The sequence below is a fragment of the Geobacter sp. SVR genome, assembly GCF_016865365.1.
Taxonomy (GTDB): domain Bacteria; phylum Desulfobacterota; class Desulfuromonadia; order Geobacterales; family Pseudopelobacteraceae; genus Pelotalea.
The window spans coordinates 2,929,566-3,043,095 of sequence record NZ_AP024469.1; the positions used below are offsets into that span (position 1 = coordinate 2,929,566).

At 58.0% G+C, this 113,530-nt stretch carries 124 protein-coding genes and 3 tRNA genes (1 of these 127 running past the window's edge); 89 read left to right on the top strand and 38 right to left on the bottom strand.

The genetic code is table 11. From position 1 onward, the window contains the following. Positions 1-487 carry the 3' end of a putative nucleotidyltransferase substrate binding domain-containing protein gene (locus GSVR_RS13730; RefSeq protein ID WP_173201798.1) on the top strand. The gene continues 710 nt to the left of window position 1, outside the view, so only the last 487 of its 1,197 coding nucleotides appear in the window; the start codon falls outside the window, past its left edge; the stop codon is at positions 485-487. A 179-nt stretch (positions 488-666) separates the two neighbouring features. Here the strand turns inward: GSVR_RS13730 and GSVR_RS13735 are convergent, their stop codons facing one another. Beyond that, on the bottom strand, positions 667-1,521 hold the full coding sequence (locus tag GSVR_RS13735; protein WP_173201799.1) for a cytochrome C: 855 nt from the start codon (positions 1,519-1,521) through the stop codon (positions 667-669). 222 nt (positions 1,522-1,743) lie between these two features. Here GSVR_RS13735 and GSVR_RS13740 point away from each other — a divergent pair. Further along, positions 1,744-1,818 (top strand) — tRNA-Val (locus GSVR_RS13740). 154 nt (positions 1,819-1,972) lie between these two features. On the opposite strand, the gene GSVR_RS13745 is transcribed toward GSVR_RS13740, so the two are convergent. Both GSVR_RS13745 and GSVR_RS13750 read right to left on the bottom strand, forming a co-directional pair. Continuing rightward, positions 1,973-2,263, bottom strand: a complete 291-nt coding sequence (locus tag GSVR_RS13745) for an HU family DNA-binding protein (protein ID WP_173201800.1) — start codon at positions 2,261-2,263, stop codon at positions 1,973-1,975. A 148-nt stretch (positions 2,264-2,411) separates the two neighbouring features. Continuing rightward, on the bottom strand, positions 2,412-3,086 hold the full coding sequence (locus tag GSVR_RS13750) for a TVP38/TMEM64 family protein (protein WP_173201801.1): 675 nt from the start codon (positions 3,084-3,086) through the stop codon (positions 2,412-2,414). Between the two features lie 190 nt (positions 3,087-3,276). On the opposite strand from GSVR_RS13750, the gene GSVR_RS13755 reads away from it, so the two are divergent. Next, on the top strand, positions 3,277-4,017 hold the full coding sequence (locus tag GSVR_RS13755) for an endonuclease/exonuclease/phosphatase family protein (protein WP_173201802.1): 741 nt from the start codon (positions 3,277-3,279) through the stop codon (positions 4,015-4,017). After that, the gene (locus tag GSVR_RS13760; protein ID WP_173201803.1) at positions 4,014-5,516 is read left to right on the top strand and encodes a phospholipase D-like domain-containing protein; all 1,503 of its coding nucleotides are present in this window, start codon (positions 4,014-4,016) and stop codon (positions 5,514-5,516) included. Before GSVR_RS13755 ends, GSVR_RS13760 begins: the two co-directional genes overlap by 4 nt. 252 nt (positions 5,517-5,768) lie before the next feature. Here GSVR_RS13760 and GSVR_RS13765 read toward each other — a convergent pair whose 3' ends face one another. From GSVR_RS13765 to GSVR_RS13815, 11 genes are all read right to left on the bottom strand, one after another. Further along, a complete protein-coding gene (locus GSVR_RS13765) occupies positions 5,769-9,713 on the bottom strand; it encodes a DUF4082 domain-containing protein (RefSeq protein WP_173201804.1) in 3,945 nt (1,314 codons plus the stop codon). Between the two features lie 554 nt (positions 9,714-10,267). Further along, positions 10,268-10,344 (bottom strand) — tRNA-Arg (locus tag GSVR_RS13770). 70 nt (positions 10,345-10,414) lie between these two features. Next, positions 10,415-10,501 (bottom strand) — tRNA-Leu (locus tag GSVR_RS13775). Between the two features lie 9 nt (positions 10,502-10,510). Beyond that, positions 10,511-10,789, bottom strand: a complete 279-nt coding sequence (locus GSVR_RS13780; RefSeq protein ID WP_173201805.1) for an integration host factor subunit beta — start codon at positions 10,787-10,789, stop codon at positions 10,511-10,513. Positions 10,790-10,810: 21 nt separating this feature from the next. Continuing rightward, on the bottom strand, positions 10,811-12,550 hold the full coding sequence (locus GSVR_RS13785; RefSeq protein ID WP_173201806.1) for a 30S ribosomal protein S1: 1,740 nt from the start codon (positions 12,548-12,550) through the stop codon (positions 10,811-10,813). Between the two features lie 88 nt (positions 12,551-12,638). Beyond that, on the bottom strand, positions 12,639-13,481 hold the full coding sequence (gene ispH, locus GSVR_RS13790; protein WP_173201807.1) for a 4-hydroxy-3-methylbut-2-enyl diphosphate reductase: 843 nt from the start codon (positions 13,479-13,481) through the stop codon (positions 12,639-12,641). 16 nt (positions 13,482-13,497) lie between these two features. Then, on the bottom strand, positions 13,498-14,169 hold the full coding sequence (cmk, locus tag GSVR_RS13795) for a (d)CMP kinase (protein ID WP_173201808.1): 672 nt from the start codon (positions 14,167-14,169) through the stop codon (positions 13,498-13,500). Continuing rightward, the gene (gene aroA / locus GSVR_RS13800) at positions 14,166-15,494 is read right to left on the bottom strand and encodes a 3-phosphoshikimate 1-carboxyvinyltransferase (protein WP_370552082.1); all 1,329 of its coding nucleotides are present in this window, start codon (positions 15,492-15,494) and stop codon (positions 14,166-14,168) included. Before aroA ends, cmk begins: the two co-directional genes overlap by 4 nt. Positions 15,495-15,659: 165 nt before the next feature. Continuing rightward, complete coding sequence (locus GSVR_RS13805; RefSeq protein WP_173201809.1) at positions 15,660-16,523, bottom strand: prephenate dehydrogenase/arogenate dehydrogenase family protein; 864 nt, start codon at positions 16,521-16,523, stop codon at positions 15,660-15,662. A 12-nt stretch (positions 16,524-16,535) separates the two neighbouring features. Next, the gene (gene pheA, locus GSVR_RS13810; RefSeq protein WP_370552037.1) at positions 16,536-17,615 is read right to left on the bottom strand and encodes a prephenate dehydratase; all 1,080 of its coding nucleotides are present in this window, start codon (positions 17,613-17,615) and stop codon (positions 16,536-16,538) included. 176 nt (positions 17,616-17,791) lie between these two features. Continuing rightward, positions 17,792-18,406, bottom strand: coding sequence for an HD domain-containing protein (locus tag GSVR_RS13815; protein ID WP_305040929.1), 615 nt, complete (start codon positions 18,404-18,406; stop codon positions 17,792-17,794). 123 nt (positions 18,407-18,529) lie between these two features. On the opposite strand from GSVR_RS13815, the gene GSVR_RS13820 reads away from it, so the two are divergent. The 5 genes from GSVR_RS13820 (at position 18,530) to GSVR_RS13840 (ending at position 21,401) form a co-directional block, all read left to right on the top strand. Further along, entirely contained in the window at positions 18,530-18,751 is a 222-nt protein-coding gene (locus GSVR_RS13820; protein ID WP_173201810.1) for a hypothetical protein, read from the top strand. 2 nt (positions 18,752-18,753) lie between these two features. Further along, complete coding sequence (locus GSVR_RS13825; RefSeq protein ID WP_173201811.1) at positions 18,754-19,209, top strand: iron-sulfur cluster-binding oxidoreductase; 456 nt, start codon at positions 18,754-18,756, stop codon at positions 19,207-19,209. Continuing rightward, positions 19,209-19,772 carry a hemerythrin domain-containing protein gene (locus GSVR_RS13830; protein ID WP_173201812.1) on the top strand — a complete coding sequence of 188 codons (564 nt, stop codon included), beginning with the start codon at positions 19,209-19,211 and terminating at the stop codon, positions 19,770-19,772. The genes GSVR_RS13825 and GSVR_RS13830 overlap by 1 nt, the downstream gene beginning before the upstream one ends. A gap of 46 nt (positions 19,773-19,818) precedes the next feature. Then, positions 19,819-20,259 carry a PAS domain S-box protein gene (locus GSVR_RS13835; protein WP_173201813.1) on the top strand — a complete coding sequence of 147 codons (441 nt, stop codon included), beginning with the start codon at positions 19,819-19,821 and terminating at the stop codon, positions 20,257-20,259. 131 nt (positions 20,260-20,390) lie between these two features. After that, a complete protein-coding gene (locus GSVR_RS13840; protein WP_173201814.1) occupies positions 20,391-21,401 on the top strand; it encodes a hypothetical protein in 1,011 nt (336 codons plus the stop codon). Between the two features lie 150 nt (positions 21,402-21,551). Here the strand turns inward: GSVR_RS13840 and GSVR_RS13845 are convergent, their stop codons facing one another. The 11 genes from GSVR_RS13845 to gmhB all read right to left on the bottom strand — a co-directional run bounded on the left by GSVR_RS13845 (position 21,552) and on the right by gmhB (position 32,287). Continuing rightward, on the bottom strand, positions 21,552-23,519 hold the full coding sequence (locus GSVR_RS13845; RefSeq protein WP_173201815.1) for an ATP-binding protein: 1,968 nt from the start codon (positions 23,517-23,519) through the stop codon (positions 21,552-21,554). A gap of 84 nt (positions 23,520-23,603) precedes the next feature. Next, on the bottom strand, positions 23,604-24,212 hold the full coding sequence (gene yfbR, locus GSVR_RS13850) for a 5'-deoxynucleotidase (protein ID WP_173201816.1): 609 nt from the start codon (positions 24,210-24,212) through the stop codon (positions 23,604-23,606). Beyond that, the gene (locus GSVR_RS13855) at positions 24,209-24,541 is read right to left on the bottom strand and encodes a nucleotidyltransferase domain-containing protein (RefSeq protein WP_173201817.1); all 333 of its coding nucleotides are present in this window, start codon (positions 24,539-24,541) and stop codon (positions 24,209-24,211) included. Before GSVR_RS13855 ends, yfbR begins: the two co-directional genes overlap by 4 nt. After that, positions 24,528-24,950, bottom strand: coding sequence for a nucleotidyltransferase substrate binding protein (locus GSVR_RS13860; RefSeq protein WP_173201818.1), 423 nt, complete (start codon positions 24,948-24,950; stop codon positions 24,528-24,530). The genes GSVR_RS13855 and GSVR_RS13860 overlap by 14 nt, the downstream gene beginning before the upstream one ends. A 173-nt stretch (positions 24,951-25,123) precedes the next feature. After that, on the bottom strand, positions 25,124-26,266 hold the full coding sequence (locus GSVR_RS13865; protein ID WP_173201819.1) for a deoxyguanosinetriphosphate triphosphohydrolase: 1,143 nt from the start codon (positions 26,264-26,266) through the stop codon (positions 25,124-25,126). Positions 26,267-26,374: 108 nt separating this feature from the next. Beyond that, positions 26,375-27,475, bottom strand: coding sequence for a rod shape-determining protein RodA (gene rodA / locus GSVR_RS13870; protein ID WP_173201820.1), 1,101 nt, complete (start codon positions 27,473-27,475; stop codon positions 26,375-26,377). Beyond that, a complete protein-coding gene (gene mrdA, locus GSVR_RS13875) occupies positions 27,472-29,373 on the bottom strand; it encodes a penicillin-binding protein 2 (protein WP_173201821.1) in 1,902 nt (633 codons plus the stop codon). Before mrdA ends, rodA begins: the two co-directional genes overlap by 4 nt. Continuing rightward, positions 29,370-29,864 (bottom strand): rod shape-determining protein MreD, encoded by a 495-nt coding sequence (gene mreD, locus GSVR_RS13880; RefSeq protein WP_173201822.1) that lies wholly within the window; start codon positions 29,862-29,864, stop codon positions 29,370-29,372. Before mreD ends, mrdA begins: the two co-directional genes overlap by 4 nt. Further along, positions 29,857-30,678: a rod shape-determining protein MreC gene (gene mreC / locus GSVR_RS13885; protein WP_173201823.1), complete on the bottom strand. Its 822-nt coding sequence runs from the start codon at positions 30,676-30,678 to the stop codon at positions 29,857-29,859. The genes mreD and mreC overlap by 8 nt, the downstream gene beginning before the upstream one ends. 57 nt (positions 30,679-30,735) lie before the next feature. Next, positions 30,736-31,629, bottom strand: a complete 894-nt coding sequence (gene rfbA, locus GSVR_RS13890) for a glucose-1-phosphate thymidylyltransferase RfbA (protein WP_173201824.1) — start codon at positions 31,627-31,629, stop codon at positions 30,736-30,738. A 70-nt stretch (positions 31,630-31,699) separates the two neighbouring features. Next, a complete protein-coding gene (gene gmhB / locus GSVR_RS13895) occupies positions 31,700-32,287 on the bottom strand; it encodes a D-glycero-beta-D-manno-heptose 1,7-bisphosphate 7-phosphatase (protein ID WP_370552083.1) in 588 nt (195 codons plus the stop codon). 42 nt (positions 32,288-32,329) lie between these two features. Between gmhB and GSVR_RS13900 the strand changes: the two genes are divergently transcribed. After that, positions 32,330-33,382 (top strand): 3-deoxy-7-phosphoheptulonate synthase, encoded by a 1,053-nt coding sequence (locus GSVR_RS13900; RefSeq protein ID WP_305040930.1) that lies wholly within the window; start codon positions 32,330-32,332, stop codon positions 33,380-33,382. 43 nt (positions 33,383-33,425) lie between these two features. Here the strand turns inward: GSVR_RS13900 and sppA are convergent, their stop codons facing one another. Next, entirely contained in the window at positions 33,426-34,316 is an 891-nt protein-coding gene (gene sppA / locus GSVR_RS13905; RefSeq protein ID WP_173201826.1) for a signal peptide peptidase SppA, read from the bottom strand. A 65-nt stretch (positions 34,317-34,381) separates the two neighbouring features. Between sppA and GSVR_RS13910 the strand changes: the two genes are divergently transcribed. Further along, positions 34,382-34,861, top strand: a complete 480-nt coding sequence (locus GSVR_RS13910; RefSeq protein ID WP_173201827.1) for a metallophosphoesterase — start codon at positions 34,382-34,384, stop codon at positions 34,859-34,861. Between the two features lie 147 nt (positions 34,862-35,008). On the opposite strand, the gene pssA is transcribed toward GSVR_RS13910, so the two are convergent. The 7 genes from pssA to GSVR_RS13945 form a co-directional block, all read right to left on the bottom strand. Beyond that, entirely contained in the window at positions 35,009-35,836 is an 828-nt protein-coding gene (pssA, locus tag GSVR_RS13915; protein WP_173201828.1) for a CDP-diacylglycerol--serine O-phosphatidyltransferase, read from the bottom strand. Between the two features lie 14 nt (positions 35,837-35,850). Beyond that, the gene (locus tag GSVR_RS13920) at positions 35,851-36,510 is read right to left on the bottom strand and encodes a phosphatidylserine decarboxylase family protein (protein ID WP_173201829.1); all 660 of its coding nucleotides are present in this window, start codon (positions 36,508-36,510) and stop codon (positions 35,851-35,853) included. A 149-nt stretch (positions 36,511-36,659) separates the two neighbouring features. After that, positions 36,660-37,670: a ketol-acid reductoisomerase gene (gene ilvC, locus GSVR_RS13925; RefSeq protein ID WP_173201830.1), complete on the bottom strand. Its 1,011-nt coding sequence runs from the start codon at positions 37,668-37,670 to the stop codon at positions 36,660-36,662. A 282-nt stretch (positions 37,671-37,952) separates the two neighbouring features. Further along, positions 37,953-38,444 (bottom strand): acetolactate synthase small subunit, encoded by a 492-nt coding sequence (gene ilvN / locus GSVR_RS13930; protein WP_173201831.1) that lies wholly within the window; start codon positions 38,442-38,444, stop codon positions 37,953-37,955. Positions 38,445-38,604: 160 nt separating this feature from the next. Then, positions 38,605-40,305 (bottom strand): biosynthetic-type acetolactate synthase large subunit, encoded by a 1,701-nt coding sequence (ilvB, locus tag GSVR_RS13935; RefSeq protein WP_173201832.1) that lies wholly within the window; start codon positions 40,303-40,305, stop codon positions 38,605-38,607. Between the two features lie 147 nt (positions 40,306-40,452). Next, a complete protein-coding gene (gene ilvD, locus GSVR_RS13940; RefSeq protein ID WP_173201833.1) occupies positions 40,453-42,114 on the bottom strand; it encodes a dihydroxy-acid dehydratase in 1,662 nt (553 codons plus the stop codon). A gap of 418 nt (positions 42,115-42,532) precedes the next feature. Then, positions 42,533-42,880, bottom strand: coding sequence for a helix-turn-helix domain-containing protein (locus GSVR_RS13945; RefSeq protein ID WP_173201834.1), 348 nt, complete (start codon positions 42,878-42,880; stop codon positions 42,533-42,535). Between the two features lie 248 nt (positions 42,881-43,128). Between GSVR_RS13945 and GSVR_RS13950 the strand changes: the two genes are divergently transcribed. The 18 genes from GSVR_RS13950 (at position 43,129) to GSVR_RS14035 (ending at position 62,219) form a co-directional block, all read left to right on the top strand. Next, the gene (locus GSVR_RS13950) at positions 43,129-44,769 is read left to right on the top strand and encodes a methyl-accepting chemotaxis protein (protein WP_173201835.1); all 1,641 of its coding nucleotides are present in this window, start codon (positions 43,129-43,131) and stop codon (positions 44,767-44,769) included. 9 nt (positions 44,770-44,778) lie between these two features. Further along, positions 44,779-45,285: a chemotaxis protein CheW gene (locus GSVR_RS13955; RefSeq protein WP_173201836.1), complete on the top strand. Its 507-nt coding sequence runs from the start codon at positions 44,779-44,781 to the stop codon at positions 45,283-45,285. A gap of 334 nt (positions 45,286-45,619) precedes the next feature. Then, positions 45,620-46,972 (top strand): replication-associated recombination protein A, encoded by a 1,353-nt coding sequence (locus GSVR_RS13960; RefSeq protein WP_239077335.1) that lies wholly within the window; start codon positions 45,620-45,622, stop codon positions 46,970-46,972. Between the two features lie 69 nt (positions 46,973-47,041). Then, positions 47,042-47,518 (top strand): SRPBCC family protein, encoded by a 477-nt coding sequence (locus tag GSVR_RS13965; RefSeq protein WP_173201837.1) that lies wholly within the window; start codon positions 47,042-47,044, stop codon positions 47,516-47,518. A gap of 49 nt (positions 47,519-47,567) precedes the next feature. Next, positions 47,568-48,527: a 6-phosphofructokinase gene (pfkA, locus tag GSVR_RS13970; RefSeq protein WP_173201838.1), complete on the top strand. Its 960-nt coding sequence runs from the start codon at positions 47,568-47,570 to the stop codon at positions 48,525-48,527. A gap of 1 nt (position 48,528) precedes the next feature. Continuing rightward, positions 48,529-49,602 carry a magnesium/cobalt transporter CorA gene (gene corA, locus GSVR_RS13975; protein ID WP_173201839.1) on the top strand — a complete coding sequence of 358 codons (1,074 nt, stop codon included), beginning with the start codon at positions 48,529-48,531 and terminating at the stop codon, positions 49,600-49,602. 55 nt (positions 49,603-49,657) lie between these two features. Beyond that, a complete protein-coding gene (locus tag GSVR_RS13980; RefSeq protein WP_173201840.1) occupies positions 49,658-50,281 on the top strand; it encodes a YajG family lipoprotein in 624 nt (207 codons plus the stop codon). Beyond that, positions 50,278-51,666: a tRNA lysidine(34) synthetase TilS gene (gene tilS, locus GSVR_RS13985; protein ID WP_173201841.1), complete on the top strand. Its 1,389-nt coding sequence runs from the start codon at positions 50,278-50,280 to the stop codon at positions 51,664-51,666. The genes GSVR_RS13980 and tilS overlap by 4 nt, the downstream gene beginning before the upstream one ends. A 167-nt stretch (positions 51,667-51,833) precedes the next feature. Beyond that, a complete protein-coding gene (gene ftsH / locus GSVR_RS13990) occupies positions 51,834-53,702 on the top strand; it encodes an ATP-dependent zinc metalloprotease FtsH (protein ID WP_173201842.1) in 1,869 nt (622 codons plus the stop codon). A 4-nt stretch (positions 53,703-53,706) separates the two neighbouring features. Continuing rightward, a complete protein-coding gene (gene folP / locus GSVR_RS13995; protein ID WP_173201843.1) occupies positions 53,707-54,933 on the top strand; it encodes a dihydropteroate synthase in 1,227 nt (408 codons plus the stop codon). A gap of 5 nt (positions 54,934-54,938) precedes the next feature. Continuing rightward, positions 54,939-55,691 carry a diadenylate cyclase CdaA gene (gene cdaA, locus GSVR_RS14000; protein ID WP_173201844.1) on the top strand — a complete coding sequence of 251 codons (753 nt, stop codon included), beginning with the start codon at positions 54,939-54,941 and terminating at the stop codon, positions 55,689-55,691. Between the two features lie 22 nt (positions 55,692-55,713). Then, positions 55,714-57,072, top strand: coding sequence for a phosphoglucosamine mutase (glmM, locus tag GSVR_RS14005; RefSeq protein ID WP_173201845.1), 1,359 nt, complete (start codon positions 55,714-55,716; stop codon positions 57,070-57,072). A 214-nt stretch (positions 57,073-57,286) separates the two neighbouring features. Continuing rightward, positions 57,287-58,006, top strand: coding sequence for a pyridoxine 5'-phosphate synthase (locus GSVR_RS14010; protein WP_173201846.1), 720 nt, complete (start codon positions 57,287-57,289; stop codon positions 58,004-58,006). Beyond that, positions 58,003-58,383: a holo-[acyl-carrier-protein] synthase gene (locus tag GSVR_RS14015; RefSeq protein WP_173201847.1), complete on the top strand. Its 381-nt coding sequence runs from the start codon at positions 58,003-58,005 to the stop codon at positions 58,381-58,383. The genes GSVR_RS14010 and GSVR_RS14015 overlap by 4 nt, the downstream gene beginning before the upstream one ends. Further along, positions 58,380-59,972 (top strand): NAD(P)H-hydrate dehydratase, encoded by a 1,593-nt coding sequence (locus tag GSVR_RS14020; RefSeq protein WP_173201848.1) that lies wholly within the window; start codon positions 58,380-58,382, stop codon positions 59,970-59,972. Before GSVR_RS14015 ends, GSVR_RS14020 begins: the two co-directional genes overlap by 4 nt. Positions 59,973-59,983: 11 nt before the next feature. After that, complete coding sequence (locus GSVR_RS14025) at positions 59,984-60,433, top strand: CBS domain-containing protein (RefSeq protein WP_173201849.1); 450 nt, start codon at positions 59,984-59,986, stop codon at positions 60,431-60,433. A 5-nt stretch (positions 60,434-60,438) separates the two neighbouring features. Continuing rightward, positions 60,439-60,930 (top strand): tRNA (adenosine(37)-N6)-threonylcarbamoyltransferase complex ATPase subunit type 1 TsaE, encoded by a 492-nt coding sequence (tsaE, locus tag GSVR_RS14030; RefSeq protein WP_239077336.1) that lies wholly within the window; start codon positions 60,439-60,441, stop codon positions 60,928-60,930. A 74-nt stretch (positions 60,931-61,004) separates the two neighbouring features. Continuing rightward, entirely contained in the window at positions 61,005-62,219 is a 1,215-nt protein-coding gene (locus tag GSVR_RS14035; protein WP_173201850.1) for an aspartate kinase, read from the top strand. Between the two features lie 75 nt (positions 62,220-62,294). Here GSVR_RS14035 and GSVR_RS14040 read toward each other — a convergent pair whose 3' ends face one another. The 3 genes from GSVR_RS14040 to GSVR_RS14050 form a co-directional block, all read right to left on the bottom strand. Next, complete coding sequence (locus GSVR_RS14040) at positions 62,295-62,831, bottom strand: hypothetical protein (protein ID WP_173201851.1); 537 nt, start codon at positions 62,829-62,831, stop codon at positions 62,295-62,297. A 221-nt stretch (positions 62,832-63,052) separates the two neighbouring features. Next, positions 63,053-63,778 (bottom strand): hypothetical protein, encoded by a 726-nt coding sequence (locus tag GSVR_RS14045; protein ID WP_173201852.1) that lies wholly within the window; start codon positions 63,776-63,778, stop codon positions 63,053-63,055. Between the two features lie 52 nt (positions 63,779-63,830). Next, complete coding sequence (locus tag GSVR_RS14050) at positions 63,831-64,298, bottom strand: helix-turn-helix domain-containing protein (protein WP_173201853.1); 468 nt, start codon at positions 64,296-64,298, stop codon at positions 63,831-63,833. Between the two features lie 94 nt (positions 64,299-64,392). Between GSVR_RS14050 and GSVR_RS14055 the strand changes: the two genes are divergently transcribed. From GSVR_RS14055 to fdhD, 54 genes are all read left to right on the top strand, one after another. After that, positions 64,393-64,638: a hypothetical protein gene (locus GSVR_RS14055; RefSeq protein WP_173201854.1), complete on the top strand. Its 246-nt coding sequence runs from the start codon at positions 64,393-64,395 to the stop codon at positions 64,636-64,638. Further along, the gene (locus GSVR_RS14060) at positions 64,635-64,913 is read left to right on the top strand and encodes a hypothetical protein (RefSeq protein WP_173201855.1); all 279 of its coding nucleotides are present in this window, start codon (positions 64,635-64,637) and stop codon (positions 64,911-64,913) included. The genes GSVR_RS14055 and GSVR_RS14060 overlap by 4 nt, the downstream gene beginning before the upstream one ends. A 218-nt stretch (positions 64,914-65,131) precedes the next feature. Then, entirely contained in the window at positions 65,132-65,569 is a 438-nt protein-coding gene (locus GSVR_RS14065) for a hypothetical protein (protein WP_173201856.1), read from the top strand. 3 nt (positions 65,570-65,572) lie between these two features. After that, on the top strand, positions 65,573-65,740 hold the full coding sequence (locus GSVR_RS14070) for a hypothetical protein (protein ID WP_173201857.1): 168 nt from the start codon (positions 65,573-65,575) through the stop codon (positions 65,738-65,740). Beyond that, positions 65,730-66,026, top strand: a complete 297-nt coding sequence (locus GSVR_RS14075; protein WP_173201858.1) for a helix-turn-helix domain-containing protein — start codon at positions 65,730-65,732, stop codon at positions 66,024-66,026. The genes GSVR_RS14070 and GSVR_RS14075 overlap by 11 nt, the downstream gene beginning before the upstream one ends. A gap of 138 nt (positions 66,027-66,164) precedes the next feature. Then, a complete protein-coding gene (locus GSVR_RS14080) occupies positions 66,165-67,256 on the top strand; it encodes a hypothetical protein (protein ID WP_173201859.1) in 1,092 nt (363 codons plus the stop codon). Between the two features lie 10 nt (positions 67,257-67,266). Next, the gene (locus GSVR_RS14085) at positions 67,267-68,928 is read left to right on the top strand and encodes a hypothetical protein (protein ID WP_173201860.1); all 1,662 of its coding nucleotides are present in this window, start codon (positions 67,267-67,269) and stop codon (positions 68,926-68,928) included. Between the two features lie 100 nt (positions 68,929-69,028). Continuing rightward, complete coding sequence (locus tag GSVR_RS14090) at positions 69,029-69,958, top strand: AAA family ATPase (protein ID WP_173201861.1); 930 nt, start codon at positions 69,029-69,031, stop codon at positions 69,956-69,958. After that, on the top strand, positions 69,952-70,404 hold the full coding sequence (locus tag GSVR_RS14095; protein WP_173201862.1) for a hypothetical protein: 453 nt from the start codon (positions 69,952-69,954) through the stop codon (positions 70,402-70,404). Before GSVR_RS14090 ends, GSVR_RS14095 begins: the two co-directional genes overlap by 7 nt. Positions 70,405-70,445: 41 nt before the next feature. Continuing rightward, on the top strand, positions 70,446-70,601 hold the full coding sequence (locus GSVR_RS14100; protein ID WP_173201863.1) for a hypothetical protein: 156 nt from the start codon (positions 70,446-70,448) through the stop codon (positions 70,599-70,601). Positions 70,602-70,806: 205 nt separating this feature from the next. Further along, positions 70,807-71,619, top strand: a complete 813-nt coding sequence (locus GSVR_RS14105) for a DUF3164 family protein (protein WP_173201864.1) — start codon at positions 70,807-70,809, stop codon at positions 71,617-71,619. An 11-nt stretch (positions 71,620-71,630) separates the two neighbouring features. After that, the gene (locus GSVR_RS14110; RefSeq protein ID WP_173201865.1) at positions 71,631-71,816 is read left to right on the top strand and encodes a hypothetical protein; all 186 of its coding nucleotides are present in this window, start codon (positions 71,631-71,633) and stop codon (positions 71,814-71,816) included. A 96-nt stretch (positions 71,817-71,912) separates the two neighbouring features. Next, entirely contained in the window at positions 71,913-72,035 is a 123-nt protein-coding gene (locus tag GSVR_RS22205; protein ID WP_255569598.1) for a hypothetical protein, read from the top strand. A 77-nt stretch (positions 72,036-72,112) separates the two neighbouring features. Further along, on the top strand, positions 72,113-72,490 hold the full coding sequence (locus GSVR_RS14115) for a hypothetical protein (protein WP_173201866.1): 378 nt from the start codon (positions 72,113-72,115) through the stop codon (positions 72,488-72,490). 31 nt (positions 72,491-72,521) lie between these two features. Continuing rightward, positions 72,522-72,710: a hypothetical protein gene (locus GSVR_RS14120; RefSeq protein WP_173201867.1), complete on the top strand. Its 189-nt coding sequence runs from the start codon at positions 72,522-72,524 to the stop codon at positions 72,708-72,710. Between the two features lie 50 nt (positions 72,711-72,760). Beyond that, the gene (locus GSVR_RS14125; RefSeq protein WP_173201868.1) at positions 72,761-72,925 is read left to right on the top strand and encodes a hypothetical protein; all 165 of its coding nucleotides are present in this window, start codon (positions 72,761-72,763) and stop codon (positions 72,923-72,925) included. Positions 72,926-73,149: 224 nt separating this feature from the next. Next, positions 73,150-73,713 (top strand): phage protein GemA/Gp16 family protein, encoded by a 564-nt coding sequence (locus tag GSVR_RS14130; protein ID WP_173201869.1) that lies wholly within the window; start codon positions 73,150-73,152, stop codon positions 73,711-73,713. 11 nt (positions 73,714-73,724) lie between these two features. Continuing rightward, on the top strand, positions 73,725-73,892 hold the full coding sequence (locus GSVR_RS14135; RefSeq protein ID WP_173201870.1) for a hypothetical protein: 168 nt from the start codon (positions 73,725-73,727) through the stop codon (positions 73,890-73,892). A gap of 4 nt (positions 73,893-73,896) precedes the next feature. Continuing rightward, entirely contained in the window at positions 73,897-74,088 is a 192-nt protein-coding gene (locus GSVR_RS14140; protein WP_173201871.1) for a hypothetical protein, read from the top strand. Positions 74,089-74,102: 14 nt separating this feature from the next. Next, a complete protein-coding gene (locus GSVR_RS14145) occupies positions 74,103-74,564 on the top strand; it encodes a Mor transcription activator family protein (RefSeq protein ID WP_173201872.1) in 462 nt (153 codons plus the stop codon). 42 nt (positions 74,565-74,606) lie between these two features. Next, positions 74,607-74,960: a GNAT family N-acetyltransferase gene (locus GSVR_RS14150; protein ID WP_173201873.1), complete on the top strand. Its 354-nt coding sequence runs from the start codon at positions 74,607-74,609 to the stop codon at positions 74,958-74,960. A gap of 770 nt (positions 74,961-75,730) precedes the next feature. After that, positions 75,731-76,372 carry a glycoside hydrolase family 19 protein gene (locus GSVR_RS14155; RefSeq protein WP_173201874.1) on the top strand — a complete coding sequence of 214 codons (642 nt, stop codon included), beginning with the start codon at positions 75,731-75,733 and terminating at the stop codon, positions 76,370-76,372. Between the two features lie 12 nt (positions 76,373-76,384). Next, positions 76,385-76,912 carry a hypothetical protein gene (locus GSVR_RS14160; RefSeq protein WP_173201875.1) on the top strand — a complete coding sequence of 176 codons (528 nt, stop codon included), beginning with the start codon at positions 76,385-76,387 and terminating at the stop codon, positions 76,910-76,912. Positions 76,913-77,005: 93 nt separating this feature from the next. After that, entirely contained in the window at positions 77,006-77,224 is a 219-nt protein-coding gene (locus GSVR_RS14165) for a hypothetical protein (RefSeq protein ID WP_173201876.1), read from the top strand. Beyond that, a complete protein-coding gene (locus tag GSVR_RS14170) occupies positions 77,214-77,426 on the top strand; it encodes a TraR/DksA family transcriptional regulator (protein ID WP_173201877.1) in 213 nt (70 codons plus the stop codon). The genes GSVR_RS14165 and GSVR_RS14170 overlap by 11 nt, the downstream gene beginning before the upstream one ends. Beyond that, entirely contained in the window at positions 77,426-77,806 is a 381-nt protein-coding gene (locus GSVR_RS14175) for a hypothetical protein (protein WP_173201878.1), read from the top strand. Before GSVR_RS14170 ends, GSVR_RS14175 begins: the two co-directional genes overlap by 1 nt. Next, positions 77,803-78,051 carry a hypothetical protein gene (locus tag GSVR_RS14180; RefSeq protein WP_173201879.1) on the top strand — a complete coding sequence of 83 codons (249 nt, stop codon included), beginning with the start codon at positions 77,803-77,805 and terminating at the stop codon, positions 78,049-78,051. The genes GSVR_RS14175 and GSVR_RS14180 overlap by 4 nt, the downstream gene beginning before the upstream one ends. Further along, entirely contained in the window at positions 78,051-78,527 is a 477-nt protein-coding gene (locus GSVR_RS14185; RefSeq protein WP_173201880.1) for a DUF1804 family protein, read from the top strand. The genes GSVR_RS14180 and GSVR_RS14185 overlap by 1 nt, the downstream gene beginning before the upstream one ends. Further along, a complete protein-coding gene (locus tag GSVR_RS14190) occupies positions 78,514-80,037 on the top strand; it encodes a hypothetical protein (protein WP_173201881.1) in 1,524 nt (507 codons plus the stop codon). The genes GSVR_RS14185 and GSVR_RS14190 overlap by 14 nt, the downstream gene beginning before the upstream one ends. Next, a complete protein-coding gene (locus tag GSVR_RS14195) occupies positions 80,034-82,286 on the top strand; it encodes a hypothetical protein (protein ID WP_203978676.1) in 2,253 nt (750 codons plus the stop codon). Before GSVR_RS14190 ends, GSVR_RS14195 begins: the two co-directional genes overlap by 4 nt. A 77-nt stretch (positions 82,287-82,363) precedes the next feature. After that, positions 82,364-83,458 carry a hypothetical protein gene (locus GSVR_RS14200; protein WP_203978677.1) on the top strand — a complete coding sequence of 365 codons (1,095 nt, stop codon included), beginning with the start codon at positions 82,364-82,366 and terminating at the stop codon, positions 83,456-83,458. A gap of 30 nt (positions 83,459-83,488) precedes the next feature. Next, entirely contained in the window at positions 83,489-84,214 is a 726-nt protein-coding gene (locus GSVR_RS14205; RefSeq protein WP_203978678.1) for a hypothetical protein, read from the top strand. A 30-nt stretch (positions 84,215-84,244) separates the two neighbouring features. Then, positions 84,245-85,255, top strand: coding sequence for a hypothetical protein (locus GSVR_RS14210; protein WP_173201680.1), 1,011 nt, complete (start codon positions 84,245-84,247; stop codon positions 85,253-85,255). Then, positions 85,255-85,626, top strand: a complete 372-nt coding sequence (locus GSVR_RS14215; RefSeq protein WP_173201679.1) for a hypothetical protein — start codon at positions 85,255-85,257, stop codon at positions 85,624-85,626. The genes GSVR_RS14210 and GSVR_RS14215 overlap by 1 nt, the downstream gene beginning before the upstream one ends. Before the next feature lies 1 nt (position 85,627). Then, on the top strand, positions 85,628-86,029 hold the full coding sequence (locus GSVR_RS14220) for a hypothetical protein (RefSeq protein ID WP_173201678.1): 402 nt from the start codon (positions 85,628-85,630) through the stop codon (positions 86,027-86,029). Between the two features lie 2 nt (positions 86,030-86,031). Beyond that, positions 86,032-86,520 carry a hypothetical protein gene (locus GSVR_RS14225; RefSeq protein ID WP_173201677.1) on the top strand — a complete coding sequence of 163 codons (489 nt, stop codon included), beginning with the start codon at positions 86,032-86,034 and terminating at the stop codon, positions 86,518-86,520. After that, positions 86,517-87,074 carry a hypothetical protein gene (locus tag GSVR_RS14230; protein ID WP_173201676.1) on the top strand — a complete coding sequence of 186 codons (558 nt, stop codon included), beginning with the start codon at positions 86,517-86,519 and terminating at the stop codon, positions 87,072-87,074. The genes GSVR_RS14225 and GSVR_RS14230 overlap by 4 nt, the downstream gene beginning before the upstream one ends. Before the next feature lie 12 nt (positions 87,075-87,086). Next, entirely contained in the window at positions 87,087-87,326 is a 240-nt protein-coding gene (locus tag GSVR_RS14235; RefSeq protein ID WP_173201675.1) for a hypothetical protein, read from the top strand. A 23-nt stretch (positions 87,327-87,349) separates the two neighbouring features. After that, positions 87,350-89,029, top strand: coding sequence for a DUF2586 domain-containing protein (locus GSVR_RS14240; RefSeq protein ID WP_173201674.1), 1,680 nt, complete (start codon positions 87,350-87,352; stop codon positions 89,027-89,029). 50 nt (positions 89,030-89,079) lie between these two features. Continuing rightward, positions 89,080-89,508, top strand: coding sequence for a hypothetical protein (locus GSVR_RS14245; protein ID WP_173201673.1), 429 nt, complete (start codon positions 89,080-89,082; stop codon positions 89,506-89,508). A gap of 24 nt (positions 89,509-89,532) precedes the next feature. Then, on the top strand, positions 89,533-89,886 hold the full coding sequence (locus GSVR_RS14250) for a hypothetical protein (RefSeq protein ID WP_173201672.1): 354 nt from the start codon (positions 89,533-89,535) through the stop codon (positions 89,884-89,886). Positions 89,887-90,070: 184 nt separating this feature from the next. Further along, a complete protein-coding gene (locus GSVR_RS14255; RefSeq protein WP_173201671.1) occupies positions 90,071-90,214 on the top strand; it encodes a photosystem II reaction center protein J in 144 nt (47 codons plus the stop codon). A gap of 7 nt (positions 90,215-90,221) precedes the next feature. After that, positions 90,222-92,369, top strand: coding sequence for a phage tail tape measure protein (locus GSVR_RS14260; protein WP_173201670.1), 2,148 nt, complete (start codon positions 90,222-90,224; stop codon positions 92,367-92,369). Continuing rightward, positions 92,362-92,925, top strand: a complete 564-nt coding sequence (locus GSVR_RS14265; RefSeq protein WP_173201669.1) for a hypothetical protein — start codon at positions 92,362-92,364, stop codon at positions 92,923-92,925. The genes GSVR_RS14260 and GSVR_RS14265 overlap by 8 nt, the downstream gene beginning before the upstream one ends. Position 92,926: 1 nt before the next feature. Next, the gene (locus GSVR_RS14270; protein WP_173201668.1) at positions 92,927-93,709 is read left to right on the top strand and encodes a hypothetical protein; all 783 of its coding nucleotides are present in this window, start codon (positions 92,927-92,929) and stop codon (positions 93,707-93,709) included. 1 nt (position 93,710) lies between these two features. Beyond that, positions 93,711-94,400 carry a baseplate assembly protein gene (locus tag GSVR_RS14275; protein WP_203978679.1) on the top strand — a complete coding sequence of 230 codons (690 nt, stop codon included), beginning with the start codon at positions 93,711-93,713 and terminating at the stop codon, positions 94,398-94,400. Positions 94,401-94,412: 12 nt separating this feature from the next. Next, positions 94,413-94,805, top strand: coding sequence for a hypothetical protein (locus GSVR_RS14280; protein ID WP_173201667.1), 393 nt, complete (start codon positions 94,413-94,415; stop codon positions 94,803-94,805). Beyond that, complete coding sequence (locus GSVR_RS14285; RefSeq protein WP_173201666.1) at positions 94,802-95,239, top strand: baseplate assembly protein; 438 nt, start codon at positions 94,802-94,804, stop codon at positions 95,237-95,239. The genes GSVR_RS14280 and GSVR_RS14285 overlap by 4 nt, the downstream gene beginning before the upstream one ends. After that, positions 95,214-96,386, top strand: coding sequence for a baseplate J/gp47 family protein (locus tag GSVR_RS14290; protein WP_173201665.1), 1,173 nt, complete (start codon positions 95,214-95,216; stop codon positions 96,384-96,386). The genes GSVR_RS14285 and GSVR_RS14290 overlap by 26 nt, the downstream gene beginning before the upstream one ends. Position 96,387: 1 nt before the next feature. Then, entirely contained in the window at positions 96,388-97,047 is a 660-nt protein-coding gene (locus GSVR_RS14295) for a phage tail protein (RefSeq protein WP_173201664.1), read from the top strand. Between the two features lie 18 nt (positions 97,048-97,065). Beyond that, positions 97,066-98,283, top strand: coding sequence for a phage tail protein (locus tag GSVR_RS14300; RefSeq protein ID WP_173201663.1), 1,218 nt, complete (start codon positions 97,066-97,068; stop codon positions 98,281-98,283). A 19-nt stretch (positions 98,284-98,302) separates the two neighbouring features. After that, entirely contained in the window at positions 98,303-100,756 is a 2,454-nt protein-coding gene (locus tag GSVR_RS14305; protein ID WP_173201662.1) for a hypothetical protein, read from the top strand. 176 nt (positions 100,757-100,932) lie between these two features. Further along, positions 100,933-101,667 carry a DNA adenine methylase gene (locus GSVR_RS14310; RefSeq protein ID WP_173201686.1) on the top strand — a complete coding sequence of 245 codons (735 nt, stop codon included), beginning with the start codon at positions 100,933-100,935 and terminating at the stop codon, positions 101,665-101,667. A 422-nt stretch (positions 101,668-102,089) separates the two neighbouring features. Then, positions 102,090-103,448 carry a formate dehydrogenase accessory sulfurtransferase FdhD gene (gene fdhD, locus GSVR_RS14315; RefSeq protein ID WP_173201661.1) on the top strand — a complete coding sequence of 453 codons (1,359 nt, stop codon included), beginning with the start codon at positions 102,090-102,092 and terminating at the stop codon, positions 103,446-103,448. On the opposite strand, the gene tadA is transcribed toward fdhD, so the two are convergent. Both tadA and GSVR_RS14325 read right to left on the bottom strand, forming a co-directional pair. Next, positions 103,435-103,926, bottom strand: a complete 492-nt coding sequence (gene tadA, locus GSVR_RS14320; protein ID WP_173201660.1) for a tRNA adenosine(34) deaminase TadA — start codon at positions 103,924-103,926, stop codon at positions 103,435-103,437. The genes fdhD and tadA overlap by 14 nt on opposite strands. 81 nt (positions 103,927-104,007) lie before the next feature. After that, the gene (locus GSVR_RS14325; RefSeq protein ID WP_173201659.1) at positions 104,008-104,352 is read right to left on the bottom strand and encodes a hypothetical protein; all 345 of its coding nucleotides are present in this window, start codon (positions 104,350-104,352) and stop codon (positions 104,008-104,010) included. A 250-nt stretch (positions 104,353-104,602) separates the two neighbouring features. On the opposite strand from GSVR_RS14325, the gene GSVR_RS14330 reads away from it, so the two are divergent. From GSVR_RS14330 to GSVR_RS14355, 6 genes are all read left to right on the top strand, one after another. Next, a complete protein-coding gene (locus GSVR_RS14330; protein ID WP_173201658.1) occupies positions 104,603-106,255 on the top strand; it encodes a class I SAM-dependent DNA methyltransferase in 1,653 nt (550 codons plus the stop codon). Next, on the top strand, positions 106,245-107,624 hold the full coding sequence (locus GSVR_RS14335) for a restriction endonuclease subunit S (protein WP_173201657.1): 1,380 nt from the start codon (positions 106,245-106,247) through the stop codon (positions 107,622-107,624). The genes GSVR_RS14330 and GSVR_RS14335 overlap by 11 nt, the downstream gene beginning before the upstream one ends. Then, positions 107,617-108,747, top strand: a complete 1,131-nt coding sequence (locus GSVR_RS14340; RefSeq protein ID WP_173201656.1) for an SIR2 family protein — start codon at positions 107,617-107,619, stop codon at positions 108,745-108,747. Before GSVR_RS14335 ends, GSVR_RS14340 begins: the two co-directional genes overlap by 8 nt. A 1-nt stretch (position 108,748) precedes the next feature. Beyond that, the gene (locus GSVR_RS14345) at positions 108,749-111,898 is read left to right on the top strand and encodes a type I restriction endonuclease subunit R (RefSeq protein WP_173201655.1); all 3,150 of its coding nucleotides are present in this window, start codon (positions 108,749-108,751) and stop codon (positions 111,896-111,898) included. 34 nt (positions 111,899-111,932) lie between these two features. Further along, complete coding sequence (locus tag GSVR_RS14350; protein ID WP_173201654.1) at positions 111,933-112,559, top strand: hypothetical protein; 627 nt, start codon at positions 111,933-111,935, stop codon at positions 112,557-112,559. Between the two features lie 133 nt (positions 112,560-112,692). Continuing rightward, positions 112,693-113,448, top strand: coding sequence for a GIY-YIG nuclease family protein (locus GSVR_RS14355; RefSeq protein ID WP_203978681.1), 756 nt, complete (start codon positions 112,693-112,695; stop codon positions 113,446-113,448). The last annotated feature ends 82 nt before the right edge of the window (positions 113,449-113,530 follow it).

Consider the following 113,530-nt stretch of genomic DNA (forward strand, 5'->3'; position numbering starts at 1 on the left):
ACAGCTGGCCGGTATGATCAGAACGATGGAGCAGGATTATTTCCAGGTACTATGGGGCATGGCCAAGGCAGCCACGGAGATGAGGCTGGCACTCGGATTTCTGAAGCGGCTCTGGACCGAAAGCAGTGGAGAGCACAAGGGGGAGTTCAACCTGAAGCTGCTGGCCTGGGCTCCGCTGGTGATGAACATCCGGATTCTGGCGATCAATCAGGGCATACCGGCCACCAATACCGTGGAACGCATCTCCCTCCTGGAAAGAGAGGGCAGCTTTTCAGCTTCGGTAGCCCAAGAGCTCCGGACCGCCTATCATATTCTCACCAAACATCGCATCCTGCTGCAGATCAAGGTGCTGAAGGGCATCCAGAACGATGCCTATCATCTCAATCCTTATCAGCTTCCCGCTGCCGAACGGGAAAAGATACGCCACGGCCTGATCAAGATCGAGGAACTGCAGAAAGTCATCCATTCCAACTTTTCGATTGTCTGATTCCCCTGCCCGACCGCCTGACCTCCCCAAACGCCCCTCCCGCGCCTCTTTCGACCTTTGTTGCCGAGTGCAGCCGGATTGTCCCCCCGATAAATTTTTCTTCGCCCCATACAGCAAGGGCCGGCGAAACTTGTTCGCCGACCCCCGGTCAGACTGCTGTTTAATGCTGTTAATGTCTCTTATTTCTTTTTGCTTTTCTTGGCGGGTGCGGCCGGAGTTTCCGATTTCTTCTGGGCCGGATCCCAATGGTTAAGGTTATGTGCCGTATTGTGGCAGTCGCCGCACTTGTTGAAACGGGCCAGCATGCCGGCCGGATGCGGCGACCCATGGCAGCTCTGGCAGGTCGGCACCATCTTGTGCTTGTCCCTGTGGCAGGTCACGCAGGCCACGACCTTATGTTTCGCATCGCTGGCAGCCAGAACCGCGGCAGGTTTCGTGTGGCAGGCAGCGCACATCTTATTGGGTGTGTCGGATGGATAGGTAACCACTGTCGGCATATGAGCCTGATGGCAGCGTTTGCAATCGGTTGCCGTCATATCGGCACTGTGCGGTTTGTGGCACTGCGTACACTGCGGAATCTTGCCGTGAACATTGTGGCAGAAGCTGCAGGCAAGGCTGGAGTGCTTGCTCTTGACCTGCTTCAGCTTGACAATCTGCTGGTTGTGACAACCGAGGCATTCTTCGGTGATATTGTTGGACAACTTGATGATCTTGGGTGTGTGGGGATTGTTGTGGCAGCGCATGCACGCGGACAGGTTGTAGTGAGGTTTGCCGCTGTGACACGAGCTGCATTCGGGAATGACTTTCCTGACCGCCGGCGGGTGGCCCGTGTGGCAATCCTGGCAAGTAACACTGGTCTTGTGAGCACCTCCATTGGATTCAATATCCGCAACGGGGCCTGCATGACACTTGATGCAATCGGCATTGCTCAATGCCGGTTTCTGCGCGGGCTCCGCGCCGAACGCAGCCGCCGACAGCAGGCATGTCACTGCCGCAGACAGCACCAATCCTCTCAACGATACCAGTACGCTCATCGTGCTTCCTCCTTTTCAAATGGTGTCATCCCCCCATATCCGCACAAAACCTTGTAAAGTGTGCCACATTCCGATCGACCGTCAACCGGCGCACCAAAAAATTTCATTATAAATATGTATGCTGCCGCAGAAAAATGGGCTTCAACCACCAGCCGCCCCGCCCCGGTACTCCTGAAAACTTGACAGCAGCGGCATGTTCTGTTATCTACTTTCTGTCACAACGGGCGCTTAGCTCAGCGGGAGAGCACTGCCTTCACACGGCAGGGGTCACTGGTTCGATCCCAGTAGCGCCCACCATTTTTAGCCGACGACTCCACAAGTCATCGGCTTTCTGTTTTTCAGAGGTCAAAACGAGCAGTACAGTTCCAGGTCCTGGACAGTAGATTCTCCAATAAAAAAAGCCCCTCCGTCTTCGGAGGGGCTTTTTGCTTTCAAACTTGTTTCTCGAATATTACTTCTTTTTGGCCGGTTTTACCTTCAGGTCCCTCAGGTCTTTGCCCGGTGTGAATTTTCCGGAGGTCTTGGCAGGAATTTTGAGGGCTTTGCCAGTCTGAGGATTCCGGCCGGTCCGGGCGCTACGGGTAACGGAGCTGAAGCTGCCAAATCCGACCAGAGTGACTTTGTCGCCAGCCTTGATTGCAGCAGTAGTTTCCGCAATAAAACCGTTCAGCGCCAGATCGGCCTGTTTTTTTGTAATCCCCGCGGCTTCTGCCATCTTTGCCACCAGATCTGCCTTTTTCATAAGCCCTCCTTGAATTAAAAGATGATTGTATATAGCACATCACCTGACTTATTCAACACTTATTATGCGTCACGAGCCCCAAACGGCACTTTTCTGACCGCAGTCACATTAAAAATACGGGCAGAACAATCTAAGACCAGCTTGATCATCACTCTCGTGATGACAGGTGTCGAAGAATGACGGGAAACAGGATAAACAGACAGACAAGCAGCAATGCCGAGACCACTTTCCATGATGCTATCTCCTGCAGTTCTTCCGCCATGCGCATCTGTGCTCCTGCGAAGGCGTACACGAAAGAACCGGGCAATACGCCGACCGATGTCGTCCAGATAAAGGTGGACAACCGTATTCTGGTGATCGCGGCGCAGTAATTGACGGCAAAAAACGGAATGACCGGCAGGATGCGCAGGATCAGCAGGTACCGCGGACCATGCCGGGCTATTTCCCTGTTGAAACGCTCCAGGTGCCGGCTGAAACGCACCTGAAGCCAGTCTCCGATCACAAAGCGGGTAGCGATGAACGCAAGTGTAGCCCCGCTGGTTGCGGCGATATTTATGAAAATCATCGCGGGCAACGTACCGAACGCCATCCCGCCGGCCACGGTCAGCACCAGGGCTCCCGGAAGAAAGAAAGCGGTGGCAAGGTAGAGCAGCATGAAGCCGGCCGCTGCATACGCGTAATGCTGCCCTATGTAGCCCAGCAATGCCTGTTTGTGCTCCTGCAGATAGCTTATTGTAAGAAGGTCATCCTGCAGCAGGAACCTCGCCAGCAGGATCAATACGCCTAAGAACAGCGCAACAACAAGCTGCTTCCGGTATTTCATGTTCCCGCCTACCCCTGGCCGTCCTGGCACCGGGTCAGAATTGACTTACCCCCCTTTTAAAGTATCCTTTTCAATACATCACGCCGCTGCCGGGCGTTCCCGCGACATGTACCGGGGTCCCGGCACGACAGGGTTCGATAGCCGCCGGACCGAAGGTCCCTTCGACTTAAGGATAGTACATCACCTACCCATGTCAAAAACCTTCTCCGTTATGACGTACAACGTTCACAGCGGCATCGGAATGGATGGTAAGGTTTCGCCATTGCGGATAGCCGATGTGATCGACGAATGCAATCCCGACATCGTCGCATTGCAGGAGCTGGATTCCGGTCTGCACCGCACGGAAATGATCGACCAGGCCCATCTGATCGCCTTGACGCTGAACATGTCCTATCATTTTCACTCCTCCATCCAGGTCGAAGGAGGAGGATACGGGAACGCGGTTCTGAGCCGCTATCCGCTCCGGCTGGTAAAGGCCGGAGCCCTTCCCAGCGAGCCCTTGAATCCCTTTTTTGAACCGCGCGGGGCCGTCTGGGCAATGGTGGAGCTAAACGGCCAGGCGCTGCAGATAGTATCCACCCACTTCGGCCTGAACCGGCAGGAACGGAAAAGCCAGGCAACGTCAATCACCGGGCCGGAATGGCTGGGACATCCGGAGTGTCGTCCCCCGGTCGTTTTTTGTGGAGATCTGAACTCCCTGCCAGGCTCGCCCCCCTACCGCTCCATCACCAGACACCTGCACGATGCGCAGCGCTGCCTGAAAGGCAACCGTCCCCGCGGAACCTGGCCGGTACGCCTGCCCCTCATGCGCATCGACCATCTCTTCATCTCATCCGACCTGCGGGTCTTGAAGGTAGCGGTGCCCAGGACGCCACTTACCAGAATTGCTTCAGACCATTACCCGCTGGTCGTCACGTTGGAGCTGCCATGATACTGAAACCGGGATCCAACTGCATGGACATCTATCAAGCGTGTACGACGGGCCTGATCGTCGATGCCTGCGATTATTACCGCACGTTCTATCATGCGGCCGCCAAGGCGCGCCGCTCTATCCTCCTGGCAGGGTGGCAGTTTGATTCGGAGGTTCCTCTGTTACGGGGCAGGGAAGCTGAGCAGTGCGGCGAGGTGCGTTTTCTCCACTTCCTGGAATCCCTGTGTGAGCGCCTTCCGGACTTGGAAATATACATTCTGGCCTGGGATTTCAGCGTCATCTTTTCGATGGAGAGGGAATGGTTCCAGGACATCATCTTCAACTGGACCACCAACGAACGCATCCATTTCCGTTTCGACGGAAAACATGCCATCGGCGCCACGCACCACCAAAAATTCGTGGTAGTTGATGGTGCAATCGCCTTTGTCGGTGGAATGGACATCTGTTCGGAGCGCTGGGACGACCGCCACCATCTCCTGGAAAATGCCTCAAGGGTCGATGCCAACGGCCCCTACGGACCCTACCATGACATTCAGTCTTTTCATACCGGACCCATTGTCGGGGAGTTTACCCGGCTGTTCGAGCAACGCTGGCTCGATTCGGGAGGTGCTCCGCTGTTGCTTCCGCCCCCCTTGCCGGGACACACGCTGCTGACGGGGGATGACCTGATACCGCTTGCCACCGATCGCGTCGCTGTCAGCCGCACGCAGGCATCCGATCCCCAGACCCGCCAGAGTGCCATACAGGAGATCCGCCGATTATTCATCGACGCCATCAGCATGGCTGAACAATTGATTTATCTGGAAAACCAGTATTTCAGTTCTCAGGCGGTGTACCGGGCACTGATCGACAGGATGACCGATCCGGGGCGATCGTCGCTCCAGATCATCATGATTGTGCCCGACAAACTCCCCTTTACGGAGGAACTGTTCCTGGGAGTGCCCCAGATGAAGATGCTGCGTTCCCTGCAGCGCACGGCAGAAGAAACCGGCCATGAGCTGCGCGTGTATTCTACCGCCTGCATCAAAAACGGCGAGCGGACGATGACCTTTATTCATTCGAAGTTACTGCTGGTTGACGACCGTTTTCTGACCATCGGTTCGGCCAACATCACCAACCGCAGCCTTGGCCTGGATACGGAGCTGAATGTCAGCTGGGAGGCCGAGCCCGGGACATGCGGCGGGTTGATCGAGTCCATCCGCCGGGTGCGCACGTCCCTGCTGGCAGAGCATGCCGGCCAGCAGGGACGGGAGGCCGACTTTCAACAGATCCATGGTTTGATCCGACGGCTCGACCGTTTGGTTGAGGAACCCGACTCCCGTCTCTGCTGGTATGAGCCCGATCCTGAGCTGGAAAACAATACCTGGCCGGGTGCGCTGGAACCGATCGCCAGGGTTGTCGATCCGGAAGAAAATGTTTATGAGCAGATCACCCGCTACAGGACCAGCGCTTTTGCCAGGGGAATCCGCCTGGTGAGCCAGTGGATCACCGGGTTATGATTCCTGGCCTCAATGGCTGGTATCAAAGAAAAAGGCCACTTCTCTTGCGAAAAGTGGCCTTCTGAAATATGGCGTCCCCTGGCAGACGCCCTTCGAATTTTCTTGTTCTGACAAGCCGTTCGTGAACGGATACCCCGCATTCGGCTAATTCCGCAGACTAAAGCTTATGCGGACACTAGAATCCTTCGCCGCTGTTGCGCACGCTTAGCCGCTTAAGCCCATCTTCGTCTAATTCATAGCTGCGGCTGGGATTTACTGGTCCTCCACCCGAGCCGGAGAGCTGATGGCGTAGATCCCAGGCACGGCATTCAAGCCTGCAGTGAAAGTCACAGTAGAGGTACCAGATCCAGGTGCGTCGATAGTGGAAGGGCTGAAAGCACCTGTGACACCAGTCGGCAATCCCATAACGGTGAGGGCAACTGCGCTGTTGAAGTCACCCGAGACGGGAGCGGTAATCGTAGAAGTCACAGTTCCACCTTGCTTCACGGAAATAGATGACGGAGAAGCCGTAAGAGCGAATGTCGGCACTGGTGAGTCCCCTATGCCTGTCACACCAACACTCACTGATGGAACAGCTGGATAATTAGTATTGATTGTCAAGTATGCGTCTCTGTCTCCGGTAACCGATGGTCTAAAGCTGACGTTAATAGTGCAGTTCGCTCCCGCAACCAAACTTGTACCGCAGGTATTTGACAGGATAAAGTCGCTTGCATTGGAGCCGTCCGTCCCGATACCGGTGATAGTCAAATCCGCAGTGCCTGTGTTAGACAGCGTCACAGTTTGCGCTGTACTTGTCATGTTAACCATCTGGGTCCCAAATGAAAGCGATCCAGGCAGGACCGTGAGGATCGGACCCACGCCATTGACCATCGTGACGGAGGCTGCCGGAGTTGTGTTCGAAGGGCTGGATCCGTCGACAAGAGCAAGGATCAGCTGGTTGCCCGAACTCGTTGAGAATGCCGGGCTTGCGACCAAGGTGCCGGGATTCACCTTGCCGGTCGAGACATGAGTATCATCTGACAAACTTGAACGATTTAGTAGTAATGAAGAATCTAGTGTCATGGTGACATTTGCAGATCGATTTCCGGATACATTCCCCGTTGCATCCTTGGCCCAGGCATACAGTGTCTTACTGTCTGCTGGCACTGCTGCTGTCCATCTGCCTGCCGTCGCCGAGGGAGCGGTGGCCGATTCCGTGACCAGATTGTCAGTGACGGCACCGTTGTCCGTTGCGGTAATGCTGCTGATCGGCGCAGTGGATATATTCCCCGCTGCATCCTTGGCCAAAGTGTACAGGGTCTTGATGCTTGCCCTGGCAAAGGTATAGGAGGCTGGCACTGTTGCCGTCCATCCGCCTGCCGTTGCGGGAGGAGCAGCGGCCGATTCCGTGATCAGATACCCGGTGACGGCAACGTTGTCCGTTGCGGTAAAGCTGTTGATCGGCACTGTCAGTGAGTTTGAGGTGGCAGGTATGGTGAAGTCCGTAACAGTCGGTGCAGTGCTGTCTATGGTGGTAATGGTGACATCTGCACTTCTGCTTGCGGAGACATTGCCAGCCGCACCTCTTGCCCAGGCGTAGAGGGTCTTTGTGCCTGCCGTGGCACAGACATACGAGGCTGGCGCTGTTGTCGTCCATCCGCTTGCCGTTGCCGAAGGAGCGGTGGTCGATTCCGTGACCAGATAGCCGGTGACGGCAACGTTGTCCGTTGCGGTAAAACTGCTGATTGGCACTATCAAGGTAGAGGAGGCAGAGGGAATCGTAAAGGCGGTTACCACAGGAGCAGTAGTATCCTTGGTAGCTGCGGCAGGAGTAAAGACTACATCTACCCAATAGTTGCTGGCATTGTAGGAGTAGATCGGGAAACCGCCGCCGTACTTGTATACCCCGTTACTACCGTCCAGGCCGTCTTCCAGCGCGTGCAATGGTGGGTTATCAAATGAGTGGGAAAAGTAAGGGCGATCCACAGCATAATATCCGGATGCCGAATAGCAGGAGGCGACATAGGTGGTGTTCGCTGCAATAATGACCGGAAACGGGAAAGAAACCTCCTGCCAGCCAGAAGCAGTTTCGGCCCTAAAGGTCGCGGAGGCCAGCAGCGCACCATCCCGCGACCAGAGTTTGGCTATGTGGGTCCCGGTATTGGCGTATCCTTTGTAAAATCTCAGCCCGTTAATTGCACCGCTTACGTCTGAACGGAACTTGACTCCCACCTCAACCGGTTCACCGTCGCTGGTTGCCGTGACTGTCGGTGTCACCGTGACCGGCCAGATGGTCGCCCTCGTGAGCGGTGGGCCCTGAATTTCCTTGAATAATGCCCGACTTGTCAAAGCATAAACAGCGGTCGGGTCGGTTGGTGCGATAGTGATCGAATCAACGAAATCAATCGAGCCTTCTGTGGAATTCCATGTGCTGCCACCATCTGTGGTCTTGAACACACCGTTTCTTGTCCCGGCATAGACGGTGAGCGGGTGGCTCGGATCGATCGCCAACGAGTTTATCATCAAATTGCCGAGGATCTCTGTCCATGAACTGCCGCCATCCGTGGACTTGGACACACCACTAGATGTCCCGGCATAGATGATTTGAGAGTTGGCCCGGTTGATCGCCAAAGAATAAACATGCAAGGCATTGCCGGTAAGACCATTATTGGCTGCGCTCCACGAATTGCCGCCATTGGTTGACTTGAAAACCCCGTCATTTGCTGTTCCTGCATAAATGGTTTGTACGTTGTTCGGATCAGCAGCTAATGCATAGGCTATATCATAGACCTGATAATCAGGTGATCCACGGTAGAGAAGCCCATCGTTGACAGGGAGCCAGGAAGCACCGCCATCGGTTGACCGATATATTCCTGATGTTACAGGAGATGGCGCATCAAAGATGCCGACATACACGGTTTCCGGAATAGTAGGAGTGATCAGAAGTGAACTCACCGTTCCGCCTACAGGGACTGCCCCCCAAGATCCCCCGCCGTTAGTTGACTTGAATACGCCCACCTCAGTACCTACATAGAGAGCCAACGGATAGTTTGGGTTAATGGCAAGAGCCCAAAAAACATCATTGATACGGAGTCCAGCATGCGCCGGACTCCAGGAATTGCCCCCATCGACAGACTTGAACACCCCATGGTATTCGGTACCGAGGAACATGGTAGTGGAGTTGACCGGATCAATCGCCAGAGAAGTGAAGTCAATGTCGGTCAAACCTATGTTGGCTGCCTCCCAGTGCTCCCCTCTATCGGCGGACCTGAATACTCCGTCATATGATCCGGCATAGATGTTTTGGGAGTTGCCGGGATCGAGAACCACAGAGTAGATACTTGGGGTGGTCAGTCCCGCATTGACGAAACTCCAGGAGCCGCCGCCATCAACGGATTTGAACGCACCGGCAGCAGATGTCCCGGCATAAATGGCCTGACTATTGGCCGGATCGATAGCAATAGATGATACATCTGTGACCGGTAAGCCACTTTTTAAAGCACTCCAGGAACTACCGCCATTGGTCGATTTGAATGCTCCACCGAATGTCCCGGCGTAGATGGTCTGCGGATTTGCCGGATCGATGGCCAGACAATTGACCTGCAAGTCGGTCAGGCCAATGTTGATAGTGCTCCAGCTGACTCCACCATTAGTGGACTTGTAGACCCCGGCGTTCCCGGTATAACCACTGACTCCAAGATAGATTGTCTGTGGATTGAAGGGATCAATGGCTATTGAGGAGATCACCGTAGCGGCTGATGTGATGGACCAGGAGGTGCCACCATCGTAAGACTTAAATAAACCGCCGTCTGTTCCGGCATAGATAATATCAGGTGCGGTGGGATCAATGGCTATGGAATAGATATTGGTGAGCCCGGAAAGGGATGTACTCCAGGAGTCGCCACCATTTGTCGACTTGAGGAGGCCACCAGAGGTCCCGACGTAAACGATCTGAGAGTTTCTGGGATCAATGGCCAGACTATAGGTATAATCATCAGTATCTACAGCAGCACTCCAGGAACTGGCGCCATTTGTGGACTTGAACACATTGCCGTTTTGTGTGACAGCATAGACGGTCTGGGGACTGCTGGAGGCGATCACAAGCATCGTGATTTTACCGCCTGTCGGAGTAGTTAGTTCTTGCCAAGATGCCATTGCCGAAACAGCGAAAATTAAAAGTAACGCTGATTGAAACAGTACCCACCGGACAAGTTTCATGGCAGCCTCCGCGGAATTATGGTGCGACAATATGCGATCATTGGATTCGCGAAACCTTGAAATACGGCGGGCGTGGAGTACCCCACTAAATGCGCAAGAGCAAACAGAATGCCAGAAGTTAAATGGTAGAGCTTGCGGGGGATGATGCGGTGTAACTACGCGATGGTGTAAAACGGCCCGACAAAATAGGCCGGAATCTTACAGCGAACAAAGGGCCTATGACCTGCAGCATGAATAAAAGGCTTTTAGCGTTGATCGTACCGATTGGAGCGGATGTTTCCCAACGAATTAGATGGTACGGTCGTGAAGATGCATGTAAGAAGTTGGTTGAAGGAATAAAGCGAGGGGGTTCCGGATGGTGCGAAAGCTGTGCTCGCGCAAACGCTCCCGGTCTCGAATGCAGGCTAAAATAACGCAGGTTGTTCGATCTCTTTTCGAGCGGGTGGTGAGCTGGCGCCGAACTTCAGGAAACCATTTGACATCATCGCAGTTTCCAACGATGAATACCTTAGAAAAAAGGCCACTTCTCTGACGAAAGTGGCCTTTTTGAAATTTGGCGTCCCCTGCAGGATTCGAACCTGCGGCCTACGGCTTAGAAGGCCGTTGCTCTATCCAGCTGAGCTAAGAGGACGTACGTGGGAAGCATTGTGAGTCTGCTGAAGAGGCTGACATTCCTGGTCAGCCTCCTGAACAATTGTTTGTGGTGCCCGGAGCCGGGATCGAACCGGCACAACGTTGCCGTCGAGGGATTTTAAGTCCCTTGCGTCTACCAGTTCCGCCATCCGGGCAGAACGGTATCAGCAGTTTACCCGCTCCTTGAGTTCCTTACCGGTCTTGAAAAAAGGCGTTTTCTTGGCGGGAATGCTGACAACTTCGCCGCTCTTCGGATTGCGCGCCTCGCGCCCGGTACGCTCACGAATCGTGAAACTTCCGAAACCACGAATCTCGACTTTGTCGCCTGCCCTGAGAGCGTCTTCAATGGAGTCGAAGACGGTATTAACCAGCAGCTCGGAAACCTTCATATTCAGCATGCCATGGGCCTGCACAACTTTTTCGATCAATTCGCTCTTAGTCATGTATCTCCCCTGCGTGAAGCACTAATTATTGTTTTTGTTGTTGAGTTCCTGCTGCAGAAGCTCACCGAAACTCGATGTCGCCTTGCCCTGGGAACCCAGGTACTGCTCGAATTCCGCCTTTTCGGCGGCAGCCTGCAATGCCTTGATGGAAAGGGAGATACGCCGTTCCTTGGGATCGCAGCTCAGCACAACCGCCTCGAGAACGTCGCCGATCTCGGCAAAGGTCTTGGCAGAAGGCACTTTCTCGCGGGAAAGCTCGGAGACGTGGATCAGGCCTTCGATACCCTCTTCCAGTTCCACGAACACGCCGAAATCGGTCAGAGAGGTAACCTTGCCGGAAACCTTGTTGCCGGGGCGATAGGTAGAGGGGGCGAGAGACCAGGGATCCGGCTCGAGCTGCTTGATACCCAGCGAGAGACGCTCGTTTTCCACATCGACCTTCAGAACTACGGCGTGGACAAGGTCGCCTTTGGCATAAACATCGCCGGGATGCTTGATGCGCTTGGTCCAGGAAATGTCGGAGACATGGACCAGACCGTCGATTCCGTCTTCGATGCCGATGAACATGCCAAAGTCGGTCATGTTCTTGATCTGACCTTCGATCTTAGTGCCCGGAACGTATTTTTCCGCGATTGCGGTCCAAGGATTCTCGTTGGCCTGCTTCAGGCCGAGGGAAATCTTGCGATTGCCCATATCGAGACCCAGCACTACCGCTTCGACTTCATCGCCGACGTTGAGAATGTCGGAAGCCCTTCTGACCCGTTTGGTCCAGGACATTTCGGAAACGTGGATGAGCCCTTCCACACCCGGCTCCAGTTCTACAAAGGCGCCGTACTCCATCAGGCTGACAACGCGACCTTTGATGCGGCTTTCGACCGGATATTTCTCCGGCACAGTCAGCCACGGGTCGGACAGAGTCTGCTTCACCCCCAGGGAAATCTTGCCCTTGGTGCGATCGAACTTGAGAACTTTGGCGGTGATCGCCTGTCCCGGCTTGAGTACATCCGCCGGCTTGCCCACGCGGCCCCAGGAAAGATCGGAAACGTGCAGCAGGCCGTCCACACCGCCCAGATCGACGAATGCGCCGTATTCGGTCACATTCTTTACGACGCCTTCCACGATTTGACCTTCTTCCAGTTTCTCGAGGGTCAGTTCGCGGACAGAAGAACGCTCTTCTTCGAGGATCGCACGGCGGGAAAGCACGATATTGTCGCGGCGCTGATTGAGTTTGATCACCTTGAATTTACCGGTGAGTCCGATGTAGTTCTCAGGATTGGCAGAAGGACGGATATCCACCTGGGAGGCGGGCAGGAACGCCTGCACTCCGAAGATATCAACGCTGAACCCGCCGTTGACACGGGCAGTGATGGTACCCTCGAGGATACCCCCTTCCTGGCCGGCATCGCCGATCTTTTCCCAGGCTGCCTGGTAGTCTGCTTTTTTCTTGGAAAGAATATAACCTTTTTTGCCGTCTTCGCGGGTCATCAGGACGCGGATACGGTCGCCGATAGTAACGTTCACTTCGCCATTTGCATCACGAAACTCCGATACCGGTACATGGCCTTCCGACTTTAGCCCGATATCCACGAGGACGGTTTCCTGGTCGATGCGTACAACTGTTCCTTCTATGATCTTGTCCCGCTCGGGCCTCTCCTTGAGGCTTTCACTGTAAAGCGCGGCAAATTCGTCGCTCTGCTGCTCGAAATCCGGATCCTCGTGCTCACCGTTATCAGCAGTATTGAGCCTTTTGAAGTCAACCATTAAACCATACCCCCTGGACGTTTTCTTTTACCCCCGCAGTGCCTAAATACTGCGGAAGCTCTTAAATGTATCACAAATCGGTAAAAATTCAATTGCTTTTATTGATGTCCTCGATCCGGTTCATGACCTCATCGATGATCCATTTGGGAGTGGAAGCGCCCGCCGTAACGCCGACCCGTTCAACCCCTTCGAACCAGGCGGCGTTGATCTCTGCAGCGGTTTCAATATGGTGCGTACGAGGCTGCAATTCTGCGCAAACCTCTGCCAGCCGGCGGGTATTGGCGCTGTTGAAGCCGCCGACCACCAGCATGCAGTCCACCTGGCAGGCCAGTTCCTTGGCCTCTTCCTGACGTACGGCGGTTGCATCGCAGATCGTATTGAAAACACGGATCTCCCCACCCCGGAGAAGACATTCACAGACAACGTTCTTGAGGTTTTCAAAGGACTGGGTGGTCTGGGCGACAATGCCAATCTTACTCATCTTGGGAAGCGCCTTGACTTCGTCCCCTGAGCCGACCACAAAGACCTTGTCCCCACCGTAGGAGACGATCCCCTGCACTTCCGGGTGGTCTGCATCACCGACCACCACCACGCCGTATCCCGCTTCGGACAGGCTCTGGACGTGTTCCTGCGCCTTCTTGACGAACGGACAGGTGGCATCGACGATCTCGAGGTTCTTCTGGATGGCTTCGTTGATCTCATCCGATGCGACACCGTGCGAACGGATGATGATGGTACCGCTGTCCATACTCTCCAGACTTTTGAGTACTTTCACCCCCATCTCTTCCAGTTTGTTGACCACCTGGGGAGAGTGGATGATCGGACCGAGCGTGAATGTCCGCTTGTCCATGGCAGCCGCTTCAAAGGCCATCTGTGTGGCGCGCTTGACGCCGAAGCAGAAGCCGGCACGTTTGGCAAGTATCACTTTCATGGTTTCTTCCCTGTTATTACAGTTTTTGTTTTACAAACCCTTCCATAGTGGAGAGGACATCTTCGATAGCGAGACCGGAAGAGTCGATGGCAATGGCATCTTCAGCCTGCCTGAGCGGAGCGAGGTCCCGCCGGGAATCCTGCTCGTCCCGCAGAATGACTTCGGCGATGGTATCCTCGAGCGTCACCTGTTCCCCCTTGGCCAGCAGCTCCGTGAAACGCCGGCGACCGCGCTCCTCCGGCGAGGCGGAGAGAAAAAATTTCAGATCGGCATCGGGAAAAACCACCGTGCCTATGTCGCGCCCCTCCAGAACGACCCTTCCATTGCATCCCATTACCCGCTGGGCCCGCACCATCGCCTCCCTAACCGGCCTGAGAGCGGAAACACGGGAGGTCATCAGCGACATCTCCGGAGTGCGGATCTGTCCGGTCACGTCCTGGCCGTTGGCAGTCACCCGCTGAACACCGTCCACAACTTCGAGACGCACATCGACATTGCTGCAGAGACGCTCCACCGCCGCCACATCTGACGGATCGATCCCGGCACGGCTGATCAGGAGTGCCACGGCACGATACATGGCGCCGGTATCGATCTGCAGATAGCCGAGCCGCTGGGCCAGAAGACCGGCGATGGTACTCTTGCCGGCTCCGGACGGACCGTCGATGGCGATAACCAGTCCCGATTTCATCGTACTGCCTCCGCGACCGTTTCCAGCAGAGGATAGAAGGTCGGGAAGGAGGTGGCGACACAGTCGATGTCGTCGATGGTGATCCCACCATCGGATACCAGCGCAGCGATCGAAAAGGACATGGCGATGCGGTGGTCCCCGAAGCTCTCCACCATGCCCCCCCCCAGGCGCTCAACACCTTCGATATCCATGCCATCCTCGCATTCCTCCACCTGCACCCCCAACCGGCGCAGATTGACGGCCATGGCTGCAATGCGATCGGTTTCCTTGACCCGCAGTTCGCGGGCATCGCGCAGGGTGGTGGTACCCTCGGCGCAGGCAGCGGCAACGCAGATAGCAGGGAACTCGTCAATGGCACGGGGCACGACGCTCCCGGCAATCTCAATGCCTTTGAGATGCGAAGAACGCACCAGCAGATCTGCCACTGCTTCGCCGGAAACCTCGCGCTGATCCAACAGCTCGATACTGCCCCCCATGGCCGTGAGGATGTCGATGACACCGGTACGGGTCGGGTTGACGCCGACATTGCGGATCAACAGTTCCGCTCCCGGGGTGATCAGGGCAGCCACGATGAAGAAGGCTGCCGACGATATATCTCCCGGCACGACGACCTCCCGGGCCTGCAGCTCGCTCCCCCCCCTGACCGTCACACCGCCGTCGAAACTATCCACCGAAGCGCCGAACAGCCTGAACATCCGTTCAGAATGATCGCGCGACAGGCTCGGTTCGAGCACCGTAGTCTCGCCCTCGGCATACAGCCCCGCCAGCATCAGGGCAGATTTGATCTGCGCGCTGGAGACGGGAGACTGGTAACGGATGCCTTTCAAGGCGCCGCCGCTGATCGCCAGCGGAGCAAGGCTCCCCTTGGCGCGGCCGCTGATGGTGGCCCCCATCAGCGAAAGGGGCTCGACCACCCGCTTCATGGGGCGTTTGCGCAGATACTGATCGCCGGTCACCACCGAGAAAAACGATTGTCCGGCCAACAGACCGGTGATCAACCGGATGGTGGTACCGGAGTTGCCGCAGTCGATCACGTCGGACGGTTCCGACAGCCCCCGCAGGCCTTTGCCGTGGATGGTGATGATCTGGCCGTCGTCGTCAATGGTAACTCCCATGGCACGGAAGGCCTTCATGGTGGCCATGTTGTCCTCGCCCCGCAGAAAGCCCTGAACCGTAGTCACGCCATTGGCGATGGCACCCAGCATGATCGAGCGGTGGGAAATGGATTTGTCGCCGGGAACGCAGATTTCGCCCCGCACACGGGAGGTGGGCTTGATAGTAATGGAACTCACGTCGACTCCGTTCGATGGATACTCTTTCAGCATGAACTCGGAGAACATCAGAACAACGGCATTTATTACAGGGATACACAGGATCGGCAGGATGATCAGAACCGGCATGGCGACAACAAGGTCAGGTTACGCGTTATCCGTATATCCTGTCCATCCCTGTAGAACGGGATTCCGGTTCTTCCATGCTTTTACGGAAGTTTACAAAATCCCGTCGCGGAATTGCTTGGCAATGGTGAAGAACTCCGCCAGTCCGTCACCATCCCCTCGATCGATCCGGCCACGCAACTCGGCCAGGCTGGCCGAAAAACCGTCGATACTGGCAAGCAGCGCCGCACGGTTCATCAGAGCGATATCCCGCCACATGGCAGGGTCGGAGGAGGCGATGCGGGTAAAATCGCGAAAGCCGCCGGCGGTGTAGGAAAGCACGTTCTCACCTTCGACATCGGCCGTGCCCACGGCATGCACCAAGGCGTAGGCCACAGCATGGGGCAGATGCGATATTTCCGCGAAGATCCGGTCATGATGTCCCGGCTCCATGGAGCAGACTTCCGCACCGGCAGCCTGCCAAAGCCGGGAAACGGCCTGCAGGGCCTGTCGATCGGTAGTTTCCGTGGGGGTCAGGATGCAGCGTTTGCCTTTGAAAAGGGTCGCAAAGGAGGCTGCTGCTCCGGAATGCTCGGTGCCGGCAATGGGGTGTCCCCCCACAAAATGGCAGCCGGTCGGCATCAACTGCTGGCAGGCTGCAACGATTTCCGCCTTGACGCTGCCTCCGTCGGTGACGATGCAACCGGGATCGAGCGCAGGAGCGATCTCCTGCAGGACACCAGGGATCGAGCAGACCGGCACCGATAAAAACACCATCTGGGTGCCCCGCACCCCTTGGGCGGCGCTGGCGGCGATCTCGTCCACAACTCCCAGCGCGAGCGCCTGTTCCAAGTTGGCAGGATCGCGATCGACACCGACGATGGTCCTGACCACACCCGCCTCGCGCAGGGCAAGCGCAAAGGAGCCACCGATGAGCCCTACCCCGACAATTGCCAGTCGTTCGATGATCACGGACACGTCTGCCGGCCCCTACATGGACCGCGGGTAGGAACCGAGGACTTTGAGAAACTGGCAGCAGCCCTTGAGCTCATCCAGGGCTTCGGCGACGTTTGCATCAGAAATGTGGCCGAACAGATCGAGAAAAAAGATGTACTCCCAGGCCTTGCTCTTGAAGGGGCGCGACTCGATCTTGGAGAGGTTGATGCCGCGCTTTGCAAAGGGTTCCAGCATGCGGCAGAGGATACCGGGCTCGTCCTTGACCGAAAACAGGACCGAGGTCTTGTCATTGCCGGAGCGTTCGCTCCCTTTGCGCGAAATCACCAGGAAACGGGTGATATTGTTGACCTGGTCTTCGATGCGGCTCCGGACGACCTTGAGGTCATACAACGAGGCGGCCAGCTCGCTGGCAATGGCAGCGGCGGTGTAGTCCTCACTGGTGATCTGGGCCGCGACCGCGGTGGAGGCCACATCCACCACCGGAACGCCGGGCAGGTTGCCTTCCAGCCATTGGCGGCACTGGGCGATCGGCTGGGCGTGGGAATAGACCTTCTTGATATCCTCCAGCCGGCCGGTGCGGGACAGCAGGTCGTGATGCACCTCCAGGAGGATCTCCGCGGTGATCTGCAGGCCGCTCTCCACGAACATATCCAGGGTATGGGACACGACCCCTTCGGTGGAATTCTCCACCGGCACGATGCCGTACAGCGCCTTGCCCTTTTCGACCTCCTCGAACACTGCCGGGATCGACTTGAGCGGCACCAGCTCGGCCGACAGGCCGAAATGCTGCATGGTGGCAAGATGACTGAAGGTCGCCTTGGGCCCCAGAAACGCCACTTTCATGGGGGATTCGAGGGCCAGGCAGGCGGAAATGATTTCCCGGTAGATGCTCCGCAGGGCATCGTTGGGAAAGGGCCCCTGATTGTTGTTCAAAAGGCGCTCATAGATCTGGCGTTCGCGTCCTGGAACATGAAAGTCCAGGTTGCTCTCGGATTTGAGTCGGCCGACGGAGAGGACAATCTGGGCCCGCTCATTGAGCAATGCCACGATTCGATCATCGATGCTGTCGATGGCTGTGCGCAACTCTTCGATTGTGGTTGAATTCTGTGTCACGGAAATCTACCTGGCGGGGGATCACGAAAGAAAATTTTATACTGTATGGCTGTATAAAAAGCAACTGTTTTGAGCTTGTCGAACGCGTGTTGCAAGCCCGTGCAGCCGGTTTTCGCCGGGGCGGGGACCGACTGGCACATGGTAGGGATAAACGACGGTTTATACAGCGGCCCCGGCTACAGTACCCCTCCGAAGCGAAGCAGCCATCCGTCGAAGATCTGAACCTTGTGTTCCCCGAATTTCGCCAGTTTTTCCCGAACATGCTGCGGCGATTTTCTTTGTTCCAGTTTCCCGGGCGTTTTCGAGTAGAACAGGTCGGCAAAACAGATGATCTCCTCCGACAGTGTGGTGGGGATCATGTCGCGCAACGGCAGGGGCAGCTGCTGGTTGATGATATCCTCCTGATTCAGGCCGACCCCGATATGTCGTTCGGATACCAGCGCATGCCGCGGCATCCCTTCCGATTCGAGGACATCGCGTCCGATGACACCGTGCATGATGTAAGGGTGCTTGCCGTTAAGACCGATCTTCGGGGCGTGCACACGGCAGACCCCGATATCGTGCAGCAGCCCTGCCTGATCCAGAAAGGCAAGCTCGTCGCCATCGAGTGCGAGACTGCGACCGATATCCACTGCCAGTCCTGCCACTGCCCGCCCGTGCAGGATGATGGTTTCCAGCGCCTCGCCCTGAAAATACGATACCAGCAGGTCGAGCGGATCCGGCATGGCGAGCGCGGTCTTTCCTTCGTTTTTTGAGAAACCGCCGGCTTTTTGAGCGGCATCAATCGTCATAATCCCTCCCCTAAACCAACACCCATCTGCTTTCAGATTAAGCCAAAACTTGACGCGCGTCATTAAATTTCACCCCCCTGCTGCGTTACGCTGCAATCATCAACACGGCGCAAGGAGGTTGCGATGGAACTCAAAAACGGTCTGGGCGACCAAGCCATCCAAGATGTGATCCGGACCTATCCGGAAATCGGGGACATCCTCAACAATTTCGAAATCGGCTGCGTTACCTGCAAAGTCGGCATCTGCCTGCTGAAGGATGTGGTCTCCATTCACGGTCTGTCCAAGGACGACGAGGCCAAAATCGAACAACAAATCAACACTTATCTGACAAGCAAAGGAGAATGATCATGGGAAATCTGGGATGTGGCTGCCCCGGCAGCATGGCACGCGTTATCGAACGTCAGCAGACTGAGGAGACCGCAACGATCAAGGTACCGTCGGAACTGCGGCAGTGGCCGGTCCAACTGCACCTGGTGCCCCCCACGGCACCCTACTTTCAGCAGGCGGACATCCTGATCAGCGCCGATTGCGTGGCCTATGCCATGGGGAATATGCATCAGGACCTGCTCAAGGGAAAGGCGCTGGCCATTGCCTGCCCGAAACTCGACGATACCACCGCCTACGTGGAGAAACTGGCCCATATCTTCAGCGCCAACGACATCAAGAGCATCACGGTAGCAATCATGGAAGTACCCTGCTGCCGGGGTCTGGACATCATCGTCCGTGAAGCGCTCGCCAAAAGCGGCCGCGAGATCCCCCTGGAGAGCCTGGTGATCGGCATTAACGGAGAACGGAGGAACTGATGAAGACTGATATCACCCGGGCATTGGTGGCCGAACACCGGCTGATCCTGCGGATGATCACCCTGCTTGAGCTGAACGCCCCGCTGACCGCCGCAGGGCACTACACCAACTGGCAGTTCTACCTGGACGGTGTGGACTTCATCCGCAACTATGCCGACCGTTTCCACCATGCCAAAGAAGAGGACGTGCTGTTCGAGGCCCTGATCACAAACGGCATGCCCCGCGAAAACAGCCCCATTGCAGCCATGCTGATGGAGCACGACCAGGGGCGGGCCCATGTCAAGGCAATGGAGACTGCCGCACAGGAAGCGCTGGCAGGGCAGTCCGGCCGCGGCGCGATCATCGCCGAACACGCCTTGGCCTATGCCGCGCTGCTGCGGGAACACATCGACAAAGAGGATACTATCCTCTATCCGCTTGCGGAACGGGTAATTCCCGATACAATGAGGCCCGGCATCGTTGAGGGCTATGCATCGGCCGAAACGAAGGCGCCGGCGGATTTCACCCTCCGTTACGAAGCGATCGTCGCGGGCTATGAGCAGGAAGCACGGGAATCAGCCTGACCAAGGGGAGAACTGCTGTTATCCAATTAACGTTGGGAGGTGCATCATGCAGGACACACCGGCTTTGGAGTGGCTTTACGGGCAAATTGTCCAGAATGTCAGCGATGCGGTCATGTTTTCCGACCGGGAGGGCATCATCCGCCTCTGGAACGCAGGGGCGGAGCGAATGTTCGGCTTTGCCGCGGAGGAGGCGTTGGGACAGTCGCTCGATCTGATCATCCCGGAGAACCTGCGTGCCCGGCACTGGGAGGGGTACTTCCGGGTCATGCAGAGCGGCAGCAGCCATTACAGCATCGATCTGCTCTCCGCACCCGCCCTGCGCAGGGACGGCACCCGCATTTCGACCGAGTTCTCCATGGTGCTGGTCAAGGACGATTCGGGACAGATGCTGGGGGTGGCGGCTGTCATCCGCGACGTCAGCGCACGCTGGCAACGTGAGAAGGAGCTGAAGGAGCGGGTCCGCGAACTGGAGGCTGCACGCGCGTAACCGGAGGGTAAGCCGCTGCGCTTTACATCACCTGTTCCCCTGTGCTAGCCTTTCCGAAAAATTTCGGTTTCGTGGCACGGCCCCCCGTTATTCCGGATAAGCCGTGGAATGAAGCCCCAGGAGCTCTTTCCATGAAGAAACGCAAAGCCCTGGCCCTTCTCTCCGGAGGGCTCGATTCGACCCTGGCCGTTAAAATGATGCTGGAGATGGGCATCGAGGTCGAAGCACTCAACTTCACCTCCCCCTTCTGCACCTGCACCGGCAAGAACGCCGGCTGCAAATCAGAAGCGGTGCGCGTTGCCCAGGAATTCGACATCCCCATCAAAGTGGTCCACAAGGGGCTCGACTACCTGGAGATCGTGCGCAACCCGCGCCACGGCTACGGCAAGGGCATCAATCCCTGCGTGGACTGCCGCATCTATCTCCTGGCCAAGGCCAGGGAATACATGTCCGAGTGCGGTGCCGACTTCGTCATCACCGGCGAAGTGCTGGGACAGCGCCCCATGAGCCAGCGTCGCGACACCCTGCGGGTGATCGAGCGCGAAAGCGGCCTGGAAGGGCTGCTGTTGCGACCGCTGTCCGCCCGGCATTTCGAGCCGACCATTCCCGAGCGCGAGGGATGGGTCGACCGGGAGAAGCTCCTGGCCATCAAGGGGCGTTCCCGGAAAGACCAGTTCCACTTGGCCGAAGAACTGGATGTGAAGAACTATCCCTGCCCGGCCGGCGGCTGCCTGCTGACCGAAACCTCCTTCGTGCCCAAGGTCAAGGATGTGTTCGACCACTCCGACGAGTTGAACCTGCGGGATTTCCGCATGCTGAAAATCGGCCGCCATTTTCGCATCGGCGAACGCACCAAGGCCATCATCGGCCGCGATGAAAACGACAACCGTCTGCTGGAAGCCGCCATGCAGCCGGGCGAGGCAGCCATAACCTGGTTGGACGGCAACACCCCTCTGGGGGTTGTCATGGGCATTCAGGACGAGGCCTGTCTGGAATTGGCCATGCGACTGCTGCTGCGCTATACCAAGGCCGAATCAGGGGCCGAATGCCGCCTCAAGGTGCGCTGCAACGGCACGGAAACGGTCAGGAACGTAATCAACGACATCACCGAGGAAGCGGTTGTCCGGTACCGCATCGATTAGCAGCCTGAAAACGCCGCGCGTCCCCGGACGTTCCACGAGTGGCCCATGTTCCCCGAAACAGTACAGCCCCGCCTTTCATAAAAGCGGGGCTGTACTGTTCTCGAGTACTGAAACGGTCAACGTTTCACGCTCTGCCATTTCGTTCGCGATTCAGAGAGGTTTCAGCATTTCCCGCCCCTGCAGGCACCGCTTCACTTCCTCCATCATGACGCCGATCTCGATGGGCTTGGAAACGTATCCGTCAAACCCCTGATCGAGAAAGTTCTGCCGGTCCTCGCGCAAGGCGTGCGCAGTCAGGGCAATGATCGGGGTATGGCCTCCCTTCTGTTTTTCACGTTCACGTATCAGTCGGGTGGCATCCATGCCATCCATGCCCGGCATCTGAATATCCATTAAAATCAGACTGTAACTGTTCTGCTCCCATTTCTCCACAACTTCGGTGCCGTTCTGGACCGACTCAAGGGTGTGGCCGAACTTTTCCAGGAACCTTGACAGAAACAGCCGGTTCAGGGCGTTGTCCTCAGCCAGAAGAATGTGCAGCGGCCGGCATTCAAACGTCGGTGCCCGTTCCCCTCCGCAGGGTTGACGGTGTTCGCCCCGTCCGGGTCCGGCAATAAAGGGGATTGCCACATGAAAGGTACTGCCGATCCCCTCCCCGCTCTCGACCTCGATGCTCCCGCCCATCAATTTCACCAGCTTGGCACAGATCGAAAGCCCCAGGCCGGTCCCGCCGAAATTTCGCGAAGTGGAATCGTCGGCCTGGGTGAAAGGATCGAATATCTTTTCGCGCACCTCCGGCTTGATGCCTACGCCCGTGTCGCTCACACTGAATCTGAGCACCACCGCATCCCCTGCACGTTCCTGCATGGCGATAGAAAGGACGATCCCCCCGCTGCTGGTGAACTTGATGGCATTGCCCAGAAGATTGAGCATGATCTGTTTCAGCCGGAGCTGATCGCCCATCAGGCCATCGGGAATATCGTCAGGGATGTCGGTACGGATCGTGAGTCCCTTGGTATAGAGAAGAGGCATCTGGGCCTGGACAAGGTCGCCGATACTCCTCCTGAGACTGAAAACGCTCTGTTCCAGTTCCAGTCTGCCGGCCTCGATCTTCGAAAAATCCAGGATTCCGTTGATCAACGACAGCAGGCTGTCCGAAGAAACCAGGATGGCATTCAGATATTCCTTTTGTATGGAGGAAAGCTCTGTGTACTCGAGAAGCTGGGCCATGCCCCTGATGGCGTTCATCGGTGTGCGGATCTCATGGCTCATATTGGCCAGGAACTCGCTCTTGGCACGGCTGCCCGCCTCGGCAGCGTCCTTGGCGGCAGCCAGTTTGTACTCGAACCTCTTCTGTTCGGTGACGTCGCGCGCTATGCCGAAGATAACATTTTCCCGCTCGTCAAAGTATGCATTCCATGACAGCCAGCAGCAGGTCCCATCTTTACGCAGGTAACGGTTTTCGAACGTTTGGGTGACAAAGGAGCCGCTCAATTGATTTTTTATCTCAGCTATCGTGCGCTGACGGTCATCGGGATGAATGAACTCGATCAGCGGCCGTGTCTGCAGTTCTTGTTCGGAATATCCCAGCACACGGGAAAAAGAGGGATTGGTGCGTTTGAAATACCCGTCCGCCCCCGCGATACACATCAGTTCGGAAGAGGTGAGAAAAAATTGGAAATAGCGGGCCCGCTCAATCTCGGCCATCTTGCGGGTCGTGATGTCGGTAATTACGGCCTGCGCGAACATGATGCCATCGGCATTCAGGATCGGCGTATTTGATATGTGATACCAGCGATTGTCCCGGGGATTCTTCACTTCCCAGCGCTGGCTCTCCCCGCAGAGCACCTTCTCATTGGCGCACCAGGAGCAGACGTTGTCCAGCCCCTGAAGCGCCTGGTAACATGTCTCTCCGGTGGCATCGCGTCCGGTGCGCTCGATGAGACGGGTGTTCATGTATTGAATCCGGTAATCTGCCGAGCAGACGTACACAAATCCGTCAAATGCCTCAACCATTGCCCGGTAGTGCGATTCGCCCAACTGCAGGGGCATACCGGCGCCGGTGCGCTCGTTGTTTCCGGCTGTTCCGTCCGATTGAGACCGATCCGTCACATTCATAACAATTCCATGCCCTCTCACAGCATCTTGTCAGGCCGCCTCCGCTCGATCCCCCTTTTTACACGGACAGGAGAGCTGAGGCGCTTACCCCAGGTTCAACTCGTCCAGCGAAAGCCGGTAACCCGGCAGGAACTTCTCCAGAAAGTAGCGCACCTCGGGCAGCGGGCTGGCAGTCAGGTGGTCCAGATGTTCAGCGCCAGCCCGGCGGAATTCGAGATTGCCCGTCTTCTCCTCCTCGATGCATTTCAGCAGGGCGGCGATCTTGTCGGCCGCCTTGACCAGCGCAACATGCTCCGGCTCGTCCGCAAAGAAGAACAGCGGCTCATATTCCTCGGCCAGCTCGGGGGGCAGCATGGCCAGCAGCTTGCGCCGCGCCTGCTCCTCCAGTTGGTGATAGGAGCGTTTGAGACGGGGATTGAAGTGCTTCACCGGGGTGGGCATGTCTCCGGTGAAGATTTCGCTGGCATCGTGAAACACGCCTAAAAGGGCGATCCTGTTCGGGTCGAGATCACCGTCGAAATAGGTGTTGCGGATCATGGCCAGGGCATGGGCGATGATGGCCACATCCAGGCTGTGCTCCTGGATATTCTCCGGAACGGTGTTGCGCATCAGCCCCCAGCGGCTGATGTAGCGCATGCGGGAGAGAAAAGCGAAAAAGTCGTACTGTTCGGGTTTGGTGGATTTGTCTCTCATGGCTCGGGCTTTCTTTCATAAAAAACGACTCCGACCCGTCTGATGTGGTCGAGCAGGTCGCTGTTGTAGATCTGGTGCAGCAGGGAGAGATCTATCGTATAGGGAAGCAGCAGGTCATCCAACTGGTTCTCGATCCGCAGCAACTGCGAATGAGTAACGTCTTCCCCCTTAATCGTCAGATCGATATCCGAGCCGTTGCGGAAACGCCCCATCGCCCGCGAACCATAGAGGATCACCCGTTCGATCTCCGGCACGGTGGAAAACACGTCGTTGATCTTCTCGATGGTGCTTTCCTTGAGTCCATACCTATGCTCGTCATCTGTCCGCATCGAGCTGTTCCTGCATTCTTGTTTCGAATTCCTGAAAGAGACTCCAATAGTGAGTAAGCACCTTGTCGGCTATTTCGGCTGCTGTTTCTTCGTTGTAGGTGTGGGATGATTTGTTGCGGCTGACGATCATGTCCATCCATCCTTCGCCATCGTGCACCAGATTGCGTTTGAACGCCTCACGGGTAGCATCACGGGAGCCCATTATCACCGTATTTCCCTGGTAGTCGAAGAAATCTTTCATGACATTCCAGGCAAGTTCATGGACAAACTCGAATCCCTGAATCAGGCCTTGCCGTTCGAGTTCCGAAAGAGAGCGTTGGCGGCTGAGTTCAACTGCTTTACCCAGTTGCCTGAGGGCCTTTTGGTAATTGGCGAATCGTTGCTGCCAGCGAATGTCAGGTTGGTTCATGGTTTTCTTCTCCAGGTTATCTGCTTGAGGGCCTGAGAGTCGGAAACAGTATCACTGATACTTGCGATTCTTGATGCCACACTGTCGGGAACGTCCAATGAAAAATTTCGTTTTCTGCGCGGCGATATTTAACCATGACGGAGTAAAATACTCTATCACCACTCCACGCCTTTCTACACCCGCTCGTACGGTTCGAACAGCCGCTTGTATTCATCCAGGGCAAAACGGTCGGTCATGCCGGCGATGTAGTCGCAGACCACCCGATGAATGCCGCAGGTATCGAAGCGGGTCTGGTACTTGGGAGGCAGCAGGTTGGGATAGCGCAAGTAGGTTTCGAACAGGCGGGTGATGAAGATCTCGGCCTTGACACGCATCTTGTCCACCTTGTGGTGGCGATAGAGATGGTCGAACAGGAAGCTTTTCAGCTCCATGTTCAGGATGGTGATCTCCTCGCTGAAATGGGCCACGGCCCGGTTGATCAGCCGCAGATCCTCCAGGCCGGCGATGCCGAACCGCTCCAGGTTGGTGGCAATGGTGCTGCAGACGTCGGTAATCTGCAGGCCGATCAGCGCGCTGATGGTCTGGTAGACCAGGCGCCTGTCGTCGATTGCCGGATATTTCCCGCGTACAGTGGCACTGACGCGCCTCCACAACTCGATGCGTCCCAGCATCTCCAGCGTAATGTATCCCGACTTCAGGCCGTCATCGATATCATGATTGTTGTAGGCGATCTCGTCGGCATAGTTGATGATCTGCGCCTCGATGGACGGTACCACGCCGGGCAGGAATCCGACCATGGCCTCCAGCGGCGCGTCGTAGGGGCTGGCGTGTTTGATGATCCCCTCCCGCACCTCCCAGGTCAGGTTGAGGCCATTGAAATTGGGGTAGCGCTCCTCCAGTTCATCCACAACGCGGTAGGACTGCAGGTTGTGTTCAAACCCGCCGTAGCCCTGCATCAGGTTGTCAAGCACCTCTTCGCCGGTATGGCCGAACGGCGTATGCCCCAGATCGTGCGCCAGGGCCAGGGCCTCGGTCAGCTCTTCGTTCAGATGCAACTGCCGGGCAATGGCCCGGCCTATCTGTGCCACCTCCAGGGAATGGGTCAGGCGGGTGCGGTAATAATCCCCTTCATGGTTGACAAAGACCTGAGTTTTGTACTCCAGCCGGCGAAATGCGGCACAATGGATGATCCGGTCGCGGTCGCGCTCAAAGGCGGGCCGGTTGTCGCGGTGTTCCTCAGGGTGCTTTCTGCCGAGTGACCGGGCGCTGGAGCAGGCATAAGCGGCCAGGTCGGTTCTCTCCGTAGATGGGTTCATAATCTTCTCCCCCCTGACAGGTGCGATAGTAGCGAATACCGGGACAATGCAAACGTTTCATCTCGGGAGCGGGTAATGGCCCCTCGAACGGAACGAGGCACCTCCGGGCTAGAACATGAACCTGCGCATGCTGATATTCTGCAGGATGCCGATGCCCACCATGGAGGTAATCATCGATGTGCCGCCATAGGAGAAGAAGGGCATCGGAACGCCGACTACCGGGAACATTCCGATCACCATGCCCATGTTGATCACGATGTGCCAGAAGAGCATGGCTGTCACCCCCATTGCCAGCAGACTGCCGAAACGGTCGTTGCAGCGCCGGGCAATATTGAGCCCCCACAGAACCAGGGAGAGATAAAGGATGATCAGTACCAGCGCTCCTATGAACCCCCACTCCTCGGTGAAAACGGAAAAAGCAAAATCGGTGTGCTGTTCCGGCAGAAACCGCAGCTGGGACTGGGTACCCTTGATGAACCCCTTGCCGAACAGCCCTCCCGACCCCACGGCGATTTTACTTTGAATAATGTGGTAACCACTGCCGAGGCGAGAACGCTCCGGGTTGAGGAAATCGAGAATGCGATTCTTCTGGTAGGGGCGCAGAAAATGGGACCAGGCCAGCCAGCAGGTCGGGATTGTAACGAGTATGAAACTGACGATCGTCGTCCAGCGCAAGCCGACGTAAAAGGTCATGGACATGGCGATCAGCACCACCAGCGTGGCCGTACCGAGATCGGGCTGCTTCATGATCAAAAGCGCCGGCACAGCCAATATCCCCAGCGGGAACATCAGGTCCCTGACCGTCATGCCGCCCGGCGCATGAAAATTATTGAAAAACCTGGCAAAGGTGATGATGATCACGATTTTCATCAGCTCGGAGGGCTGGATATTAAAGAAGCCGAGATGCAGCCAGCGGGTAGCTCCCATGGAACGCCGCCCCACCAGGAGCACCGCCACCAGCAGTAGAACCAGCAAAAAGTAGAGCCAATAGGAGAAATCCTCCAGGATGTGGTAATCGATACTGCAGATCAAAAGTGCGATGAACATGCCGAAGGCCATCCAGTAGAACTGCTTCACGTAGTAGGGAGCCCCGATGATCTTGTAGGGAGTAGTCGCACTGTAGATATTGACGATGCCCAGCATGCTGATCACGATAACGAGGCCGACCAGCATCCAGTCGATATTGGTGAACAACCGGCGATCGATCATGGCCGCCTTTCCTCCTGCCCATTCGGCGGCGTTTCTTCATCTGTTTCGTCATCCTGTGCGCTGTCAGCAGGTGCGGCCTTTTTAGGCGGCTTTTTCGAGTCAAACCATGCCCTCATGATGCGACCGGCAATCGGAGCGGCCGCTGAAGCGCCGTGCTCGCCATGCTCGACCACCACCGCCACCGCGATCTCCGGTTTTTCATAGGGGGCGAACGCCACGAACAGGGCATGATCGCGAAACTGGTATGGGGTGCCCTGTTTGCTGTCGCGCAGTTTCACTACCTGGGACGTGCCGGTCTTGCCGGCCACGGTCACATCGCCGAGCCGTGCCGCAGCACCGGTCCCTCCTGGTTCGTTCACAACGGCGAACAGCCCCTGTTTGACCAGCCGGAACTTATCGGCGGATATGCCGGTGGTGCCGATTACTTCAGGCTTGACTTCCTTCAGCGGCTTTCCGTCGCCGTCCACGACGCGTTTGACCAGATGGGGGCGATATATCGTTCCTTCGTTGGCCACGGTGGCAGTCATAGAGGCCAATTGGATGGGGGTCATCAACACGTAGCCCTGGCCAATGGCTACCGGCAACGTTTCGCCATGGAACCAGCGCTTGCCGAACCGCTTCAGTTTCCATTCTGTGCTGGGGATCATGCCCCCCTTTTCGTTGGTCAGGCCGATGCCCATGGGTGTGCCGAGCAGGAATTTCTTGGCAGTGGCCGCGATCAGATCGACCCCCAGGCGCTCTCCCAGTGCATAGTAATAGACGTCGCACGATTCGCGCAGCGACTTTTTCAGGTTGGTGCTCCCGTGACCATGCTTGTTCCAGCACTTGAAGGTCGAGGATCCGAGCTTGTAGGAACCGGTGCAGTTTACCGAAGTGGAGTCGTTGATCGCGCCATTCTCGAGCCCGGCCAGGGCACTGATGATCTTGAAGGTTGAGCCTGGGGGATACTGGCCGGTCAGGGCCTTGTTTTCCAGCGGGTGGCGCTTGTCCTCCAGGTATTCCTTCCACTTGTCGGCCGGAAGCTTGCCGCTGAACAGCGAGGGATCAAATCCGGGATTGCTGACAAAAGCCAGAATTTCACCGGTATTGACGTCCATGGCAACCGCCGCGCCGGCCTGGTCGCCGAATGCCCGTTCCGCACTCTTCTGTACCGCCGAGTCGATGGTCAGCACCACACTGTTGCCGACCGACGGAAGGGATTCGGAGACGGTCCTCAATACCCGGCCACGGGCATCCACCTCCAGTTGGCGGCCTCCGTCGCTGCCGTGCAGTTCCTGCTCCCAATTGCGTTCGATCCCGTTCTTGCCGATATAGTCGCCGGGATTGTACTCCTCGAAACCGGGGCGGTTGAGTTCATCCTCGGACACCTCACCGATGTATCCGAGCAGGTGGGACCCCATGTTCCCGTTGACATAGTCCCGCACCGGCTTCATTTCGATTTCGACCCCGGGCAGCCGCATCTTGTTTTCCTCGATGATCTCCACCTGGTCACGGCTGATGTTGGAAGCCAGCACGATCGGATAGTATTTGGCCCTTCCCTTGGCCTTGTCCCAGCGATCGGCCATCTCGGCCCTGTCAAGGCCAAGCAGGGCAGCCAGCTTGTTCAGCAGGTCGTCCTTGTCCTTGACCTCCTGGGGGATGACCGCCAGACTGAATGAAGGACGATTGCTGACCAGCACCGTGCCGTTGCGGTCCAGAATGGTGCCGCGCGAAGCGGCGATCGGCACGAACCGCAGACGGTTGTTCTCCGACATGCTGCGATAATCCTCGCCGCTCAATATCTGGAGATGCCAGAGACGCAGCAGGAGCACGAAGAAGATTGCGCCGACCACGAACGAGAGCACCATGGTCCGGTGCTTCATCTCCATGATTTCGCGAACGAAGCGCTTCTCTCTCATACGGTTTCCTCCTCACGGGCGAATACGGGCAGCAGAATGACCAGTGAGGCTGCAAAACAGTTGACCATGACGTGCGGTATCATTCCAGCACCGATCGAATAGGCGATGCCGGGGGTATTGGTAAACATGAACAACAGGAGGAGATTGGCGGTGAGGCAGGCCAGCGTCGCCACGGTGACCGTCACCACGAACAGAAAGCCGCTTTCGGCATACAGCCTGTCGGCAACGCTCTTGATGACCAGGAATATAATCAGGAAGGTAAAGGCATTGAGCCCGAGATACAGCCCGCTGAAGACATCCTTGAGCAGCCCCAGCAGCCATGCCAGTGGCGTTCCGGCCTGGTAGGACTCGCGCAGTGCCAGGTACACCATGATGATCAACAGCAGATCCGGTTTGAAATAGTCGGCAATGTAGACCGGCAGGACCGAGGTCTGCAGGATAATCGCCAGTACGACGGCGCCGGTCAGCTGCAGCGCCCCCCGCCTACTCATAGCCCCCCCGGAGGATCACCAGCACCTCTTCCAGATGGGCGGTATTGACTGCCGGCCTGATCGTTACTGTTTGAAATATGCCGTATTCACCACGTTTTACCATGGTTACTTCACCAATCGGCATCCCTTTCATGAAAATGCCGCCGATGCCGGAGGCAACCACCAGGTCGCCGACCTTGACATCTTCTTCGCGGGTCGTGAATTCAAGGCTGCAGAATCCGTCGCCTTTGCCTTTGACCACGCCGCGTGCCCGGGAACGTTGAATCGTGGCGGCAATGCCGCTGGCATGATCCGTCAGGAGCAGCACCCTGGCCGTGTCCCCGGAGACTTTGACGATCTGTCCCACGATGCCGTCGGCCGCGATCACGGCCATGCCTTCGCGCAGGCCGCTGGAACTGCCGCGGTCAATCAGCATAGTCCTGAACCAGGAGGAAATATCCTCACCCACAATGGATGCGGTCAAGGTGGGCGCCTTGACCGTCTCCTTCACTCCCAGCAGGCGCGAGAGCCGCTGGTTGGCGTACAGTGCCTCGTTGCCGGCCACTACCCGCTCGTTCAGGGCCCTGATCTCCTCACGCAGCTTCAGATTCTCCTTGTGCACATGCACCAGGCTGACATAACCGTCCCAGACCTCTTCGAAAAAATCGCTGACATATGCCGCCGGTTTCAATACCGGCCCGAACACGTTCATGACGCTGCGCTCAACCAGATTGGCTTCGCGGTTGCGGGGAACGTTCAACGAATAGAATATCAGGGCCAGCAGCACGCCGACACCGGTCAGGACTGTCAATCCGTATTTTTTAAAAAATTCCATGCATCATTTCCGTCACAAATGGACTGCAGGATGTCTGTACCAGCCTTTTCACGATGTTCAGGCGCACAGCAGCTCTGCCTCGTGATAGACACGCTGCAGGTAGCTGCGATACGAGGAGGCGGGGGTGCTGTCGATCACCTGCTGCATCTGCGCGCAGTCGATGAACCCCCGGCGCAGGGCGATCTCCTCCAGGCAGGCAATTTTAAGGCCTTGGCGGGATTCGATGGTTTCGATGAAGATGCTCGCTTCCAAGAGGCTCTTGTGGGTACCGGTGTCCAGCCAGGCGATGCCGCGCCCCAGGCGTTCGACGGTCAATTCCCCACGGCGCAGATACTCCAGGTTGACGTCGGTAATTTCAAGCTCGCCACGCGCCGAAGGTGCGATCGACTTGGCTATGGCTACGACGTTCCGGTCGTACAGATAGAGTCCGGGCACGGCGTAGTGGGATTTCGGCTGTTTCGGCTTCTCCTCGATGCTGAGCACCTTTCCGGTTGGGTCGAATTCCACCACCCCATAGCGTTCCGGATCATGTACCTGGTAGCCGAAGATCCTTGCCCCGCCCGTGAATTCACCCACGATGCGGTCCAGGTTCATCTTGCCGTAAAAGATGTTGTCCCCCAGAATCAAGGCCACCGGTCGATCGTCGATAAAATCCTGGCCGATCAGAAAGGCCTGGGCGATCCCTTTCGGCTCCGGCTGCACCTTATAGGTGATCGAAATTCCCCAGCGGGACCCATCGCCGAGCAGTGTTACGAAACGCGGGGTATCCTGCGGTGTCGAAATCAGTAGTATGTCTTTGATGCCCGCTGCCATCAGGGTTGCCAAAGGGTAGTAAATCATCGGTTTGTCGTAGACCGGCTGGAGCTGCTTGCTGGCAACGAGGGTCAGGGGGTAGAGCCGGCTGCCCGCTCCGCCTGCCAGAATGATGCCTTTGGTAATGCCCTGGGACATGGAAGATCCTTCCTTTCAAATCAAGTAATTGAATATCATTACACGCCTGCCCCCCCGGTGTCAAACCCGTTCAGCGGGATTGCAACCGGACTGCCGCTGCGTAGAGATCGTCGTAGACATCGACCCCCGGAGGCATCAGTTTTTCCTCTCCGCTGCCGTATCCGCTCCTCACCAGAACCGGCCGGCAGCCGGCCGCCATGGCAGCTTCGACATCGATCCGTTTATCGCCGATCATCACCGAGGCGGACAGATCGATGCCGAATCGCACGGCAGCATCCACGAGCATTCCCGGCAACGGCTTGCGGCAGCGGCACGGCAGGGCGTAGCTCCCCTTCCCGTCCGGGTGGTGGGGACAGTACAGCCAGGCATCCACCCGTGCCCCGGACCGCTCCAGTTCCGCGGCGATATGGCGATGCAAGGTCTCCACATCTTCCTCACCGTAATACCCCCGGGCTACGCCGGACTGATTGGTGACAACCACCACCAGAAAACCGGCATCGTTCAGAATCCGGATCGCCTCGGGTGCACCTGGCACGAATTCGAAATCCTCGATCCGGTAGAGATATTCCTTCTCCTGATTGATGGTGCCATCCCTGTCCAGAAATACAGCCCGCTTCATGTGAACATATTCTCCTTTGACAAACTCCTGAAAAACAATTAAAGAGAGTAACTTACTCCTCTTTCAAGGAACGGACTGAACATGATCAAGACCAACAATCTGAAAATTTCGGCGATCACCCCGATTATAGCACCGGCCGACCTGCGGCAGGTCCTGCCGCTTTCCGACAGCGACCGGGCCTTTGTCAGCACGAGCCGCGAGCGCATCAAGAACATCCTTCAGCGCCGGGACCCTCGCTTGATGGTGGTGGTCGGTCCTTGTTCGATCCACGATCCGGAGGCGGCCATCGATTACGCCAAGCGCCTGGCGGCCCTTTCCCGCCGAGTGGAGGACCAACTGCTGTTGATCATGCGGGTCTACTTCGAGAAACCCCGCACCACGGTCGGCTGGAAAGGGCTGATCAACGACCCGGACATGAACGGCAGCCACATGATATCCAAGGGGCTCGGCATCGCCCGGGGACTGCTCAGCAGGCTTACGCAGCTGGGCGTGCCGGTGGCCAACGAGATGCTCGACCCGATTACCCCCGAGTACGTGGCGGACATGATCAGCTGGGGAGCCATCGGCGCCCGCACCACCGAATCCCAGACTCATCGCGAACTGGCCAGCGGCTTGTCCTTTCCGATCGGCTTCAAGAACGGTACCGACGGCAACCTGCAGATCGCTATCGATGCCATGATCGCGGCCCAGCACCCGCACAGCTTCCTGGGGATCAACCGCGAGGGGCGCACGTCGATCATCCGGACCACCGGCAACCCCGATGTGCATATCGTCCTGCGGGGGAGCTCACGCAAACCCAATTACCATGTCGAGGACATCGCCCAGACCGAAGAGAGCCTCAGAAAGAACAACCTGTTTCCGACCATCATGGTTGACTGCAGCCACGGCAATTCCAACAAGGATTACCTGAAGCAGCCGCTCGTACTGGAGAGTGTCGTTCAGCAGGTCGTGGAGGGAAACAGGTCCATTTCGGGGGTCATGATCGAAAGTTTTCTGTCTGCCGGCAACCAGAAGGTTCCGGCCGACCACAGCCAGTTGAAGTACGGGGTTTCGATCACCGACGCCTGTATCGACTGGCCGACGACCGAGCAGATTCTGCTGGATGCTCACGCAAGGCTTAAAAACAGAGGCTAAGGCCAAGGTTAAGGTTGAGGTTTTTTCTTAACCTTAACCTGCTTCATTCCGCCTCATACATCAGCTTCATGCCGCCGGCCGCTTGGCCCAGCGCATTCTTGAAACTCCCCTCCGCCCCTTCCACCAGCAGATCCATGTAATTCAGCTTCTTCTTCGGGGGCAGCACTACCTCCGGCTCCCCTTTTATGCCCGCCTGCCGGCCCGCCTCCTCCACGGCATCCTGCAATGTCCCGAGGCGGTCCACCAGTTTCAGGGCCAGAGCCTGCTCGCCGGAAAGAATCCGGCCATCGGCGATCTTGCGCACATCTTCGACCGGCAGTTTACGCCCGGCTGCCACGGCACGGACGAACTGCTCATGGGTGTTGTCGATCACCGCCTGGAGCATGGCCCGGTCCTCGGGGGACATCTGGCGCAACGGAGATCCTGAATCCTTGTACTTGCCCGTCTTCAGCGTATAGGACTTGATTCCGATCTTGTCCATCAGGGTTTCGATGTTCGAAAGCTTGAGAATCACTCCTATGCTGGCGGTGATGGTGCCGGGGTTGGCAAATATCATCGAAGCCGGGGCCGAAATATAGTAGCCCCCTGAGGCGGCCAGACTCCCCATCGAGACGATGATCTTCTTCTTGGCCGCGAATTTCGCCACCTGATCGCTGATTTCCTGGGAGGGAGCCACAACGCCGCCGGGAGAATCCACCCGCAGCACAACGGCCTTGATATCGTCCTTTTTGAGGAAATACCGCAACTGTCGGATGGTATCCTTGGAGTCGAGGATCATGCCTTTGACCTCAACCAGCCCCACCCCTTCACCTGCAACCAGTTTTGACTCGCTGTCGGTCCCGATCAGACTCTTGGCAATCTGCACCGAGACCAGGAAAAGTACCATCACGAAGAGGATGGCGCCACCTACGACGAAGAGTGTTCTTTTGGACATGGTCGGCCCTGCCTGGGGAGAATTTGTATTTTCATTAGAGAAAGGCATCTGCTACAGTGTCAGTCATGCGTATTATAGTCATGTCAGACACTCACGGCAACTACCCGCAGGCTCTCAAGGCCTGTCAGCAGGCGGAACCTTTCGATCTGGTCATACATCTCGGTGACGGCGGCGACGACGTGGACGTACTGTCGCACTGCCTCGACAGGGAGGTCATTCATGTGGCCGGCAACTGCGACCACGGTTCAAAGGCTCCCCGCGAGCTGATCCGGGAGTGTGCCGGTAAACGGTTGTTGCTGCTGCATGGCGATCAGTATCGTGTCAAAAGAGGGCTGCAGGATCTCGAACGCCACGCATCGGCACTCGGGGTGGATGCGGTACTGTTCGGACATACCCACTGTGCCGCCGTGGTACCCCTGTCCGGCATGCTGTTCGTCAACCCCGGCACCCTGATCAAGACCGGCAGCGCCAATACCTTTGCCATCCTTGAAATCGGTCCGTCAGGGATCGATGCCAGCCTGCACGAGATCGACCCCAGTCTCTGATCACTGAAGAAAATCGGTACTCCGAAAGGACCGTCCCCCTCGTCTTCCCGACCGGAAGGAGGGCTGCCAGCCTTCTCCGCGGCAACCACCCATAAAACAGGGCGGGTGTAAAAACCCGCCCTTCCACGTCACGTCCAATAATTCCTGCTATTGTTCACCGGAGCGGTGCGAGGCCTCATGCCCCTTATGCACCGCCTTCTCCAGTCTGCGGCGTCGCGGCCAGCTGCACAGGAATGCGATCGGCCCCGACAGCACATAACAGAGCATGATTGCAAAGGTCATCACCACCGGTTCGGCAGCAACCACGATCAGCACGACTATTGCCAGCAGCAGGAATCCGAATGGCTGACGCTTGATCAGGGCCGGGTCCTTGAAGGAATAGTACCGGAAATTGGATACCATCAGAAATGCCAGCAGATAGATCAGGGTGATGACTGCCAGGCGCTTGAACATATACGGGGCCTGGATCAGTTCCTGGGGCAGCCGGTTGAAGTGATGGAAGAACAGTACGGTGGAGGCGACCATGCTGGCGGCTGCCGGTATAGGCAAGCCGACGAAGCGCTTGCTCTCAACCGTATTCACCTGCACGTTGAAACGGGCCAGCCGCAGCGCGCCGCAGGCCACAAACAGGAAAGCGGCCAGCCAGCCGACCCTGCCGAATGGTTTCAATGCCCAGGCATAGACCATCAGCGCCGGCGTCACGCCAAAGGCGACCAGATCGGCCAATGAATCGTATTCCACCCCGAACTTGCTGGTCGAACCGGTCATGCGCGCGATCTTGCCGTCCAGCCCGTCGCAGATGGCCGAAAGGAAGATCCACACAGCTGCGGTGCTGTAATTGCCGTTCAAGGTGGAGACCAGGCTGTAGAAACCGGCAAACAGGCTGCCGGTGGTCACCAGATTGGGCAGGATGTAGATGCCGCGCTTGATGTTTTCGTTTTTTTCCGTTGTCTCTTCCCGCGTCTCAGAGTTCATGCGTTTTCCCTGCCTTACCCGATACGGGCCAGCACCGTCTCGCCGGCCACGGTGGTATCGCCCAGCTTGACCTCCGGCGCTGCATCGGCCGGCAGATAGACATCCACTCGCGAGCCGAAACGGATCAGTCCGTAGCGCTCGCCGCGGATCAGGCGGTCGCCGACGCGTGGATAGCTGACGATCCGCCGTGCGATCAGTCCCGCGATCTGCACAAATGCCATTCTGACGCCGCGATCGGTTTCGAGAACGATCCCGTTGCGCTCGTTTTCGCATGATGCCCGGCCGTCCCGTGCATCGTAAAACTTACCGCACTCGTAATTCGTCTCCAGAACGGTGCCGTTGAAAGGCACCCTGTTGACATGCACATTGAAGACCGACATGAAAATGCTGATCTTGAGCGCTTCGCACTTGAGCGGCGTCTCCGGCACCCGTTCGACCACGATCACGGTTCCGTCGGCCGGAGCGACCACGGCACGCTCGTCAGCGGGCGGCGTCCGTTCGGGATTCCGGAAGAAGTAGAGCACGAAACCGGTGAGTAGAAGAGAGATGACAGCGGGGATGACGAGAACGATCGAACAGAGCTTCCAGGCGGAAAGTGCCAGCAGCAACGTCAATCCGAGGGAAAAAGCGATGAAGGGATAGCCTTCCCTGGCAAAAGGGGTATTTTTGTTCATGCAACCTGCCTGACCCGAAAAAGACGGGCTTACCACTTTGAAATTTCCCCCGGAGGGGATCCGGCAGTCAAACGTGCGGACACCCCTTTCCCCATCTCCTTACAGAGATCAACGGGCAAAGGGGTGTCCAATGACGAAAAAGGGTTACCCTAGTTCTTGGTCTTGTCGACGATCTTTTGGATCCAGGGCATCATGCTCCGGAGACGTTCGCCGACCTGCTCGATCGGATGGGCGGCATTGAGACGGCGACGGGCAGTCATTTCGGGATAGTTAGACATCCCTTCCAGGATGAAGCGCTTGGCGTACTCGCCGGTCTGAATGTTCTTCAGGCACTCCTTCATGGCAGCCCGGCTCTGATCGTTGATGACCTGCGGACCGGTGACGTACTCGCCGTACTCGGCATTATTGGAGATGGAGTAGTTCATGTTGGCGATACCCCCCTCGTACATGAGGTCCACGATCAGCTTCAGCTCGTGCAGGCACTCGAAGTAGGCCATCTCAGGAGCATATCCTGCATCCACCAGGGTTTCGAAACCGGCCTTCACCAATTCCACCGCCCCGCCGCACAGCACGGCCTGCTCGCCGAACAGGTCAGTCTCGGTCTCATCCTTGAAGGTGGTTTCGATGATGCCGGTACGGCCGCCGCCGATAGCGCTGGCGTAGGAGAGGGCCACGCTCCGGGCCTTGCCCGATGCATCCTGGAAAATGGCGATCAGGTCGGGAATTCCGCCCCCCTTCACGAACTCGGAACGAACGGTATGACCGGGCGCCTTGGGAGCGATCATGATAACATCCAGGTCGGCACGCGGCACGATCTGGTTGTAGTGGATGGCAAAGCCGTGGGCAAAGGCCAGGGTAGCGCCTTTTTTAAGTTTCGGCTCGATCTCTTCGCGGTACAGGCGGGACTGGAACTCGTCCGGAGTCAGGATCATCACCAGGTCGGCGGAGGCAACAGCCTCGGCAACGGTCGCCACCTTGAGGCCGGCATTCTTGGCCTTGGCCGCGGAAGCCGAGCCCTTGCGCAGCGCCACGGTAACATCAACGCCCGAATCCTTGAGGTTGCAGGCATGGGCATGTCCCTGAGAACCGTACCCGACAATGGTCACCTTTTTCTTTTTGATCAGTTTCAGATCACAGTCACGATCGTAATAAACCTTCATGCTCGAGCATCCTCCACACAAAATATCCGGGCAAACCGGTACAAACCCTTGATAAAACGATCAATCAATTTACTACATTATTCCGGGACCTGTCAATCAATTAGCATGGTCGGGCCGCCAGCACAGACTGCACTTCGGGCCGCTCAATGCAGTTTATTCGAGCATCCGGCTGGTTCGAATCCGCCGTCTCGGTCAACCGGAACAAACGCCAAACAAAAGAACCGCTCGACCCGGATGGCCCCAGCGGCTCTTCACCCTTTGACCGCAACCCAGAAAAGACGTTTACCCCTTCCACCCCTTTGAACCACGACCGATGGCAACCGCGCCGGTACGCACCAGTTCCTTCAAGCCCAACGGACGGAGCAGCTCCAGGATGGCGTCGATTTTGGCCGGATTACCGGTGGCCTCGATAGTATAGGACTTGGGAGTGACATCGATGATCTTGGCCCGGAAGATGTCGACGATCCGCAACACCTCTGCGCGACTTTGATCTTCGGCCGCGACCTTGACCAGGGCCATTTCGCGCTCCACACCGCCCCCCTCGGTAAAGTCGATCACCTTGATCACGTCGATCAGTTTGTTGAGCTGTTTGGTGATCTGCTCGAGGATGTTCTCGTCCCCCCTGGTGACCAGGGTCATGCGCGACATGCCCTCCTCGTTGGTGGGGGCCACGGTCAGGGAATCGATATTGAACCCCCGCCCGGAGAACAACGAGGCCACGCGGGACAGCACGCCGAATTCGTTCTCGACCAGTACGGAAATTGTATGTTGCATGGGGAAACCTCCAATCAAAACCAGTTAGCCACAGAGGCCGCAGAGAACACAGAGGTAAAAAACTTTCAAGCTTCCTCAGCGCTTCTTCGTATCCTTTTTGTGGTCAGCCTTCTCCGGCCTTCTCTGTGAACTCTGTGCCCTCCGTGGCAAAGAGCCTTATTTATGCATTCAGCACCATCTCGTTCAGCGATGCACCGGCCGGTACCATCGGCAGCACCTTTTCCTCACGGGCAACCTTGAATTCCATGATCACCGGCCCCGGCTCCTTGAAGCCCTGTTTGATGATCTTCTCTACCTCGCCCGGCTTGGAGGTACTGAATCCTTTGGCGCCGTAGGCTTCGGCCAGCTTGACGAAATCTACCGGCAACTCCATGCAGGTACTGGAGTAGCGTTTGTCGAAGAACAACTCCTGCCACTGGCGAACCATGCCGAGGAAATTATTGTTCAGGATCACGATCTTGACCGGCAGACGATTCTGGACCAGCGTCGCGATCTCCTGGATGTTCATCTGGACTCCGCCGTCGCCGCAAATCGTGATCACCTGGCGGTCGGGGAATGCCGCCTGGGCTCCCATGGCGGCCGGCAGACCGTAGCCCATGGTGCCGAGACCGCCGGATGACAGCAGTGTGCGCGGCCTGTTGAACTGGAAAAACTGCGCGGTCCACATCTGGTGCTGCCCTACGTCGGTCGAGACGATCGCATCCTCGTTCGACAGCTCGCGCAGCTTCTGGATGACGAACTGCGGCTTGATGGTCGTTGCGCTCTGTTTGTAGCTGGTGGGATGCTTCGCCTTCCAGCCGGCGATCTCCTCGTGCCAGGGGGTCAGGCGCGCCGCGAATTCGGCATGTTTATCCTTCAGCTTGTCCACCTGTTTGTTCATCTTGGACAGGACATCCTTGACATCCCCCACGATCGGCAGGTCAACGCGGACATTTTTCTTGATCGAGGTCGGATCGACGTCGATGTGGATGATCTTGGCGTGAGGGGCGAAGGTCGCTATTTTACCGGTGACGCGATCGTCGAAGCGTGCGCCGACGGCGACGATCATATCGCTGTGGGTCATGGCCATGTTGGCGCAGTAGGCGCCATGCATGCCCAGCATGCCGAGGGAATTCGGGTCGTTTTCGGGATAGGAGCCGAGCCCCATCAGGGTGGTGGTAACCGGTGCTGTCAGCTTGCGGGCCAGGGTGGTCAATTCCTCGGCAGCATTGCCCAGTACGACACCGCCGCCGACATACAGCACCGGACGCGAGGCTTCCAGCATCATGCCGACCGCCTTCTCGATCTGGCGGGAATGCCCGACCAGGTTGGGCTTGTAGCTGCGTATATCCACGGTCTCCGGATAGACGAACTCGGTCTGGGCAATCTGGACATCCTTGGGCAGATCGACCAGCACCGGGCCGGGCCGCCCGCTGCGCGCGATGTAGAAGGCCTTTTTCATGATGGTGGCCAGCTCATTGACATCCTTCACCAGAAAGCTGTGCTTGGTGCAGGGGCGGGTGATGCCGATGATGTCCACCTCCTGAAAGGCATCGTTGCCGATCAGGGCGGTCGGGACCTGACCGGTGATGATCACCATCGGGATCGAGTCCATGTAAGCCGTGGCGATACCGGTAACGGTATTGGTGGCGCCTGGCCCGGAGGTGGCAATGGCAACCCCGACCTTGCCGGTGGCGCGGGCATAGCCGTCTGCCGCATGGGTGCCGGCCTGCTCGTGGCGCGGCAGGATGTGGCGGATATCCTTGAAGCTGAAAAGCTCGTCGTAGATGTTGATCACCGTACCGCCGGGATAGCCGAAAACCGTATCGACCCCTTCCCGCTTCAGACACTCCAGCATTATGCGTGCACCGTTCATCTTCATAGCATTACCTCGGCTTATAAAGTCAAAAGTCTTTGCCACAGGGCCCCGGAGACAGCGAGAAAACCGAAGAGGTATCGAAAGTCGGACCTTTGGTTCGCCGATTTTCTCCGGCCTTCATCGGGTCACTGCGCCGAATTATACTGACCTTTAATCAGCGGTTGTGACTGCGCCGGTGTGGGCCGAGGTCACGACCTTGGCATAGCGCGACAGCCAACCGGTCTTGATTTTGGCCTCGGGAGCCTTCCAATTGGCGCGGCGGGCTGCCAGGGTGGCTTCGTCCACCAGAAGTTCCAGCCTGCGGGCCGGGATGTCCAGGAGAATCCGGTCGCCGTCTTCCACCAGTGCGATCGGTCCCCCTTGGGCCGCCTCGGGAGAGATGTGGCCGATGCAGGGTCCGCGGGTGCCGCCGGAGAAGCGGCCGTCGGTGATCAGAGCCACCGAATCCCCCAGCCCCATGCCCATGATGGCAGCGGTCGGTGCCAGCATCTCTCGCATGCCCGGTCCCCCCTTGGGGCCTTCATAACGGATGACTACAACATCGCCGGACACGATACGCCCTTCCATGATGGCGGCCATGGCCTGCTCTTCCGCATTGAAACAGCGGGCAATGCCTTCGAACTGCATCATCTTGTCGGAAACCCCCGACTGCTTGACCACCGCACCCTTGGGAGCGATGTTGCCGGACAGGATCGCGATGCCCCCCTCTTTCTTGACCGGGTTGGAGAGCGGGCGAATGACCTGTTCGTCCACGTTCTGGACGCTGTCGGCCAACTGCCGGGTGGTCAGACCGAACAGGGTCGGGGTATCCTTGATCTTGTCTCCCAGCTGTTTGAATACGCCGGCCACGCCGCCGGCCACATCCAGATCTTCCATGAAGTATTCGCCGGCCGGATTCATGGAGGAAAGCTGCGGCGTGTCTTTGGCCAGGACGTCGAACAGCTCCAGCGGCAGTTCCACCCCGGCCTCGTGGGCAATGGCCAGCAGGTGCAGCACCGTGTTGGATGAGCCTCCCAGGGCCAGGTCCACCCGGATGGCGTTCTCGAAGGCCTCGCGTGTCAGGATACTGCGCGGGGTGATGTTCTCGCGCACCAGGTCCACGATGCGTTCACCCGAGGCGAAAGCGATCCGGCGCTTCATTGCCGAAACCGCCAGGGCCGTACCGCAGCGCGGCAGGCTCATGCCCATGGTTTCGGTCAGGATCGCCATGGTGTTGGCGGTAAATAGTCCCTGACAGGAACCCATGCCGGGGCAGGCATTGTCCTCGCACACCTGCAGCTCCTTGTCGTCGATCACCCCGGCCTTATAACGCGCCATGGCCTCGAAGGTGTCGGAGACAAAGGAATACTGGCGGCCGGCCTGGCCGCGCCCGCTCATCATCGGACCGGCGGTCACGATGATGCAGGGAATGTCCAGCCGGGCTGCCGCCATCAGCATGCCAGGGGTGATCTTGTCGCAGTTGGTCAGGAGTACCAGGCCGTCCAGGCGGTGCGCCTCGGCCACCGACTCCACCATATCGGCGATCAGTTCGCGGGTCGGCAGGGAGTAGTGCATGCCCTTGTGCCCCATGGCAATGCCGTCGCAGACTCCGGGAATGCCGAAGAAGAAAGCATGGCCGCCGCCGGAATGGACCCCTTTTTCAATGAAACGTTCCAGGTCCCGCATGCCGACATGGCCGGGGATCAGGTCGGTGAAACTCGTGGCAACACCGATGAACGGCTTGTCCATCTGGGTCTGGGGAACGCCGGTACCTTTCAGTAGTGCCCGGTGCGGGGTACGCTCCAACCCTTTTTTTATCGTATCGCTTCTCATCGTTATCATCCTTTTATCCAATCATATGTTTCATGCCGTCAAACACCGTATTGATGCGGCATAAAAGGGGAAAAAAGATACTATATCAGGCGGGAGGGTGTCAACTCGGAATGCCCGGATTTGCTCAGACAAAAACATGACGCCTGCATGGGTTTTTCGCTGCGCTTATGCCTGAATCCTTCAAGGACGGCATCGGGAATTGGCAGGCGCCACTGCCCCGACGCCGGCGCCGAGCCGTACCAGAAGCAATTCGGCGGACAAAATGCAGCTTACCACATGTGTTTGGACCACCTTGCAGAGTACCGCTTTTCATTTGCCGAAAACGAGTTCTATGAACAGAATCCGGAAGAAATCAATTATGGATTTCAATTATCGGTAACTTCAAGCCAACCTATGTCTGAATTCGAATTACATCAAATCAAGAACCTGCCTTGCGACTACAAACCGGACTTGCGATACTGGACAGAACAAAGGAACGTATTTCATCGCTGGACAGGGACCGGTAACCTTTCACAAGCCTCATCTCATCCTCGGTCAACGCCCGTTCGTCTTTGTCGTCAAATAGCGCTCCTACTGGAATGTCGAGCGCGCTAGCAATCTGCTGCAGCCGCTCGGCGTTCAGGCGCGAAGATCCCCGCTCGTACTGCTGGACCTGCTGAAACGTCACGCCAATCCGTTCCGCAAGTTGTTCTTGCGTCAATCCGCGGCGTTTGCGGAATGCACGCAGTCGAGCCCCTATTTCCCCGTTTGTCGATATCTGTCCCATGACCGCACCCTGTGAAGCAGCTTACATGTACAATCAGCAGGCATACACTGGCATTTGCTTTAAAAATATTGATATTTACAAGTACCACTTGTATAGTACTCTTTCTTTAGCATACATGAAAATGCAGAGAATATTGAGTGGTGTCCCGCGCAGCGGCCCATCAGTAGGCATTTGATGAATATGCTCCGGTACAGTTTTCGGGATAGGCAGCGCCGGACAACTAAACAAACAACACCAGGGAGAATCACATGCAGATCCTGCACAACTTTAAGACAAAAACCAAGCTGATGGCTCTTATCACTCTGTTTTCCAGCATCTGCATCATGCTAGGAGCAATCGGCATCGGCAACATGTCGACGTTCTTTCAGCACGGAAAGGTTATGCACGACAGTGAAATGATGGGGCTCATGTACGCGGAGGAAATCGATGCCGGGATATTGCATGCGATCCGGGCCGAGAAAAATTTCATTCTGGCCAGCTCGTCGGAAGGGCGTACCAGGCAGGTGGAAATTTACAAGCAATCCTTGGCCAATCTGCACGAGAACATTGCCAAGGCCAAGCCGCTCTTCCGCACTGAAGCGGGCAAGGCGCTCATTGTCAAACTGGAAAAAGCGGTGGCGGAATGGGAGCCGGTAAGCTCCAGAGTCATGGAGCTTGCCGCGTCCGAAGCGCTTTCGTCAGAGCGCAAATCAGTCCAATTGTCGGAGGGAGAGGCGCGGGACAAGGTCCAGGCCGTAGAAAAGGCTGCCGCGGAAGTGGTCAAAAGGAAGCTGGCCAACGCCGGGAAGCTCGACAAGGAGACAGAAGAGGCATTCGTGATGAGCCGGGCGATCATGATCGCCCTGATCGTTGGAGGCATCGGGCTGGGGATCGCCGCGGGCCTGCTCATATCAGGCATGATCACCGGTCCGTTGAGACAGGCGGTGGCCGTGACAGAGGCCCTTGCTCAGGGAGACCTGACGCAGACCATTAACCTGGACCGCAAGGACGAGATGGGCCAGTTGGCAGATGCCATGAATACCATGGTCCAGAACCTGCGCGGCATGATCACCCAGACCGCCGACATCTCAACCGGTATCGCCTCGGCCTCCAACCAGCTTCACTCCACCTCGACCCAGATCGCCACCGGCGCGGAGGAGGTCGCTTCCCAGGCCAATACCGTGGCTACTGCCAGCGAGGAGATGTCCGCCACATCCACCGATATTGCCAGCAACTGTTCCATGGCGGCCGAGGCGTCCCGCCAGACCGCCAACTCGGCCAGTGCCGGCGCCCAGGTAGTCAACGAAACCATCACCGGCATGAACATCATCGCCGAGCGGGTGCGCCAGACCTCCCTGACCGTCGAGGCTTTGGGCAGCCGTTCCGATCAGATCGGCCAGATCGTCGGTACCATTGAGGACATTGCAGACCAGACCAACTTGCTGGCCCTGAACGCTGCCATCGAGGCGGCCCGGGCCGGCGAGCAAGGGCGCGGCTTCGCGGTCGTGGCCGACGAGGTGCGCGCCCTGGCGGAACGCACCACCAAGGCCACCCGGGAGATCGGCGAGATGATCAAGGCGATCCAGAAGGAAACCCAGGAGGCGGTCAAGGCTATGGAGGTCGGCGTCAGCGAGGTGGAAAAGGGAGCCGTGTCGTCCCAGAAGTCGGGCCAGGCCCTGGAGGAGATCCTGGAGCGGATCAACGAAGTCACCATGCAGGTGAATCAGATCGCCACGGCAGCTGAAGAACAGACCGCCACCACCAGCGAGGTGACCAGCAACATCCAGCAGATCACCGAGGTCGTCCACCAGACGGCGTGCGGCGCTGACGAGACAGCCACCGCAGCTTCACAACTGGCGCGGCAGGCCCAGGAGCTTCAGAATCTTGTCAGCCGCTTCCGGCTGGCATAAGGAGCGGACATGAACAACGTACCTGCGCTTATGGGTGAAGAAATCCTGACATCACGTGAGATCATCCAGTTGGTAAGCTTCGAGCTGGGGGGTGAGGAGTATGGTGTCGACGTGCTGGTGGTGCGAGAAATCATCCGCATACCCACCATCACGAGGATGCCCAACACGACGGATTACGTGGACGGCATCATCAATCTGCGCGGCACGGTGGTGCCGATCATCTCGCTGCGTAAGCGTTTCGGGCTGGATGAGCGGGAAGAGGACCGCCAGAGCCGCATCCTGGTCATGGAGGTGGGAGAAGGACTGACCGGATTTGTGGTCGATGCGGTTGCAGAGGTCATCCGCATATCCTCTGCGGAGATCCAGCCGCCGCCGGGCATCGTGCAGGGAAGTGTCGCCCAGGAATGCGTCACTGGCGTGGTCAACCGTACCGAGCGGCTGTTGATCATACTCGACCTCGACCGGCTTTTCGGCAACGACGAGCGGACGGCTATCGAGCTATTGTCGCGACAATAAATGGACACGAGGTCACCTCCAGCCCAAATATCAAAATCCAAAAACAAAACCTAGAAACCTTTCCTTAGCACCCGCCGGACCTGCCACCTTGCATTCGCCCCCCGGAGTCGATATACTGCCTGCCGCCATATTTCACATCACACCATTCCAGGGACCGTTCCCTTGAACGCAGTTGCCCCCTTCCCTGTCGGCGGCGCACAACGTCCAGCACGACCTATTGCGAACGGTGCCGCCCTCTGGACAACCCACTGAATACTGCTTTACTGGTATCAGGACACATTACAGCCAGGAGCGCTGACCACCAATTTCGGAAAGGAACTGCTGTACCACCGTCATGAAACGAGTACAGAACGAACTGTTTTCCACCCCCGAGCCATCCCGCCGGGACATGTCAGCCCCCCTGGCCGAGAGAATGCGACCGCGGACGGTGGCCGAGTTCACCGGCCAGGACCATCTCCTGGGCGAAGGGCGCATCCTGCGGCGGATGATCGAGAGCGACACCCTCTCCTCGCTGATCTTCTGGGGGCCTCCCGGATGCGGCAAAACCACCCTGGCTCACATCATCGCCCACGAGACCAAGTCCCATTTCATCTTCTTCTCGGCCATCCTCTCGGGGGTCAAGGAGATCCGCGAGATTTTCCGCGAGGCCGAAGGGCTCCAGGCCCGGGGGATACGCACGATCCTGTTCGTGGACGAAATCCACCGTTTCAACAAATCCCAGCAGGATGCCTTTCTCCCCTACGTCGAAAAGGGTGTGGTCACGATCATCGGCGCCACCACCGAGAATCCCTCCTTCGAAGTGATCGCGCCGCTGCTCTCCCGCTGCCGGGTGCTGGTGCTCAACCAATTGGAGCCGGCCACCCTGCGCGGCATCCTGGAGCACGCCCTGACGGGCAACCAGCGTGGCCTGGGCAGTCTCGGCCTGTCCGCCACGGACGATGCGCTCGACTTCCTGGCCGCCCAGGCCGGCGGCGATGCCCGTATCGCTCTCAACACGTTGGAGGTGGCCGCCAACCTGGTTGTTTCGGCCCCTCACGGTGCACCGGAAGCCGAACGGATCATCACCCTGGAGACCGCCCAGGAAGCGCTGCAGAAAAAAGCCCTGCTGTACGACAAAGGGGGCGAGGAGCATTACAACGTCATCTCGGCCTTCATCAAGTCGCTGCGCGCCAGCGATCCGGACGCGGCCCTGTACTGGCTGGCGCGCATGCTAGAGGCGGGCGAAGATCCGCTCTTCATCCTCAGGCGCATGATCATTCTGGCCTCCGAGGACATCGGCAACGCCGACCCGCGAGCCCTGCAGGTGGCGGTGTCAGCCATGCAGGCCTTCCAGTTCGTGGGGTTGCCCGAAGGACGCATCACCCTGGGACAGGTGGTCACCTACCTGGCCACCGCTCCCAAGTCCAATGCCTCGTACGTTGGTATCGACTCCGCGTTGGGGGAGGTTCGCAAAAGCGGTGCCCTGCCGGTGCCGATGCACATCCGCAATGCCCCCACCAAGCTGATGAAGGAGTTGGGTTATCACAAGGGCTACCGCTACGACCACGACTACGAGCAGGGCTACGCCGGCCAGGAATGTCTGCCGGAACGGCTGGCCGGGCGCAGGTTCTACGAGCCCAAGGGGCATGGCTACGAGAAGAGTATTGTCGAAAGGATGGAGTGGCTGCGCAAAAAAAGAGGAGAGTAATGGCATGATCCCCTTATTCCCGGCTGGCTCTCAAGAAGACTCCGATGAAGGAAGATACGGAACTCTGCCATGAAGCCGTTCATCCTGGAACGCTCACAGTTCCTGCCGGTGGTCGACCTCGCCGCTGCCTGGATCTTTTTCAGCGACGCCTGCAACCTGGCACACATCACGCCCCCTGGCATGGGTTTTCGCATGACCTCCCCTCCCCTGGATGATATCTATCCCGGCAGGATCATCAGCTACTCCGTGCGCCCCCTGTTCGGCATCACAATGGACTGGACCAGCGAGATCACTCACCTGGAAAAGCCCTTTTTCTTTATTGACGAACAGCGTTTCGGTCCGTATCGTTTCTGGCAGCATCAGCACCGCTTCCGGGAGGTTGCCGGCGGCGTGGAAGTCCGCGACCTGGTCCACTATCTTCTGCCACGCATGCCGTTCACCCGACTGGTGAACCGGCTGATCGTGGAGCCGCGGTTGAAAGAGATCTTCGATTATCGACGGGAGGCACTGAAAAGGCTGTTTCCGCCCCCGGATCCCGCTCCGTAACGAACGGCTGATACATGAACACATGAGATCTTACTCGGGAGGTTCCACAATGAAAAAGATAGGCATCCTCACCAGCGGCGGCGACTGCTCCGGCATGAACGCAGCCATCCGTGCCGCGGTGCGCATCGCTCTGAGGTCGAACATCGAGGTAATCGGTTTTCGCAAGGGATACCACGGACTTATGCGGGGTGATGCGATTCTCCTGGATAACAGGTCCGTTTCCGGCATCCTCCACCGGGGAGGAACATTTCTTCAATCGGCCCGTTCCCGTGAATTCATGACCCCCGATGGCCAGCAGGAGGCGGTTGACCGGCTGCGGGAGATGGGCATCGAGGGCCTGCTGGTGATCGGCGGAGACGGCTCGCTGACCGGGGCACTGGTTCTGCACCGCCTCGGTTTTCCGGTGGTCGGCATTCCCGCCAGCATCGACAACGACATCCCTTACACCGACATGGCGCTGGGGGTCGACACGGCACTCAACAACATTCTCTATGCGGTCGACTGCATCAAGGACACCGCTTCCTCCCACGCACGCGCCTTCGTGATCGAGGTGATGGGGCGCAATTCCGGGTACTTGGCCTCGATCTCGGCCATTGCCACCGGGGCCGAATACGCCCTGGTACCGGAGCAGCCCTACAGCCTGCCGGACATCTGTCAGCAGCTGAGACGCCGCTTTGAAGAAGGGCGCGACAACGCCATCATCATCTTGGCGGAAGGGGCGGGCAACGGCCGGGAGATCGGTGATGCCATCAAGGATGCCATCGGCTTTGAAGTGCGGGTAACGGTGCTGGGACATTACCAGCGCGGCGGCGCTCCGACCGTGTTCGACCGTCTGTTGGCCAGCCGCTTCGGCAAAAAAAGCATGGAACTGCTGATGGCGGGGGTCTCGGGGGTGATGGTGGGACTTTCCAACAACTCGATCGTCTCGACGCCACTGGAAGAGGTGATTGCCGGCGAAAAGCTGCCCCACGACGAAATGCTCAGAATGGCGGAAGTGCTGGGTATCTGAAATGGCAAACAGCCGCAGGTTTCTCAAGAAGCGCTCGGTCAAGACAGGTCTGCCCCCCGGCACGCTGGTCCACATCGGAGAGCAGCGCCGGGAAGCCCCGCGCCTCGACCTGTTCAGTTATTCCCCGGCCGAGGTGGAAGAACGGCCATGCCAAGGGCTCGCCCAGTGCCTGCCGCACGTGGGACGGGCCGCGGTAACCTGGATCAATGTCGAGGGGGTCCACGACATCGAGGTCATCCGCACCCTGGGTGAACATTTCGGTTTCCATCCCCTGGTGCTGGAAGACATCGTCAACACCGTACAGCGCCCCAAAATCGAAGACTACGACGAGTACCTGTTCATGGTGCTGCGCATGCTGCGACCGTCGCAGGGGGAGTCCTTCACCTCGGAGCAGATCAGCATCATACTGGGGCCGAACTACCTGCTGACCTTCCAGGAGGGGATCCGCGGGGATGTCTTCGACGCCGTGCGTGATCGCATCCGCAGCGGCAAGGGCCGCATCCGGGCCATGGGTGCCGACTACCTGGCATACACCCTGGTGGACTCGATCGTGGATGGCTACTTCAACGTGCTGGAGGTGATGGGGGAGCGCATCGTCAACGCGGAGGAGGAGCTGACCCTGACCGCCGGGCGCACCACCCTGCACCTGATCAGTGACATGAAAAAGGAGATCATCTTCCTGCGCAAGGCGGTCTGGCCGCTACGGGAAGCCATCTCGTTCCTGGAGCGGGGGGACAGCCGGCTGCTGGACAACGCCACCAGGGTCTATTTCCGCGATGTCTACGATCATACCGTGCAGGTCATCGACACGGTCGAAACCTATCGCGACCTGCTCTCGGGCATGCTTGACCTGTACCTTTCCAGCGTCAGCAACCGCACCAACGAGGTGATGAAGTTCCTGACCGTGATCGGCACGATCTTCCTGCCGCTGACCTTTCTGGTGGGAGTGTACGGCATGAACTTCAAACACATGCCGGAGCTGGAGTGGCACTATGGCTACCCGGCCTTGTGGTTCGTAATGCTGCTGTCTTCCATCGCCATGATCCTCTACTTCAAGAGAAAACGCTGGCTGTAGTTCGTTCCAAGAAATCACCGGCCTTCCGGTGATCTATTCCACTGCGGGGTGTACCATGACTTTTTGTCGTTCTTCTCTGCACTGCATTCTGGCAGGTAGTGTTCTCGCGGCAGGCCTTGCCGGCTGCGCCGCCGTCGATCAGAAGGTCGGGCTCGGCTATGCACAGGTCGATCGCTCCTTCGGACGCCAAAGCGGCGATATCGCCGTCTCCCGGGTCGAAGCTGCACCGGCCAGAAACCTCAAGGGGGAATGGGTGATCGGCTCCCTCAACAATGTCCACGGCGTTCACCAGGCAGACCTGCTGACCGACCGCAGCCTGGGGGAATGGATCAGCGAAGCGCTGCTGCTGGAGCTGAAGCATGCCGGCTACACGGTGACGTACACCTCCTCGCTGCCGGCCGATGCTCCGCGCGGCATCCTGATCACCAATATCAATGCTTTCATGAATGTCAACCAGGGCGTGGTCAGCGCGGACCTCAGGCACGAACTCAAGTTCAACATCGACCTGTTCCTGAACGGAGTCAAAACCAAGTCCTTCAACGTCGCCTCCCGCGACAACCAGACCATCCCCCTGACCGCCTCGAAGGAGACCAAGGAAAAGGTGATGCTCCAATCGCTGCAGGACGCGATCCAGCAGATCATGCCGGAGATCGTGGCCCTCACCGGCACCGGCAAGTGACCATCCCCCCCCTGATTGCGCGGGTCGGCCGCACCATCCGGGAGCAGGCCCTGTTCAGGTCCGGCGATACGGTTATCGTGGGACTGTCGGGGGGCGCCGATTCCTGCCTGCTCCTGGACATTCTGGTCAAGCTGTATGATCCGTCGCCGCGCCTGGTGGTGGCGCATCTCAACCACTGCCTGCGCGGCAGCGAATCCGATGCCGACCAGGAGTTCGCCCGTGCCCTTGCCGCCCGCCATGGGCTCCCCTTTGAAACCCGTTGCATGGATGTGGCGGCCGTGGCCCGCCAGAAACGCCTCAGCCTTGAAGATGCCGGCCGCCAGGCCAGGATCGAGTTCTTCGCCGAACTGCGCGAGAAGTGGCAGGCAACGGCCGTGGCCCTGGCCCACCACGCCGACGATCAGGCCGAGACGGTGCTGATGCGACTGCTGCGGGGCTCGGGCACGCGTGGATTGTCGGGAATGCCGTTTCGCAACGGACACGGCTTCATCCGTCCCCTGCTCGAAATCACCCGCAGCGAAATCGTGGCCCATCTCGAGCACTGCGGGCTCACCTGGCGCGAAGATGCCAGCAACGCCGACATGGACTTCCTGCGCAACCGCATCCGCCACGAACTGCTTCCGCTGCTCGAATCATACAATCCCGCCGTCCGGGAACGGCTGGCTGCCACCGCCGGCCTTCTGGCCGACGACGACCACCTGCTGGATACCCTGACAGAAGAGGAGTATGCCCGGCTTTCCCAAAAGGACGCCGCAGCGGTGGCCTTCGATGTCGCCCGGCTCGCATCGCTGCATCCGGCCATGCAAAGGCGCCTTGTCCGCCGGGCACTGGCCGAAGTGGCCGGTGATCTGCGCCACCTCTCCCTGCGGCATATCCATGATGCCGCCGCTCTGTTGCAGGACGGCCCTCCCAACCGCTCCATAACTCTGCCCGGCCTTCTGGTGGCACGGCGCGAATACGGACGGCTCGTCTTTCAGCGAGTGGACGCCGGTGAGAAACCGCCGGAGGAGATCGTCATTCCCGGACCCGGCCGCTATCAGCTCTGGCTCGGCATGACCCTGGAGATCTCTTCCGCGGAGCTGTCGGGAGGCCCCCTGAAGACTGCACCCGACACGGCCTGCTTCGATCCGGGGAAGGCCCCCTTTCCCTGGCTGGTGCGGCCCTTTCGCCCGGGGGATCGCATGGTCCCCTTTGGCATGAGCGGCAGCAGGAAGGTCAAGGAGATTTTCATCGACGCCAAGCTGCCTCCAGCCGTCCGCCGGCGCCTGCCCCTGCTGTTCAGTGGCAGAACGCTGATCTGGATCTGCGGCATGCGCGCCTCCAATCTGACCAGAATCGACAACGATTCTGCCGGAGCGCTCAAAGCGGTTTTTGCCGGGAACTGAGCCAGAGGTCCGGATCCGCCCCGGAAGCAGGGACGGCACACGCCACGCACGGCGCAACCAATGCCCCCTGGCGAGCGATCCGAATGAACTTGTAAACCTCCCGGCAGTATGGTAATTATTTAAATTTAAATCGGTACATTCGCCACATTCATCATACGGGGGTAAGCGTGAATCAGTTTTACAAGAATCTTTCACTCTGGCTGGTAATCAGCTTGATGATGATCCTGCTGTTCAACATGTTCAACAAGCCGCGTCCTACCGCTGAAAAACTCAATTTCAGCGATTTCATCGCTCAGGTCGATGCGGGCAAGATCACCGCGGTCACGATCCAGGGCAATGAGATCTACGGCAAGTTCGAAGGGAAGGACGGCAAGGATTTCCGTACCTACAAGCCCACCTCGGACGCCGACCTGACCGAAAAGCTGCTTGAAAAGAAGGTCACCATCACCGCAAAACCAGAAGAGGAGAAATTCTCCTGGTTCTCGATCTTCATCTCCTGGTTCCCGCTGCTGCTGCTGGTGGGCATCTGGATCTTCTTCATGCGCCAGATGCAGGTCGGCGGCGGCAAGGCCATGTCCTTCGGCAAGAGCCGGGCCAAGCTTTTGACCGAGTCCCAGGTCAAGATCACCTTCGAGGATGTGGCCGGCATCGAAGAGGCCAAGGAAGAACTGCACGAGATCATCTCTTTCCTCAAGGACCCCAAGAAGTTCACCAAGCTGGGGGGCCGCATCCCCAAGGGCGTGCTGCTGATGGGCCCTCCGGGTACCGGTAAGACCCTCCTGGCCCGCGCCATTGCCGGCGAGGCCGGTGTACCGTTCTTCTCCATCTCCGGTTCGGATTTCGTCGAGATGTTCGTCGGTGTCGGCGCAAGCCGGGTGCGCGACCTGTTCATGCAGGGCAAGAAGAGCGCCCCCTGCATCATCTTTATCGACGAGATCGATGCTGTCGGCCGCCACCGCGGCGCCGGCCTGGGTGGCGGGCACGACGAACGCGAGCAGACCCTCAACCAGTTGCTGGTGGAAATGGACGGCTTCGAGTCCAACGAAGGGGTGATCCTGATCGCCGCCACCAACCGTCCCGACGTGCTCGACCCGGCCCTGCTGCGCCCCGGCCGCTTCGACCGTCAGGTGGTCGTGCCCCGCCCGGATGTCAAGGGACGCGAGATGATCCTCAAGGTTCACGCCCGCAAGGTGCCGCTTTCCAACGATGTGGATCTGGCCGTTATTGCGCGCGGTACCCCTGGCTTCTCCGGAGCGGATCTGGCCAACGTGGTCAACGAGGCGGCCCTGCTGGCGGCTCGCTCGGACAAGACTCTGGTGGAATCGATCGATTTCGACAACGCCAAGGACAAGGTCCTGATGGGTGTCGAGCGGCGCAGCATGGTCATCTCCGACGAAGAAAAGCGCAGCACCGCCTATCACGAGGCGGGACATACCCTGGTGGCACGGATGGTGCCGGGCACCGATCCGGTCCACAAGGTGTCCATCATCCCCCGCGGCCGGGCCTTGGGAGTCACCATGCAGTTGCCGATCGAGGACAAGCACAGCTATTCCCGCGAAGTGCTGCTGGCCCGCATCGCCGTGCTGATGGGGGGACGCGCTGCCGAAGACCTGATTTTCAAGACCTTCACCACCGGGGCCGGCAACGATATCGAGCAGGCCACGGAAATGGCACGTAAGATGGTCTGCGAATGGGGCATGAGCGACAAAATGGGTCCGCTCTCCTTCGGCAAAAAGGACGAGCAGATTTTCCTGGGACGGGAGATGGCCACCCACAAGAATTACAGCGAAGCAACCGCCGTGGAGATCGACTCCGAAATCCGGCGCATCGTGGACGAGAGCTACGCCCGCGCCCTTTCGCTCCTGCGCGACAATATCCAGAATCTGCACAACCTCTCCGCCTGCCTGATGGAGAAGGAGAACCTGACCGGCGCCGAGGTCGACGAGATCATTGCCGCCGGCGTGCCGGCCTGCGGCAAGAAGTCCGAGGAGCCGGCTCAGGCTGCCGCCATACAAGCTACCGATATCCAGGCCTGACATAATGAGCAGGTTTTCGGCGAGGCTGCTGGATATCGCCACTCGCGCCGATGCGGAGAGAGAACTGCAGGGCATCGGCGCCGACCCATCCGGAATTGCCCTGATGGCGCCGAAGATGCTGCTCCGCTGCATCCACCTGACCGGGCTCGAATGCCGCCAGGCGAACATCATCAAACAGGAGATGCTGTCGCTTGGTGGCGATGCTGCCGTGGCCCGCGGCACGGTCGCCTGCAGCATCGAGTCCACCGATGCAATCCTGATCGGTACTGAAAAACAGCTTCAAAACCTGTCCATCAGGCTGGCACTCCAGCCATTCGGACTCGGCACACTGGCGCCGGAGCTCGATGCCGTTCTGGCATATGCTGCCAGGCCTCCGCGTACTTGGCGAACCCAGCGTCGCGAGTTCTCGCTGACACGCCCGTTGATCATGGGCATCCTCAATGTCACACCCGATTCATTCTCCGATGGAGCACGTTATCAGGATCCCCGGCAGGCCTTCGATCATGCAATGGAGATGGTTGCCGAAGGGGCGGATATCATCGACATCGGAGGGGAGAGCACCCGCCCCGGGGCCGATCCGGTATCTGCAGAAGTCGAGCGTCAGCGGGTGGTGCCGGTAATCGAGGAGCTGTCGGGCCGCCTGCCCTGCGCCATCTCGATCGATACCTGGAAGGCCGACGTGGCTGCATCCGCCATTGCAGCCGGTGCGGAGATCATCAACGACATCAGCGGTTTCACCTTCGATCCCGCCATGGCCGGCGTGGCCGCCCGGACCGGTGCCGGGATCGTCTTGATGCATACCCGCGGCGCTCCTGAAACCATGCAGAAGAACACCGCCTACAGCGATCTGCTGGAGACGGTCATCACCGGCCTGTCCGGCTCGGTGGAGGTTGCACTGGCACACGGGATCGAGCGCGAGCGGATCGCCATCGATCCTGGCATCGGTTTCGGCAAGGATGCTTCCGGCAATCTGGAACTGCTGCGGAGACTGCGCGAACTGGAGGGACTCGGCCTGCCGCTTTTGGTGGGGACATCGCGCAAGGCATTCATCGGCAAGGCGCTGGGACGTGAAACCGGAGAACGCGTGTACGGCACTGCCGCCACCGTAGCGCTGGCAGTGGCCAACGGAGCTTCGATCCTGCGGGTGCATGACGTACGGGCCATGCGCGACGCAGCCTACATGGCGCATGCCATCGCCACCGGCACTTTTGAACAGCAATCCGAGAGTTGACAACCATGACAATTCCACCGGCACTGACGGAACTGTCCGATACGATCGTGATGACGGCGCTGGTAACCGGCAGCGCGCTGGTGATCCGTCGCGACGTTGCCCTGCGACTGCTGGGCGTGATGGCCGGGCTGTCGCTGGCGTCGCTCGCGGCACGGGTGACGAACGTTACCCCGCTGGTACGGGTGCTGGACATCGTGATCAGCTCGATGCCGGTTATCCTGGCGGTCGTTTTCCAGTCGGACCTGCGCCGCACCCTGCTGGCCCTGGGCAAGCGTTCCCCGTCCGCCTCCGAATTCGACGGCGACATCGAAACCGTCGAAGAATTGCTGCGGGCGCTCAGAGAGTTGGCGGAAAAACGGATCGGAGCGTTGATCGTGCTGGTCCGGCAGATCTCCCTCGACCACATTGTACATGTCGGCACGCAGATCGACGCAAAGGTCACCTGCGAGCTGCTCAACTCGATTTTTCTGCCCTATTCCCCTATTCATGACGGCGCGGTCATCATTGAAAAGGGAAAGCTGACCAAGGCCGGCTGCCTGCTGCCGCTCTCCCAGAATCCGGACATCGCCAAGAGCTTCGGTACGCGGCATCGTGCGGCGCTGGGACTTTCCGAGCTTTCCGACAGCTATGTGGTGGTGGTGTCGGAGGAAACCGGCAAAATATCCTTCGTGCATGACGCAAAAATCACCTACGACATGGATTCCGGCGAATTGCGCAGGATGCTCAAAAAAGCCCTGGGTGTCAGGCGTATGACCTGACCCCCCACCCAATGGAGGGTACATGAAAAAACTGTTCGGAACCGACGGCGTCCGGGGCGTTGCCAACGTCTATCCCATGACGACCGAAATGGCAATGCAGCTCGGCCGGGCTGCCGCCTACATCTTCAAGAGCTCCAACAAGCGCCGTCATCGCATCGTGATCGGCAAGGACACCCGTTTGTCGGGATACATGCTGGAAAACGCCATGATGGCCGGCATCTGTTCCATGGGGGTCGACGTACTGGTGGTGGGGCCGCTGCCTACTCCCGGCATCGCCAACATCACCTCGTCCATGCGGGCCGACGCCGGGGTGGTCATTTCTGCTTCCCACAACCCCTTCCAGGATAACGGCATCAAGTTCTTCTCCGCCGACGGCTTCAAACTGCCGGACGAGATCGAGCTGAAGATCGAAAAGCTGATCGAAACCAATCACATCGACTCCCTGCGTCCGACTGCCACCGAGGTGGGCAAGGCTTTCAGGATCGACGATGCCGCCGGCCGCTACATCGTGTTTCTCAAGAACACCTTTCCCCAGGACATGGACCTCTCGGGTATGAAGATCGTGCTGGACTGCGCCAATGGTGCGGCCTACAAGGTGGCCCCGGCAGTGTTCCGGGAACTGGGGGCCGAAGTGGTCACCCTGGGGGTTTCTCCTGACGGCACCAACATCAATGCCGGATGCGGCTCGCTGCATCCCGAGATCATCAGCGAAGCGGTCAAGGAACACCGCGCCGACATCGGCATCGCCCTGGACGGCGACGCAGACCGGGTAATCGTGTGCGACGAGTTCGGCAAAGAGGTGGATGGCGATCACATCATGGCCATCTGCGCCACCGACATGCTCAAACGCAAGGTGCTCAAGAAGAAGACCCTGGTAACCACCGTGATGAGCAACATGGGGCTCGACATCGCCATCAGGAATGCCGGCGGCAAGATCGTGAAGACCGCCGTGGGCGACCGCTACGTAGTGGAAGAAATGCGCCGGGAGGGCTACAACCTGGGTGGCGAGCAGTCGGGTCACATGATCTTCCTGGACCACAACACCACCGGCGACGGCATACTCTCGGCCCTGCAGCTCCTGGCGGTCATGCGCCGGGAGGAAAAGCCCCTTTCGGAACTGGCCACGGTGATGATCCCGCTGCCTCAGGTGCTGGTGAACACCCGGGTACGGGAACGCCAGGACATCATGTCCATCCCGGAAATCGCCGCCCAGGTGCACGCGGTGGAGGAAAAGCTCGGCAACGAGGGACGGGTGCTGATCCGCTATTCCGGCACCGAACCGCTCCTGCGCATCATGCTGGAAGGCAAGGACACCTACGAGATCACCGCCTGGGCCAACGACATCGCAGCCTTGGTGAAGACCCACCTGGGAGAGAAGTAGTTTACAATCCACCGCAAGATACAGAGAAAAGTAAAAGCCAGAAGACAATGGAACACGGAAGAGGCGGAAAAAGCGGGAAAAGACAGATTGCTTCCTAACCCGGATTTATTTTTAAGATCTGAATTTATCAGCCATTCCTGCCGTTTCCGCGTTCCATTGCCGTTCGATTTCCTCCGTGTCTCTGTGTCAGTGGTAGATGTATAGGAGGTTGGAAGTGGCAAAACTTGGACTTAACGTCGATCATGTAGCCACCGTGCGCCAGGCGCGCGGCGGTATCGAACCGGATCCGGTGGCGGCCGCCGCCATCGGTGAACTGGCCGGCGCCGAAGGCATCACCGTTCATCTGCGCGAAGACCGCCGCCATATTCAGGATCGCGACCTGGAGATCCTGCGGCAGACGATCAAGACCAAGCTGAACCTCGAAATGGCCATTACCCAGGAGATGGTGCGGATCGCGCTCAAGATCAAACCCGAGCAGGTTACGCTGGTCCCGGAGAAACGCCGGGAACTGACCACCGAGGGGGGGCTCGACGTAATCCTTCACCTCAAGGCGGTCACCGAGACGGTCAAGCGCCTGCGGGACGGCGGCATCGTGGTCAGCCTGTTCGTGGATCCCGACCAGGAGCAGATCAAGGCCGCCAACAAGACCGGCGCCGACTACATCGAGATCCATACTGGCGCATATGCCGAAGCCCCGGACTGGAAAAGCCGTGAGCACAGGCTGGAGGAGATCGACACCGCCATCAAGCTGGCGCGCAAGGTGGGGCTGGGGGTCAATGCCGGTCACGGCCTGAACTACGTCAATATCAAGCCGCTGGCCGCCCTGGGGGGCATCGAGGAGTACAACATCGGACACTCGATCATCTCCCGGGCCGTTCTGACCGGACTGGACCGGGCGGTCAGGGACATGGTGGAATTGATCAAATACGCATGATCTTCGGCATTGGCACCGATATCGTTTCGATCGAGCGCTTCCAGCGTTTCATCGACTCCGGCAACACCGCCATCCTGCGGCGGCTGTTTACCCCCGGGGAACAGGCGGTCTGCACTGCCAGGAAGAGCAGCGCCGCCTGCTACGCCGCCCGCTTCGCCGCCAAGGAATCTTTTCTGAAAGCCATCGGCACGGGCTTGCGGGACGGCATCAGCTGGCTGGACATGGAGGTTGTCAGCAACGACCTGGGCAAGCCGGAACTGCTCCTGTCGGGAGAAGCGCTGAACCTGTACCGGGCTCACCGGCTCGGCCGGCTGTTTCTCTCGCTTTCCCATGACGGGGGCTGTGCCGTGGCAATGGTAGTCGTGGAGGCGGAATGAAAGCGGTAACTCCCCGGACCATGCAGGAAATCGATCGGCGCGCCATCGAGGACGAAGGCATCCCGGGGCTGCAGCTGATGGAGAACGCCGGTCGCAGCTGCGTAGCGGCGATCATGGACGAATCCGGCCTGCAAGGGGCCGGGCAGGCCGTGGTCCTGGCCGGCAAGGGAAACAACGGCGGCGACGGGTACGTGATCGCGCGGCTCCTGCACGAACAGGGGTGGCGTGTGAAGGTCCTGGTCCTGGCAGAGCAGGGTCAGATCACCGGCGACGCGGCTGCCAACCTGATCCGCCTGCCCCTCGCCATGATCAGCTTTTGCCCGGACGAGAGCCGGCTGGCCCAGCATGGAGATGAACTCTGCCGGGCCGACCTGATCATGGATGCGCTGCTGGGCACCGGTCTCAACAGCACCATCACCGGCGTGTATCGCACTGCGGTCGAGCTGGTGAATTCCTCCGGCCGCCCGATCCTGTCGGTCGACATCCCCTCCGGCATCCACGGCACCACCGGCATGATCATGGGAGACGCGGTCCGTGCCTCGCTCACCGTCACCTTTGCCCTGCCGAAGCTCGGCCTGATCCTCTTTCCCGGCGCCGAGCATGTCGGCAAGCTGGTGGTCGCCGACATCCGTATTCCCCCGCACATCATCCAGGCCGCCCCCGGATTCGAGATACTCGATGCCGCCGCCGTCCGGCCGCTGCTGCGCCGGCGGGACCGTCGGGCACACAAGGGCAGCTTCGGCCACTGTCTGATCGTCGCGGGATCTCCCGGCAAGACCGGTGCTGCAGCCATGAGCGCCAACAGCGCAGTGCGGACCGGCTCCGGGCTGGTGAGCCTGACCGTGGCGGCCAGCCTCAATCCGATCCTGGAAGTCAAGACCACCGAGGCCATGACCATTCCGTTGCCCGACTCGGGCAGCGGGCACCTTGATCTCAGCGTTCGTGCTGAAATCGAAAAACTGCTGCCCGGGCGTGATGCCGTGGCCCTCGGACCGGGGCTGGACCGCCGGCCGGAAACCGCACTGCTGGTGCGTTCACTGGTGGAGACCATTACAGCGCCCCTGGTAATCGATGCCGACGGCCTGAATGCCGTGGCTGAAGATGTTGGCGTGCTGCTGCGCAAAAAGTCCCCTAGCCTTGTCCTGACCCCCCATCCCGGTGAAATGGGGCGCCTGCTGGGCGCTTCGGTTCCCGAAATCGAAGCGAACCGCATTGCAGTGGCCCAGGAATTCGCCCGCACCTACGGGATCTACCTGATCCTCAAGGGGGCCCGCACGATCATCGCCTCCCCTGACGGCGCGATCGCCATCAACACCAGCGGCAACCCTGGCATGGCCAGCGGCGGCATGGGAGATGTGCTGACCGGCATCCTCGTATCGCTGCTGGGCCAGGGCTACCCTGCCTGGGATGCCTGTCGCCTGGGGGTATTCCTGCACGGTTATGCCGGCGACATGGTGGCCGACGACAAAGGGGAGATCGGCATGAACGCCACCGATGTTCAGGAAATGCTGCCGTACGCCTGCAAGCGGCTGTTCATGCAGCCATTATCCGACACGGCACCGAAGACGTTGACTCAATTTATTCAGTGAAGGAGAAGACGATGCAGACCATAGCCGAGATCATGACAAAAGATGTTCTTGCCGTACGACGCACAACCACCGTACGCGAATTGGCCGAGATCTTCGAAACCCGCCGGTTCAGCAGCCTGCCGGTAATCGATGACAACGGCGCCCTGATCGGCATCGTCACCGCCTCCGATCTGATCGAACAGGGGCGCAGCCTGCATATTCCCACCGTAATTTCCCTCTTCGACTGGGTGATTCCGCTGGAAGGGGAGCGCACCCTGGAACGCGAACTGCACAAGATGACCGCCCAGACCGTAGGGGAGATCTACTGCCCCGAAGTGGTGACCGTCTCTCCTGCCGACCCGGTCAGCAAGGCGGCCGATATCATGAGCGACCGCAAGCTGCACGCCCTGCCGGTGGTCGACAAGGGCACACTGGTCGGCATCGTGGCGCGGATCGACATCATCCGCAGCATCAATCCCTGATCGGCATGCTTGAGCTGATCTCCCATTCCCCGGACGATACCCTGGCACTGGGGCGCCACCTCGGTTCGCTACTGAAAGCGGGCGCGTTCGTGGCGCTCTCCGGACAACTGGGGGGGGGCAAGACCTGCTTTACCCGCGGCATTGTAGCTGCCGTGGCACCTGCCAGCCTGCGACTGGTGGCCAGCCCGACCTTTGCCATCATGAATGAGTATCCCGGCACGCCGCCGGTCTATCACTTCGATTTCTACCGGCTCTCCGGCGCCGGAGAGGTAGCCGAACTGGGTTTCGAAGACTATTTCGGCGGCCACGGCATCTGCATCGCCGAATGGTCAGAGCGTCTGGGGGAACTGCTCCCCCCGGATCGCCTGGAGATCACCTTTGCCCACGCCGGTGACGATCATCGGAAATTATCGCTGCGGGCGACCGGAACGGATGCGCAGACGCTGCTGGAATCCTTTGCGAAAGGCATTGACGCAGAAAAAATAATTTTGACCTGAAGCGGTAATCTGCTATATAGAACGGATTCTTCCGGCGTTTTCCGCAGTCACTATACATGCAGAAGGAGAGCAGTATGGCACTTGTAGTCCAGAAATACGGCGGCACTTCGGTCGGCACCACAGACCGCATGAAAAATGTCGCCAAACGGATCATCAAAACCTACGACGCGGGCAACGACCTGATCGTGGTGGTGTCGGCCATGTCCGGCGAAACCAACAAGCTGGTGGCGCTGGCCAACGAGATGAGCGAGATCCCGGACTGGCGCGAATACGATGCAGTCGTATCCACCGGCGAGCAGGTCACTACCGGTCTGCTGGCCATGTATCTCAAGTCGCTGGGTTACAAGGCCAAGTCCTACCAGGGCTGGCAGGTACCGATCGTAACCGACGACACCGCCAGCAAGGCCCGTATCGAAAGCATCGACGACAAGAACATCCGTGCCGACCTCAAGGCGGGCACCATTGTAATCGTGGCCGGCTTCCAGGGTATCGATGCGGCCGGCAACATCACCACTCTCGGCCGCGGCGGTTCCGATACCTCTGCCGTGGCCCTGGCTGCGGCGCTCAAGGCTGATGTGTGCGAGATCTATACCGACGTTGACGGCGTCTATACCACCGATCCCAACGTCTGCAAAGAAGCGCGCAAAATGGAGAAGGTCTCCTACGACGAGATGCTGGAGCTGGCCAGCCTGGGCGCCAAGGTGCTGCAGATCCGTTCGGTGGAATTTGCCAAAAAATACAACGTGGACGTGCACGTCCGTTCCAGTTTGAATGAAAATACCGGTACCATGGTTACCAGGGAGGATGCAGAAATGGAAGGAATTCTCGTTTCAGGGGTCGCCTACGATAAAAACGAAGCAAAGATCGCGGTGATGGGGGTACCCGACAAACCGGGCATCGCCGCCAAGATTCTGACCGCGCTTTCCGATGCCAACATCTCCGTGGACATGATCGTGCAGAACGTCAGCCAGGCCGAACTGACCGACTTCACGTTCACCGTGACCAAGGCCGATCTCAAGCAGGCGCTGCTGATCACCAGCGAGGTGACCAAAGAGATCCAGGCCAAGCAGGTGCTCTCGGACGAGAACATCAGCAAGGTCTCCATCGTCGGTCTCGGCATGCGCAGCCACGCCGGCGTCGCCACCAAGATGTTCGCCGCCCTGGCCGCCAACAACATCAACATCCAGATGATCTCCACCTCGGAAATCAAGATTTCAGTCATTGTTGACGAGAAGTACACCGAGCTGGCCGTACGCGTGCTGCACGAGACCTTCGGCCTGCAGAGCTAGACGAGATACCCTGCAGATAAAAAAGCCCCACCGGACACCCGGTGGGGCTTTTTGCTTTCATGCGCACTTCGGATGCTAGTCTCCGCGGCGCCGATCATGGCCGCGGCCATGATCATCATGCCGATCATCGCGGCGGTCTTCCCGCTCATATCGGCGTTCTTCCCTCACTTCGTTGCGACGGTGGTCATCCCGGCGCACCTCCTGGCGCACCTCCCGCAATTCCGGCCGGTACTGCCTGCTGCGGTAATAGCTCTGATAGCGATCCCGATCGCGGTAATAGACACGGTACTCGCGATCGCGATGAGACCTGATCACCTCCAGCCGGTTCCGGAGAATGATCGGCGGCAGGTAGTTGCGCTGCACCACAACCCAGGGGCCGTTATAGTAAGACGAGCGGTACCAGGCATTACCGTAATGGAGATAGTAGAAGTTGGAAGCGAACATCAGGTCGTAGGGCATGTCCACCCCCACGTAGAAGCCGAGCTGCGGCGGGGCCAGGAACAGCGGCGGCGCTTGGAACAGCACCGCCGGCGGCCCCTGGACAACGACCCGCGGGGCGGGAACGCCGACGTTGACATTGACACTTACCTCCGCCAGCAGGGAAGCCGGCACAGCCAGCAGACAAGGGGGGCGGGATAACTAACACACGAGAAACACGATAAACGTCCGCGACGATGCTTGACGGATGCTTTACATCAGGGGAAAACGGCATGGTATCAAGACGCTCTTGATGAAGAGCGCCCGCCGCCCAAATTGATCGTGACGGTCGTTCATCAGCCGGAAGAGATCGGTTTGTTTCGCGTCAGCGAAATGGGACGTGAGCCCCTTATCCATCACCCGCCCCAGGCTACCACTCGGCCATTTTTGATATACAGGTACGTTCCGCCGCGGGTGTAATAGTCAACCACACTGCCCTTCCAGCTCGCCTGGCCGTGAATGAAGAACTCCCCCACACACTTCTGTACTTGGGCCAAAGTCATACCCACCCTGATCTGGCCGTAATCCTTCCCGCAGGCTTTCTGAACTTTCAGTTCCTCAGCTTCCCGTTCAGCCTCCAATTGGGCTTCTTTCTCTTCTTCTTCCCGTTCCATTGCACGCCGATGATTTTCGGCCGTCTGTCTCTCAGCGATCTGCTTATCGACAACCTTTTTTGCAGCATCATAAATAGCAGCGTTTTCATTGTTTAGTGTAACAACCTTATCCCATACAGCAGGCGAAAAGAGGCTTGGTTTTGGAATGGCGTCACGAGCCGCTAACAGTGGTTTGATGGAATTGAGTGCAGCAGTTTCATTCCCTGGTTTCCTGGTAAACGCCTGATATCTTGCGACCTCTTCGAAGTATTTTGCAAGGCTCTTTAGCTCGCGATCAATTGCCTGATAATGTTTATACCCACTCCCTTTGATTATTGACGGGGATAGCTTCAATAACTCAGTATTTGCACCTTTTATATCATTAAGGAGAATCTTATTCTCAACTGTGGTTAAAGGTATTGTAGATTCACATAGAGCTGAGCCGGTGAATACAAGGACAATAAGAACTGAATAGATCGTATAGGCCATTTTACCACTCCAAAGTCTCATAATCCCCCCTTACTAAGGACAGTCGCTGCACTCAGGCCGCGTGATTATTCTTAGTCCCAGCTCTCTCATTCTCTGGGCAATCCATGCCCTGTTTTTTTTCACCTGGATCAAACGCCGCCAGTTGGGCCTTGACGGCTTCAATCTTAACCTTATCCCCTTCATCGAGAATCCTCTGCAGCTTCCTGAATAGCACACTCTGCCGACGATCCATATCCAGCGGTATCGGGTGATGACGATACCCTTCTGGTGCCTCCATCACAATACACGGTTGAGCCCGCCTTTTCTGACCCTCACCAGTTAAGACCCATTCCAGATTATAGCCGAATTGCCTACAAAACGTAGTCAGCTCTTCGAGCGGTACGGTATTCCTCAGCTTCCAGACGCCCAGCTTCTTCGGCGGAGCTTTTAAATCCCGCGCCACCTCCGCGTCTTTTTGATGCCCGCGATCCTTCTTGATTCGTTCAATAATTTCAGATGTCGTGTTGATTACGTTTTGCAATCAAATTTTCCTTGACGTGACTTCATTTTGAAGTTATTTTAGCCACAGATAGTTTACAACACTAAACCTTACTAATGAAAAAAAGAGAGCCCACATGAAACAGGAATCTACTGAAGCTACCGCCTGCAACATCCGGGCTTGGATGGCACTCCGCAAGGTCACCAACGGCAAGGTTGCCACGGCGGCCAAAGTCTCCCTCGTCATGGTTTCCTATGTCATCAACAGTCACCGCGTCAGCGCACCTGTCATCAAAACCATCGCCCGTCTGTGCCGTGTCTCGGTCGCCGATCTGCTGGCCGGGCCGGAGGCTGCAGAACAAAACTCAAGGAGGGCAGCATGAGTACTCAGGCAGAGACTTACGCCGATATCAACACGGCATTGCGTGAACTTCAGGGCATGGTCGGTTTCTTTCTTATGGACCCTGAGAGAAAGGAAGTTGCGACCCTGATCAAAGAGAACGGCCTTTCTCGGAAATTTGTAACAGAGCTGGCGGAAGAGGTTGTTATTGAACACCTTTCCGTCGAGCCAAAATATTTGCAAGGGCGGTGCTGGCACTTTTTTCCTGACGCTGCAGGATTGTCGCTGCTTCCCTTCGATGGTCAAGGAATCGCTTAGTCTCCTTATTTGAGTCAAACATTTCTTCCTGGATGGAGCGGATCTCCTCCATGAGGAGGAGGTGGGAAGCGAGGATGTCAGCGTGAATACTATTGAGCGCACCATGAAATTCTTCAACAGACATTGTTTCAGTTTGTTCCGGGTCCATCGGCCCACCTCCGCAACGGGGAATATACATCAAAAGAGTCTTGACGGTAACAGTAAAAACGAGGGGCGTCATGTCCAATCAGCGCGAAAGAAAAGATAAAAGTGTGTCCGGGCAGCTTGTGCTGCTGGATAGGGAGATAGAAACAGGTTCCCTGGAGCACCTCAGCCTCGGTATCAAACAGCGCCTGAGCAAGATGCTCTCTCCGCGTGACCGTTTCATGGTGGCTGCCTGGATCAGCCGTGTAACCGGCATTGAGGTGAAGGGGTCGGTGTTCGAGAAGATCCTGGGCAGCGACCCGGCCTACCAGCCCACCATGGTGCAGGTCATTGCCGCTTGCAAGCTGGCCGGGGCCTTTGATCCCCTGGAATTCGGACTTGAAGAGCTTGGCGCCGGAGTGCTCACGGCCAACGAGAAGCCGTATGTGCAGTTGGCCAAGAAGATCCAGGAGCGCAAGCAGTTGGAGCAGGAAATCGCGCTGCTGGAATCCAAATGCGGAGTGAGGAGGTAAACCATGTTCCAAGCCTACAGAAGTATGAAGCCCATCACCACCGAACGCGAGTGGCTACCATACTTCGGTGAAACGGAGGATGCAGTTCGCGCAGATGTTTTTGAGGCGGGGTTGGATAGATGGGATGACATCTTTATTGCGCCGATAAAGGAGATTCATTGTGGCAGCTAAAACTTATAACCCGGTCATGAGCGACCACAAGCTGATCGACATCATTGAGCTGCTCCACCAGCAGACTACCCCCGTATCGGCGGCGCAGATCGCCCGGGAGCTCGGCCTGCCCCACGCCACGGTGATGAGCCACATGGTGGTGCTGCTGGAGCGCAAATGGGTGCGGCAGGCGGGCGAAATGTACGAGCCGGGCTCGCGGATCAGCGGCATGTATGCCGTGTATCTGCAGGGGCTGAAGGATAAACGCGGCGACCTCGATCGCGAGCTCCGCCAGCTGGAGGTGTGAGGATGAAAGGGATTCGCTTTCGGTGTGTTTTTTGTGGACGTGAGTGGACGACCATAGAGGAATGCAATGCTTGTGAAGAAAGCCATTAAATTCGGGGCTCAGGCCCTGAGAGTCGAACTTACCGAACCGGAGGGAAGTATGGAAGTAGATCAGGAAACACTTGGCTGGCTGGTGAATACTTCGGCCGGAGACATTAACTTCCGCGGCTGTCTCGACCGCGCCAACGAGGCCACGATCCGCGCGGCCCTGGCAGAAGTTGAGGGGAAACCGGATAACAAAGGGCGTGAAAAGGCCCTCAAGCAGCAGCTCAAGAAGTTGTTGGAGGCCCAGGCCGAGCAGGTCCAGGGCTCCGAGGCCCGTCAGACCCGCACCACGGCCATGAATGTGGGCGAACTTGAGGCCGACCGCGAGCGTGATCAGCAGTTGCAGGCCCAAGAAGAACAGAAGGATCGGGAGGCACGGATTGCTGAAAGCTATACCGTAGCTGGTCGTATCCAGGCCATGACATTTGTAGAGAAAGTGCTAACCGCTAGCACTTTGGTTCAGCTCAAAAACATCAAGGCGTCAAAAACTTACCGCGACCTTCCTGGAATAGGTACATGGGACAAGTATTGTGAATTCCTTGGTTTTTCTCGTCAGAAAGTCGATATGGATCTGCAAAATCTTGCCGAGTTCGGAGAGCAATTTTTGCTAACGGTTGGCAACTTTGGCCTTGGCTATCGTGAGCTCCGTCAGCTCCGCCAGCTCAAATACGACGGCGAATCCTTCCAGGTCTCCGAGGACGGCAAAACGATCGTGATCGAGGGGGAGGCTATCTCGCTCAGCGACGATGCGGCGCCGGAGATCGAAGCGGCCCTGGAGAAGCTGCTTGAGAAAAACAAGACCCTCAGAGAGCGGAATACCCGCCTGGAGAAGGACCTGAAAGGAGTGGTCAAGGAGGAAACGGCTGGCCTGCAGGCGGAGAAAAAGGCCCTGGTGGAGCGGGTGAAGGTGCTGGAGAAGTACGAACCGAAAGAGGATGACCGCGAGTGGGCGATAAACGGCATGAAAAACATCGCCGAGGCCGCGGCAGCGCTGCAACTGGCCATAGCCGGCTTCCTGGTCGACGAACATGTATCGAACGACCGCCATATCCAGGCCCAGGTAGATGCGCATCTGCGGGAGGCTGAAATGGCCCTGCACGACGTGCGCGGCAGGCTGGACGACACCATCGGCATGTACAACGACTAGGGGGACGGTCATGGCGACCAGGATCGACCAACACATAAAAGAGCAGATCGTAGCCGCCTGGAAAGAGGCTCCCCGCGGCCACAAGACCGCCGTGGTCGGCAAATGGGCGGCCATGCTCGGCGTGGATTACGGGACCGTCTACCGCCTGCTTCCCACCAACCGTCAGCGAAAAAAAGGCGAACGCAAGCATGCCGACATAGAGGAGGTGGCCCGCACCATCGCCATCATCAAGAACAGCCCGCCCGACCACCGCGGCGTGATTTCCACGAAGGATGCCATGGATATCGCCCTGATCAACAACCAGATTCCCCAGGGCTACGCTGACGTCTGCTACAGCAGTATCGACCGGGTAATACGCGACCTCGGCCTGAACACCAAGCGCCGCCGAGTGGAGCGCTTCCAGGCCGAATTCCCGAACGAAATGCACCACGTCGACGCCTCCACCAGTAACTGTTTCTACATCGCCAAGGCCCTGCCCGATGGTGATTTCCTCCTCCGGCTTCACCGCGGCAACAAGGATTACAAGAACAAGCCGATCCCGGTGGACGGCCTGCGCCCCTGGATCTACGGCATGACCGACGACCACAGCGGCTGCCACTGCTGCCGCTATGTGGCGGCCAAGGGGGAGAACGCACGGCACAACATGGAATTCCTCTGCTGGGCCTGGTGGGAGCAGCCGGAGAAATGCTTTTGGGGAGTTCCGTCCCATCCATCCGGTAAACGGGGAAAGATCAAAGGGGATCACGGCCCCATGATGGAATCGCCCGAGGCCAAGGACTTCTTTGAGCGCTGCGGCGTGGATATCGATCCCTCAACCCCGCTCAACAAGGACGCCCACGGGAAAATCGAACGCCCATGGCGAACCCTCTGGCAGAAATTCGAGCTGCCCTTCTTCGCCATGACCGACTGGCGGCACTACGAGATCACCATGACGGAGCTGAACAACCAGCTCATGAACTACTCCACCGCCTACAACGAAATGAAGCACCGCTTCGAGCGCAAGCTTTCCCGGCGCCAGGCATGGGAGCGGATCAGCCGCCACGGCGGCGTGGTGATCCTGCCGAACGATGCCCTGGAGACGATCGCCAAGAGCAACATTGAGCGCACCGTGGGCCAGGACGGCGTGTTCTGGATGGATAACGAGCCCTACGAGGTCAAGGGGCTGCACGATGCGCGGGTCAAGGTCTACGTGGGGATCTATGACAAGAAGGTGGTGGTGCAGGATCTCCGGGACGGCCAGCGGTACGAGGTGGAGGCATTCACCCCCAACAGGCTGGGAGAGTACCGCACCAACCCGGAGACCGGCCAGCAGCAGATGCGCAAGGAAGCGGCAAAAATGGAGGGTGTGACCATTCCGCTTTACTCGGCCGAGGGGCGGGCGGCCCTGGCGGCACCTGCACCGGCCATGGAGACGACAACCTCGGCCCGCAAGGTGATCAAGATGAGGACCAGGGTGAAAGAAACCCTTGTTCTGGAGAACCCTCTCAACCTGGACCGCTACAACACAGTGGACGATGCTCTGAAAGAGCTGCAGACGCTGGCCGGTTACTTCCTGAGCCCTGCAGAGCGGGTAGAGGTGGGGCGGCTGATCCGGGAAAACGGCATGTCCCGGAGGTTCGTGGCCGAGCTGGCCGGGGATATCCAGGCGGAGCAGATGCAGGTGGCGATGTAGGCAGTTTGTGAGTCAGAGAGTTAGAGAGTTGAAAGTTAAAACACAACAGCCCCCGGCGCTGCAACGCCGAGGGCCACTACTGAAAGGGGGTAAATCAATTATGAGTATGACCAGACTGGAAACGTTTGTCAACCTCGGCTACACCAAGGACCCGCTCAAGGGCAAGCTGCACGAGACAGGAGACATGGTGCGGTGCCGACGCATCCTCACCATGGCAGTGGAGAGCCGGGCCATGGTCAGCATCGTAGGGGACCGCGGCTGCGGAAAAACAGAGGCGGTCAAAGCGGCCATGAAACGGATGGATGTACAGACCATCTGGCCCAAGCGGGTGGATCAGGAAAACATGACCATCGCCGATATCAAGACCGCCATGATCCTGGAGTTGTCCGATGAGAACGTCAAGCGCGGCGGCATCGTCAGCAGCTCCCAGCTGCGCCGGATCGTGGGCACGGCCAGCGGCAAAAAGACCGCTCACGGTACCGAAACCCAGATCGTCGTGATCATTGAAGAGGCCCAGCGCCTGCACAAGAACACCCTGCGCTCCCTCAAGACTCTGCGCGAGATGGATTGGGCAGGAAAGAGCGAACTCTTCACCATCATCCTGGTCGCCCAGTCGGACCCCATGAATCATCCCGGAGTCTCAGAGGTAAGGCTGCGCTCCGACCTCGTCCGCATGCAGGGGCTCTCTGCCAACGAGGCCGCTCACTATGTGCGGGAAACCATCGGCAAGCACTTCGATCCCAAGGCCATTGACCTGCTGGCAGAGCTTCCTGCAGCCAGGAATTATCTGGAGCTGCAGGAGCTGTGTGTGACGCTGCTTAACGTCGCCCTGGCGGCTGGCCGGGAGCTAGTGAGCGTGGAGGACGTGCGCTCCGTGCAGGCACCCGAGGCCGAGCCGGTGCCCAGGGGGCAGGCCCGCGGCAAGCAGATCTCTGCCCCGGTTAGCGGCGCCACGGCCCTGCAGTCGGTGCTTAATCGCCGTAGCGGTGATGCCGGCGGGGTACCGGCAGACGGGAGGGCCGCATGCTGAGACTGAAGCAGGCCATGGACGAGCTGAAGATCCCGCAGCAGGAATTCGTCAAGTACTCGGGCTGGAGCAAGACCCAGGTATCGCTGACGTTCAAGACCGGCAAGCTTCCGGCCGATTCCGCCAAATTCGCCGGTAGCGTAGTGCTGTTCGCCTGCGAGGCCCGGCCGGAAATTGAGGCGTGGGTGGCGGAGCAGGGGCTGATAGTCGAGAATCTGCTCGACAATCTGGACGACTCGGCCGCTCCCCCTGCTCCCGACCTGGAGCGCTGCCTGTGTGAGATCGCAGGCAGGGCAATGCTTGCCAACGCGACCAGTCGGTCGATGGTGATTGATCTGGCGCGTGCGTGTGACCTGCTCCGGCGCCGGCTGGTCGATCTGGTTGGACCTGACGCGCCCTACATGGTGAAGATCGAGGGGGAAGTCTCGAAGCTGCTGCGGCAAGCGTAATCATTACTGCAATGGGCGTTGTTGAATGAAAGGAGCTGACCATGTTCAGGAACATAATCAGAGCGATGTCCGGTATCTCCACAGGCCGTGAGGCCCGCCGCAAATATAACCGCATGCGCCGCTGGATGCGCGATCGCGCCGAGGCTCGGCTGATAGTAGGGCTGTACGCCTCGGGCATGGTGAGGCGCTGGGTATGAGCACCGCTGACACCTGCGCTTCGCTGTATGAGGCTTTGTCGTCCCTGCAGCGCGTCCCGGCGTCTCCCAATCCGAACGAGATAACGGGGCTGGGGCCAGTGTGGGCCTGCGCGAACTTCGGAGCAGGCGGGCACGATTACGGCACCTGTGGGCTGTGCCATAGGAATTACGACCGACATATAAAACGAGACAAGGGGGATCACGCGTGAACTTCTACAGCTACACCCACGAGGGCATGGAATACCACGAAACAGCAGCATTGGCACTGGAACGCGCCGAAAAAGCAGTCCGGGAACTGTCGTTTGACCCGCAGTCCGACATTGGTTCCATAACCTGGGGCGAGGTAGTCAAGCGTGCCGTTAACGCAGGCGCTGGCTATGTCCTTAAACGTCAGGACCGCCTTTCCTACGAGGCCATGTGTCCGCAGGTTGTCGACGGCCGGATGCTGACACCCGAGGGAGATCTCCGCCGCATTGAGAACATCCACGAGATGGACCTGATTGAGCATGACATGGTCCTGGATGTCGTGGCCATTTGGCTGCCTCTCAGCGACCGTCTTCAGCGGTTCAAACTGCACAACTTCGAGGACACGACCACCTTTGTCGATATGCTCTACGAGAAATACAAGGTCAAGCGTGGTGGCGAGGAGAAGGGGCTCACGCTTACGACCTTTGACCGCAAGTACAAGCTCGTGATCAGCATCCAGAAGCTGATTTCTTTCGGCCCGGAGATTGAGGTTGCCAAAACGAAAATGCTGGAGGCCATCGAACAGGCTGGCGGCAACAGCGAATTCAAAACCCTGGTGACTGCGGCCTTTACCATGGTCGACGGCAAACTGCGTGTGGCCGAGATCCTCCGGCTGCGTACCATAAAGATCGAAAACGCACTCTGGAACGAGGCCATGCAGATCGTCAACGACGCCATTGAAGTGATCAGTAAAAAACGCCAGATCAGGCTCTATCAGCGCAACGAGGCTGGGAAGTACGACAATATTCCTCTCGATATCGCGGCACTGTAGGAGGTGAAGTAATGGCCATACACCCAATGTTTTCCAGCAACATCAACGTCGGATCGACCTGCAGCAACTGCATTCACCGGCATCAGCCCAGTACGTTCAAGCGCTGCACGGTGTGCCTGGATAAAGGGACCGTCGACACGCCGTATCCGATGCACCAGGAAGACTCGGTAGAGGGGGCGGATCATGGCGGCCGATAACCCTTGCGAGGTGTGTTGCTGGCGGTTTGTCTGCCTGGTGGCCTGCGGGGAGGTGAACCGGATGCTGGTTGAGGAATACGAGGCGGAGGTGACGACATGCTCCTGATTGCGATCGTATGGACCCTGCTTCAAGCGGACCCGAACTGCATCCCGGCCTCGGACGAGGGTTTTGTGCTGTTTTTCCCCGACCGCCCGATATGCCCGGTGCTTGACCGTTGAACCTGGGGCCGGAGCAGATCCGGCCCCACATTGAGCGATCAACCTGGGAAGTATGAAAAAGGATAGAGGAGCTGACCATGCCCCCCGCACAGCGTAAAATCGCCGCCGAACTTGCCCCGCACGGCCTGACCGTGCTCCTCACCCGCGACTACAACAGCATCCTGCTGCAGCTGGCACGGCTGGCGCAATTCGAGCGGCTGGTGGTGAATCTGGCCGAGGCGGACCAATCGGGCCGCGTGGCCGACTGCATCAAATGCGTGCGGGTACTGCAGACAGCGCCCCACGTGGCGCCCGGTGAGGACGTCCGGCCGATGGAAGTGCTGGATATTCCCCATATCGTCACCGATGTTCACCGCGAGCTGCATGCCCGTCTCGACCGGAAGACGCATATCAGTCCTGAACGGTTGCATGCCGCGACGGCGGCATTTGTAGGCATTCTGTCCGCTGGAGAATAGCGATGGAGATCCACGAAATGGAGCCCGAGCCATGGGAGCGAAAAAACCGAACCCTCGTTACAACGTGCTGTCCTGCAGGGTGAATGATGACACTCGCCGCTGTGTCGACCATGCTCTGGCTGGCCGCACAGTGAATGATTTTCTCCAGGAAGCCATCTCGGAGAAGCTGATCAGAGAGCGTCAGGACCGCCTTGATGGAATCGTCCGGATTACCCCGTGAAGGATTGGGATGCCGCCACCCGCGAGGACTAGGAAGAGCGTGCCGCCATCATGCAGTTTGATGGCGGCATGACCAAAGCCCAGGCCGAACTGGAGGCGCGGGCAGTGATTGAACGGCGGTTGAATCCGCCGGCACCGAAACAGATGAGCTTCAGCGATGATCCGCTGGCCAACGAGTGCTTTGCGGCAGTGGGCAGGCTGACAGGGGGTTGGTGATGACAGGTGACCGGATAGACGGCAGTAATTGGCGGCAGCAGCGTTTGCCGCTGGGAATTGAGGGGGGGGGGGGTGCCTATGAAACCTTCGCCGCAGGAAACGCTTCACGAAGGGCCAGTAATGGACAAAATCGAAGGCATGCCGCGCCACTGCGAGACTCTGATGCCCAACCGCCTTTGCCTATATATTCCCCTGGGCTGCAAAGGTTGTAAGTTGAGGAAACCATGAACGCCAACACGTATGAAAAGCGCCGCACCTCCTGCCCGATCACCAAAGCGCAGATCAATACCATCATGCTCATTTGCAGCCAGTTCGGGATTACGAAGGCAGAGCGCGGGGAACTGCTCCAGGAACGCTACGGCAAAAGCTCCACCGCGGATCTGACCAGCGATCAGGCCGGGCATTTCATTGCGGAGTACGAGCGGAAGGGGTTTGTGATCAAGGGTGGTAAAGGCTACCGCCCCACTGCCAGGCGCGCGCCCGTGCCGAGGGCGGGAAAGGTCGTTGCCCTGGTCAACCAGGACGAGCTGGATAAAATCACCGCCCTGGCCGGGCTGGTCCTGTGGCGAGCGGAGAACGGCCTGCAGCTGTTCCTGGAAAAACGGATGGGGCTGAAAGATGGCAAGGTGCGTACCTCGGCCGATGCCTACCTTGCGATTGAGGGGCTGAAGAAGATGTTTGAAGGCCAGATGAAGCGCACCCACGGCCCTGGCTGGTGGCGACTCCGTTTCGCAAATGCCGCGATCATGGAATACATCCAGCTGCATTGCCCCCTGGAATACAGATAGCCGGAGGAACTATGACACTGAAAGACTTCATGGAGAGGCTCCAGGGCAAGCTCGACAACAAAGAGCTTTATGGCGACCAGGTGCTGTATATCGAAGATCCCGGCGGCTTGGTCTGGCCTGTTGTGGACATCCGGGCGTTTTCCAGGAACGTAGTCCTGATTGAGACCGACGAGGGATAGGGCCATGAATCGACACCGCCGCGGGGAATTGGTGACTGACCTACAGATAGCCGTTGCAGAGATCCAGACCGGGCGCCCTCTGATGCATAACACCTGCGTTCTGTGTGCTCCGCAGTTGCGGACGTGGTCGGTGGATAAACTGATCAAAGCGGTGGAGTACCGGCGGCTTTATACCGTGGTGTCGTTGCCGAGTTAACGGGGTGCGGGTACGTGTCTGAGACAATGGCAGTGACAACCTGGCTTGACGAGCTGAAGCCCGACGATCTGCGCGGCGACTATGCCGAGCTGGTGCCGATCATCGGCCTGGAGCTGACGGTGCGCGTGGCGGAGGAAATCGGCGGCGGTCCGCTGCTGCTGCCGTATGTCGCTGAGATCAGCCACCCGGACCATCTGCGCAGTGGCTATCTGGATCTGTACCCGATCATCGGCCTGGAACTGACGGCTGCCGTGGCGGCTTCACTGGGGGGCGGTCAACTCTATCTGCCGCAGGTCCGGCATGCTCTCAAGGTTGCCAAGGAGCGGTACGTCAAGAACCATGATCGCGTGCAGAATCGCCGGCAGTTGGCACGGGAGACGGGCCTCAGCGTACGGCAGGTCTACCGGATCTGCGAGGGCAAGACCCAGCAGCGCCGCAGTGCAGTTGATCCACGCCAGATGAGTCTGGCGATATAACGAGGTACGAGTTGTGCGGTTTATCCGCACGAAGGAGGGGTTATGCCCACGCTGTTACGTCTGGACTGTGACATAGACGGTAATGAAGAAACAAAAATAGTCGCCATTGATTCGGAGTTGCAGTTTGTCGGGACAGTCGGATTGCAATACAAACACCTGCGATCCGCTAATATTCGGCAACTGTATGTTGACACTGCCCGGCGCGGTCAGGGAATCGGGGTGATGCTGGTCCAGGAATGTCGCCAGATTGCCCGTAATGGCGGATGTGAAACACTCGGGCTAGTTGTTGATAAAGCCAACGACAAAGCACGCAAATTTTACGAAAAACTCGGGTTTGCTTTTGCCTATCAATACGACAATGGCGACGATTTAATGACAATAGGTTTAAGGGCATAACGGCCATGGCGCTGACCCGTCCGCCAGGTGTTTGGCGGTCGGTGTCCGGCGTCCTGGTTATGCCCTCGGAGGGCGCTATGTCAATGTCACAGCCTGCTGCCGCAGGGGCTACCTGCGGGCGTGGGGATCGCAATCCCGCGATTGGAGAGGGTGCGATAGCGTCGCATCACGAGTCGGCTCCGACCATGGCGCACGGCGGCTCTGCGGGCGGCGTATCCGCCCAACCGCTACCCTTATTTGAGCAGATGTATAATTTTCTGCGCGAATACTACCTACACTCCAGATTCGAGGGGGCAAATGCGCAGTGGCCAAAGGGTTGTCCAGAGGGTGGCACGTATGCCGAGGTCGTGACTCGCGGCCACCTGGAGTATTTGGCCGGGCATGGTCACGGGTTTATCAGCATGTACGAGTCTCGCCTGGGAACGGCCATCAAATACGATCACGCTCTGAAAATATTGAACGCTGATGCACCTCCGGGCCAGATACAGCGGCGGCCGGGGCATCTGACGCACATTTACGGGGCATAACGGCAAAGCTCGGCGGCTCGTCCGCCGCAGCGGGAGTTATGCCGCTTGACAATCCACCCTCCCCGCGATATAAGCCCCTTCATCACCCAGACCCCTCTCCACCCCGGAGAGGGGTCTTCTCGTTTGTGACTGTGTCACACGACCTTGCCCGCCACATCCGCTAGTATCCCCACTCGATAGCAACACCCATTCTGGCCGGGCGGGGGGCCTCCTTCCGCCTCGGTCCATACTTCGAGACCACAAATGCTGATCACGGTAGACCAATTCCGGCGCCTTTTTCCGCGCAACAGCGAACCTGTCGCCTGGGTGGCGGCGCTCAATACCATCCTGCCCCTGCACGGTATCGACACTCCCCTGCGTGTGGCCATGTTTCTGGCCCAAGCGGGGCACGAGTCCGATGGTTTTGCCGATCTGACCGAAAACCTCAGCTACAGCGCGGATGGGCTGGCCAGGACGTGGCCCAACCGGTACGCCGTCGACCCCAAGGCAGCGACCAAGGTCCCTAACGATCTGGCCTGGACGCTCCACCGCAAACCCGAGGCGATCGCCAACAACTGCTACGCCAACCGCATGGGCAACGGTCCCGAGTCCAGCGGCGACGGCTGGCGTTTCCGCGGTTACGGCCCGTTCCAACTCACCGGTCGTGCCAACCGCGAGGCATTCGCGGCGACGATCGGCAAGCCCCTGGAGGTGTCGGAGACATACCTGCTGACCCACGAAGGAGCGGTGGAGTCGGCCTGCTGGTACTGGTCGACACGCAACCTCAACCCGCTGGCCGATGCCGGCAATGTCCTGGCAGTTACCAAAAGCATCAACGCCGGCGTCAACGGCCTTGCTGATCGGCAGGCCCGCTACGCTGAGGCGTTGAAAATACTGGCAGTATAAAGGAGCCAAACCATGAAAAAGCTGTTCACCGTGCTGTTTGTCTGTTGCCTGTTGTCAATTCTCTGTCTGTCAGCCCTTGCCGGCGATGCTGCGTCGGCCACCTCCGCAGACCCGGCCGTCCTGGCCGCCTTCCTGCGCGAAACAATCTTTCCCATCGTGGGTGCGCTGTTGCTGGGCCTCTTGTCCATCCCGCTGCACTGGCTCGGAAACCGGTTCAAGATAGATTACCTGCTCCAGCGAGACAATGCCATTGAGCGCCTGGCGTACCAGGGGATCGCCTTGGCTGAAGAGATGGCCGCCAAGAAGGTGGAGGGTCTGGCCGGGCTTACCGGCAGCGCCAAGCTGGACGTTGCGGTGGGACATATCCTGAGCGTCATGCCGTCGGTCAGCCGTGAGCAGGCCGAGCGGATTGTCGAGTCTCTACTGGCCCAGATCCCCGGCGTAGGTGCCACCAAGGACCAGGTTGTTACCCGCGATGTACCTCTACTCGGCCTGGCCAGTGCCGCGATCCCCGGAGTACCCTCTCAGGCCGCACAGTAATGGAGGCGCTGTTGCAGATAGTGGCCTATCTCCTCCCGATCATCGTGGAGGGGATACGGTCGTGGAATGAGAAGAACAAAGGGGAGAACCACGATGCGAACATCCAGCAATTCAGGACGGCTTTGGCAAAAAACGATGCTGCTGCTGTGTCTCAGCATCTTGCTGATCAGCATGACCGGGTGCAGTACGCGCTACGTGGCCATTGAGACTGCCGGCCCCGATATCACGGTGAAAAAGAGTGAGTTTGATCGGCTTCATGCGGATAACGAGGCGCTGCTGAACGCCCTGAGCGAGTGCCGCAATGCCCGATGACGTTGACCGCGCCCAGGTGGTGAATGAAGACTTCCAGGCGTTTGTTCTGCAGCAGCAACAAGCCGGGCGGGAACCGGGAAATTACACTGGTTCCGTCTGTCTGGACTGCGGAGACGAAATCCCCACAGCGCGCCGGCTGGCAGTACCCGGCTGCCGCAGATGCATAAACTGCCAGACACTACACGAGCACTGGAGACTTTGATGACGCCACAGGACATCGCCGCATTAACCGCCGTAGCCGCCCTGGTCAAGCAGATCGGGGCATGGCCCATGATCACCCTGTTTGTCCTCAATACTGCCGGGCCATGGATCGCCCTCTGGTGGTTCACTAGAATTACGGAAAAACGGCATGCCGCCGTCGTCTCGATGTATTCGGACAACGTCGTGTTGGTAGAGAAACACGAACACCTGGCAGCGGAGGGTGAGCGGCGGGAATCGGCTCTGGCCGATCTGATCCGGCTCAATACCCAATCACAGACAGCGCTGTTGACGTGGCTACAGGGGCGGACACGGTGCGTCGACCTCAAAGGAACCTGCCTTCCTGCTGCTCCCCCTGCCCAGAACGTGGGAGGCCAACAATGAGTCTAGTCGAACAACTGCGCATCAAACTGGCGGGATTGCATGCCGATGAAACGCGGCTGAGCCTGCTGATTGAGGGCCTGCAAAAGCAGTTGTGTGAGGCTCTGCAACCGCATCTCAACCGGCCGGCAGAGCTGAATATTCTGATGCTGGACACGCTATTCGACCAGCTCAAGGAATATCAGTCCAGCCTGATCGTGACGTTGTCGGACATCTCCAGGATCAAGCGAGAGCTGGGGGAACGCTGATGGCCGAGAAGGGCGCCCGTGCAGAGCTGATGCCGCTGGTGCGGCAGAAGTTCATTGAGACCGGCAACCTGACCCTGGCGGCCGAGACCTACGGAGTTTCCCGCCAGACTGCCGACGCCTGGAAGAAGCGTGACGGCGACGAATGGGACAAGGCCCGTGAGCGTAAGGCTTCTTTCGGTATCCGTATGGAGGCGCTGCTGGAGCGGGAGTTGACCTACGCCGAATCGCGCAAGCCCGGCGCCGTGGAAGGCGGCACTCTGGATAACCTGAGCAAGCTCGGCGCCCTGGTGGTGAAGTTCAAGAACGTGGAGAGCCAGGGCAGCGGCTATGACAAGGCTGCCGTGTTTCTGGAAAACATCAAGTGGATGATCAGCTGGCTACGCGAGAACGACCCCGAGGGGCTGAAGGTACTGGCATCGGATTTTGATGCGATGACGATGGAATTTAAGTCGGAGTTGATGAATGGCAATGCGTAAGACCCAGAACATGACGGAGCGCCAGTACGACGATTATGTCGCCGGCCTCCGCAAGCTCATTGCCGACAGCGTTTCGCCGTTCGAAAACGATACGCCGGCAAAGAAGCGGGAGCGCATTGAGCGCTGCAATGATCCTCTGGAGTTCATCAAGACTTACATGCCGCACTATGCCCGGACCGACTTCGCACCTTGTCACGCCGAATGGTGCGAGATTGCCGACCAGCCGGGGCTCAACTTCATCGGTGCGCCACGCGACCACGCAAAGACAACTATCGTCACGGTAGGGCTGCGCATCTACCGCATCTGCAAGCAGCTCCGCAAGTACATCATGCTGGGCTCCAACATCCACGATCAGGCCAAGAGGTTCACGGTCAAGATCAAGGTCGAACTAGAAGACAATCCCCGGCTGCGCCATGACTACGGCGACATTATCGCCAAGACCCGCACCTGGTCGGATGATTTTTTCATGACCAAAGGAGGAACTCTGGTTGAAGCCCTCGGCCGCGGCGACCAGTGGCGCGGCAAATCCCATGGCCCCTACCGGCCCGACGATATTGGTCTGGATGACCTGGAAGACAACAGCACGGTCAAGAGCCCCACGGTGACCAAAGCTATTGTGGAGTTCATCCAGGGTGAGGTGCTCGGCTGTCTCGAAGGAGACTGCTCGGCCACCATGGTGGGGAACGTCTTCCACGCCAAAAGTGCCATCTCTCAAATGATCGCCATGGAAGACGAGGAGACCGGCCTGCCGCTCTACAATTCCAAAGTCTATGACGCCATTGTGGACGAAGAACGGCAGATCACTCTATGGCCGGCCCGCTGGCCCTGGGACAAGCTGATGCGCAAGATGAAGCTGGTCACTAAGCGGATCTTCAACAAGGAGTACCGCAACAAGAGCACGGAAGAGGACAGCCCGTTTCCGGAGGATACTGCCACCTACTTCGACCGCGTCCAGGTGATTGAGCGCCCGCTGATCTTTGCCACTGCCGTTGACCCATCTGCCACGGCCACTGAAAAGAGCGACTTCCGGGCCGTGGTCACCTGGGGGTTTGACCGCGAATCAATGATCTTCCGTTGCATGCACGCATGGATAAAGCGCCGCTCGATCGGCGAAATGTTTGCCGCGGCCTACGCCCAGAACGAGCAGTATCCTGGGCGCTGTCCGATTGAGGAGAACATGCTCAAGGACTTTCTCCACGAGGCGATTCAGAACTACGCCAGAGAGGTTGGCCACTACCTCCCCTGGGCTCCCCTCCATCATGGTTCGCAGGCCAACAAGATCGCCCGGATCGTCGGTACCTGCGAATATCTGTGGGAACACAAGAAAATGCAGTTCGAGCGCCGTCATTCGGACCAGAAGACCCTGGTGGACCAGTTCGTTTACATCAACAACAACACGGTCAACGATGACGGGCCTGACGCCTCGGAAATGGCGATCAGTTTCCTGCAGAAGGGTTCGGGTATCCGTGTTGTCGACTGCTACCCCGAATTCGCGGAGGCCCGCGCATGAGCTGGTGGCCCTTTGCCCGCAAAACCCCGGCCGTGGACGTCGGGCAGATCTCGGTACCCGAGGACCAGATCACCGGCGTGCTCGGCAAGCTCGCTGGATTCTACTCGTTCGTCGGTGCGCCGTTTCCCCTGGAGTTCCTGGATGTACTGGAGCCACTCTCCATTTTCAATCCGGACATCTCCCAGGCCCTGCAGATCTGGGTCAACCTGGGCAACACCGGCCACGAGCTGACCGTGGAGGCCCGCAACCCCCAGGCCGCCCTGGACCGGCTTAATGCCCTGGCCGCCTCGGTCTATCTGATCGGCGGCGGGGTGGACGGCCTGGTCAACCATTTCCTGCGTCAGATCCCGCTCATGGGTGCGCTCTCGGCCGAGTGGGTGATCAGCGACAATGTGCGGGATGGTGTGGCCGACTGCGCCATTGTGGCGGTCAAGCGTATCCGCTTCCGGCGGGTGGACGGGATCATGACCCCCCATCAACTGACCAACCAGATCAGCGGGAGTAACAACGGCTATGTGCAGCTCAACCCGTTCACCTACAGCTACATGCCGCTCCAGACCGTGGACGGATCGCCCTATGCAATCCCGCCATTCTACGCCTCGCTGAAGAACATTGAGGTGCAGCTAGACGCCACGGACAACATCGGCGCCATCATCCGCAAAATGGGCCTGCTTGGTTTTATGGACGTGAGCATGGAGGTTCCGCAGCAGCGTGCCGGAGAGAACGACGAGGCTTACAAGAACCGCCTGACGCAACGGCTGAAGGACTATGCCAAGGCGTACAAACAGAACATCAGCAAGGGAGTGGCGGTCCACTATAAGGATCAGGAGATCAAGCACAACGCCACCAATGCCGGTGCCGCTGCCGGCGCGAAATCGGTGTGGGAGATGAACGAGGAGCAGATTTTTTCAGCCCTGGACATCCCCCCCAGCATGGCGGGCCGCTCCTACAGCACGACCGAGACCTACGCCCAGGTGGATTACGACCGTTTCACCGCAAAGCTCGGCGTTGCCCGGCGGATGATCAAGCGATTCCTGGAGAAGGGCTATGCCCTCGACCTGCTGCTGCACGGGATTGATGCCCAGGTGTCGGTAACCTGGAACAACAACGACACGCTCAAGGCCAAGGACAAAGCCGAGACGGAAGGCCAGCGGATTGAGAATGTGCTCAAGAAGCGGGATGGCGGGATCATTACCAGCGATGAAGCGGCGCAGGAACTGGGATACGAGAAGGCCACCGGCTTTCGTGCCGGCAACCAGACTCCGGCCGGTTTTTCTGCCGTGCAGTTCCGTTTCAACCGGCAGACCGGGCGCTATACGTTCCGGCCGGAGGTGATCCGCCTGGAACAGCCGGCCGACGATCGCCAGGACCAGAACTATATCGCGGCCCTGCAGGCGGTTCTGGAGGGGCCGGAGGAGAAGGCGATCAAGGCGGGGATAGCCGCGGGTGCAGATTACATCGACAACGGCAATCACCGCCGGAGTCTGAAAGGGTTTGCACTGGCAGTATATACGGCGTTCGAAATCACGCTCCGCAGCGAGATCAGCAAAACGATCGTGATGGAGGTCTGCAACCAGTTCGTCAGCTCCCAATGGCGCCGCTGGCGGTACGAGGACAAGAACCACCTGCGGGGCCGCCGGGGGCAGCGCCTTGCCGGCGATACCATCGACATTGCCGTGGTCGACCAGAATGCCCTGCGCTACCTGACCAATGTGGAGCAGTTCTACTTCGGCCGCGGCAACTACCTGGCCAACAACGAGACCGTGGGCAAGCAGTTCATCTCCTGGCTGCAGGATGAATATATCTCCAAGGGGCTCAACATCCGCGACCCGGAGACGTGGGCAGAGTTCACACGGACGTTCACCGGGTTGGTCAATGAGACCAGCTTCTACAAGATCGAGCAGCTCGTTTCCACCACCATGGGGCGCGTGCAGAACATGGGGCAGACCCTCTCTCTCTACGAGGCCGGGATCAAGCGCTATCAGATCGTGGGGCCGAGTACGTTTCCCATCTGCGCCCACTGCAAGTCGATGCTGGGGCGGAAGTTTGATGTCCAGGTAGCCGCAACGCGGCTGGCTCGGACCCTGGAAAAGGGATTCGAGAAGCCCGACGACCTGCCGCCATTTCTGTCCAACAAATACACGGCCGACCAGGTCACGGAAATGAGCGACGCCGAGCTGCAAGCGGCAGGTTTCGAGACCCCCCCGTATCACCCGAAATGCCGCCATCGGAAAGCGGCGGTCGACTGACGGGTCGGGCGAGCATCGTTTAGGCGGTTTATAAACTAAATTTGAGCGTTCCAGGGCTATGTCGCGAGGAGGTTGTGATGGCTGAAAAACAGAAAAACGAAAGTTTCCAGGTGCTGAGGGAAGGATTTGCAAAAGCCAGGTTCGGGGGAACGATCTCCGGGTGTCCTTTGCCGGGCATGGATGCTCCCATCAATTTTGCGCCGGCCGGGGGAGAGGAAAACGGCGGGCTCAACCCCGAGGAGTATGTGGCCCGTCACTTCAGGATACTGTCGGCCACCGTCACCCCCTACCGGTTTTTCGATTTCACCCGGCCGGGCGTGCTCAAGGCTGCGGTGCCGCTGTTCGAGAAGCTGACCCTCTACGCCAACCACTCCATCGACGTGACCCGATGGAAAGGTTTTACCCAGGGTCCGCTCTGGGATGATCAGAACGATCCGCAAGGAATCAACTGCCTGCTGGCCGCCGACAAGATAGTTGACCCCTCGCTGGCCAGGGGAGTGGAGACCGGAGCACTGCGGGCCTGCAGCGTGACCATCTGGTTCGAGTTCGAGAAATCGCATCCCAACCTGGATTGCTACTGGTCCAGGCTGGGTGAGGTGGTGGACGGCGAGGTGGTGCGACTGATTGTCACCAAGATCACCAATGCCGGCGAGGTTTCCATCGTCTGGGAGGGTGAGGACCCGTATGCCAAAGCATTAGAGGCGGGCGCCAGCGGCGCCCCTGACCATAACAACACTGAGGAGGAAAAGGACATGAAGCTGACCGCAGCAACCATGGCCCTCCTGGGGATCGCCGCCGGCACCGAGTTGTCCGCGGAGCTCCTGGAGGGGAAGATCAACGAGACCGTTACCGGCCTCAAAACCAAGATTGCCGGCCTGGAGCCGGAGGCCCAGCTCGGTAAGCAGCTCCTGGAGGAAACCCGTACCAGGGCCGAGACGCTCTACAAGGTGCTCAAGGGCGAAGGGGCGCTGGAGCGCTTTATCACCGGCGTGATCCGCACCGCAGATCTGGCCACGGCCCGCGCCCTGTGCGAGGAGTACGAGCAGGCGGTGGAGAGCAAGGTGCCGCTGGCCTGCCCGAAATGTGGTGAAAAGCTGAAGCGCCAGTCGTCGCGGCCCGCGCCGGAAGGCCATGCCGCCGGCGGGAAGCGGGCCGCTGATTACAAGCTGTAACCGTTCATCAACCAATCACGGAGGTATCTCATGAGCTGGAAAGATATGTTGGGCGTGAGCTTCAACGAGTTGGAAGTCAATGATATGACTTTTCTGTTGGCGGAGGGAATCATCCGCTCCGACGAAGGAAAGGTAGTCAAGGTCTCTGCCAATGGCACGGTTGATCTGTGCGCCGCCGAGGACGTTTTCTTCGGCAAGCTGATCAAGATCGACACCTCGCCCGAAGTGGGCGCCGTGCGCTGCTGTGACTGCTGTGTGGAGGTTTCCTACACCGGCAACCCCGGCCTCAACTATCAGCACCTGGTTGCCGACGGCCTGGGAGGTGTCAAGCCCCCTGCCGCAGCCGTGGCCGCGTCATTGGCAACTGGCGTGGTGGCCAACAACAACGCCTTGACGCTCACCGCCAAAAAGGCCGGCGCGGACGGTAACGACATCACAATCACGCTGATCGACCCGCCCGGCAACAACGTGGCCCTTTCGGTCGACGTGGTCGGCCGGGACATCAACGTCACCCTGGCCACCGACGGCGCCAGCGCCATCACCTCCACCGCCGCCCTGGTCAAAGCAGCCATCGAGGCAAGCTCCGCGGCGGATCTGGTCACGGTGGCACATACCGGCGCCAGTACTGGAGCGGCCGCGGTTGTCGCGGTCGCCCCCACCAATCTGGCCGGCGGTACCGACGCCAGTGTCGGCCGGCCCATGTTCGTGCTCACCAAGGACACCACGGCCCACACCCTGGTCATGTGCTGTCCGTAAACCATCACCGATCCATAAGGAGATCCGCAAATGGCAATAAAACTCTGTCGTGAAATGTACGGCCAGGCCCGTACCCTGGGCATAACGGTTTCCGAACTGCTGGCTCAGGAGAATCCCTCGGAGGAGGCTAACCTCGATGCGTTTGAATTTGCGCTGATGAAGCAGGACATCAATCTGCGGAAGCATACCGTCGAGCGCTTCTACCGTACTCAGGAAGACATCTATCTCTTTCCCGAGTTCATCAACCGTAACGTCCGCATCGGTCTGGCCGGACTGACCGCCATTGACCTGACCCTGGATGACGTAGTCGCCACCGAGACCACCATCGACTCGGGCGTCTACGATACCTTCAAGACCGTTTTCGACGAAAAGAAGATCGACTTCACCCGCATAGCCGAGGGGGGCATGTTCCCGTCCGTCACGATTTCCAGTGCCAAAAACTCCATCCGCCTGGCTAAACTGGGGCTCAAGCTCAATGCCTCTTACGAGGTGTTGCGCCGCATGAAGTTGCCCCTGTTCGCCACGCACCTGCAGCTGATCGGGCAGCGGATCGCCAAGCGCAACGTGGCGTTTGCCATGTACAACGTCATCAACGGCGACGGCAACGACAACGCGGCCCCGGCCACAGCTGCCACACCGCTCAGCTACAACAAACTCTTGGAGTTCTACCTGAACATGGACCGGTTTAGCGGGACCGTGTTCGCGGCCAAGAAGACCGAGATGAGTTCCATTCTGAACCTGCCTGAGTTTCAGACGCCTTACATTTTCAAGACCGCTGCCACGGGTGAGTTCGCCACGCCGTTCGGCCTGCCTCTGAAACGGTTCAACTGGACGGAATCAGCCCTGGGCAACAACCAGATCACCATCATTTCCAAGTCTGCGGCCCTGGAATTGGTGAAGGAGTCCGGTGCCGAGCTGATCGAGACCGAGAAGGTCATCGACAAGCAGCTCCAGGACACGGTCATTTCCAACGTGATCGGCTTCTCCAGGATATTCCCGGAAGGTGCCAAGGTCTTCACTATCGGTGAAGGCGAAGAATAATGGCCACCATTCTCGACATGGTGAGAAACAGACTTCCGGACGAGGCGGCCCTGTTCGCCGCCTCGCTGCCGGTAGTCGTTGAAGAGGCGCAGGCCCTGGCCGGTTACGAGGGGATTGCCGAGGCGGACCTATCCACCACCCGCAAGAGCCTGATTGCCGATCTGGCTGCCAAGGCCCTGCTGCTGCCTGCGCGATCGCACTACAAGAAGGAGATGAACAAGGTTGAAGGCGACGGCGCCGGCAAGGCGGAGTTTGTCGACAAACTCAAATTTTTAGCCGAGATGGAATCTGCCCTGACCCGGTCGATCGCCGAGCGCCGCCAGGGCATCGCTCCCGCCGATACCGGCGTGGCCATGATCGTGGTGGAATAAAATGGACCTGCTCTCTCAAGACAATGTTGATCAGTTCCGGGCGGCCATGCGCAGCGTGACCGACACGTTCCACAAATCGCCGGTAACCCTGCGGCGAGCATCCGGCGAGGAAATCGATCTGCTGGCCGGGCTCAAGCCGGATGATCAAGAGGACTATTCGGTGGTCCACGGTGAGCGGTACGTCCGGGATGCCCACAGCGAGATGGTGGAGCGGTGGGTCGTTTCCTTCAACCGCGATTATCTTGCCGCCCAGGGGCTGATGGATCCCGAGACCGGGGAGCCGCTGATTAATCCCGACGACTGGATCGTCATCAAGGGAAAGCGTTTTGCGATCATTGAGCTGACCGACCGCGGGCTGTTCCGCGGGATCCCGATCCTGCTGAAGTTGATCGTGCAGAGGTAGTCATGGCCGAGAAATCCGTACAACTGACCGGTGAGTGGGATGCCCTGAAACGGGTGCTGCGATCGGCAGCCCCCAAAGTCCGGAGTGAATCCCGCCGCACGCTCGGCCGGCAGTTGAAACGGATCGAGGCCAGAGTGCTCGGCCACGTTGACAGTCAGGATCTGGAGTGGAAGGTCCTCAACGAGAAGTACGCCGCCCGGAAGGAACAACAGGGGCTCTCCCCGGACATCCTGCGATCGAGCAACCAGATGTACAGCAACATCACCACGACCCTGCTAAACGATTACGCAGGGGGCTGCGGAGTGAAACGGGGGGTCAAGGAAAAGAACGGCCAGGAACTGACCGACATCGCCCTGATCCACGAGCAGCCCGATGACGACGGCAAAAAGATCCCCGCCCGGAAACTCTGGAAGCCGACCTTCGAGGAAATGAAGCCGTCGGTCCATGAGGCCCTGAAGGGGATCGCCATTGAGGTGTTCAAGAAAAAATGATCGACGCTTGCCGCACATATCTGGCCGCACGACTGCAGGCGCTGACCCTGGCCGGGGGCATACATCCCTACGATCCGGACACTATCTTTTTTGACGACCTCCCCCTGGACTTCCTCAAAGAACACGACTATGCCGCCTGCTGTCTTGAAGTGCGGGATGCCAGTATCCGGGATGGCCGGCTGATAAACCGACAGCGCAATGCTGAAAAGACCGCACACAGCCTCACCAGACGACGCTACCGTCGGGAAGTCACATTCCGCTGCCTCCTGTACGCCCGCTGCCCTGAGGAACTATGGGCGGGCAACGGGTTGGTGGAACAGATGCAACAGAGCGTGGCGGAGCATAAACAAATCGCCGCCAGCGACGGCACTGCAATCCGCATCGATCCTCAGGACGCGGCACGTCCCTGGGACTCGGACGTAGAACTGGACCGCAAGCTGCGCCGGCCCCGGATGGCAATCATCCGGGTGCAGTTCACCGGCGGCATCCAAACGGTCGAAACGCAAGGGCTGATACCGAGCGTGGAGATTATCCCATTAATTGTATCACCATAAGGAGAATCGGCAATGGACACCCAGGACGAAAAGCAACAAACAAAGCAGCCCGGCAAAACATCAGCATCCATGGTGGCACAGCACCCGTTGCACCCGGTTGAAAATCTGGCCATGGAGCGCGGCATGCCTGCCACGGCAGTGGCCGGGCTGCGCCGGGCCACCGGTTGGGTGGAAGGCAAGCAGGTGACGGTCGAGCAATTCGAGGAAGCCATGGAGCTGTACCGCAACAAGCCCATGGGCCGTAGCATCTGATAACCAATCTCGGGAGGGACTCAATGAATGACGTTTTCGAATACCTGATAGACGGCACCTCCGGCTTGGCTCCGGGCGGAGTTGAGGGCAGCTGCATCGTTGCCGGCGTCTGTTCGCTGGGAGAGGTGGGCAGGGGGTACCTGCTCGGCAAGTCCAGCGACCTGGATGCCCTGCTGGGCGCCGGCCCCCTGGTGGATCGCCTGCGGGATCTGTTTGCGGCCGGTGGTCAGAGCCCGGTGGTGGTCGCCGTCCCGGTGCCTGGTACAAATGCCGGTTATGTCACCCCCATCGTCCACACCGGTACCGGGCCGGCGGCCCAGATCAGCGGCACGCCGGTCAGTAATGCCGACATACACATCGTAATTGTGCAGGGAGGCGCCCTGGCGGTTGCCACCTACAAATTGTCGACGGATGGCGGCGCAACGCTGGGGGCCGAGACTCCGACTCCCGCCAACGGCCAGATTGCGGTCGGGGCAACGGGAGTGACCGTAGTGCTGGCCGGAGTACAGGTTGCTGCCGACGTATATGCCTGCCACGTACGTGCGCCGATCGGGCCCATAACCAAAGTCGGAACCGGGCCGGCAGTCACCGCTGCCGGCACCCCCACCGCCGGCGCGGCGGTGGTACTCCTCATCACCGGCGGTGGCGCCCGCAATGCCGGCACCTACCAACTCTCGCTGGATGGCGGCGACAACTATGGTCCGGTGCGAACGATCCCGGTTGACGGTGCCATTACGGTGGGCAGTACCGGCGTGATTATCACCTTCCCGGCCCAGACTGCCGTGGCCGGAGACGTCTACAGCTTCACCATTCTGGACCCGGTGCCCACGGTGTCCGCCGTGTTGGAGACACTGGAAACTCCCCTGGAGCTTTACGACGTGGAATTCGTCTACGTGGTGGGCGCCTCGGACTCCAGCGACTGGTCGGCCTTGCAGGTACGCGCGGACGAGCTGTGGAACCTCCACCGCCCGACCTTCTTTCTGGCCGAGTGTCGGCTGACCTATGACGGTGAAAGCATCGACACCTGGACCGCGGCCATGGTGGCCGAGCGGCAAGGGGTGGCGCTCCGTTTCGTGGCGGTCGTCTGTGCCTACGGCGAGATCGTGGATTTCACCGGTTTGAGCCATACCCGCAATGGCGCGGGACTGGCAGCGGGCAGACTGCTGGCCATCCCGGTCATGCGTGCCCTGGGCAGGGTTCGGGACGGCGCGGTCTCGCAGTTCTCCCTGCCCGCGGAGTACACGGAGAGCCACCAGGTCATGCTGCAGGATGCTGGTTACATCACGGCTCGTCGCTATGCCGGGCTCTCCGGTACGTACTGGGGCGACGAACGGACCCTGGCTGACGCCACCAGCGATTACCGTTATCTGAGCGTGCTCCGGACCGTGTTCAAAGCGGTGCGCAAGGCCCGTATCGCGGCGCTCCGGTCGATGTACGACGAGGCGGGCGATCCGACCCTGGGGATCTCGGCGGCCGGCATCGGTTATCTGAAGACAGGGGTGGAATCCGCCCTCAACACCATGACCAAGGCAATACCGCAGGAACTGGCCGCCCATCAGGTGCTGATCCCGGACGGGCAGGACATCGTCAACAACGGGGTGGCGATGGAGATGACCCTGATCGGCATTCCCATCATCCGCAAGATCAAGCTGTTCGCACGCTACGTTTACGCCGGCGGCGCATTCGACCCGCGGCTGCAATAAACCCGGGGCCCGGTCATGGATGACCCGGGCCCCATCACAGGAGGAAATCAATGGCTGTCAACGGCAATCTGTATGACTGGGAATCAATTGAGGTGCAACTGCCCAGCGGGATCTGCATCGGCATAACCAATATCGACTATGACGACGAGCGGCCGATAGAGGAACGCTACGGCAAAGGCAATGTGCCTCGTGGATTCGGCCGGAAGAACTACAAAGCCTCTGCCAAAATGGAACTGGATCTGGACGAGGCGGAACGACTGAGGATGGCCCTGGGGGGCTCCCTGTACGACGGCCTGCCGTTCCCGATCGTCGTTTCCTATGCCAGTGAGGGGCTCCCCATCGTCACCGACATCCTGCCGGCCTGCAAGATCACCAAAACGAGCACCGGCGGCAAGCAGGGCGATGACAACGTCGGTGCCCGCAAGCTGGATTTGAAGGTTCTGGCACCCATTCAGTGGGGCGGTGCATCCGCCCTGTAATTCAACCATCAAAGGAGTTTTGACGTGAGCGAAGCTAAAGAGCAGACCCCGGCTGGAATCAAAAGGGAACAACTCCCAAAGGCTGCCCAGGATGCCATTACCGCCGGCAAGAAGATTCTGGAGCTGACCGGCGAAGACGGCAGGACCTACTATTTCCAAAAACCCACGGTCCTGGATATGAAGCGTTTCATCGGTACAGTGACCAAGGGGAAAACATTTCAGGCGGTCAACGATCTGTTGTTTGAAAAGGCTCTCCACCCCACCAAGGATCAGTTGGAGGCCGAGTTTGAGGAAATGCCCGGCCGCATGGTGGCGCTCAATAACGAGCTTCAGAGCGCTATCGGCATGAACGAGACCCTCTCGACAAAAAAGTTTTAGAGCTCCGCGAGGAGCTGAAAGGAAGCTGGATCGCGCAGATGGAGGTCATGGTCCGCCATTACCTCCACTGTGTACCATCTGAAAATCTGGACGATCTGATGAAGCAGTATTCGGAAGCGTTGTGGATTGAGGAGAGAGTGCAACTGATGATGACCGGGGCAGTGGCGAAAGGGATGGGTGGGAAATGACATTCACAATTCCTATGTGGGTGATCTGGACTGTTGCCGGGGTGGCCGGCGTGGCGGTCCTGGGAGTGCTTTTTTTCTTTGCCTACGCGGGTTATGCGGTCTCGAAAGCATTTGATGGCAAATCCTGGTTTTCGTGGTGAATAGCTGATGGAATCGATCTTCCAACTCGGGATATTGCTACGCGTGATGGACATGGTCTCCGGACCGGTGCAGACCATCTCCCGCAATATCGACGCCCTCACGGCCAAGGCCGAGAAGCTGCAGCCGGTCTTCGACAAGTTCCGCGACTATGGGACCTGGATCGCCGGCGCCGGGGTGGCGGGCGCCCTGGGGCTGGGCGTGGCCGTGACCCAGTTCGCCAACCTGGAGGAGGCGCAGCTCGGCCTGCGCGTCATGCTGATGAATTCCACCGGACAGGTGGGTGCCGAATACGAAAAGTTGAACGCCCTGGCGGACAAGCTGGGCAGCTCGCTGCCCGGCTCCACCAAGGACATGCTGGAGATGTTCACTGCTCTCCGTGAACAAGGGGTGCAGACCAATGTGATCCTGGGGGGCATGGGCGAGGCTGCTGCCAAATTTGCGGTGCTCATGAAGGTTCCGTACGCCCAGGCCGCCACCCATGTGGCCAAGTTCACCGAGGCTCTGGGAATCGCGGACAAGGACTCGATCCAGTTCATGGACACCCTGCAGCGCCTGAAGGGGGCGGCCGGGGTCAATGTCACCGACATGTCCGAGTCACTAAAATACCTGGGTTCGACCCTGAAGGCGCTGCGGGTCCAGGGTTTGGATGCAGGCCGCGACGTGAGCGCGGCCATCGGCCTGATGGCCACCAGCAGCATTGAGGGAAGCCAGGCCGGTACCAATTTTGCCATGGCACTGAGCCGTTTTGCAGAAATCAGCAATCGCTTGGGCGGCAAAAAGATGATGGCGGATATTGCGCCACTCCTTAACGCCAAAGGGATCAAGCTGGACCTGTTCGATACCGGCGGTAACTTTGTCGGGATCCGGGCCATGATGGGCGAGTTGGAAAAACTTCGGGCACTTCGTCCCCAGGACCAGCTCATCGTGCTCTCCCGCCTGTTCGGTCAGGAGGCGACCCGTCCCCTTTCGGTGTTCATCAATCAGGGGGTGGCCGGGTTCGACCAGATGCTGGAAAAGATGCGCAACCAGGCCGACATGCAGACCAAAATCAACGAGATCATGTCCGGCACCAAAATGCAGTGGGAGACCCTGACCGGCACGATATCCAACGTGGTGGCCCACGTGGGCGGGCTGGTAAGTCAGACGGCCGGGGTGATCGGCGTAATGCAGGTGATTAACGATCTGGCCGGGCGGCTGGATTCCTGGATCATGGCCAACCCGCGCACCTCCGGGATCATTGCCGGGGTGGCCATCGCCCTGACCGTCACGGCCCTGGCTGCCGGCGGGTTGCTCCTGGCAATCGGTCTGATCGGCACCCTGGTAACCAAGGCCATTGTGGGGTTCGGGATGCTGGTACAGGGGCTGGCCATGGTGAAGATGGCGATCATGGGGGTCTCCACGGCCATGCTCACCAACCCCATCACCTGGATCATTGTGGGGATCGTGGCCCTTACGGCGGCCCTGATCTGGCTGTACAACCGCTTCGAGTCGGTGCGCACCGTAATCCAGTTCGTCAACTTCTTCCTGGGGTTTTTGCTGGGGCAGATCATCAAGGTGGGTATGGGCTTCTATCAGGCGCTGGCTCATCCGCTCCTGTTCATCCAGTCGCTGTGGTGGGGGATCGGCCAGATCCTGGGCCGCATCAACCTGTTCGCCTCCGGCGCCAAGATCATCCAGACCCTGGTGGCCGGCATCAAGTCCGTGGCCATGGCCCCGGTGGAGGCGGTGACCGGCATCTTCGCCAAGGTGCGCAACCTGCTGCCCTTCAGCGATGCCAAGGAGGGTCCTCTCTCCCAGTTGACCCTCTCCGGATCCCGGATCATGTCGACCCTGTCCGAGGGGATCCAGGGGGCGGCACCCGGGCTGCAGCAGACCGTGGCCGGCGCTCTGGCCGGGGCGGCTCTCTCCACCAGTATTGCCGTGGCTCCCATGGCTGCACCGTTGACCGTACCTCCCGGCCCGCCGGCAATCGGCGCCTCCACCTCAACTCCATCCCCGGCCGTTCCCGCTGCCGTTCCGGCGGCCGCAGCTGCGGGAAACAACGGCGGGAGGCAGATTACCATTCAGCAGTTGACCGTGCAGATCAGCAGCGTGGCCGATGTGCCGGACTTCATAGCCCAGCTCCAGGCCCTGGTGGAGGGATACGATGCCTGAGCATCTCACATTCGAGGATGGTCTGGTTAAACTCGGCAATACACTGCTGCCCGGCATCCTCCGATGCCAATCCATCCGCTGCGGGGTTCGTTACGACGAATCGAAGCATGATGCCATGTCCGGCAAGGCCAAGGTTGCCCTGGGGTGGGAGGATGCCGGCATCACCCTGACCCTTGATTTACTGTGCGATGAGGTGAGCGACTGTTACGCCAAGCTGACCGCGATCAATAAAGTATTCAAGGCTACCGGCGGCAAAAAGGCGACTCCGCAGATATACAACGTGACCGGCCGGCATTTGCGTGCGCGGGGGATCAGCCGGGTCGTATTCGATGCTCTGGATTCGACCGAGAGCGACGATGATGATGTGATCCAGGTGCAACTCACCTTCATTGAGCACATCCCTGCGGTCGTCAAACGGGAAAAACGGGCCAACGCCGTCAAGGCCACCGGCACCACTACGCCCCCGGCCACCAAGGCAACCCCGGCACCGGCGCCGGGGATTGTCGAGGACACGACCAACCCCTTGCTGGCCGGCATCAAAGCGGGAATGAACTGACATGGAACTGTCCGCGGTACATATCGCCATCACCATCGGCGCCATCGAGGCGGACCGCGCCCCTGCATGGTGGATTGAGGGCCGTCGCGGCGATCCCCTGGGGAGGGTTGGGGTTACCCTGCCCGATCCAGCCGGGACCCTGCATGAGACCCTGCAGCCGGGCAATCCTCTGACCATTGAGATCGGCTACCGGGACCAGGCAGCCGTCACGTGGTCCGGTACGGTGATCATGCTGGCGCCTGGGGAAACACGGGATCAGATTGAGGTGCGGGGCTGCAACGCTGCTTTACCGCTCTCCAGGACCATCGTGACCCAGGCGTGGGAGAACGAGACTCCCGAGGCGATTGTGTCGTGGGCGATTCGCACGGCCGGTCTGTCGGTGGGACATATTGATCCTACCGGCGTCACCCTGCCGCGTTTCGTGGCATCGGCCTGCTCGGTCTGGCAGATGGTGCAGCAGGTAATCGAGAGCTGCAGCCGCCAGTTCGGCCTGAATATGTCTCGCCGGGCGCTGTGGATGGGAAGGGATGGGGTGAACTGGAGCGACGGAGAGGAACCGGGCGATATGCCGTTAATCGCAACCGGTGCCGGGTTGATCCGCCATGAACCGGGCGTGTCCCGCACTACCCTCTCCCGCATTGAGACCTGGCTTTTGCCTGACTTGGACCATTCCCGGCTTGTCCACCTCCAGGACGTGAGGCGGGGGATCGATGCCATAGTGACGGCGCAGCGGGTGCGTCACGAGGGTGCGCCGGACCGTACGCGCACGTTCATCTGGTACTGATATGGCCGACGTCGATCTGAAAAAACTCCTGCAGCGGGCCATTGAACTGGTGATGCCCAATCTGCGCCATTACTACCGCGTGGTGCGCAAAGGCCGCGTGGTGAAATCCTACGCCAGCGACGGTTTCTACTGGGCCGACATTCAGCCGCTGCGCAATGACGACAGCGATGATCCGGCCGAGCCGATCATCAGCCGGGTGGAGATTCCGATCATGTGGGGCGGCCCCGAACGCGGGGTGGTCTGCCCTCCGGCAGTGGGCACCCTGTGCGATATCGAGTACTACGATGGTGATCCCAACTACCCCCGCATCAGCAATTTCCGGTGGCAGAAGAACAAGGCCCCGAACTGTGAGCAGGATGCCTTCATTATCCAGCAGTCCCCGGGCGTATTCATCAAAATCACTCCCGCCGGGGCCATGATCCACAAGACCGGCGCCGGATGGACCCTGGAAGCCGGAGGGCCTCTGACCATTCAGGCGTCCTCCGGATCGGCGACCATGTCTATGTTGACCATCGACGCGGCCGTCCTGATCACAGGGGATCTGACAGTTGTAAAGTCCATTACCGCGGCCCAGGAGATCAGCGACAGAGGCGGCTCGTTCGGTACCCTGGGGGATTTACGCGAGGACTACGAACAACACACGCATCAGGAACATGGTGATGGCGGCGGCGAGACCGGTCCCCCGCTGTAAAAGGAGCTATCAATGGAACAGTGGCAAAACCTCACCCTGGGGGGCATCTTCCCCGGTGCCGCGGAAACCGTCGCGGGCCTGCAGGCCGAAGCGGACGATCTGCTCAACAAGTATGCGGCGGTCGTGGGGCAGATAAACGCTAAAGTCCTCGCACTGGATGCGATTGCGGCCAATACCCTCGGACTGGCCGCGGCCATGACTGCCGCCGGTTTTTACCTGCTGCCCCTGGCTCCGGCTGCCGGCAATTGGCAGAGCCGCATTAACACCGCTCTCGATGCTCCTCCCACTACCGGAGTCAGCGCCGGCATGGTGATTATCTGCCAGGGGCCCGACCTGGAGGCAGTGGCCGAGCAGTATTCCCGATTATCCTCTATCCTCACGTCGCCGGTGGCGGTACCGAAATGACCGATATTTTCGGGCAGGACATCCGCCTCGGCGACTCGGGCCAAGCGCTTGTCGCCGCCAACGGCGAACTGCTGTTGACGGACGGTGTTGCCACCGGGCTCCAGGATATCCGACTGGGCTTGATGCAACCTTTGGGGGAGCTGTTCTATGACACGGAGTTCGGCAGCCTGGTACATGAGTTTTTCCTGGATGAGAATACGCAGGATTCCCGGGCGGCCTTTGAGGCGGAGGTGGAGCGCCGCATCGAGGCGGATCCCCGCACGGAGGTCGGCACGGCGGCCTGTACGGTAACGCGGTGGGACGAGACAGGCTTCACGGCACTGGCTGAATTCGAGTTCATCGGCGAGGAAAATCCCTACAACCTGGTTATCGACTATGACAGCACTAACAAGGAACTGGTGATCAAAGATGTCAATCCAAGATCTGGTCTCTAAGAGCCTCGATATCATCCGCCAGGAGATGTTCGACCGGATTGCGGCCGTGCAGGAGGAGTATGCGGCCAAGGGCTGGCTTCCGCTCAGGCTTAATCTCAACAAGGGAGTCATCCGCGGCCTGATTGAGCTGTGGTGCTGGGGTTTGTGGCAGCTTTACCAGTTTCTGGCCGTAATCCTGGCCCAGGCATTTCCGGACACGGCTACCGGCCTCTGGTTGGACCTGCACTGCCGTCAGGTGGGGATCACCCGCAAGCCCGCCACCAAGGCTCGCGGGACCGTCTACTTCGTCCGCACTGTTTCCGCCGGCAACGTGCCGATTCCCTCCGGCCGTGTGGTGCGTACCCGTCCGGACGGTGCCGGCGTTATTTATAGATACATCACCACAGCCGCCGCCATCATCCCGGACGGCGCATTGGAAGTAGCTGTGGAGGTGGAGGCGGAGGAGTACGGCGCCGGGGCCAACGCGACCGTTGGACAGATCAGTGAGATCTCCACGATCATCCCGGGCATTGATGGGGTGGAAAACCGTGTCGGCTGGCTCATCGCGGAGGGGAGCGATCGGGAGGAAGACGAGCCGCTGCGTATCCGTTATGTGCTGGCCTGGCAGGGACTCTCCGGATGCACGTATCAGGCGTATCTGGCGTGGGCGCTCTCGGTGACCGGTGTTGTTTCGGCGCGGATTCTGGATCAGCACCCACGTGGCCAAGGCACGATCGACGTGGTTATCCAGGGCACCGCCGGTCTGCCGACCGAAGGACTGGTGGCGGCAGTCGACGCCAAAATCAACGGCAGCGGCGCTGACGATGAGCTGACGCCGATCAACGATGATGTGCTGGTAAAGGGTCCGACGCCGGTGGATGTCGCCATTGTGGCCGAACTGGTGATCTCCTCCGGTGATCCGGCGACCATCCTGGCCGAGGCGGAGAACAGGGAACGCAGTCTGTTCGGAGCCACCATGGTGACAGGCATCACCCCCTTCGGGGTGGGAGCCGATGCCACGCTGGATCGCCTGAAGTGGCCGTTGCTGGTCCCGGGGGTGAAGAAGGTGAATCTGACGAGTCCCGTCGCCGATGTGACGGTGGCTGCGGACGGCCTGGCAGTGTTGGAGAGTCTGGAACTCACCTTCGTCTGGGCGGACGAGGAATAGCATGGGTCGCTTTTGGGCATATTTCAGAGATACCCTGCGGCTGCCCTTCATTCAGCTGCCCGGCGCTCTGGCCATGCTGGCGGAGGGAAGTGCTGAACTGCTCGATACGGCCCGCGGGTTGATCGTCACTCTGCGCGATCAGTATTTAGCCGAACGCTGTGAGGCGGCCCTGCTGGCCCATTTTGCGCGATCACGCGGCATCGTCCGTGTTCAACAGGAGCCAGAGGCACATTGGATTGGCCGGGTACGGCTGGCGTATCTCTGGCACATCCGCGGTGGCCGTGCCGGCGCACTGCGTCAGGTCCTGCTGGCCTATTACGGTTTCGCCGATGTTCGGGTCATCAATCTGCGCGGCGAGGATCCGGAACGCTGGGCGGAATTCCGGGTTGAATGCGAGCTGATCGGTAGTGAGCCGCTGTTTTCCCAGACTCAGGTGGAGTGGGCGATCAACGAGATCAAGCCGGCCCGCTCCAAGCTGTCCGAAGTGCTCTTTGTCCAATCGGTAATAGGTGACGTGCCGTGCTACTCGTTCGCCTTGATTTCGACCGAGATTGTTACCGTTTTCCCTGAAGCGGAGTCGGTGACCGGCGAACGGCTGTTTGACGAGCTTGATGGAGCGATGTTGTCTGACGAACTTGATGGGGAGCAATTGATCGAATGATCAAAAGGAGTTTTTTCTATGCCTGCTGAATTCAGATGGATAATGACCGGTGCGGGACTGGCCAAACGGGCCATCGCCGAGGCGGGAGGTGCTCCGGTCGCCCCGGCCCAGTTTGCCGTGGGCGACGGCGACGGGGAATATCACGAGCCGGAGGAACTGGTCGACGGGCTGATCAACGAGACTTGGCGCGGTGATATTAACAAAATTTACCGGCATGACACCGAGACCGACCTGGTTGTAATCGAAGCAATCATCCCTACAGACTTTGGCGGGTGGGAGATCCGCGAGGCGGCCATCTACGATGCGGACGATGATCTGATCCTGGTTGGCAAATATCCGTTGACCGAAAAACCCGCTCCCGGTTCCGGCGGTGAAAAGCAGATCGTGGTTCGCGGCGGCCTGCGGATATCCAACGGTGGCGAGGTGGTGGTACTGATCGACAGCGACCTCGTGATGGCCACCCAGGAATATGTGGATGACCATGCTCTGCTGACCAATCCCCATGGATCAACCCCAGCGGCGACCGCCAACCGTCTGATTCTGCGCGATGCTGCGGGCCGGGCCAAGATTGCAGCACCTTCAGCTGGCGATGACATTGCCCGCAAGGATACAGTCACGGCGCATATTCATAATCTCGCTGTTGCGGCCGGCGACTTTCTGGTTGGGAGCGGACCAGGTGCTTTTGTGAGGAAAACACTGGCAGAGGTGAAAGCCATACTGGGCCTGGGAGATGCCGCCTTCAAGAATACGGGCACTTTGGGAACACAGGTCGCTGCCGGCAACCATACACATTCGAATGGCGCCGGGATCGGCGGACCGTATGCTCCTGCCGATGTTTTACAAACCACGTACCCCGTGGGGTCGCTGTACTTCAATGCTTCTATCAATGCCAATCCTGCCAGTTTGTTTGGATTCGGCACATGGGTGGCGTTCGGAGCTGGGCGTATGCTGTTGGGTGCAGGGGGAGGCTATACCGCCGGTGATACAGGTGGTGAGGCAACCCACACATTAATTACAGGAGAAATGCCGAGCCATAACCATACCGGCCCAACTTTCAAATACCTGCTCAAACCACCGTACAGCGGTTCTCTCACAGGTAATGACAATAACGGCAGTGGCAGCGAGCAGGCTGTGGGTTTTGGAGATGGCGGCGAAATGCTCACGGTTGGCGGCGGTGCGGCTCACAATAATATGCCGCCGTATGTTGTTGTTTATATTTGGCGCCGCACGGCTTGAGGCAGGAAAGGAGCAATTCGTGAAATCATGGCTGCAATATATTAATTCCCGGCCGCTCGCGGAAACCGTTAACCCCGAAGATATGCTTCTAGTCGTTCAGGCCGGGGCAGTGAAACAAATCTCGAAGGAAGTGCTTGAATCATTATTGATACCACCTCGTGAGCCGCGCTTATCCTGGGGTATTGATATTCCCGTGGTAACTGACGGGCAAACTGAAGGTGATTCACATATCCGCTTGAGTGATGGTTCTGTTTGGCAGTTGATTGATGGGGCCTGGTCGGCCGTGGGAAATTTGCGTGGCCCGGAAGGTCCTGCCGGCGGAATTTGGTCGGGTGTTATTACGGTAACAACAGCGGAATACGACATTGCTGACTACGATTATATATACATGGTTGATACAGACTCGACGGCCATTGACTGTGTCGTCAATCTACCTGTTGCGGCGGGTAAAATAGGCCATAGGATATATGTCCAGAATACCGGCCACGATGGTTACAAAACGATATTGGTTGCGGAAGATTTAGAGACGATCGCGGGGCACATACGTTTTGAACTTGCTTCCGGCCAGGGCGAAGGATTTTTCTCCGATGGCGCTGACTGGTATCCTTCAGCATCTGATCCTCAAGAGCAGAAGTTTGTCCATAATGTCAATGCTACAGTGTTTTCCGTTACTCATAACGCCAATGTCACCGCCCAAAATTATGACAAGCAGATTCTGCTGTTCGGGGATAGCCACGCGTGGGGGCAAGGTGCCTCGGAATGGGATTGGCCGTTTGGTACTAACTATTCTTCGCACAGCTCCTCATTGTTTAACCAAGGATTTATGGCGCGCATTGAGCAGCACATCCGGTCTACACGGGGCTTTGATGAAATGGTTTACACCATACACGGTCGGCCCGATCAACGCATACTTCCTTATGAGTTTGCGGCACCTGACGCCCAGGTAGATGATTTTCTTTCTCGGCCAGTAAAACCTTCTACGGGGGCTATTTTTGGTTTGGATGAATACGAAATTGTCCCCACCATCTCGTCTTACCCCGCTTGGTTTACTCCTTGGGCGCGCGGGGCAAACGACCTGATCGATGTTTATCGTGATAAGCTGTTTCGGGGGCGATTTAACGCTGGCATGTTTTTGATGGCCCCGGAGGATGAGAATTCTTTTCTGGAAGCGGGAAAACTTGAGTACATCACTTTATTACCGTGTCCTGGTATCAGTGGCAGCGGCGGCTCTTGGAGTACTGTAACAGATAGCAATGGCACTATTTTGGGGGAGTATGACGGATCGGAGTTTTACCTACGCGTGAACCCTAAAATGGCTTCAAGTACGCTCGGTTTTTTCACGGAAACGGGTCAAAAGTTATTTGTCCCCGGTTTTGGTACGGTCACGGTGGGCACGATGCTTGATTCGAGTGGGATTAAGGTTATCCAAATATTGAATGCATCCGGGTCGTATCCTACCGGGTTAGAAAAATGGATTCATTCAGGCATGCGGATATATCACAACGATTACGTTAAAGTGACTACCGCGCACCTCGATCCAGTTCTCCCTTTCCGCCGGATGTATGTTTGCTTTCGTCGGGGATCTTCGGGCTCAAAGCTCCGTTTTTTCATGTCTGACGGAGCTGCAGGAGGTGCAGAAGTTGTTGCGTACAGCCATAACCGGTACGAGGCCGATACCCCGACTCTTAAACCCATATGGAACTTTGGGCGTACCGAGTATCCCAAAGTTTACGGTGTCACCAATACTGGTGCGCTGGTGTTGGCTGGTGCGGAAGCTACTGTTTATGATAGCTACATTGAAATAGACGCTTATAGTTCGGGACTTCAAGACGTTATTTATTGTCTCGACTTTGGTTCGAAAGTATGGGGCAGAGTACATATGGAGCTTAACGCAGCCACCGGGTCGGGGGTTGCGGTCAGGGGAGTGCTGTTCGATAACAACAATATAGCCAATTTTGCGATGGGAGGGCATACGATCGGGCAATGGATGGGGGATGGCGCCAGTTATAATGATGCCGCGCACGATCACTTGGCGGATATCTTATCGTACATCAAAACTACGCCCCATCTGGTTATAACTGAGTTGCCCATCGTAAACGAGTACCTGCGGCAGACCCCGCTGGCAGCATTTAAATCAAACATCGCCACGTTTATGTCAAGACTGAATGCGGTGTTGAATAGCGGGGGCGGGAAGGCAACTGATTTTCTGTTTTTCACCACTCTCGGCGGGAAGGATGTTGATTATGAGGGTGCTGGATCGTCGGCAGTGACATACGACCAGTATGTTCAGGCAGCGCTAACCCAGTGTCTGGCAAGTGGCGCCGGGCTTGTTGATTGCCGGGCCAGGTTCAGGGATTTTGTACGCCGCGGGGGGGACTACAATCGTTTATATGCCGATAATAACCATCCCAGCTCATTCGCGAATGAGTTCATTGCAAAATGGCTTATAGAGGTGATCGACCAAATTTTGTAGGACATAAGAAGAGGCAGCGGCCGGATCGTGCTCGAACACGATCCGGCCACCGACCCACTGAGCAAGCAGTGAGCCCGTCAGGGCTGCCCCACCCCGTACGAGGTGAGGGGGAGCCTATCAAAACAATCTTGATAAATCAAGGAGCTCACGTGAACCATACACCTATTATTCCCTGGATGGGTGGCAAGCGAAAGCTGGCTAAATCCATCTTGCCGCACTTTCCGTCGCACGATTGTTACGTTGAAGCATTCGCTGGAGGTGCGGCGCTTTTTTTCCTCAAATCACCGGCTCATACTGAAGTCCTGAATGACTGCAATAATGAGCTGATCAACCTTTACCGTATTTGCCAGCACCACCTTGAAGAATTCATTCGGCATTTTAAATGGTCGTTGGTTTCCCGGCAGATGTTTGATTGGCTGAAAATCACGCCGGTGGAAACGCTCACAGATATTCAGAGGGCCTGCCGGTATTATTACATTCAGAAAATGGCCTTTGGCGGCAAGGCGCATGGCCAAGTGTTTGGCACATCGAAGACCCAGCCGCCACGACTCAACCTGCTTCGTCTGGAGGAGTCCCTTAGCCAGGCCCATCTTCGGTTGTCTCGATGTTACATTGAACATCTTCACTGGCGTATCTGCGTCAACAAATACGATGGCCCGAATACACTCTTCTTTCTTGATCCACCTTACTGGAAGGTGGAACATTATGGTGTACTATTCCCCTGGGAGGAATATGAGGCCCTAGCCGTGGTAATGGGAGAGGTAAAAGGAAAGGCGATTTTGACCATCAACGACCATCCAGCGATCCGCGCGTTGTTTGGCGGGTTTAGATCAATGCCAGTAGAGGCAAGATACACTGTGGGTGGCAATCGTGGTGAGCTGTCCGGAGAGAGAATCTATTTCAACTGGTAGGGATATAACTTCCGAGGGGGTCTGCAGACCCCCTCGGTGCTTGCGGCATCAATACTGTTTTGATATGGTCAAGACTATCGGCGCGGTTATTTATCGCGTTTCTGAACCGCTGATTATCGCGCCGCGCTTGTCAGAACCGTACCGAGTACCAGTGTTTTGTATTTCATGAACATCTCCTTTTCTGCCGTGATCGGCACACTCATTATAGCAAGGATGGCGCCAGGATTGGTAGTAGTTGTACAACCCATCCGGATGAGCGGGTTAAGGCTGCCGGGCCGATATGAGGCAGCCGGAAGGATGCCGTATTCAGGGTACGGACGGGAGCAAATGCAACATGGCAGAATTCACCGTTCAGTCCCCGGCCGGATTTGTATGAATCAGAGCGGAATTTATGGTAGTCTGACAGTTTGAGGAGCTTGGCAATGAACACAGATACCTTTTTCACCTATCGCGACGGGAACCTTGAACCGGTAAAGGTCGGGGTGGTGCAGGAATTCCCGCTCCAACTGATTGTCAATGGTCGTGAGATCGCAACCCTGATCGCTTCCCCCCATGACCTGCGTTTCCTGGTGGCCGGCTTCCTGCGGCTGCAGGGGTTCGTGCAATCCCTGTCGGATTTCACGATGTTCAGCGTGTGCGAGGACTTCGGCACCGCCAATGTCCGTATCACAGGCGAGTTACCGGAAAAGCTGAAACCGGTCCTGACCTCCGGCTGCGGCACCGGGGTCAGCTTCAGCATGCCCGCGGCCGTTGCCCCTGCTGCCGGTGCTCAGTCCGAGCGTTTCAAGCCGGGTGACATCTTCGGGCTGATGGATGAGCTCTCCCGGCAGGCGGACAACTATCGCAGCCATGGCGGCATCCATTCGGCCGCGGTGGGGCGCAGCGGCGAGCTGCTGCTGTACGCCGAAGACCTGGGACGCCACAACACCCTGGACCGCATCGCCGGCGAGGCGCTGTTCAAAGGTATAGACTTATCCGGAACCGCATTGGTTACATCCGGGCGCGTATCGACCGAAATGGTGGCCAAGGCGGCCCTGCTGGGGGTGCGACTGATCGCCTCGCGCACCTCCCCCACCGACATGGCAGTCAGGCTGTGCCGCGAAAGCGGCATCGCTTTGGCGGGCTACGTGCGGGGGGGCAAATTCACGGTCTACAGCCGGCCCGACCTGATCGATCCCTACCCGGATAGCGACCGGATCGCTGGGGTCACCGGCGTAATCCTGGCCGGCGGCGCCTCCCGCCGCATGGGGAGCAACAAGGCGTTGCTGCAGGCAGGCGACGCGACCCTGATCGAACGGGTCTATCGCACCCTGGCACCGCTGTTCGCCGAGGTGCTGATCGTCACCAACACCCCTGAGTCGTACGCCTTCCTCCCCTGCCGCACGATGCCCGACATCCACACCGACTTCGGCGCCATGGCGGGCCTGCATGCCGGACTGGCGGCCAGCAGTACCGGGCGCATTTTCGTGGCGGCCTGCGACATGCCCAGCCTCAATCCCGATCTGATCCGGCTGCTCTGTGCAGCCGACCCCGGCGCCGAGGCCGTGGTACCGGTCAATGAAGAGGGGCTGCGGGAGCCGCTGCACGCCGTATATAGCCGTTCGGCGCTGGCGACGCTGGAAGAGACCATTGCCCAGGGGGAACGGAGCATTCTGACCCTGCTGGACCGGCTGGAGAGCCGGCTGGTGACGCCAGAAGAATATGCAGGGATAGCAGAGGCGGAGCGGTCCTTCAGCAACGTGAATACGCCTGAGGAGTACGAGAGGCTTACGAGGAGCTAGGGATGCGCTCGGCGCGCTTGCGTCGGCGCAGTTCCGCGAAGAAATCGCTCAAAAGGCGGGAGCATTCGGGCTCCAGCACCCGCGGCACCAGTTGGACGCGGTGGTTGAGGCGGCTGTCGTCGGACAGGTCGTAGAGCGAGCCGGCTGCCCCCCCTTTGGGGTCGTAGCAGCCGAACACAACGGTGGGAATGCGGGAGAGGATGATGGCGCCCATGCACATGGTGCAGGGCTCCAGGGTGACATAGAGGGTCGTATCGAGCAGCCGCCAGGAATTGAGTTTCCGGGCGGCTTTTCTAATGGCGATCATCTCGGCGTGGGCGGATGGGTCCTGGGCAGACTCGCGCAGGTTATGACCGCGGGCGATGATTTTGCCGTCGCGCACGATCACGCAGCCGATCGGCACCTCGTCCTTGCCCTGGGCCTTGCCCGCCTCAGCGATGGCGCGCTGCATCCAGTATTCGTGGCTCTTTTCAGGCATGCAGGGAATCTAGCATAACCGCTGCGGACGGGCAAAGGTAATCTCCGGCGCTGACAGTCTCACAACCGGCCCCACCCTGCCCTACACCTCGATCACCGGCAGCACCGCCTCCTTGCGCGGAAGCGGCACCACCAGTTCGTCGCGGTAAGCCAGCGCAAACAGGCTGCCCTGTTCATGGATCAGGGCCGTGACCGCATCCGGCGCCAGGCCGGTCTCCTCGGCATACTCTTCCGGGCTCACCAGAGCGTACCCCTCACCCTGCAGCTCATGCACCACCGTGGCCCAGGCCACGCGGGACTCCGGTGTCATGATGTTGTCCTGCGGACCTGTCAGTCGATATTCGCCCAGCCCGACTCGGATGATGATGCAGATGGCGTCGCGTTTCATGCGTTCCAGGTCTACCGGCTCAGTTAGTTGTTGTTCCATGGTTGCCTCCAGGTTCTATAGGCTTATTTTTCTAGTATAGCCTCTTTCGGTGCGACTCCTTAACGAGCTAAACATCGAACATTAAAATTTTGCATCATTGACAGACGGATGCTGGCGGGGTAAGGTGGAGCGCTTTTTATGCCATGGGATGAGGATTAGACAGTTGGGATAAAAGATTAGTATAAATGCCGCTGACTGAGAAGATTTTGCAGTCAGCGGCTTTTTTTACACAAAAAAGCACGGAGAGCTCATGTCTGCAGAAAAGTTTTTACAAGACCTTGAAAAGAAACTTTGGACCGCCGCCGATAAGCTGCGTTCCACTCTTGATGCAGCCCAGTACAAGCACGCGGTGCTGGGGCTGTTGTTTGTCAAGTACGTATCCGATGCCTTTGATATCCGCCGTCAGGAGCTGATCGCACAGTTCAAGAATGAGGAGCACGAATATTACCTCAATCCAGATGATTACGAGACGGAAGAGGAATACGAAGCCGAGATCGCCGCAGAGTTGGAGATTCGCGACTATTACACGGAGAAGAATGTATTTTGGGTGCCGGCTCTGGGGCGCTGGGAGAACCTGCAGAACAATTCCAAGTTATCGCCGGGGACAGCGATCGAGATCAAGAACGGCAAGACCACGATCTATACCATGCGTAGCGTCGGCCGACTGATCGACGATGCCCTGGATGCCATTGAGAAGGACAACCCTAAGCTCAAGGGGGTGCTCAACAAGCAGTACACCCGCTTGCAGATCGACCAGGCCAAGCTGGGTGAGTTGATCGACCTTATCGCTACCATCCCGTTTGTACATGAATCGTTACAAGCCAAGGATATCCTTGGTCATGTTTATGAATACTTCCTCGGCCAGTTCGCCCTTGCCGAAGGAAAGAAAGGTGGCCAATTCTACACGCCGAAGTCGATTGTAACGCTGATCGTCGAGATGCTCCAACCGTTCCAGGGGCGAGTGTACGACCCTGCCATGGGCTCGGGTGGCTTCTTCGTGCAGAGCGAGCAGTTCATCAAGGAGCATGGCGGCAAGGTGGGAAATGTCTCCATCTACGGCCAAGAGTACAACCACACCACTTGGCAGCTGGCGGCAATGAACATGGTCATCCGCGGCCTAGACTTCAATTTCGGGAAGGAGCCGGCCAACACCTTTACTAACGACCAGCACCCTGATCTGCGCGCCGACTACATTATGACCAATCCCCCCTTCAACATGAAAGAGTGGGACACTGGCGTGAAGGACGACGACCCACGCTGGCAGTACGGCCGCCCGCCAACCGGCAACGCCAACTTCGCCTGGCTGCAACACATGCTCTACCACCTGACCCCTAACGGCTCCATGGCCCTGCTTCTAGCCAACGGCTCCATGAGTTCCAACACCAACACCGAGGGAGATATCCGCCGGGCGCTGGTGGAGAATGATCTGGTAGAGTGCATAGTTGCGCTGCCGGGGCAGCTCTTCACCAACACCCAGATTCCGGCGTGTATTTGGTTTCTAACCCGCAATAAGAAGGCACGGGGGGCACTGGTCAACCGCTCCGGCAAGGTGCTGTTCATTGATGCCCGCAACCTCGGCTACATGAAAGATCGCGTGCTGCGCGACTTCAGACCGAAGGATATCGCCAAAGTGGCCGATACCTTCCATGCGTGGCAAAAAGGTGAAGGCTACTTAGACGAAGCCGGTTTTTGCTGTTCAGCAACGCTGGAGAAGATCAGAAAACACGACTTTGTGCTGACGCCGGGGCGCTATGTCGGCGCGCCTGACGAGGCAGAGGATGGCGAACCCTTTGCCAAAAAGATGGCGCGATTGACGGCGCAGTTGCAGGAGCAGTTTACGCGCAGTAGAGAGTTGGAAGGGCAGATCAAGCGAAATCTGGCGGGGCTTGGGTATGAGTGCTGATTGGAAGACCTACACCCTAGGTGATTTGGGGGATATTAAAACGGGCAAAACACCGCCATCTTCGATAAGTGATGCTTTCGGTGGTAGCACTCCTTTTATCACACCAAAAGATATGGATGGGAGAAAGTGGATTAAGTCTACGGAAAGATCCCTGAGTACGTCAGGGGTTGCATCTGTCAAGCCTTGTCTTGTTCCTAAAAATTCAGTAGCAGTTTCTTGTATCGGATCAGATCTGGGCAAGGCCGTTCTGGTAGCACAGACTTCAGTAACAAATCAGCAAATAAACACAATTGTCATCGATGAAACGCGCTTTAACTCAGAGTTTGTCTATTATGATTTGTCATTACGTCAACAAGAAATAAAAGGGATGGCGAACGGTTCAGCTACACCTATTTTGAACAAAGGCCATTTCTCAAAGCTAGAAATTTCTCTGCCAGACAAACAGACTCAAGACGAAATTGTAAGAGTTTTAAGTTCCTTAGACGACAAAATCGAGCTCAACCGCCAAATTAACAAAACCCTCGAACAGATCGCTCAAACCATCTTCAAAAGCTGGTTTGTAGATTTCGAGCCAGTCAGGGCCAAGATCGAAGCCAAAGCCACAGGCCGCGACCCTGAGCGCGCCGCCATGTGTGCCATCAGTGGTAAACTTGAGTCCGAACTTGACCAACTTCCCACCGAACAATACCGACAAATCGCCGCCACCGCCGCTCTGTTTCCCGATGAGCTGGTGGATTCTGAGTTGGGACTGATTCCGGAGGGGTGGATAACAAAACCTCTTTATAGTATGGCCGAGTTTATTAATGGAGCTACTTTTAAAAGTTCAGATTTTTCGTTAAAAAATGATGGACTACCTGTTATTAAAATTTCCGAACTTAAATCTGGCGTTTCTGAGCAGACAAGATTTACTACAGGCATTTTCCAGGGAAAATACAAAATAGATAATGACGATGTTCTCTATTCTTGGTCAGGTAGTCCAGATACTTCGCTTGAGGTATTTAAGTGGTTTGGTGGAAAAGGCTGGCTGAATCAACACATCTTTAAAGTTGTGACTACTTCAAAATATCAAAAATATTTTGTTTTCTATTTATTGAGATATCTTAAACCTAGACTTGTTTCCATAGCTACAGACAAACAAACCACGGGTCTTGGTCATGTAACCGTTGCAGATATGAAGAGGCTTCTCATCGCATATCCAAGTAAAGACATATTATCTCGATTTTCAGCTGTGGTTGGATCTATGTATGAACTGACATCTTGCATGGAAAAACAGACAAATGTTCTGGTCGAAACAAGAGATTTACTTCTCCCAAAGTTTCTATCAGGTGAGTTGCCTCTAGCGAAAATTGAAGGTGGTGACGATGAGTAATAGTTGGGTTAAGGACAACAGGGATTTGATTAATCGTGTGGAGCAAATCCTCAAGGCCGCATACGATGAGAATGCAGAGCTTCATTTGGCACTGAATGGTGATTCTCCATTGCAAATTGAAAGCTTAAACCCTGATAGAGAACCGTATAGTATAGAGAAAAGTGAGGCGCTATTTTGGGCTGAACGAGATACTTATTATGAAGAACTTGATTTTTGCCTCTTAAAACACCATGAGAGTGCAATTCAATATCTTAAAGCTAATGACCTTGTCCCAACATTTCATGACCTTGTTGATGCCATAAAAAGGAATCGTGTTGTTCCATTTATTGGTGCTGGGATGTCACTTCCAAGTGGGTTTCCGCTATGGGGCAAGGCATTGCGACAAATACTTGATCGTATGGAAGGTATTGACATAGCTGCTGTAACTGCCGAGATAGACTCATTCAAGTATTTAAATGCAGCGCAATTGCTTTGGGATCATGATTCTACACAAGTTAAGCATTACATCAGAAATAAATTTGCGCAGAGGCAAATTCCCAGAGAAGGTGTAAAAGGCCCAATTACGCTCTTGGATAAAATTAGCAGTGGTTGTTTAATAACAACTAATTTCGATTCAGCAATAGAAACAGTAATTGGTAGAGGCCATTTAGAAGGTTACATGCATGGTCTACAGCAAGGCAATAAATTTGTTCCAAGATTAATTAAAGGAGATAGATGTATCCTTAAGCTTCATGGTGATGCAGAAGACCATGAAACCTATATATTCACACAAGAACAGTACACAAATGGTTATGGTGATCCTTTTGATTTTTCAAAGCCATTGCCAAAAGCTTTACGTCAAATATTCGTTGGACAGTCCCTACTCTTTTTAGGCTGTAGTTTGGAACAGGATAAAACCTTAGAATTATTCGCTGACGTATTGAGAGAAAGTAAATTTGAAGTCCCTGACCATTTTGCAATATTACCTGAGCCTAATGGTGGCGAAACCAAAGGCCATAAAGAGAATCGATTGATTGAATTAAAAATCCGTCCGATTTGGTACCCCGGTGATGATCATGAGTTCGTTGAGAGGTATTTGAAGCTCGCGATTGATATTTCAGGTGGCCGGCTGGAGCATTTTTAAGATGACGAAAATTGATGAAAATAAACTCGAACAACTCTGTCTCGCATGGTTTCAGGATGCAGGGTGGAGTTTCCTCAATGGGACTGATATCGCCCACGATGGTGAAATTCCGGAACGGTGCGACTACCAGCAAACGATCCTGACTGGCCGCCTGATCGCCGCTCTTCAGAGGATCAACCCCCACATCCCGCTGCCCTCCCTTGAAGAAGCCGCCCAGGCCATCTCCAAACCCAAATCCCCGGTGCTGATCCATAACAACCGCACCTTCCACAAACTCCTCCTCGAAGGGGTAGCGGTCGACTACCGCGATGGCGACGAAACCAGGACCGACCATGTTCAACTGATCGACTTCCACAATGTGGAGAAGAACGAGTTCCTGGTCGTCAACCAGTACACCATTCAGGGGAGCAGGCAACTACGCCGCCCCGATATCGTCGTATTCATCAACGGCCTGCCGATCGCAGTGATCGAGCTGAAGAACCCCGCCGACATCAACGCAGACGTCTGGAAGGCCTACGACCAGCTACAAACCTACAAGGATGAAACTCCCGATCTCTTTGTCTGCAACGAAGCGCTGGTGGTTTCCGACGGCCTGACGGCGCGGATCGGCTCGTTGACTGCCAGCAAGGAGCGTTTTCTCCCCTGGCGCACGATCCGGAACGAGGACGACAAGCCGCTACTGGAATACGAACTGGAAAAGGTGGTCAAGGGCTTCTTCGACCGCGAACTGCTCCTCGACTACCTGCGCTATTTCATCATCTTCGAGCAGGACGACGGCAATATCAACAAGAAGATTGCCGGGTACCACCAATTCCACGCTGTACGCGAGGCGGTGCGGGTGACGCTGATTGCCTCTGCTCCCATTGAATCAGAACGGGTGGCAGAGGCACGTGCCACTTATGGCCGCGAGGTGCAGCCCGGCTCGCGCAAGGCCGGTGTGGTCTGGCATACCCAGGGTTCGGGCAAGAGCATCACCATGTGCTGCTATGCCGGCAAGCTGTTGCAACAGCCGGAGATGAACAACCCCACCATTGTCGTTGTCACCGACCGCAACGATCTGGATGGCCAGCTCTTTGCCACCTTCTGCAACGCCCAGGAGTTGCTGCGTCAGACGCCGGTGCAGGCCGACAGCCGCGAGGAATTGCGTGAATTGCTGGCGGCGCGGCAGTCGGGCGGGATCATCTTTACCACCGTGCAAAAGTTCTCGCTGGTGAACGATGAAGAGGCGCATCCGGCCTTGAGCACGCGCAGCAACATCGTGGTTATCAGCGACGAGGCGCACCGCAGCCAGTATGGCTTTAAGGCCAAGCTCGACACCAAAACCGGCGCCTATATCTACGGGTACGCAAAGCATATGCGCGATGCCATCCCCAACGCCTCGTTTATCGGCTTCACCGGCACGCCGATCTCCACCGAGGACAAGGACACCCGCGCCGTCTTCGGCGGCTATGTCAGCATCTACGACATTCAAGATGCAGTGGACGACGGGGCCACGGTGCCGATCTACTACGAGTCGCGCCTGGCCAAGCTCGACATCAACCGCGCCGAGATCGAGGAACTGAACAATGATGTAGAGGAAGTCATCGAGGACGAGGAAGACGTCACCCTCCGCGAGCGCACAAAGAGCAAATGGGCCGCATTAGAGAAGTTGGTGGGGTCCAAGCCGCGCCTGAAGGAGGTGGCCGAGGATCTGGTGCAGCATTTCGAGGCGCGTACGGCAGTGGTTGAGGGGAAGGGAATGATCGTATGCATGAGCCGTGAGATCTGCGTACATCTCTACAACGAGCTGATCAAGCTGCGGCCGGAGTGGCACGATCCTGACCCAGAAAAGGGGACACTAAAGATTGTTATGACAGGCTCTGCCGCCGACGTGGCGCTGCTGAAGCCGCATATTTACAATGCATCTACGAAGAAGCGTTTTGAGCGGCGCTTCAAGGCCCCCAAAGACGATCTCAAACTGGTGATAGTGCGTGATATGTGGCTGACCGGCTTCGACTGCCCGAGCTGTCACACCATATACGTCGACAAGCCGATGCAGGGCCACAACCTGATGCAGGCCATCGCCCGCGTCAACAGGGTCTTCAAGGACAAGCCAGGCGGGCTGGTGGTGGATTACATCGGAATCGCCAACGAATTGAAACAGGCGCTCAAAGTCTACGTCAACTCCCAAGGGAAAGGGACGCCGACCCTGCAGGCGGAAGAAGCGCTAACGTTGCTGATGGAGAGGTTGGACGTGGTGCGGGGGCTATTTCACGGCTTCGACTACAGCGATTACAAGACTCGTGCCCATCATATCCTCATCCTGGCAGCCAACCACATCCTGGGGGTCAGGGACGGCAAGAAGCGCTTCCTCGACGCCATGGCGGCCATCACCCGCGCCTTCTCCCTCTGCGGTACGCTTGATGAGGCGGAACCGTTGCGTAAGGAGATCGCCTTCTTTGCCGCCATCCGCGCTGCAATAGTGAAGCATACTACCGTTGACATCAAACTGACCGAGGAACAGAAGAACAGTGCCCTGAAGCAGATCTTGGACAATGCGGTTATCGCCGAAGGTGTGACGGACGTCTTTGCCCTAGCGGGGCTGGACAAGCCGAATATCGCACTGTTGTCGGATGAGTTTCTGGAAGACGTTCGCAATATGAAGAGCCGTAATCTTGCGCTGGAGCTGTTGGAAAAGCTTCTACGTGACACAATCAAGGCGCGCACCCACAACAATGTGGTGCTGGAACAGAAATTCAGCGAACGCCTGCTGGCAACGCTGAATCGTTACCACGCTCGTGCCGTTGAGACAGCTCAGGTGATCGAAGAGCTGATCCAGATGGCTAAGGACTTCCAGCAGGCGATCAAACGGGATGAGGAGTTGGGGCTGCCCCCGGATGAAGTCGCTTTCTACGACGCTCTGGCAAATAATGAGAGCGCTGTGCGGGAACTGGGGGATGACATCCTCAAGAAGATCGCAGTGGAGATCACAGAGAAGCTCCGCGAGAGCACATCCGTCGATTGGCAGGTGCGCGAGAGCGTGCGTGCGAAGCTGCGGAACCTGGTGCGTCGGACGTTGCGGAAGTGGAAATATCCACCGGATAAGCAGGATGATGCGGTGGAGTTGGTGTTGAAACAGGCGGAGGCGCTGTGTGTGGGGTGGACTGCTTAGCTACAGCAACAAACCGAGGTTTTGGAGGTACATCATGGTATGTGTGCCAAAATCAATATCTGGCAAAGGTCGTGTATGCAAAGCAGGCGGACCTTGTCCATGTGTTCCCGGAAGTAAAAACTCAATTGCCGAAATTGTTGATTGTTATAATACACGAAAATGCTCTGAAACTGAGGAGGAAGCTTTTTATAAAGCCCTTCCTTTAAAAGGTGCCATAGCTGCAGCTGCGATGGCTGTTTTACCTGGCAACAAAAAGCATCCACACCAGTATAGGATACCAAATATAACTTTAAAGGCATGGGTAAAAGCTATATTTGCACAAGAATGTATAATCAAAAGTTGCAAGAGTTTTGATGAACTTCTCAGCTTACTTGAAGCACAGCGTCTCAAGGGTATCGGAGCCCTTGCTATTTATGACACCGCCCTTCGGATCGGCTTTAGCAAAAACTTTTATCCAACGCTCATTTACCTTCATGCGGGCACCGCTGTCGGTGCAGCTCAAGTGGCAAACATACGTGGCAAGCAGACGCTTGACAGGAGTGAACTCCCTCCTCCATTTAAGGCTTTAAAACCTCACGAAGTAGAAGACTGTCTCTGCATCTGCAAACGACAGCTTCAGTGGCTGAAGAATAATGGATGCCCCTCTCGCGTGGCAGATTGAGTTGTGGTTTTTCTCGCACAGGAGCCCGACATGTCCTCTTCCCCTCTCCCCTTCTCAATAAAAATCTTCCTCCCCGACGGCACCCCGGAAGGTCTGAAGATCGTCGAAAAATCCAACTGGACCGGCTGCGGGGTTGTCTTTCAGCGGGCAACGTTTCCAGCGCGCAAGCAACGCGAGGAATTCAATCGGACTGGCGTCTATGTTCTTGTCGGACCGGCGGATGAAGGGGATTTACCCACCATCTATATTCGGCGAAGGCGATCCGGTAAAACCGAGGCTGGAACAGCATTACGCCAAAAGGGATTTCTGGACCTGGGGCGTGTTCTTCACCGCCAAAGACGGCAGCCTCAACAAGGCTCATGTGCAGCACCTGGAAACACGTCTGGTACACCTAGCAAAAGAGGCGAAGCGGGCAACGCTGGACAATGGCAATATTCCGCAACTTCCGGCGCTGTCAGAGGCGGAACGGGCCGATGTGGAGAGCTTCCTGACCGACATACTGAGCATCTTGCCCCTGATCGGTCTGTCTGCGTTCGAAAAACCCGTTTCGACCTCGAAAGTGGGCAAGCTGAGACTTGAAGGAAAAGGGATCAAAGCTACAGGGTACGAATCGCCACAAGGTTTTGTAGTCCTCCAGGGTTCACAGGCAGTTTTCGGGGAAACGCCATCAATACATGCCTACATGAAGACATTACGTGCAGAACTGAGGACTAACGGCGTGCTTGTTGAGCAGAACGGCAGTTTCGTTTTTTCCCAGGATTATGCTTTCAACTCTCCGTCCACAGCGGCCGGAGTGGTGCTCGGCAGGGCCGCCAACGGCCGCATCGAATGGAAGGACGCCAGGAACAGAACTCTCAAAGAGATTCAGGAGCAACGAATAGCCGGCTAAGTGGACGCCGGAGGCCGGGATCGAACCGCTACACGTTACTATCTAGGGATTTTAAGTCCCTTGTGTCTAAGGACTGATGGTG

Bases quoted from the DNA above. Each gene is read 5' to 3' on its own strand.
- ilvN (WP_173201831.1), bottom strand. From the start codon at position 38,444: ATGCAACATACAATTTCCGTACTGGTCGAGAACGAATTCGGCGTGCTG.
- GSVR_RS13865 (WP_173201819.1), bottom strand. From the start codon at position 26,266: ATGAACCCATCTACGGAGAGAACCGACCTGGCCGCTTATGCCTGCTCC.
- GSVR_RS14160 (WP_173201875.1), top strand. From the start codon at position 76,385: ATGAAAAAGCTGTTCACCGTGCTGTTTGTCTGTTGCCTGTTGTCAATT.
- mreD (WP_173201822.1), bottom strand. From the start codon at position 29,864: ATGAGTAGGCGGGGGGCGCTGCAGCTGACCGGCGCCGTCGTACTGGCG.
- GSVR_RS14175 (WP_173201878.1), top strand. From the start codon at position 77,426: ATGACGCCACAGGACATCGCCGCATTAACCGCCGTAGCCGCCCTGGTC.
- GSVR_RS13920 (WP_173201829.1), bottom strand. From the start codon at position 36,510: ATGAACAAAAATACCCCTTTTGCCAGGGAAGGCTATCCCTTCATCGCT.
- GSVR_RS14245 (WP_173201673.1), top strand. From the start codon at position 89,080: ATGGCTGTCAACGGCAATCTGTATGACTGGGAATCAATTGAGGTGCAA.
- GSVR_RS14150 (WP_173201873.1), top strand. From the start codon at position 74,607: ATGCCCACGCTGTTACGTCTGGACTGTGACATAGACGGTAATGAAGAA.
- GSVR_RS14140 (WP_173201871.1), top strand. From the start codon at position 73,897: ATGAATCGACACCGCCGCGGGGAATTGGTGACTGACCTACAGATAGCC.
- sppA (WP_173201826.1), bottom strand. From the start codon at position 34,316: ATGTCCAAAAGAACACTCTTCGTCGTAGGTGGCGCCATCCTCTTCGTG.
- GSVR_RS13840 (WP_173201814.1), top strand. From the start codon at position 20,391: ATGAAGAAACGCAAAGCCCTGGCCCTTCTCTCCGGAGGGCTCGATTCG.
- GSVR_RS13820 (WP_173201810.1), top strand. From the start codon at position 18,530: ATGGAACTCAAAAACGGTCTGGGCGACCAAGCCATCCAAGATGTGATC.
- pfkA (WP_173201838.1), top strand. From the start codon at position 47,568: ATGAAAAAGATAGGCATCCTCACCAGCGGCGGCGACTGCTCCGGCATG.
- GSVR_RS14335 (WP_173201657.1), top strand. From the start codon at position 106,245: ATGAGTGCTGATTGGAAGACCTACACCCTAGGTGATTTGGGGGATATT.
- GSVR_RS14350 (WP_173201654.1), top strand. From the start codon at position 111,933: ATGGTATGTGTGCCAAAATCAATATCTGGCAAAGGTCGTGTATGCAAA.
- GSVR_RS14110 (WP_173201865.1), top strand. From the start codon at position 71,631: ATGGCCATACACCCAATGTTTTCCAGCAACATCAACGTCGGATCGACC.
- ispH (WP_173201807.1), bottom strand. From the start codon at position 13,481: ATGAAAGTGATACTTGCCAAACGTGCCGGCTTCTGCTTCGGCGTCAAG.
- ilvC (WP_173201830.1), bottom strand. From the start codon at position 37,670: ATGAAGGTTTATTACGATCGTGACTGTGATCTGAAACTGATCAAAAAG.
- mreC (WP_173201823.1), bottom strand. From the start codon at position 30,678: ATGGAATTTTTTAAAAAATACGGATTGACAGTCCTGACCGGTGTCGGC.
- GSVR_RS14215 (WP_173201679.1), top strand. From the start codon at position 85,255: ATGGCCACCATTCTCGACATGGTGAGAAACAGACTTCCGGACGAGGCG.
- GSVR_RS13900 (WP_305040930.1), top strand. From the start codon at position 32,330: ATGATCAAGACCAACAATCTGAAAATTTCGGCGATCACCCCGATTATA.
- GSVR_RS14225 (WP_173201677.1), top strand. From the start codon at position 86,032: ATGGCCGAGAAATCCGTACAACTGACCGGTGAGTGGGATGCCCTGAAA.
- GSVR_RS14095 (WP_173201862.1), top strand. From the start codon at position 69,952: ATGCTGAGACTGAAGCAGGCCATGGACGAGCTGAAGATCCCGCAGCAG.
- rfbA (WP_173201824.1), bottom strand. From the start codon at position 31,629: ATGTCCCAGGGCATTACCAAAGGCATCATTCTGGCAGGCGGAGCGGGC.
- GSVR_RS13760 (WP_173201803.1), top strand. From the start codon at position 4,014: ATGATACTGAAACCGGGATCCAACTGCATGGACATCTATCAAGCGTGT.
- fdhD (WP_173201661.1), top strand. From the start codon at position 102,090: ATGAACACAGATACCTTTTTCACCTATCGCGACGGGAACCTTGAACCG.
- tadA (WP_173201660.1), bottom strand. From the start codon at position 103,926: ATGCCTGAAAAGAGCCACGAATACTGGATGCAGCGCGCCATCGCTGAG.
- tsaE (WP_239077336.1), top strand. From the start codon at position 60,439: ATGCTTGAGCTGATCTCCCATTCCCCGGACGATACCCTGGCACTGGGG.
- GSVR_RS14045 (WP_173201852.1), bottom strand. From the start codon at position 63,778: ATGGCCTATACGATCTATTCAGTTCTTATTGTCCTTGTATTCACCGGC.
- GSVR_RS13745 (WP_173201800.1), bottom strand. From the start codon at position 2,263: ATGAAAAAGGCAGATCTGGTGGCAAAGATGGCAGAAGCCGCGGGGATT.
- GSVR_RS14260 (WP_173201670.1), top strand. From the start codon at position 90,222: ATGGAATCGATCTTCCAACTCGGGATATTGCTACGCGTGATGGACATG.
- GSVR_RS14280 (WP_173201667.1), top strand. From the start codon at position 94,413: ATGGAACAGTGGCAAAACCTCACCCTGGGGGGCATCTTCCCCGGTGCC.
- GSVR_RS14230 (WP_173201676.1), top strand. From the start codon at position 86,517: ATGATCGACGCTTGCCGCACATATCTGGCCGCACGACTGCAGGCGCTG.
- GSVR_RS14180 (WP_173201879.1), top strand. From the start codon at position 77,803: ATGAGTCTAGTCGAACAACTGCGCATCAAACTGGCGGGATTGCATGCC.
- yfbR (WP_173201816.1), bottom strand. From the start codon at position 24,212: ATGAGAGACAAATCCACCAAACCCGAACAGTACGACTTTTTCGCTTTT.
- GSVR_RS13815 (WP_305040929.1), bottom strand. From the start codon at position 18,406: ATGACGATTGATGCCGCTCAAAAAGCCGGCGGTTTCTCAAAAAACGAA.
- pssA (WP_173201828.1), bottom strand. From the start codon at position 35,836: ATGAACTCTGAGACGCGGGAAGAGACAACGGAAAAAAACGAAAACATC.
- GSVR_RS14035 (WP_173201850.1), top strand. From the start codon at position 61,005: ATGGCACTTGTAGTCCAGAAATACGGCGGCACTTCGGTCGGCACCACA.
- GSVR_RS13955 (WP_173201836.1), top strand. From the start codon at position 44,779: ATGAACAACGTACCTGCGCTTATGGGTGAAGAAATCCTGACATCACGT.
- GSVR_RS13780 (WP_173201805.1), bottom strand. From the start codon at position 10,789: ATGACTAAGAGCGAATTGATCGAAAAAGTTGTGCAGGCCCATGGCATG.
- GSVR_RS14155 (WP_173201874.1), top strand. From the start codon at position 75,731: ATGCTGATCACGGTAGACCAATTCCGGCGCCTTTTTCCGCGCAACAGC.
- GSVR_RS13785 (WP_173201806.1), bottom strand. From the start codon at position 12,550: ATGGTTGACTTCAAAAGGCTCAATACTGCTGATAACGGTGAGCACGAG.
- GSVR_RS14165 (WP_173201876.1), top strand. From the start codon at position 77,006: ATGCGAACATCCAGCAATTCAGGACGGCTTTGGCAAAAAACGATGCTG.
- glmM (WP_173201845.1), top strand. From the start codon at position 55,714: ATGAAAAAACTGTTCGGAACCGACGGCGTCCGGGGCGTTGCCAACGTC.
- GSVR_RS13960 (WP_239077335.1), top strand. From the start codon at position 45,620: ATGAAACGAGTACAGAACGAACTGTTTTCCACCCCCGAGCCATCCCGC.
- GSVR_RS14235 (WP_173201675.1), top strand. From the start codon at position 87,087: ATGGACACCCAGGACGAAAAGCAACAAACAAAGCAGCCCGGCAAAACA.
- GSVR_RS14015 (WP_173201847.1), top strand. From the start codon at position 58,003: ATGATCTTCGGCATTGGCACCGATATCGTTTCGATCGAGCGCTTCCAG.
- GSVR_RS14170 (WP_173201877.1), top strand. From the start codon at position 77,214: ATGCCCGATGACGTTGACCGCGCCCAGGTGGTGAATGAAGACTTCCAG.
- GSVR_RS13755 (WP_173201802.1), top strand. From the start codon at position 3,277: ATGTCAAAAACCTTCTCCGTTATGACGTACAACGTTCACAGCGGCATC.
- corA (WP_173201839.1), top strand. From the start codon at position 48,529: ATGGCAAACAGCCGCAGGTTTCTCAAGAAGCGCTCGGTCAAGACAGGT.
- GSVR_RS14340 (WP_173201656.1), top strand. From the start codon at position 107,617: ATGAGTAATAGTTGGGTTAAGGACAACAGGGATTTGATTAATCGTGTG.
- GSVR_RS14060 (WP_173201855.1), top strand. From the start codon at position 64,635: ATGAGTACTCAGGCAGAGACTTACGCCGATATCAACACGGCATTGCGT.
- GSVR_RS14325 (WP_173201659.1), bottom strand. From the start codon at position 104,352: ATGGAACAACAACTAACTGAGCCGGTAGACCTGGAACGCATGAAACGC.
- GSVR_RS14285 (WP_173201666.1), top strand. From the start codon at position 94,802: ATGACCGATATTTTCGGGCAGGACATCCGCCTCGGCGACTCGGGCCAA.
- mrdA (WP_173201821.1), bottom strand. From the start codon at position 29,373: ATGAGAGAGAAGCGCTTCGTTCGCGAAATCATGGAGATGAAGCACCGG.
- GSVR_RS13860 (WP_173201818.1), bottom strand. From the start codon at position 24,950: ATGAACCAACCTGACATTCGCTGGCAGCAACGATTCGCCAATTACCAA.
- GSVR_RS14020 (WP_173201848.1), top strand. From the start codon at position 58,380: ATGAAAGCGGTAACTCCCCGGACCATGCAGGAAATCGATCGGCGCGCC.
- folP (WP_173201843.1), top strand. From the start codon at position 53,707: ATGAGCAGGTTTTCGGCGAGGCTGCTGGATATCGCCACTCGCGCCGAT.
- GSVR_RS13965 (WP_173201837.1), top strand. From the start codon at position 47,042: ATGAAGCCGTTCATCCTGGAACGCTCACAGTTCCTGCCGGTGGTCGAC.
- GSVR_RS14100 (WP_173201863.1), top strand. From the start codon at position 70,446: ATGTTCAGGAACATAATCAGAGCGATGTCCGGTATCTCCACAGGCCGT.
- GSVR_RS13735 (WP_173201799.1), bottom strand. From the start codon at position 1,521: ATGAGCGTACTGGTATCGTTGAGAGGATTGGTGCTGTCTGCGGCAGTG.
- GSVR_RS14065 (WP_173201856.1), top strand. From the start codon at position 65,132: ATGTCCAATCAGCGCGAAAGAAAAGATAAAAGTGTGTCCGGGCAGCTT.
- GSVR_RS14345 (WP_173201655.1), top strand. From the start codon at position 108,749: ATGACGAAAATTGATGAAAATAAACTCGAACAACTCTGTCTCGCATGG.
- GSVR_RS13910 (WP_173201827.1), top strand. From the start codon at position 34,382: ATGCGTATTATAGTCATGTCAGACACTCACGGCAACTACCCGCAGGCT.
- GSVR_RS14330 (WP_173201658.1), top strand. From the start codon at position 104,603: ATGTCTGCAGAAAAGTTTTTACAAGACCTTGAAAAGAAACTTTGGACC.
- GSVR_RS14205 (WP_203978678.1), top strand. From the start codon at position 83,489: ATGAGCTGGAAAGATATGTTGGGCGTGAGCTTCAACGAGTTGGAAGTC.
- GSVR_RS14085 (WP_173201860.1), top strand. From the start codon at position 67,267: ATGGCGACCAGGATCGACCAACACATAAAAGAGCAGATCGTAGCCGCC.
- GSVR_RS14135 (WP_173201870.1), top strand. From the start codon at position 73,725: ATGACACTGAAAGACTTCATGGAGAGGCTCCAGGGCAAGCTCGACAAC.
- GSVR_RS14255 (WP_173201671.1), top strand. From the start codon at position 90,071: ATGACATTCACAATTCCTATGTGGGTGATCTGGACTGTTGCCGGGGTG.
- cmk (WP_173201808.1), bottom strand. From the start codon at position 14,169: ATGAAATCGGGACTGGTTATCGCCATCGACGGTCCGTCCGGAGCCGGC.
- GSVR_RS14115 (WP_173201866.1), top strand. From the start codon at position 72,113: ATGCCCCCCGCACAGCGTAAAATCGCCGCCGAACTTGCCCCGCACGGC.
- GSVR_RS13845 (WP_173201815.1), bottom strand. From the start codon at position 23,519: ATGAATGTGACGGATCGGTCTCAATCGGACGGAACAGCCGGAAACAAC.
- GSVR_RS14070 (WP_173201857.1), top strand. From the start codon at position 65,573: ATGTTCCAAGCCTACAGAAGTATGAAGCCCATCACCACCGAACGCGAG.
- GSVR_RS22205 (WP_255569598.1), top strand. From the start codon at position 71,913: ATGCTCCTGATTGCGATCGTATGGACCCTGCTTCAAGCGGACCCGAAC.
- GSVR_RS14055 (WP_173201854.1), top strand. From the start codon at position 64,393: ATGAAACAGGAATCTACTGAAGCTACCGCCTGCAACATCCGGGCTTGG.
- GSVR_RS13835 (WP_173201813.1), top strand. From the start codon at position 19,819: ATGCAGGACACACCGGCTTTGGAGTGGCTTTACGGGCAAATTGTCCAG.
- GSVR_RS14275 (WP_203978679.1), top strand. From the start codon at position 93,711: ATGGCCGACGTCGATCTGAAAAAACTCCTGCAGCGGGCCATTGAACTG.
- GSVR_RS14270 (WP_173201668.1), top strand. From the start codon at position 92,927: ATGGAACTGTCCGCGGTACATATCGCCATCACCATCGGCGCCATCGAG.
- GSVR_RS14240 (WP_173201674.1), top strand. From the start codon at position 87,350: ATGAATGACGTTTTCGAATACCTGATAGACGGCACCTCCGGCTTGGCT.
- GSVR_RS13950 (WP_173201835.1), top strand. From the start codon at position 43,129: ATGCAGATCCTGCACAACTTTAAGACAAAAACCAAGCTGATGGCTCTT.
- cdaA (WP_173201844.1), top strand. From the start codon at position 54,939: ATGACAATTCCACCGGCACTGACGGAACTGTCCGATACGATCGTGATG.
- GSVR_RS13825 (WP_173201811.1), top strand. From the start codon at position 18,754: ATGGGAAATCTGGGATGTGGCTGCCCCGGCAGCATGGCACGCGTTATC.
- GSVR_RS13980 (WP_173201840.1), top strand. From the start codon at position 49,658: ATGACTTTTTGTCGTTCTTCTCTGCACTGCATTCTGGCAGGTAGTGTT.
- GSVR_RS14300 (WP_173201663.1), top strand. From the start codon at position 97,066: ATGCCTGCTGAATTCAGATGGATAATGACCGGTGCGGGACTGGCCAAA.
- GSVR_RS14190 (WP_173201881.1), top strand. From the start codon at position 78,514: ATGGCAATGCGTAAGACCCAGAACATGACGGAGCGCCAGTACGACGAT.
- GSVR_RS13765 (WP_173201804.1), bottom strand. From the start codon at position 9,713: ATGAAACTTGTCCGGTGGGTACTGTTTCAATCAGCGTTACTTTTAATT.
- GSVR_RS13855 (WP_173201817.1), bottom strand. From the start codon at position 24,541: ATGCGGACAGATGACGAGCATAGGTATGGACTCAAGGAAAGCACCATC.
- GSVR_RS14130 (WP_173201869.1), top strand. From the start codon at position 73,150: ATGAACGCCAACACGTATGAAAAGCGCCGCACCTCCTGCCCGATCACC.
- GSVR_RS14295 (WP_173201664.1), top strand. From the start codon at position 96,388: ATGGGTCGCTTTTGGGCATATTTCAGAGATACCCTGCGGCTGCCCTTC.
- ilvB (WP_173201832.1), bottom strand. From the start codon at position 40,305: ATGAAGATGAACGGTGCACGCATAATGCTGGAGTGTCTGAAGCGGGAA.
- GSVR_RS14025 (WP_173201849.1), top strand. From the start codon at position 59,984: ATGCAGACCATAGCCGAGATCATGACAAAAGATGTTCTTGCCGTACGA.
- GSVR_RS14290 (WP_173201665.1), top strand. From the start codon at position 95,214: ATGTCAATCCAAGATCTGGTCTCTAAGAGCCTCGATATCATCCGCCAG.
- ilvD (WP_173201833.1), bottom strand. From the start codon at position 42,114: ATGAGAAGCGATACGATAAAAAAAGGGTTGGAGCGTACCCCGCACCGG.
- GSVR_RS14210 (WP_173201680.1), top strand. From the start codon at position 84,245: ATGGCAATAAAACTCTGTCGTGAAATGTACGGCCAGGCCCGTACCCTG.
- GSVR_RS14200 (WP_203978677.1), top strand. From the start codon at position 82,364: ATGGCTGAAAAACAGAAAAACGAAAGTTTCCAGGTGCTGAGGGAAGGA.
- GSVR_RS14265 (WP_173201669.1), top strand. From the start codon at position 92,362: ATGCCTGAGCATCTCACATTCGAGGATGGTCTGGTTAAACTCGGCAAT.
- GSVR_RS14120 (WP_173201867.1), top strand. From the start codon at position 72,522: ATGGGAGCGAAAAAACCGAACCCTCGTTACAACGTGCTGTCCTGCAGG.
- GSVR_RS14220 (WP_173201678.1), top strand. From the start codon at position 85,628: ATGGACCTGCTCTCTCAAGACAATGTTGATCAGTTCCGGGCGGCCATG.
- GSVR_RS14080 (WP_173201859.1), top strand. From the start codon at position 66,165: ATGGAAGTAGATCAGGAAACACTTGGCTGGCTGGTGAATACTTCGGCC.
- GSVR_RS14310 (WP_173201686.1), top strand. From the start codon at position 100,933: ATGGGTGGCAAGCGAAAGCTGGCTAAATCCATCTTGCCGCACTTTCCG.
- aroA (WP_370552082.1), bottom strand. From the start codon at position 15,494: ATGCTGAAAGAGTATCCATCGAACGGAGTCGACGTGAGTTCCATTACT.
- GSVR_RS13945 (WP_173201834.1), bottom strand. From the start codon at position 42,880: ATGGGACAGATATCGACAAACGGGGAAATAGGGGCTCGACTGCGTGCA.
- rodA (WP_173201820.1), bottom strand. From the start codon at position 27,475: ATGATCGATCGCCGGTTGTTCACCAATATCGACTGGATGCTGGTCGGC.
- GSVR_RS14185 (WP_173201880.1), top strand. From the start codon at position 78,051: ATGGCCGAGAAGGGCGCCCGTGCAGAGCTGATGCCGCTGGTGCGGCAG.
- GSVR_RS14125 (WP_173201868.1), top strand. From the start codon at position 72,761: ATGCAGTTTGATGGCGGCATGACCAAAGCCCAGGCCGAACTGGAGGCG.
- GSVR_RS13750 (WP_173201801.1), bottom strand. From the start codon at position 3,086: ATGAAATACCGGAAGCAGCTTGTTGTTGCGCTGTTCTTAGGCGTATTG.
- GSVR_RS13830 (WP_173201812.1), top strand. From the start codon at position 19,209: ATGAAGACTGATATCACCCGGGCATTGGTGGCCGAACACCGGCTGATC.
- GSVR_RS14195 (WP_203978676.1), top strand. From the start codon at position 80,034: ATGAGCTGGTGGCCCTTTGCCCGCAAAACCCCGGCCGTGGACGTCGGG.
- GSVR_RS14090 (WP_173201861.1), top strand. From the start codon at position 69,029: ATGAGTATGACCAGACTGGAAACGTTTGTCAACCTCGGCTACACCAAG.